This window comes from Alkalihalophilus pseudofirmus, from assembly GCF_029094545.1.
Lineage (GTDB): Bacteria > Bacillota > Bacilli > Bacillales > Bacillaceae_D > Alkalihalophilus > Alkalihalophilus pseudofirmus.
On sequence record NZ_CP117835.1, the window covers coordinates 1,555,968 to 1,671,310 of the forward strand.

At 36.3% G+C, this 115,343-nt stretch carries 117 protein-coding genes, 1 other RNA gene, 2 pseudogenes and 1 riboswitch; of the genes and pseudogenes, 51 read left to right on the plus strand and 69 right to left on the minus strand.

Going from position 1 to position 115,343, the window contains the following annotated elements:
• Positions 1-128: 128 nt before the first annotated feature.
• The 4 genes from PQ478_RS08040 (at position 129) to kapB (ending at position 1,515) form a co-directional block, all read left to right on the plus strand.
• Complete coding sequence (locus tag PQ478_RS08040) at positions 129-524, plus strand: hypothetical protein (protein ID WP_289236403.1); 396 nt, start codon at positions 129-131, stop codon at positions 522-524.
• 156 nt (positions 525-680) lie between these two features.
• On the plus strand, positions 681-932 hold the full coding sequence (locus tag PQ478_RS08045; protein WP_012958579.1) for a hypothetical protein: 252 nt from the start codon (positions 681-683) through the stop codon (positions 930-932).
• Positions 933-943: 11 nt separating this feature from the next.
• Complete coding sequence (locus PQ478_RS08050; protein ID WP_012958580.1) at positions 944-1,129, plus strand: hypothetical protein; 186 nt, start codon at positions 944-946, stop codon at positions 1,127-1,129.
• A 17-nt stretch (positions 1,130-1,146) separates the two neighbouring features.
• Entirely contained in the window at positions 1,147-1,515 is a 369-nt protein-coding gene (kapB, locus tag PQ478_RS08055) for a kinase-associated lipoprotein KapB (RefSeq protein WP_012958581.1), read from the plus strand.
• Positions 1,516-1,525: 10 nt separating this feature from the next.
• Here the strand turns inward: kapB and PQ478_RS08060 are convergent, their stop codons facing one another.
• Positions 1,526-3,196 carry a PucR family transcriptional regulator gene (locus tag PQ478_RS08060; RefSeq protein WP_289236404.1) on the minus strand — a complete coding sequence of 557 codons (1,671 nt, stop codon included), beginning with the start codon at positions 3,194-3,196 and terminating at the stop codon, positions 1,526-1,528.
• A 174-nt stretch (positions 3,197-3,370) separates the two neighbouring features.
• On the opposite strand from PQ478_RS08060, the gene PQ478_RS08065 reads away from it, so the two are divergent.
• The 5 genes from PQ478_RS08065 (at position 3,371) to PQ478_RS08085 (ending at position 9,521) form a co-directional block, all read left to right on the plus strand.
• A complete protein-coding gene (locus PQ478_RS08065) occupies positions 3,371-4,555 on the plus strand; it encodes a cystathionine gamma-synthase family protein (RefSeq protein WP_075682250.1) in 1,185 nt (394 codons plus the stop codon).
• A 34-nt stretch (positions 4,556-4,589) separates the two neighbouring features.
• On the plus strand, positions 4,590-5,618 hold the full coding sequence (locus PQ478_RS08070) for a homoserine dehydrogenase (protein ID WP_289236405.1): 1,029 nt from the start codon (positions 4,590-4,592) through the stop codon (positions 5,616-5,618).
• A gap of 93 nt (positions 5,619-5,711) precedes the next feature.
• Positions 5,712-7,169, plus strand: coding sequence for an aldehyde dehydrogenase family protein (locus PQ478_RS08075; RefSeq protein ID WP_289236406.1), 1,458 nt, complete (start codon positions 5,712-5,714; stop codon positions 7,167-7,169).
• Positions 7,170-7,241: 72 nt separating this feature from the next.
• Complete coding sequence (locus PQ478_RS08080) at positions 7,242-8,426, plus strand: M24 family metallopeptidase (protein ID WP_012958586.1); 1,185 nt, start codon at positions 7,242-7,244, stop codon at positions 8,424-8,426.
• Between the two features lie 186 nt (positions 8,427-8,612).
• A complete protein-coding gene (locus PQ478_RS08085; RefSeq protein WP_289236407.1) occupies positions 8,613-9,521 on the plus strand; it encodes a DMT family transporter in 909 nt (302 codons plus the stop codon).
• Positions 9,522-9,567: 46 nt separating this feature from the next.
• On the opposite strand, the gene dapA is transcribed toward PQ478_RS08085, so the two are convergent.
• Positions 9,568-10,455, minus strand: a complete 888-nt coding sequence (gene dapA, locus PQ478_RS08090; protein ID WP_289236408.1) for a 4-hydroxy-tetrahydrodipicolinate synthase — start codon at positions 10,453-10,455, stop codon at positions 9,568-9,570.
• Between the two features lie 128 nt (positions 10,456-10,583).
• Positions 10,584-10,763, minus strand: a riboswitch (Lysine riboswitch).
• Positions 10,764-10,854: 91 nt separating this feature from the next.
• Positions 10,855-11,019 (minus strand): aspartyl-phosphate phosphatase Spo0E family protein, encoded by a 165-nt coding sequence (locus tag PQ478_RS08095; protein ID WP_012958589.1) that lies wholly within the window; start codon positions 11,017-11,019, stop codon positions 10,855-10,857.
• A gap of 469 nt (positions 11,020-11,488) precedes the next feature.
• On the opposite strand from PQ478_RS08095, the gene PQ478_RS08100 reads away from it, so the two are divergent.
• Entirely contained in the window at positions 11,489-11,959 is a 471-nt protein-coding gene (locus PQ478_RS08100; RefSeq protein WP_289236409.1) for a YhcN/YlaJ family sporulation lipoprotein, read from the plus strand.
• Between the two features lie 50 nt (positions 11,960-12,009).
• On the opposite strand, the gene PQ478_RS08105 is transcribed toward PQ478_RS08100, so the two are convergent.
• A complete protein-coding gene (locus PQ478_RS08105) occupies positions 12,010-12,573 on the minus strand; it encodes a hypothetical protein (RefSeq protein WP_289236410.1) in 564 nt (187 codons plus the stop codon).
• A gap of 134 nt (positions 12,574-12,707) precedes the next feature.
• On the opposite strand from PQ478_RS08105, the gene PQ478_RS08110 reads away from it, so the two are divergent.
• From PQ478_RS08110 to PQ478_RS08135, 6 genes are all read left to right on the plus strand, one after another.
• Positions 12,708-12,866, plus strand: a complete 159-nt coding sequence (locus PQ478_RS08110) for a hypothetical protein (protein WP_012958592.1) — start codon at positions 12,708-12,710, stop codon at positions 12,864-12,866.
• A gap of 149 nt (positions 12,867-13,015) precedes the next feature.
• On the plus strand, positions 13,016-13,870 hold the full coding sequence (locus tag PQ478_RS08115; protein WP_289236411.1) for a Cof-type HAD-IIB family hydrolase: 855 nt from the start codon (positions 13,016-13,018) through the stop codon (positions 13,868-13,870).
• A 31-nt stretch (positions 13,871-13,901) separates the two neighbouring features.
• On the plus strand, positions 13,902-14,873 hold the full coding sequence (locus tag PQ478_RS08120; protein ID WP_289236412.1) for a YbgA family protein: 972 nt from the start codon (positions 13,902-13,904) through the stop codon (positions 14,871-14,873).
• Positions 14,874-15,633: 760 nt separating this feature from the next.
• A complete protein-coding gene (locus tag PQ478_RS08125; protein WP_012958596.1) occupies positions 15,634-15,837 on the plus strand; it encodes a cold-shock protein in 204 nt (67 codons plus the stop codon).
• A gap of 169 nt (positions 15,838-16,006) precedes the next feature.
• Positions 16,007-16,165 (plus strand): hypothetical protein, encoded by a 159-nt coding sequence (locus tag PQ478_RS08130; RefSeq protein WP_012958597.1) that lies wholly within the window; start codon positions 16,007-16,009, stop codon positions 16,163-16,165.
• A gap of 157 nt (positions 16,166-16,322) precedes the next feature.
• Entirely contained in the window at positions 16,323-16,457 is a 135-nt protein-coding gene (locus tag PQ478_RS08135; RefSeq protein WP_289236413.1) for a hypothetical protein, read from the plus strand.
• A gap of 42 nt (positions 16,458-16,499) precedes the next feature.
• Here the strand turns inward: PQ478_RS08135 and PQ478_RS08140 are convergent, their stop codons facing one another.
• Positions 16,500-18,038 carry an AbgT family transporter gene (locus tag PQ478_RS08140; protein WP_012958599.1) on the minus strand — a complete coding sequence of 513 codons (1,539 nt, stop codon included), beginning with the start codon at positions 18,036-18,038 and terminating at the stop codon, positions 16,500-16,502.
• 358 nt (positions 18,039-18,396) lie between these two features.
• Entirely contained in the window at positions 18,397-18,597 is a 201-nt protein-coding gene (locus PQ478_RS08145) for a cold-shock protein (RefSeq protein WP_012958600.1), read from the minus strand.
• 274 nt (positions 18,598-18,871) lie between these two features.
• Here PQ478_RS08145 and PQ478_RS08150 point away from each other — a divergent pair, with 274 nt between their 5' ends.
• The 3 genes from PQ478_RS08150 to PQ478_RS08160 all read left to right on the plus strand — a co-directional run bounded on the left by PQ478_RS08150 (position 18,872) and on the right by PQ478_RS08160 (position 22,966).
• On the plus strand, positions 18,872-19,261 hold the full coding sequence (locus tag PQ478_RS08150; protein WP_412675610.1) for a MerR family transcriptional regulator: 390 nt from the start codon (positions 18,872-18,874) through the stop codon (positions 19,259-19,261).
• A gap of 20 nt (positions 19,262-19,281) precedes the next feature.
• Positions 19,282-20,952, plus strand: coding sequence for an acyl-CoA dehydrogenase family protein (locus PQ478_RS08155; protein ID WP_289236414.1), 1,671 nt, complete (start codon positions 19,282-19,284; stop codon positions 20,950-20,952).
• Positions 20,953-21,127: 175 nt separating this feature from the next.
• Positions 21,128-22,966, plus strand: a complete 1,839-nt coding sequence (locus PQ478_RS08160) for an SEC-C metal-binding domain-containing protein (RefSeq protein WP_289236415.1) — start codon at positions 21,128-21,130, stop codon at positions 22,964-22,966.
• 104 nt (positions 22,967-23,070) lie between these two features.
• On the opposite strand, the gene PQ478_RS08165 is transcribed toward PQ478_RS08160, so the two are convergent.
• Positions 23,071-23,244, minus strand: a complete 174-nt coding sequence (locus PQ478_RS08165) for a hypothetical protein (RefSeq protein ID WP_175585128.1) — start codon at positions 23,242-23,244, stop codon at positions 23,071-23,073.
• 205 nt (positions 23,245-23,449) lie between these two features.
• Between PQ478_RS08165 and PQ478_RS08170 the strand changes: the two genes are divergently transcribed.
• The 3 genes from PQ478_RS08170 to PQ478_RS08180 are packed head-to-tail and all read left to right on the plus strand — an operon-like array spanning position 23,450 to position 25,585.
• Entirely contained in the window at positions 23,450-24,142 is a 693-nt protein-coding gene (locus PQ478_RS08170) for a DUF1538 domain-containing protein (RefSeq protein ID WP_289236416.1), read from the plus strand.
• Entirely contained in the window at positions 24,139-24,873 is a 735-nt protein-coding gene (locus tag PQ478_RS08175; protein WP_012958606.1) for a DUF1538 domain-containing protein, read from the plus strand. The genes PQ478_RS08170 and PQ478_RS08175 overlap by 4 nt, the downstream gene beginning before the upstream one ends.
• Positions 24,863-25,585 (plus strand): P-II family nitrogen regulator, encoded by a 723-nt coding sequence (locus PQ478_RS08180; RefSeq protein WP_289236417.1) that lies wholly within the window; start codon positions 24,863-24,865, stop codon positions 25,583-25,585. The genes PQ478_RS08175 and PQ478_RS08180 overlap by 11 nt, the downstream gene beginning before the upstream one ends.
• Positions 25,586-25,664: 79 nt before the next feature.
• On the opposite strand, the gene PQ478_RS08185 is transcribed toward PQ478_RS08180, so the two are convergent.
• Positions 25,665-26,111, minus strand: a complete 447-nt coding sequence (locus PQ478_RS08185) for a hypothetical protein (protein WP_012958608.1) — start codon at positions 26,109-26,111, stop codon at positions 25,665-25,667.
• A gap of 275 nt (positions 26,112-26,386) precedes the next feature.
• On the opposite strand from PQ478_RS08185, the gene PQ478_RS08190 reads away from it, so the two are divergent.
• The 11 genes from PQ478_RS08190 (at position 26,387) to PQ478_RS08240 (ending at position 35,616) form a co-directional block, all read left to right on the plus strand.
• Entirely contained in the window at positions 26,387-27,298 is a 912-nt protein-coding gene (locus tag PQ478_RS08190) for a ketopantoate reductase family protein (protein ID WP_289236418.1), read from the plus strand.
• 108 nt (positions 27,299-27,406) lie between these two features.
• Entirely contained in the window at positions 27,407-29,713 is a 2,307-nt protein-coding gene (locus PQ478_RS08195; protein ID WP_289236419.1) for a DEAD/DEAH box helicase, read from the plus strand.
• A complete protein-coding gene (locus PQ478_RS08200; RefSeq protein WP_289236420.1) occupies positions 29,697-31,022 on the plus strand; it encodes a ribonuclease H-like domain-containing protein in 1,326 nt (441 codons plus the stop codon). The genes PQ478_RS08195 and PQ478_RS08200 overlap by 17 nt, the downstream gene beginning before the upstream one ends.
• Positions 31,023-31,228: 206 nt before the next feature.
• Positions 31,229-31,387: a hypothetical protein gene (locus PQ478_RS08205; protein ID WP_158305558.1), complete on the plus strand. Its 159-nt coding sequence runs from the start codon at positions 31,229-31,231 to the stop codon at positions 31,385-31,387.
• A 77-nt stretch (positions 31,388-31,464) separates the two neighbouring features.
• Positions 31,465-32,001 (plus strand): spore coat protein, encoded by a 537-nt coding sequence (locus PQ478_RS08210; RefSeq protein ID WP_289236421.1) that lies wholly within the window; start codon positions 31,465-31,467, stop codon positions 31,999-32,001.
• A gap of 73 nt (positions 32,002-32,074) precedes the next feature.
• On the plus strand, positions 32,075-32,635 hold the full coding sequence (locus PQ478_RS08215) for an SLOG family protein (RefSeq protein ID WP_012958614.1): 561 nt from the start codon (positions 32,075-32,077) through the stop codon (positions 32,633-32,635).
• A 103-nt stretch (positions 32,636-32,738) separates the two neighbouring features.
• A complete protein-coding gene (gene gpsB, locus PQ478_RS08220; protein WP_012958615.1) occupies positions 32,739-33,050 on the plus strand; it encodes a cell division regulator GpsB in 312 nt (103 codons plus the stop codon).
• A gap of 31 nt (positions 33,051-33,081) precedes the next feature.
• Positions 33,082-33,474: a reverse transcriptase-like protein gene (locus tag PQ478_RS08225; RefSeq protein WP_289236422.1), complete on the plus strand. Its 393-nt coding sequence runs from the start codon at positions 33,082-33,084 to the stop codon at positions 33,472-33,474.
• A gap of 65 nt (positions 33,475-33,539) precedes the next feature.
• Positions 33,540-33,928, plus strand: an RNA gene (gene rnpB, locus PQ478_RS08230) — RNase P RNA component class B.
• Positions 33,929-34,072: 144 nt separating this feature from the next.
• A complete protein-coding gene (locus PQ478_RS08235) occupies positions 34,073-35,221 on the plus strand; it encodes a THUMP domain-containing class I SAM-dependent RNA methyltransferase (RefSeq protein ID WP_012958617.1) in 1,149 nt (382 codons plus the stop codon).
• A 140-nt stretch (positions 35,222-35,361) separates the two neighbouring features.
• Entirely contained in the window at positions 35,362-35,616 is a 255-nt protein-coding gene (locus PQ478_RS08240) for a DUF2564 family protein (RefSeq protein ID WP_012958618.1), read from the plus strand.
• Positions 35,617-35,635: 19 nt separating this feature from the next.
• Here PQ478_RS08240 and PQ478_RS08245 read toward each other — a convergent pair whose 3' ends face one another.
• Positions 35,636-35,962, minus strand: coding sequence for an iron-sulfur cluster biosynthesis family protein (locus tag PQ478_RS08245; RefSeq protein ID WP_289236423.1), 327 nt, complete (start codon positions 35,960-35,962; stop codon positions 35,636-35,638).
• Positions 35,963-36,143: 181 nt separating this feature from the next.
• On the opposite strand from PQ478_RS08245, the pseudogene PQ478_RS08250 reads away from it, so the two are divergent.
• The 3 genes and pseudogenes from PQ478_RS08250 to PQ478_RS08260 form a co-directional block, all read left to right on the plus strand.
• A pseudogene (locus tag PQ478_RS08250) lies at positions 36,144-36,878 on the plus strand (carboxypeptidase M32); the annotation flags it as partial.
• A gap of 57 nt (positions 36,879-36,935) precedes the next feature.
• A complete protein-coding gene (locus tag PQ478_RS08255) occupies positions 36,936-38,552 on the plus strand; it encodes a recombinase family protein (RefSeq protein WP_289236424.1) in 1,617 nt (538 codons plus the stop codon).
• Between the two features lie 49 nt (positions 38,553-38,601).
• Complete coding sequence (locus PQ478_RS08260; protein ID WP_289236425.1) at positions 38,602-38,910, plus strand: hypothetical protein; 309 nt, start codon at positions 38,602-38,604, stop codon at positions 38,908-38,910.
• 105 nt (positions 38,911-39,015) lie between these two features.
• Here the strand turns inward: PQ478_RS08260 and PQ478_RS08265 are convergent, their stop codons facing one another.
• The 14 genes from PQ478_RS08265 to PQ478_RS08330 form a co-directional block, all read right to left on the minus strand.
• On the minus strand, positions 39,016-40,158 hold the full coding sequence (locus PQ478_RS08265) for a putative endonuclease domain-containing protein (RefSeq protein ID WP_289236426.1): 1,143 nt from the start codon (positions 40,156-40,158) through the stop codon (positions 39,016-39,018).
• 152 nt (positions 40,159-40,310) lie between these two features.
• Complete coding sequence (locus tag PQ478_RS08270) at positions 40,311-40,961, minus strand: helix-turn-helix domain-containing protein (protein WP_289236427.1); 651 nt, start codon at positions 40,959-40,961, stop codon at positions 40,311-40,313.
• Between the two features lie 172 nt (positions 40,962-41,133).
• Positions 41,134-41,418 (minus strand): hypothetical protein, encoded by a 285-nt coding sequence (locus PQ478_RS08275; protein WP_289236428.1) that lies wholly within the window; start codon positions 41,416-41,418, stop codon positions 41,134-41,136.
• A 152-nt stretch (positions 41,419-41,570) separates the two neighbouring features.
• The gene (locus PQ478_RS08280) at positions 41,571-42,593 is read right to left on the minus strand and encodes a peptidoglycan recognition protein family protein (RefSeq protein WP_354004546.1); all 1,023 of its coding nucleotides are present in this window, start codon (positions 42,591-42,593) and stop codon (positions 41,571-41,573) included.
• A 13-nt stretch (positions 42,594-42,606) separates the two neighbouring features.
• The gene (locus tag PQ478_RS08285) at positions 42,607-42,954 is read right to left on the minus strand and encodes a phage holin, LLH family (RefSeq protein WP_289236429.1); all 348 of its coding nucleotides are present in this window, start codon (positions 42,952-42,954) and stop codon (positions 42,607-42,609) included.
• Between the two features lie 18 nt (positions 42,955-42,972).
• Complete coding sequence (locus tag PQ478_RS08290) at positions 42,973-43,392, minus strand: hypothetical protein (RefSeq protein WP_289236430.1); 420 nt, start codon at positions 43,390-43,392, stop codon at positions 42,973-42,975.
• 161 nt (positions 43,393-43,553) lie between these two features.
• Positions 43,554-47,642, minus strand: coding sequence for a DNRLRE domain-containing protein (locus PQ478_RS08295; RefSeq protein WP_289236431.1), 4,089 nt, complete (start codon positions 47,640-47,642; stop codon positions 43,554-43,556).
• 31 nt (positions 47,643-47,673) lie between these two features.
• A complete protein-coding gene (locus tag PQ478_RS08300) occupies positions 47,674-51,849 on the minus strand; it encodes a hypothetical protein (protein WP_289236432.1) in 4,176 nt (1,391 codons plus the stop codon).
• Positions 51,850-51,861: 12 nt separating this feature from the next.
• Positions 51,862-52,482: a hypothetical protein gene (locus tag PQ478_RS08305; RefSeq protein ID WP_289236433.1), complete on the minus strand. Its 621-nt coding sequence runs from the start codon at positions 52,480-52,482 to the stop codon at positions 51,862-51,864.
• 65 nt (positions 52,483-52,547) lie between these two features.
• The gene (locus PQ478_RS08310) at positions 52,548-52,877 is read right to left on the minus strand and encodes a hypothetical protein (protein WP_289236434.1); all 330 of its coding nucleotides are present in this window, start codon (positions 52,875-52,877) and stop codon (positions 52,548-52,550) included.
• A gap of 257 nt (positions 52,878-53,134) precedes the next feature.
• Positions 53,135-53,347: a hypothetical protein gene (locus tag PQ478_RS08315; RefSeq protein ID WP_289236435.1), complete on the minus strand. Its 213-nt coding sequence runs from the start codon at positions 53,345-53,347 to the stop codon at positions 53,135-53,137.
• A 17-nt stretch (positions 53,348-53,364) separates the two neighbouring features.
• A complete protein-coding gene (locus PQ478_RS08320) occupies positions 53,365-53,964 on the minus strand; it encodes a hypothetical protein (RefSeq protein ID WP_289236436.1) in 600 nt (199 codons plus the stop codon).
• 16 nt (positions 53,965-53,980) lie between these two features.
• Positions 53,981-55,681 (minus strand): hypothetical protein, encoded by a 1,701-nt coding sequence (locus tag PQ478_RS08325; protein ID WP_289236437.1) that lies wholly within the window; start codon positions 55,679-55,681, stop codon positions 53,981-53,983.
• 12 nt (positions 55,682-55,693) lie between these two features.
• Positions 55,694-56,842, minus strand: coding sequence for a hypothetical protein (locus PQ478_RS08330; protein ID WP_289236438.1), 1,149 nt, complete (start codon positions 56,840-56,842; stop codon positions 55,694-55,696).
• A 154-nt stretch (positions 56,843-56,996) separates the two neighbouring features.
• On the opposite strand from PQ478_RS08330, the gene PQ478_RS08335 reads away from it, so the two are divergent.
• Positions 56,997-57,212, plus strand: coding sequence for a helix-turn-helix domain-containing protein (locus tag PQ478_RS08335; protein WP_289236439.1), 216 nt, complete (start codon positions 56,997-56,999; stop codon positions 57,210-57,212).
• Positions 57,213-57,477: 265 nt separating this feature from the next.
• Here PQ478_RS08335 and PQ478_RS08340 read toward each other — a convergent pair whose 3' ends face one another.
• The 17 genes and pseudogenes from PQ478_RS08340 to PQ478_RS08420 form a co-directional block, all read right to left on the minus strand.
• A complete protein-coding gene (locus PQ478_RS08340; RefSeq protein WP_289236440.1) occupies positions 57,478-57,609 on the minus strand; it encodes a CD1375 family protein in 132 nt (43 codons plus the stop codon).
• Between the two features lies 1 nt (position 57,610).
• Positions 57,611-57,736, minus strand: coding sequence for a CD1375 family protein (locus PQ478_RS08345; RefSeq protein WP_289236441.1), 126 nt, complete (start codon positions 57,734-57,736; stop codon positions 57,611-57,613).
• A gap of 7 nt (positions 57,737-57,743) precedes the next feature.
• On the minus strand, positions 57,744-58,016 hold the full coding sequence (locus tag PQ478_RS08350; RefSeq protein WP_289236442.1) for a hypothetical protein: 273 nt from the start codon (positions 58,014-58,016) through the stop codon (positions 57,744-57,746).
• An 11-nt stretch (positions 58,017-58,027) separates the two neighbouring features.
• Positions 58,028-58,810, minus strand: a complete 783-nt coding sequence (locus tag PQ478_RS08355) for a hypothetical protein (protein ID WP_289236443.1) — start codon at positions 58,808-58,810, stop codon at positions 58,028-58,030.
• 15 nt (positions 58,811-58,825) lie between these two features.
• Positions 58,826-59,098, minus strand: a complete 273-nt coding sequence (locus tag PQ478_RS08360; RefSeq protein ID WP_289236444.1) for a hypothetical protein — start codon at positions 59,096-59,098, stop codon at positions 58,826-58,828.
• Positions 59,099-59,109: 11 nt separating this feature from the next.
• A complete protein-coding gene (locus tag PQ478_RS08365) occupies positions 59,110-60,288 on the minus strand; it encodes a hypothetical protein (protein WP_289236445.1) in 1,179 nt (392 codons plus the stop codon).
• Between the two features lie 11 nt (positions 60,289-60,299).
• On the minus strand, positions 60,300-61,157 hold the full coding sequence (locus PQ478_RS08370) for a hypothetical protein (protein ID WP_289236446.1): 858 nt from the start codon (positions 61,155-61,157) through the stop codon (positions 60,300-60,302).
• 106 nt (positions 61,158-61,263) lie between these two features.
• On the minus strand, positions 61,264-61,425 hold the full coding sequence (locus tag PQ478_RS08375; RefSeq protein WP_289236447.1) for a hypothetical protein: 162 nt from the start codon (positions 61,423-61,425) through the stop codon (positions 61,264-61,266).
• Positions 61,426-61,448: 23 nt separating this feature from the next.
• The gene (locus tag PQ478_RS08380; RefSeq protein WP_289236448.1) at positions 61,449-61,823 is read right to left on the minus strand and encodes a hypothetical protein; all 375 of its coding nucleotides are present in this window, start codon (positions 61,821-61,823) and stop codon (positions 61,449-61,451) included.
• 10 nt (positions 61,824-61,833) lie between these two features.
• Positions 61,834-63,579, minus strand: a complete 1,746-nt coding sequence (locus tag PQ478_RS08385; protein ID WP_289236449.1) for a hypothetical protein — start codon at positions 63,577-63,579, stop codon at positions 61,834-61,836.
• Between the two features lie 3 nt (positions 63,580-63,582).
• Positions 63,583-64,587 (minus strand): hypothetical protein, encoded by a 1,005-nt coding sequence (locus PQ478_RS08390; RefSeq protein ID WP_289236450.1) that lies wholly within the window; start codon positions 64,585-64,587, stop codon positions 63,583-63,585.
• Positions 64,588-64,622: 35 nt separating this feature from the next.
• The gene (locus tag PQ478_RS08395) at positions 64,623-70,802 is read right to left on the minus strand and encodes a transglycosylase SLT domain-containing protein (RefSeq protein WP_289236451.1); all 6,180 of its coding nucleotides are present in this window, start codon (positions 70,800-70,802) and stop codon (positions 64,623-64,625) included.
• A gap of 330 nt (positions 70,803-71,132) precedes the next feature.
• Positions 71,133-71,471 (minus strand): annotated as a pseudogene (locus PQ478_RS08400) (phage tail tape measure protein); the annotation flags it as partial.
• A gap of 999 nt (positions 71,472-72,470) precedes the next feature.
• Entirely contained in the window at positions 72,471-73,784 is a 1,314-nt protein-coding gene (locus PQ478_RS08405; RefSeq protein ID WP_289236452.1) for a phage tail tape measure protein, read from the minus strand.
• Between the two features lie 46 nt (positions 73,785-73,830).
• On the minus strand, positions 73,831-74,247 hold the full coding sequence (locus PQ478_RS08410) for a hypothetical protein (RefSeq protein WP_289236453.1): 417 nt from the start codon (positions 74,245-74,247) through the stop codon (positions 73,831-73,833).
• 85 nt (positions 74,248-74,332) lie between these two features.
• The gene (locus tag PQ478_RS08415) at positions 74,333-75,973 is read right to left on the minus strand and encodes a DUF4046 domain-containing protein (RefSeq protein ID WP_289236454.1); all 1,641 of its coding nucleotides are present in this window, start codon (positions 75,971-75,973) and stop codon (positions 74,333-74,335) included.
• 47 nt (positions 75,974-76,020) lie between these two features.
• Positions 76,021-76,221 carry a hypothetical protein gene (locus tag PQ478_RS08420; protein ID WP_289236455.1) on the minus strand — a complete coding sequence of 67 codons (201 nt, stop codon included), beginning with the start codon at positions 76,219-76,221 and terminating at the stop codon, positions 76,021-76,023.
• Positions 76,222-76,442: 221 nt separating this feature from the next.
• On the opposite strand from PQ478_RS08420, the gene PQ478_RS08425 reads away from it, so the two are divergent.
• Entirely contained in the window at positions 76,443-76,631 is a 189-nt protein-coding gene (locus tag PQ478_RS08425; protein ID WP_289236456.1) for a ribbon-helix-helix domain-containing protein, read from the plus strand.
• 162 nt (positions 76,632-76,793) lie between these two features.
• Here the strand turns inward: PQ478_RS08425 and PQ478_RS08430 are convergent, their stop codons facing one another.
• From PQ478_RS08430 to PQ478_RS08570, 29 genes are all read right to left on the minus strand, one after another.
• The gene (locus PQ478_RS08430; RefSeq protein WP_289236457.1) at positions 76,794-77,174 is read right to left on the minus strand and encodes a hypothetical protein; all 381 of its coding nucleotides are present in this window, start codon (positions 77,172-77,174) and stop codon (positions 76,794-76,796) included.
• A gap of 4 nt (positions 77,175-77,178) precedes the next feature.
• Positions 77,179-77,322 (minus strand): hypothetical protein, encoded by a 144-nt coding sequence (locus tag PQ478_RS08435; protein ID WP_289236458.1) that lies wholly within the window; start codon positions 77,320-77,322, stop codon positions 77,179-77,181.
• A 162-nt stretch (positions 77,323-77,484) separates the two neighbouring features.
• The gene (locus PQ478_RS08440) at positions 77,485-77,661 is read right to left on the minus strand and encodes a hypothetical protein (protein ID WP_289236459.1); all 177 of its coding nucleotides are present in this window, start codon (positions 77,659-77,661) and stop codon (positions 77,485-77,487) included.
• Between the two features lie 286 nt (positions 77,662-77,947).
• Positions 77,948-78,949 (minus strand): tyrosine-type recombinase/integrase, encoded by a 1,002-nt coding sequence (locus PQ478_RS08445; protein ID WP_289236460.1) that lies wholly within the window; start codon positions 78,947-78,949, stop codon positions 77,948-77,950.
• 42 nt (positions 78,950-78,991) lie between these two features.
• Positions 78,992-79,420: a YomN family phage-derived protein gene (locus PQ478_RS08450; RefSeq protein WP_289236461.1), complete on the minus strand. Its 429-nt coding sequence runs from the start codon at positions 79,418-79,420 to the stop codon at positions 78,992-78,994.
• 35 nt (positions 79,421-79,455) lie between these two features.
• Positions 79,456-80,037, minus strand: coding sequence for a YomO family phage-derived protein (locus PQ478_RS08455; protein WP_289236462.1), 582 nt, complete (start codon positions 80,035-80,037; stop codon positions 79,456-79,458).
• A gap of 80 nt (positions 80,038-80,117) precedes the next feature.
• Entirely contained in the window at positions 80,118-80,858 is a 741-nt protein-coding gene (locus tag PQ478_RS08460; protein ID WP_289236463.1) for a YomU family phage tail tube protein, read from the minus strand.
• Between the two features lie 49 nt (positions 80,859-80,907).
• Positions 80,908-81,675 carry a hypothetical protein gene (locus tag PQ478_RS08465; protein ID WP_289236464.1) on the minus strand — a complete coding sequence of 256 codons (768 nt, stop codon included), beginning with the start codon at positions 81,673-81,675 and terminating at the stop codon, positions 80,908-80,910.
• On the minus strand, positions 81,675-82,175 hold the full coding sequence (locus tag PQ478_RS08470) for a YomW family phage-derived protein (protein WP_289236465.1): 501 nt from the start codon (positions 82,173-82,175) through the stop codon (positions 81,675-81,677). Before PQ478_RS08470 ends, PQ478_RS08465 begins: the two co-directional genes overlap by 1 nt.
• Positions 82,176-82,520 (minus strand): hypothetical protein, encoded by a 345-nt coding sequence (locus PQ478_RS08475; RefSeq protein WP_289236466.1) that lies wholly within the window; start codon positions 82,518-82,520, stop codon positions 82,176-82,178.
• A 27-nt stretch (positions 82,521-82,547) separates the two neighbouring features.
• Positions 82,548-83,231: a hypothetical protein gene (locus PQ478_RS08480; protein WP_289236467.1), complete on the minus strand. Its 684-nt coding sequence runs from the start codon at positions 83,229-83,231 to the stop codon at positions 82,548-82,550.
• Positions 83,232-83,240: 9 nt separating this feature from the next.
• Positions 83,241-83,669, minus strand: a complete 429-nt coding sequence (locus tag PQ478_RS08485) for a hypothetical protein (RefSeq protein ID WP_289236468.1) — start codon at positions 83,667-83,669, stop codon at positions 83,241-83,243.
• A gap of 16 nt (positions 83,670-83,685) precedes the next feature.
• Entirely contained in the window at positions 83,686-84,255 is a 570-nt protein-coding gene (locus PQ478_RS08490; RefSeq protein WP_289236469.1) for a hypothetical protein, read from the minus strand.
• Positions 84,256-84,334: 79 nt separating this feature from the next.
• A complete protein-coding gene (locus PQ478_RS08495) occupies positions 84,335-85,309 on the minus strand; it encodes a YonB family capsid-like protein (RefSeq protein WP_289236470.1) in 975 nt (324 codons plus the stop codon).
• A gap of 57 nt (positions 85,310-85,366) precedes the next feature.
• Positions 85,367-85,864: a hypothetical protein gene (locus PQ478_RS08500; protein WP_289236471.1), complete on the minus strand. Its 498-nt coding sequence runs from the start codon at positions 85,862-85,864 to the stop codon at positions 85,367-85,369.
• A gap of 72 nt (positions 85,865-85,936) precedes the next feature.
• On the minus strand, positions 85,937-87,568 hold the full coding sequence (locus tag PQ478_RS08505) for a hypothetical protein (protein WP_289236472.1): 1,632 nt from the start codon (positions 87,566-87,568) through the stop codon (positions 85,937-85,939).
• 30 nt (positions 87,569-87,598) lie between these two features.
• Positions 87,599-89,101, minus strand: coding sequence for a hypothetical protein (locus PQ478_RS08510; protein WP_289236473.1), 1,503 nt, complete (start codon positions 89,099-89,101; stop codon positions 87,599-87,601).
• Positions 89,102-89,126: 25 nt separating this feature from the next.
• Entirely contained in the window at positions 89,127-90,932 is a 1,806-nt protein-coding gene (locus PQ478_RS08515; protein WP_289236474.1) for a terminase, read from the minus strand.
• A complete protein-coding gene (locus PQ478_RS08520) occupies positions 90,925-91,941 on the minus strand; it encodes a YonG family phage-derived protein (RefSeq protein WP_289236475.1) in 1,017 nt (338 codons plus the stop codon). Before PQ478_RS08520 ends, PQ478_RS08515 begins: the two co-directional genes overlap by 8 nt.
• Positions 91,942-92,036: 95 nt before the next feature.
• Positions 92,037-92,645 carry a ClpP family protease gene (locus PQ478_RS08525; RefSeq protein WP_289236476.1) on the minus strand — a complete coding sequence of 203 codons (609 nt, stop codon included), beginning with the start codon at positions 92,643-92,645 and terminating at the stop codon, positions 92,037-92,039.
• A 91-nt stretch (positions 92,646-92,736) separates the two neighbouring features.
• On the minus strand, positions 92,737-93,009 hold the full coding sequence (locus PQ478_RS08530) for a hypothetical protein (protein ID WP_289236477.1): 273 nt from the start codon (positions 93,007-93,009) through the stop codon (positions 92,737-92,739).
• A gap of 12 nt (positions 93,010-93,021) precedes the next feature.
• Positions 93,022-94,209: a hypothetical protein gene (locus PQ478_RS08535; protein WP_289236478.1), complete on the minus strand. Its 1,188-nt coding sequence runs from the start codon at positions 94,207-94,209 to the stop codon at positions 93,022-93,024.
• A gap of 101 nt (positions 94,210-94,310) precedes the next feature.
• On the minus strand, positions 94,311-94,517 hold the full coding sequence (locus PQ478_RS08540; protein ID WP_289236479.1) for a YonK family protein: 207 nt from the start codon (positions 94,515-94,517) through the stop codon (positions 94,311-94,313).
• Positions 94,518-94,597: 80 nt separating this feature from the next.
• Positions 94,598-95,899 carry a PhoH family protein gene (locus PQ478_RS08545; protein WP_289236480.1) on the minus strand — a complete coding sequence of 434 codons (1,302 nt, stop codon included), beginning with the start codon at positions 95,897-95,899 and terminating at the stop codon, positions 94,598-94,600.
• Between the two features lie 236 nt (positions 95,900-96,135).
• Complete coding sequence (locus PQ478_RS08550; RefSeq protein WP_289236481.1) at positions 96,136-96,447, minus strand: HU family DNA-binding protein; 312 nt, start codon at positions 96,445-96,447, stop codon at positions 96,136-96,138.
• A 120-nt stretch (positions 96,448-96,567) separates the two neighbouring features.
• Entirely contained in the window at positions 96,568-97,395 is an 828-nt protein-coding gene (locus PQ478_RS08555; RefSeq protein ID WP_289236482.1) for a hypothetical protein, read from the minus strand.
• Positions 97,396-100,158, minus strand: a complete 2,763-nt coding sequence (locus PQ478_RS08560) for a hypothetical protein (RefSeq protein ID WP_289236483.1) — start codon at positions 100,156-100,158, stop codon at positions 97,396-97,398.
• A gap of 19 nt (positions 100,159-100,177) precedes the next feature.
• Positions 100,178-100,426 carry a hypothetical protein gene (locus tag PQ478_RS08565; RefSeq protein WP_289236484.1) on the minus strand — a complete coding sequence of 83 codons (249 nt, stop codon included), beginning with the start codon at positions 100,424-100,426 and terminating at the stop codon, positions 100,178-100,180.
• Complete coding sequence (locus tag PQ478_RS08570; protein WP_289236485.1) at positions 100,423-100,626, minus strand: hypothetical protein; 204 nt, start codon at positions 100,624-100,626, stop codon at positions 100,423-100,425. Before PQ478_RS08570 ends, PQ478_RS08565 begins: the two co-directional genes overlap by 4 nt.
• Positions 100,627-101,062: 436 nt before the next feature.
• On the opposite strand from PQ478_RS08570, the gene PQ478_RS08575 reads away from it, so the two are divergent.
• The 13 genes from PQ478_RS08575 to PQ478_RS08635 all read left to right on the plus strand — a co-directional run bounded on the left by PQ478_RS08575 (position 101,063) and on the right by PQ478_RS08635 (position 115,240).
• Entirely contained in the window at positions 101,063-101,341 is a 279-nt protein-coding gene (locus tag PQ478_RS08575) for a hypothetical protein (protein WP_289236486.1), read from the plus strand.
• 1 nt (position 101,342) lies between these two features.
• Entirely contained in the window at positions 101,343-102,449 is a 1,107-nt protein-coding gene (locus PQ478_RS08580; protein WP_289236487.1) for an FtsZ/tubulin family protein, read from the plus strand.
• 63 nt (positions 102,450-102,512) lie between these two features.
• Positions 102,513-102,671, plus strand: a complete 159-nt coding sequence (locus tag PQ478_RS08585; RefSeq protein ID WP_289236488.1) for a hypothetical protein — start codon at positions 102,513-102,515, stop codon at positions 102,669-102,671.
• A gap of 244 nt (positions 102,672-102,915) precedes the next feature.
• Complete coding sequence (locus tag PQ478_RS08590) at positions 102,916-103,503, plus strand: M23 family metallopeptidase (RefSeq protein WP_289236489.1); 588 nt, start codon at positions 102,916-102,918, stop codon at positions 103,501-103,503.
• 237 nt (positions 103,504-103,740) lie between these two features.
• Complete coding sequence (locus PQ478_RS08595; protein ID WP_289236490.1) at positions 103,741-104,151, plus strand: helix-turn-helix domain-containing protein; 411 nt, start codon at positions 103,741-103,743, stop codon at positions 104,149-104,151.
• Positions 104,152-104,231: 80 nt separating this feature from the next.
• Entirely contained in the window at positions 104,232-104,459 is a 228-nt protein-coding gene (locus PQ478_RS08600) for a hypothetical protein (RefSeq protein ID WP_289236491.1), read from the plus strand.
• Positions 104,460-104,756: 297 nt separating this feature from the next.
• Positions 104,757-106,094 carry a hypothetical protein gene (locus tag PQ478_RS08605; protein WP_289236492.1) on the plus strand — a complete coding sequence of 446 codons (1,338 nt, stop codon included), beginning with the start codon at positions 104,757-104,759 and terminating at the stop codon, positions 106,092-106,094.
• Positions 106,095-106,112: 18 nt separating this feature from the next.
• Positions 106,113-108,350: an FtsK/SpoIIIE domain-containing protein gene (locus PQ478_RS08610; RefSeq protein WP_289236493.1), complete on the plus strand. Its 2,238-nt coding sequence runs from the start codon at positions 106,113-106,115 to the stop codon at positions 108,348-108,350.
• 114 nt (positions 108,351-108,464) lie between these two features.
• Positions 108,465-108,656 (plus strand): helix-turn-helix domain-containing protein, encoded by a 192-nt coding sequence (locus tag PQ478_RS08615; protein ID WP_289236494.1) that lies wholly within the window; start codon positions 108,465-108,467, stop codon positions 108,654-108,656.
• A 20-nt stretch (positions 108,657-108,676) separates the two neighbouring features.
• The gene (locus PQ478_RS08620) at positions 108,677-110,875 is read left to right on the plus strand and encodes an ATP-dependent DNA helicase (protein WP_289236495.1); all 2,199 of its coding nucleotides are present in this window, start codon (positions 108,677-108,679) and stop codon (positions 110,873-110,875) included.
• Between the two features lie 36 nt (positions 110,876-110,911).
• Positions 110,912-112,753, plus strand: coding sequence for a hypothetical protein (locus PQ478_RS08625; RefSeq protein ID WP_289236496.1), 1,842 nt, complete (start codon positions 110,912-110,914; stop codon positions 112,751-112,753).
• Between the two features lie 1,693 nt (positions 112,754-114,446).
• Positions 114,447-114,641 (plus strand): hypothetical protein, encoded by a 195-nt coding sequence (locus PQ478_RS08630; RefSeq protein ID WP_289236497.1) that lies wholly within the window; start codon positions 114,447-114,449, stop codon positions 114,639-114,641.
• A 56-nt stretch (positions 114,642-114,697) separates the two neighbouring features.
• Positions 114,698-115,240 carry a MarR family transcriptional regulator gene (locus PQ478_RS08635; protein ID WP_289236498.1) on the plus strand — a complete coding sequence of 181 codons (543 nt, stop codon included), beginning with the start codon at positions 114,698-114,700 and terminating at the stop codon, positions 115,238-115,240.
• The last annotated feature ends 103 nt before the right edge of the window (positions 115,241-115,343 follow it).

Genomic DNA, 115,343 nt, shown 5'->3' on the forward strand with positions numbered 1-115,343 from the left:
ATGTGACGACCCACTGACATCTATCCAAGTTAATGATAATATAGACCTATGAATATATAAGTGCATTCTGATGTCTTAACTAATATTGTTGATAAAGAATGAGTATAAAGATAGAAAAGAGTGGTGTTATGAGCAAGCAGATCGTAATGGTTGTCATGTCCGCTGTTATGTTTATAACAGTCTGGGCAATCGTTATTTTTCAATTTAATGCAAAAACGAGTGAACCCATTGAATTAAAAGAACCGTTAGACCTCGCGGTGATGGATAGTGAAACCACTTCTGATCGAGTGATTCCGCTGCCTGATTCTATTACAGATGAAAGTCATTCCTTGGTCGAAGAAAGTATTGATCCATCATTAGAAGTGATAGAAGAAGGGTCATCAGAAGAATTTGTTCAAGAAAATCAGGGGTTAGTAACTGAGTCTGGTGTGCTGATCGATTTAAGATTATATGATTTCAGTGATATATCTACTGCTGATGGCATACCTATTGAAGGTATTTTATCAAAATTAAACTTAGAATAACGGTCGATTAACATAGGAAATTTGTTTAAAAAGCTCTGTTTTACATGAATTCATTAGATTTTCAAGAATTCCCTCTCATCTTTTACATAGTTTTGGTACGATAGTATGGTAGCCAACGTGTGAAACTTGGGGGGATTTTTTTATGGAAGTGATTTTATGGAAATGAAGAAAGAAACAAAATCTAGTCCGCTATGGCTTAAATGGGCGCTCAGAGTGGTGCTAGGATATGCCGCTTTGCTTGCTCTTATTTTAGCGATAACGATTATCGTAATCCTTGTAACGTTTACATTAATTGTTATTGACGGGGTAACGGAATCGAGCCGATTAGGTCAATTCTCTGAACAATATTTAGTCCCAGTATCAGAGTTCATGTGGAATCTCTTTACATGGTTAGTTCCTGGGCTTTAGGTGGTGATATAATGGAAGAAGGCCTGATCTTAGTCCTTTTTGCCATGCTGTTTTTTCTTTTAACTGGTGTTTTCGGCGGGATTGGTATTTATCAAGCTCTTCATAATCAAAAGAAAAAAGCAACGTGGTTTTTAATTATTGGATTTATTTGTATTATTACGTTTATTATTTTTACCTTTTTAGGAGCCATGCATTAAGCAGGAGGTGAGTTCTGTTGTCTATTGTTCAAGCAAAGTATAAAACAGGTGTTTATATTGGAGAAGTAGTAGAGATGCGAGAATCAGAACAAAGAGGGCTTATTAAAGTGCTGGCTGTTTTGAAGCACCCTACTCAAGGCGATCTGCACAATCCTAAACAGACAGAAGGAGTCTTCTTTCATCAACGTAAGGCTTTAGCCGAGTTTGAGAAGACATGGGTGCCGCTAGCAACAATTAAACCATATGAAGGGAATGTCCCTTCATATTCAGATTCTCTTCGCAGTGCGCTAGAGGAGAAGATCGATGAACTTACGCATAAACAGTCAGAGTTTAGTAATCAATCTTTAAAACATCTTCAAGAACTAAAAGACGAGTATGGGTTATAATACTCGTCTTTTATTGTTCTTCTTGGCCTGCACTCCATAACCTGGTGCTTAAATCTAGAAGAAATAAATCATCTGCATTATCAAGCGAACAACCTGTTAGTGCTTCAATTTTTCTTAAACGGTATAAGAGAGACTGCCGATGGAGGTTAAGTGCCCTTGCAGTCTGGCTGACATTCCCTTTATGAGAATGATAAGTCATAAACGTATGCAAAAGATCGATATTCCGCTCTTTAGAATAGTGAATCAATGAATCGAGTAAATGATTCGTAAACTCCGTAAGAACCGATACCTCACTCATGGCTTCAATTAACCGGTCGATTTTAGTATCTGTAAACAGATTTCTGCTTCCTCGCCCATTTCGTTTTTTTCCTAAAGTCAGGGCTTTCTTTGCTTCTTGATAACATTCTTGAAATAAATGATAGCCGTACTGCTTACTGATTCCCCAACTGAACTGAATAGATGGATAGAGAAAAGAAAGACGCTCTTCAAATTCATTAATAAAGCGCATGGCGCACTCTGCCGCTTGATCAAAAATGACTTCTAAAAAAATAATTAATTCATCTTGCTGATAGGTAATCATCGCTTTTAAAGCTTGTTTTTTAGCGATTTTCTCAGCCTCTTCTTCAATTTGCCGGATTTGGTAATGAAGCCAGTGATCATACGACATTTGAAGTTTATCCTCTTGTTCAAAACGTTGTTTGAAATATTCAGGAGTGGCAACAAGAGAGACATATGGCAAGTTCAGTCTGTAACCTAATGATTTAGCGCGTGAAGATAAGGTGTCACTAGAATGAACCCCGCCGCTAGCAAGCTCCCAAACAAAATCATCCCGAAGCAGCCATTCGGTTTCTTTGACAGCCGTCTCATGTAAAAAGAAGAGGGCAATCGCCGTAGATACATGCTTAAGAAGCTTGCCCCATTCCTCATATTCAGTGCTGGCAAAAGGTTTTGGGCCAAAACCCCCTACAATGATATAGCCTTTCAACTGATTTGCTGATTCAACTCCGAGGACTAGGGCATAGTCTTCCTCGTATTGAAACCATTCTATCGTGCTTGAATGATTGAATATGATTCCATTCTCGGTAAGCTGTTTATGAAGATATTGATTGAAGTGGGTTATTAAAGAAGAAGTGACTTGTTTGCTTGATCCATATAGACTCCCTCGGTTATCTGTGATAAGAACAGGTGCTTTTAGCGTATTAGCAACATATTCACAAACATCCTGCAGCTTTTTTCCTTTTAAAATAAAGTCTAGTAAGGTTTCTTGTAAGGATTCTATTTGATGATAATGCTGCCTCTTTTTCGTATCAAGTAAATGGAGTGCTTCTTTAATCACATCTGAGAATCTAATATCCCACTCCATTTCAAGCAGAATAAAATTTTCTTTATTTGCTTTTTTAATGATTTTCTCTGGAATCTGTTTTACAAACTTTCCGACAGCGATAGCCAGCCCGCTCGCTTTAGAGTCAATAATGTCACAGACGAAATCAAATAGTTGCTCATCATCCAAGCAGCCTACTGCTGTAGTGAGGATTAATTCATTTGGACGTACAAACTGCTCTACAGGGGCCTCAAGTGCTTGGATCCATTCCACTTTTTTTGTCTGTAAGTCAACGGACGTATGATGAACAGCATCTTTTAAAAGTGGTAATGATAACACTTCATCCATCGTGAGCTTCATCTAATCCCCCCTTTCTTCTTATTGTAAAAGAAAGGAATTCAACGCCGCAATCATTTTCAGAACATTTGTATAATTTATCTAGGGATGCTGGTGTTTTTTCATACAGTTTTGCGAATGATTTTATTTGGCTTACTCGCGTAGGATGGATGTATAGATGAAAGGGGCTGATCGTCAATGAAACAACACACTCCAAAGGATGGAACAAAAAGCGTATGGTCAGGTGAAAAAGCAGCTCTAGTGCACGGGGCATCTCAAGTACCTGTTGTAAACAGTGTAGCCTTTACGTATGACGATATAGATGAGTGGTATGAGGTCGCAATAGGAAAAAGGGCTGGCCACATATATGGTCGAAACACAAATCCTACCGTTCAAGCGTTTGAGGAAAAACTTCGCATATTAGAAAATGCAGAAGCTTGTACTAGTTTTTCAACTGGAATGGCTGCCATCTCTAATTCCCTTTTAACCTTTCTCAAACCTGGTGACCGCATTGTCTCTTTAAAAGACACGTACGGCGGGACAAATAAAATCTTTAGTGAATTCCTTCCTCGGTTAAATATTGAGGTGACGTTAGTGAATACAGGTGATCACGATGAAATGGAAGAAGAAATTGCTAAGGGATGCACACTCGTCTATTTAGAAACCCCGACCAACCCAACAGTTAAGATTACTGATCTTGCGCGTATTATAAAGGCTGCAAAAAAAGTAGGTGCATTGACATTTGTTGATAATACATTTGCAACGCCTATTAACCAGCAGCCGCTTGCTCTTGGTGCTGATCTAGTTTTACACAGTGCTACTAAATTTTTAGGAGGGCATGCTGATGCGCTAGGAGGGGCGGCACTTGGCAGCAAGCATCTAGTTGAACAAATTTATCATTATCGTGAAATTAACGGAGCGACAATGGACCCGAATGCTGCCTATCTTTTGCTGCGAGGAATGAAAACCTTAAAGCTAAGGGTAGAACAGCAGCAGAAAAATGCCCAGCAAGTAGCCGAGTTTTTGAAGAATCATGATAAAGTGCAAGAGGTTTATTATCCAGGATTAGAGGATCATCTTCATCATGAGATTGCAAAACAACAGATGACCGGGTTTGGCGGGATGCTAAGCTTTGCTCTAAAAGGTGAACTAGATGCTGTAAGAGCGTTTCTGCCGAAGCTGAAATTTGCCAATAAAGCAGCTAATCTTGGGGCCGTTGAAACAACTGTAGGGCCTGCTAGAACAACAAGCCATGTTGAAAACACTCCGGAAGAGAGAGCGGCACTAGGAATTCCTGAAGGGCTCGTAAGATATTCTGCAGGGATTGAGGATATTTCTGATTTAATAGAGGATCTCAAACAAGCACTTGATGCCATTGAATAGCAGGAAAGTATTCCATAAAGGCAGGTGATTTTAGGTGATCCAAAAAATAGCTCTTATTGGTTTTGGAGGCGTCGGGCAGGGAGTTGTTAAGCTCCTTAAAGAGAAAGAGTCCTTCCTTTTGAAAAAGTATGATCGTCAATTTAAAGTTGTCTCGATTGCTGATTTGTATAAAGGGGCTATCCATCATGATGAGGGTCTTGACCTAGATCGTGTAATTGAGTCCATTGAAAAAGACGGCACTCTTGATCATTATCCAGATCACAGAGGTTTAGTGCGAGGCCTCTCAAGTGAAGAAACAATTAAGCAAACAAATGCCGACACGATTGTAGAGATGACCTTTACCAATATTGAAACAGGAGAGCCGGCGATTGCCCATTGCGAACTTGCCTTTACCCACAAAAAAAATGTGGTGATGACCAATAAAGGGCCAGTCGCTTTAAAGAAAAAAGAATTAGAAGTGATGGCTCGGGAACACGGAGTTAAGTTTTTCTATGAAGGTTCTGTCATGAGCGGTACACCGGCGATCAGGATGCCTAAGCTGACTCTTATGGGAAATGACTTTATCCGTGTGCGGGGAATTCTAAACGGAACAACCAACTATATGCTGACCCAAATGGAGGGCGGGATGAGTTATAAGGAGGCTTTAGAGAAAGCTAAAGCTCTTGGATATGCTGAGGCAGATCCAACTAGCGATGTGAGAGGGTATGATGTGCTTTATAAAGTAATGATCTTAGCATCGGAGTTATTTGACCAAACCGTAACAAAAGATGAGGTGCCTTGCATCGGCATTACTGAAATAACAGAAGAAGATATTGAGTTGGCCAATAAAGAGGGGAAGCGTTGGAAGTTAATTGGTACGGTTGAAAGGAGAGATGAGGAAGTTAAAGCATCTGTAAAGCCTGTCAAGCTTGATTTGACAGACCCGCTCGCATCGATTGAAGGGGCATTGAATGCCATTACTTATGAGTGTGATATTTCCGGTGATATTACGCTGGTAGGTGCAGGAGCTGGTATTAGGGAAACCGCCTTTGCTGTGTTAGTTGATTTACTCCATATTGAATGAATATATTGAATGAATATAAATGATTTCATTTAAGGTCTAATAATACAAACATCAACTAAGCTATCTTTATTCGTATAGAAGGAGGGGGATGTGATGAGAGAACAAATGGTTATTGAAAGAATGCTGCTCGGGGGCAGGTGGGTAGAACGACAAGAATATTTGCAAGTCATGGACCCTGGCTCTAATACTTGTATTGCTACCGTTCCAAAAGCAACGAAAAAAGATGTCAAACGAGCGATCGAACTTGCAAAAAAAGGGGCCGGCATTTCAAAAAACTTACCTGTTTATAAAAGACAATCTATCTTAATGGGTGCTGCAGAATATATTAATGAACATCAAGACCAGTTTGTTAGAACGATTGTTTTAGAGAGTAGTAAAACGGTGAAAGAAGCAGAGAAAGAAGTTAGAAGGTGTATAGAGACTATAAGGCTGAGTGCTGAAGAGGCCCGTCGTTTAAACGGTGAGACGATCCCCTTTTCTCAAATGAAAGGCCATGAATCACGTATCGGTTATATTACGCATCAGCCAGTAGGTATTGTAGCGGCCATCACACCGTTTAATGATCCGCTCAATTTAGTAGCACATAAAGTCGGGCCTGCGATTGCTTGTGGAAATGCAGTGATTTTAAAACCCTCAAGTGAAACGCCTTTAAGTGCTTTGCGTCTTGCTGAAGCGTTTCTAGCAGCTGGATTACCTGATGGCATCCTTTCAGTCCTGACAGGCAGCGGCAAGGAAATAGGGGATGAACTAGTATCTAATGAAGATGTAAGATTTGTATCATTTACAGGCGGCTATGAAACAGGGGTGGGGATCACTCAAAAAGCTGGCGTGAAAAAAATGGCCATGGAGCTTGGTTCAAATGCTCCAACCATCGTTCTTCAAGATGCTGATCTTAAGGAAGCTGTAGAGGCATGTGTCGATGGAGCTTTTGGTGTGGCTGGTCAGAACTGTATCGGTGTACAGAGGGTCTATGTAGAGAACATGGTGTATGAACGATTTACAAGTCAATTTGTAGAAAAAACGAAGCAGTTAAAAGTTGGTGAAAAGAAGGATCCTGCAACCGATATCGGTCCTATGATCTCTGAGAAAGAAGCAAGGCGCGTTGAAGCGTGGATTAAAGAGGCTGTAACAAATGGTGCTAATCTGCTTTGCGGGGGAGAGCGTTACGGAGCGTATGTAACACCTGCTGTTCTCGTTAATGTTGGCAAAGAGGAGAAAATCATTCAAGAAGAAGTGTTTGGTCCAGTTGTGTCCATCCTGCCGGTATCATCTCTTGAAGAAGCAGTAAATTTAGCAAATGACAGTTGTTATGGACTTCAGGCTGGTTTATTTACATCCAATATCGATGCTGCTTTTTATGCGATCGAAGAACTCGAAGTAGGTGGTGTAATAATTAACGATAGCAGTGATGTACGAATAGATGGGATGCCTTTTGGAGGTGTAAAACGCTCAGGACTGGGGCGAGAAGGAATTAAATATGCCATGGAAGCAATGACAGAGGAGAAAGTGGTAGCCTTTCGAGTGAACAATTCGATGAAAAAAACAGATTAAAATCAATGGATCACTGAAAAAGGCATCATTATTTATGTGAAATGAAGCTTGTAATAGGATAGGGGTGGGGATATGTTTTCTGTGAAAGAATATGAAGAGCGTTTGAAGAAAACAAAGATGAAAATGGTAGAGTCTGGGATCGATGTTTTATTAATCTCAAACCCCTCTAATATGTATTATTTAACCAATTACAATGCGTGGAGCTTCTATGTTCATCAAATGATGATCGTTACTCTTGAAGACTCTCAGCCCATTTGGATAGGTAGACATATGGACGCTACAAGTGTAGCAAAAACAACGTGGCTGGATGAAAATCATATTATTTCCTATCCAGATTATTATGTCCAGTCTACAGAGAGGCACCCGATGGACTTTGTAGTGAAGATCATTGATGAAATCGGCCATAGCAAACGAAAAATTGGACTTGAAATGGATGCGCATTATTTTACAGCTCTATGTTTTCAACGTTTATTAAATGGACTTCCTAATGCGGAGTTTAAGGATGCTACTGTTCTTGTAAACCGGGTGAGATTAATTAAGTCTGACCAAGAAATATCATATATGAGAAAGGCAGCAAGTATTGTAGAGAGGGCGATGCAGGCTGCTTATGACAGTCTCGGTGCAGGGGTTAGAGAGTGTGATGTGGCAGCAGCGATCTATCAAGCACAGATCAGCGGGCTTGATGAATATGGGGGAGATTATCCTTCGATTGTTCCTATGCTGCCGACTAACGATAACACATCCTGTCCGCATTTAACATTTAGTGAACGCAGGTACAAGAAAGGGGATTTTTTAACAATAGAAATTGCTGGTGTGTATAAACGATATCACGCACCCCTTGCAAGAACCCTTGCGCTAGGAGAAGCTCCTCATCATGTAAAGGAACTCTCAAAAGTGGTGCAGGAAGGAATTGAAAAAACGCTTGAGGTGATTGTACCGGGAATAACCGCTGAAGAAGTGGAGAGAACCTGGAGTGAGGCTATTGCTAAGTATGGTTATCAAAAGAGCTCACGCCTTGGCTATTCTATTGGAGCAAGTTTTCCTCCGGACTGGGGAGAGCATACTGTCAGTTTCCGAACAGGGGATAAATCGATTTTGAAACCGAATATGACATTCCACTTAATGCCTGGTATTTGGTATGAATCCTACGGAGTTGAGATTACAGAATCAATCTTAATTACTAAAAAAGGTGTGGAAGCACTGACTCAGTTTTCACGTGATTTATATGAAAAGCCAATTATTGAAACAGCATTATAAATAGTGTCAAAATAAATAAAGTGAGGCACTAGGGGTTCCTAGTGCTTCTTTCGTAATGCGAAAAAAATCAATGACGTTTTGATTGTCAGGTGGTAAGATACAATAATAAAGAAATAGAAAAAGCTAAAATAGAAAAAAGCTTTAATAGAAAATGAAGGGTAGGCGTGTGGAGTGGAGAGGCGAGCCTTGTTCCTTACATATGGATTAATGTTTTTAGTTATGGTGTCATGGGGATTAAATGTAGTCATGTTAAAGGTGTTAGTAGAAGCGTTCCCGCCGCAGACGATGACAGCATTTAGGATAATGACTGCAGGAGTGGTAACAGTATTAATTGTACTTTTTGGACGCTCATTCAGGACTCTTACAAAAAGTGAATGGATGTATATGCTGCTTGGGATGTTGTTTGGAGTTATTTTACACCATACGTTCCTTGCACAAGGATTAACGATGATTCATGCGTCTAATGCTGTCTTAATTTTAGCTTTGCTTCCTCTTACTACAGCCCTTTTTGCTGTATGGTTTCTAGGGGAGAGATTAACAAAGTGGCGCCTTTTGGGAATTGCCCTTGCGTTAATCGGGGTGTTGTTTATTCAGGGCGGAGCAGGGGTATTATCGGTTTCCCTTGGTGAAATTTATTTATTTGTTGCTATGGTCGTTCAAGCGATCAGTTTTATTTTTATTAAAAAAGCTACAGCTACACTAGATTCAAAGCAAGTAACTGGTATGATGCTGATCATTGGTTCTGCCGGCCTGTTTATCGTGAGCTTGATTGTAGAACCGCAAGGGGTTGCATCAATGGTAGGGGCACAGCCCTTTGTGTATGGGGTGTTTTTCTTTTCTGCCGTTGTAGCAACAGCCATTGGTCATTTTGTTTTTAATGCAGCCATTCAAAAAATTGGCGCTGGTCAGACAGCGATATTTAATAATTTTGTCCCGTTTTTTGGGCTTGTCTTTTCAGCCATCTTTCTCCAGGAAACGATACATATGTATCAATTAATTGGTTTTCTCTTTATTGTAGCCGGTGTGTTATTTGGTACGGGATATGCTGAGAGATATTGGGTCAGAAAAGTTCCTATTCATGAAAAAAGCATGTAGCCTTTGGGCTGCATGCTTTTTAATATTTATATCGTTGGCATTACCTTTAGCTCACAAAAAAGTTCATAGTAGGTTTAATGATACGTACAAGCTCTTGTTTTTGTTCAGCCGTTAGTGGAATAAGAGGCAATCTGACAGATCCTGTTTGAACGCCGTTTAATTCAAGGGCTGCTTTCACAGCTGTCGGATTAGGGGCCATAAACAATGTGTTCATAACAGGTAGAAGCTGGCGGTGCTGCATTGCTGCTGCTTGAACTTGTCCAGCTAAATAATTTTTAACCATTTGCTGCATTTGGCCTCCGACGATATGGGAGGCAACTGAGACGACACCTGTTCCACCAATTGCAAGAATTGGAAGTGTCAGGCTGTCATCACCGCTGTAAACAGAGAATCCTTCAGGTGCATGCTCAATGATTTCAGCAATGGCATCTAAGTCTCCGCTTGCTTCTTTAGTTGAGACAATATTTGGAACCTCCGCAAGGCGAAGAGTTGTTTCGACACTAAGCGTAACTGCACTGCGGCCAGGAATATTGTAGAGCATAACCGGCAGCTTTGTTGCTTCTGCAATCACTTTAAAATGTTGGTACAAGCCTTCTTGAGAAGGTTTATTATAATATGGTGCAACGAGCATAATTCCATCTACACCAATTTCTTCTGCTTGTTTTGTTAATTCAATTGAAGCTTTCGTATTATTCGAACCTGTTCCAGCAATCACTGGAACTTGTCCGCCAGCTTCTTCTACCACCGTTTTAAATAATACTAGTTTCTCTTCTGTTGACAGGGTAGGTGATTCTCCTGTTGTTCCCCCGACAACCAATGCATCGGAACCATTCTCAATGAGATATCTCACTAGTTTCTTTGTAGAGTCAACGCAAAATTCCCCTTGTTGATTAAATGGCGTTACCATTGCAGTAAGTATTCGTCCAAAATTCATTCTATTCACCCTCAATTCGTAATAATATCTTTCAAGTATGAGCGGGCTATGTGCCAAGGCACAAAAAAACAACAATGAGGGAGTCTCATTGTTGCATGGACATGTTGTGGCTGCACAATCATTCCAATGCGTGAGATAGCCCTCCATGCAGACAGTGCTGCATGACAGTCCTGTATTTGTTAAATACAGTCCCAGCGTAGAAAGAATGAGCATTTGTACGCTTCGGCAAATCCCCCTTTTAAAATGCATCAATGGAGCTCATTCTCCTCCGCATCTTTACTCATGACATTTGCGCCTCTACCCTCACTTCAGTATGTGAAGTAAAGATTATTGATTTTGTGAGTTAACCTTATCAAAACTTAAGGGGGATTGCAATGGATTTAATGAAAAATTTTCACTTTAGACACCTTTCATATCTGTCTCTGGATTTTGTTTAAATTGTACTTGGTTTAAAAGGTCATCAAGTTCTTGGCTGCATTTAACTGTTTGTGGAGACGTGAATCCGTATTTTTTTGCTAGCTTAAACATTTGTCTGCGCTTTAATTCAATTTTTATAGTTAGCATACCCTTCAACTCCAATTTTAAACTTTCGAAAGAAGACGGACTATTTTATTTTTTCTGAAGGGTCTTGTTGAAGTCATGTCTTTTTTCACACAAAGATTATTATACCCATTGCAGGAAAGTTGAAAAGTCATTCTTGCAAAGTAGTCATAATAAGTCGTTATTAGAAAAGGTTCGACAAACATCGCAAGAAGAAAAATGGGATTTATAGGATAACAAATGGATTGTTGTCTCATTTGGTAACAACAATTGAACTGATTTGGGTGTTTTTTTGTTTCTTCAGCGAAAAGTTTGCAAACACTAAGGCAAAGGAGGGAAAAGAATGAAAAGGATTGTCGTAACGATGCTCTTCTTAATCATCATGAGTGGATGCTCTATAGAACAAAAAGCTACATTAGGAGCGAACTCACATCGTGATCAGGGATACAGCGGGTAAGGTGTAGAGCGGGCGAGGAGTTTCGAAGGGCCTTTAATGGATATGATGGTTCCGGATGCTGCCCCGAAAGGCTTAACCGATTCAACAGCGAGGCTTACTACCCATTATGACTATGTTTCAGGCAACCGGGATTTAGGGATGAAGCATGAGGGTGTTAATCATATGGGCCGTAGAATTGAAAACAGCAGGCCTGGGATTTTAAGAGATAAGGTGAGATATTCTAATCGTACAAAACGGGATATGATTAGCGGTCAATCGATTTTAACTAAACAGCAAGGCCAAGATGATTTAAAGCAGACACTTGAAAACCTTGAAGAGGTAAATAAAGTATATATGCTATCAGATGATCAAACATTGGTCATAGGTGTTGCAGCAGATAACCAAAATCTTAAATCCCTGCAGGATATGATTGAAGGGATGGCAGAGAGCTATTACCCGAAACACGAAATTATAGTGACAAGCGATCGCCAGTTTCTAAGGAGAATGGAGCGATTGTCTCATCAATAAGGCATGCATCCGCATGCCTTATTTTTTTTCATCACAGGTTCCAAGAGAACTTAGTGAAACCCGTAGTCTTCTGATAAAGACATAAATTCACGTTCCATTGATTTATGGGAAATCATAATATTTTCATAATGGACACGGGCATTCAAGGCTTGTCTTGGGTCGACTGGTTCTCTCATGTCATCTATGACCCGCTCAAGGTCTGTTAATTCAGTGATAAACCCTATATGAATTTGGTGAAAGCCTTCAAATTCATGAGGGATACGTATGTTATGGAAGCGTTCACTGTTCTGTTTTATCGAATGGATCGTTGATAAAACAGAATGAAGTGAGTCTGCTTGAAATGAATCCTCTTGGAAAGTCGGAGCCAGGTCTTCTAATTGATTGATCGTTTGCTCTAGGTATACGCCTGCTTCTTTTGCATAAGTTAGGAGTTCCGTGTCAGCACGGCGGATAGCGTGATTCTGGTCTGTATTATTTGAAAAACGTTGAGCCCCAAACGTTCCTTCTGTCTGAGATTGCTTAATATCCTCCATCAGATCAGCGCTGTTATCTTGCATACACCCTGCAAAAAGAATGCTTATACCAGCAAGGATTAAAAACATTTGTTTTTTCATAATCATCACCCCATATCGTCTAATGCTATTAGTATTTAGAGAAACAGGAAAAATTATGCATGAGGACATCTCCTATCTACATACGGTAGACAAAAGAGCAAAACTCGAACTTTGACTACCGGGAGGGATGTGTAGTGGTTGTCTTTTTAGTTGTCTTCTTTTTTACAATTTTCTTTGGGGTCATGATGCTTGGAAATCATATGTCTCATTTAATTGAGCGAACCACTTCAGAAAACGCAGATCAGATGCTTTATGATCTTAATCAAGAACTTGATGACCAGCTAAAATCTTAAAAATCATGCAGAGGAACTCAAGTTCTTCTGTTTTTTTATTTATCTATACTTTTGTAACCGCTCACAAAAGATCCTAAATTTGCGGCTCGTTCTTCACTTGATTAAAATAAGAAGAAAAGGGTAACAGAATAGAAATTGGAGTGGTAAAAATGAAAATGATCGCAATTGATATGGATGGAACATTATTAGATGATGAACGCAAGGTAACAGTTGAGAATGTTAAGGCGATAAAAGAGGCACAAAAACGCGGAATTGAAGTAGTGATTGCCACAGGCCGAGATGATAAAGAAGCAAGAATCCCTTTAGATGAAGCAAAACTTACCTGTCCGGTTATCAGTGTAAACGGAGCAGAAGTTCAATCTGCTGATGGAAAAGTCTTAGATGTTTATTCCCTTGATAATGAAACCGTAAAAAAGGCTTCAGAAATTTTACATAGACATGAAGTGTATTTCGAATTATATACAAATAAAGGTGCTTTTACAGATGATTATGAAAAAGGAATTGAAACAGTCATCGATGTATTACTGTCTTCTGGGTCTACAGACAGCTTAGATCATATGAGAGAAATTGCGGAAGAAAGATATGAAACAGGTGCTGTGTCGCATATTGAGAATTATCAAGCACTATTCGATGATCCAACGATCTCATTTTATAAGCTACTGGCTTTTACGAAAGATGACCAAAAGCGAACTAAGGCTAAACATGAATTAGAGGAGATGGACCATTTAGCCATCAGCTCTTCAGCTTCTGATAACCTTGAAATCACTCATTGTGAGGCACAAAAAGGCAGAGCAGTTAAACGATATGCGGCTGGTCTCGATATTCCAATGGAGGAAGTTATGGTGATTGGTGACAACGGTAATGACCTTTCTATGTTTAAAGTAGCTGGCCATGCAGTAGCTATGGGTAATGCGATTGAAGAAGTAAAGAGCCTTGCTCAAGAATTGACAGACACGAATGATAATAGTGGCGTCGCTAAAGCCATTTATAACATTTTATCTTAATCGTTATAAAAGTAGAGATAGGAGTGAGCCTATGCGTTCGTTCGCTAAGCCAAGAGTGGTGGTTAGTAAATGTCTCGAGTTTGAGGCATGCCGGTATAACGGGGAAAAAATCCCGGATAAGTTAATTGAGAAATTATCTCCATATGTCGAATTTATACCTGTTTGTCCAGAAGTTGAAATTGGACTAGGTACTCCAAGAGAAGTCATCCGTCTTGTAGCAAGCGGAGATGAAGCAAGACTTAAACAACCTGAAACAGGTCGTGATCTTACCGAACAAATGGAGGAGTATTCAAATGACTTTTTGAGTGAACTTGAAGAGGTTGATGGATTTATACTCAAAACAAGAAGCCCTAGCTGCGGTTTATATGATGCGAAAGTGTACAGCGGCCTTGAAAAATCTCCTGTTGTAAGAACAGAAGCCGGCTTGTTTGCTAACAAAGTAAAAGAGCATTTTCCAAAAGCAGCTAAAGAAGATGAAGGAAGGTTAAAGAATTTTATTGTTCGTGAACACTTTTTAACAAGATTGTTTACAGTTGCTGAATTCAAAGAAGTGAAGAAGAGTCATTCGATTTCAAAACTGATGCAGTTTCAAGCAAAAAATAAATATTTATTCATGGCTTGTAATCAAGACTCTATGAGGAGACTTGGGAGGATTGTAGCGAACCATGAAAAACTTGAAGATGGAGAAGTATTTGACCTCTATGAAGAAGAGCTTGATGAGTTATTTAACCGCATGCCAAAACCAAGTGACCACATTAATGTATGTCAACATGTTTTCGGCTATTTTTCTAAGCATTTAACAAAAGCTGAAAAAGACCATTTCCTGCAAGCTCTTGATCAGTTTAAAGACCAAAAAATTCCTCTCAGCAGTCTATTAACTATGCTCCGTTCCTGGAGTTATCGATTTGAAAATGATTATTTACTGTCCCAAAACTATTTTAGCCCATATCCTGAGGCTCTTGTGGCGATTTCTGATTCAGGAAAGGGAAGAAGCTTATCATGAGTATGTAACTTATCAAAAGGCATTCGGCTATTGTTGTCGGATGCTTTTTTGCGTTAGGTCTATATTAGTGACAGCTGTCATACATTTGTAATAATACAACACGAAAAAAGTTGTTGACTATTATAGTACAGTTGCATATACTATGAGTAAGAGAAAAGATTGAACATTCGAACAAAAAATAGAAAGGGTGTTGAAAATGGAAAAAATCAAAACGAATTCGGAGCGTAAACCAGTTGAGGTAAAAGAAGAACCGACAATTCTTGAAATGATCAATGACTATTACAGCCGTAACTAGTTATTAAACAAAACATAACAAAACCACTTATTAAATTAAGTGGTTTTGTTATGTAACAGACATAGGCTAATTACATAAATATAGGTAAATACTAAGCTGCTTCTTTCACGTTCAGGAACACTAGACTTGCAAAATAGAATAAAATCAGGTATAGTTTAGTTAACAGTTTAATTCTTCATCAATATCAAGCGCATTTCAATCAGCTGGCGCGGTCATCGGAGCCGCAAGGATGAAAGAGAGGCAGGGCTTTTATTGTTTGGAAGAATAGAACGGGATCTTTTATACCTTCTATATTATTATTGGTAAATCATGAGTAACACAAGCAGAGGTTTAGTATTCACATGTTATAAGGGATATTCACTCGGTTTAGTGACTGATGTTCCTTATAATATGTGAATTTTTATTTACCAAGGATTGTAAATACGATTGGCATATTAAGAAATTATTAAGAATGGGGTTTTAAGCATGACACAAACTGGTACAGTAAAATGGTTTAATGCAGAAAAAGGATTCGGTTTTATCGAAGTTGAAGGCGGAAACGATGTATTCGTACACTTCAGCGCTATCACTGGTGAAGGATTTAAATCTCTTGACGAAGGTCAAGCTGTTGAGTTCGAAATCGTTGAAGGCGATCGCGGACCTCAAGCTGCTAACGTTGTAAAACGCTAAGCTGCACATATACAGGTACTGCCCTTATGGGTAGTGCCTTTTTTGTTTTTATGCTGAATTTTTAATTCTTCCTTCTTAGTCTACTAGCTTACAGGTTTAAATGCAGTGCTCTTGTGGAATAGTTACATAAGATTATTTCTAAAATGAACGTATAAATGGAGGAGATAAGATGAAACAAGAGGTTGAACCAAACTTATTAGAAATGAGAAAGAAAATTAATATGATGAAAGATGACAGGCACCAATATAAAAGAGAAGCTTTTATTGAGGTGTATGAAGAATACATTGAAATGCTAGAAGCTCAAATTGAAAAAATGAACCGCTTCTAATACAAATACCCCTGATCAGTCAGATGAAGATCAGGGGTATTTTATATTTTTACGTATTAAAAACTTCATAGTTAAATAGGTGCCGGTAAAAAGAACTAGGATATAACATGATCTTCCTTTATACTTATTTTAATAAGAACATAAAGGGGGAGTTTATGTGATGAAAGACTTAGTTAAACAAGTGCAAAAAGAGCTGAGCCAAGAAGGTAGAAAAGAAGCTGTGTTATCTAAGGAAGTGTGTGACAAGATGAATAAGGCCGGTATTCCGTTTATCGGATATTGCGGAAATTAATAAAAAAACATGGACCGAAGCCGGTCCATGTTTTTTTGCTTCTTATGGGTAGTGAATTGGCGAAGCTGGTCCAAGGTCGATCCCTAGAAGCATCCACACAATTAACATAAGAGCCCATACGATTGAGAAGACAATTGAGTATGGCAGCATTACTGAAATCAACGTACCAATTCCCATTTTTTTATCATACTTTTGAGCGAAGGCAATAATAATTGCAAAGTATGTCATAAGAGGAGAAATGATATTTGTTGTTGAGTCGGCAATACGATATGCCATTTGAGTTAATTCTGGTGAATATCCAAGCTGCATCATGATTGGTATGAATACCGGAGCCATAATTGCCCACTTGGCTGATGCGCTTCCGATAAACAGGTTGATAAAACCAGCTACGATCATAAAAGCAATGACGAGCGGAATACCGGTGAATTGAACACTTTGTAAGAATTCAGCACCATATACTCCAAGTACGAGGCCCATGTTTGTTTCGTTAAAGAAAGCAACAAATTGACCTGCGGTAAATGCGAGTACAATAAACATCCCCATTGAAGCCATTGTATCTGACATTTGGTTTGCAACATCTTTATCGTTTTTAATCGTTTTCGTCATAACTCCGTAAACAATACCTGGAATTAAGAACACAAATAAGATGACAGGACCTAATGAACGCATAAATGGCGAGTTTACAACTGGGTTAGGACCATCTCCGCGAAGCGGGCCCCATTCTGGCACAATTAATAAAGCCATTACAGCGATTGTTGCCAACATAGAAATACCAGACCACAGTAATGCTTTCTTCTCATTAGAGCTTAAGTAGTCAATCTTTTCAGCTTCGTCAGATTCTGTCTTTTTATATGACCCTAAGCGAGGTTCAACTAGCTTCTCTGTAACGAATGTACCAGCGATTGTTAATACAAATACTGAAACCATAATGAAGTAATAGTTCATGGCAATATTAATCGTTTCAGCGTAAGCTGGATCAAATGTTGCAGCGGCTTGTCTTGTTAATTCCCCAAGCATTGGATCTGTTGCCGATAAGAACAAGTTAGCACTGAATCCAGCAGAAACCCCAGCAAAAGCAGCTGCAAGACCCGCCAGCGGGTGTCTTCCTAAAGCGATGAATAATAATGCACCAAGCGGCGGTAAGACAACATAACCTGCATCAGATGCCACACTTGACATAATTCCAGCAAATACAAGTGCTGCTGTAATTAAACGCTTTGGCACGGATGTTACAAGTCCTCTTAGTGCTGCACTTATTAATCCGCTGCGCTCAGCGACCCCGATCCCGATCATCGTCGCAAGTACGACCCCGAGTGGAGCGAAATTGATAAAGTTACTTACCATATTAGTGACAATATAATGTATGCCCTCTGATGAAAGTAAGTTTGTAATAGTCACTTCTACACCAGGTTCAGCTGGGCTCTCTACGCTTATATTCAAGCTTGAGAGAATAGCAGAAGCGAAAACAACCAGCACCGCAAGGATCGCAAACAGCGTAATTGGGTGAGGCAGTTTGTTACCGGTGACTTCAATAAAAGTTAAAAATTTATTAAAGGCACCTTGCTTTTTACCTTTTTCCATGAGTTAGAAAAGCTCCCCTCTAATATGTAATTTTCTGACGATTAGCATCTTAGATTAGACACGTCATTCATTCTACATCACAAATAAGAGGAGATGAAACAAGAATTCTAAAATGACCGAAAAAATGAATCATAAGTCCTATAAATATTCTAAAATAGTATTTGAATAATCTGATAAAGGGGATTTTATCGGAAAACTCATAAAAATCTAACGCATAAACGCTTTAAATAGCTGAAGTAACCGACATCGGTGTTAAATTCAAGAGTCTCGCTTTATACCATCATTATTATTTTTAAAAAGTATTTACAGGAAAATAAAAAACCCCACCGAAGTGGGGTTGTATCTAGGCGATTCTAGATTATGCTTTTTGAACGTTAGCAGCTTGCTCGCCACGGTTACCTTCAACGATTTCAAATGTTACTGCTTGACCTTCTTCAAGAGTTTTGAAACCATCAATTTGGATCGCTGAGAAGTGAACGAATACATCGTCTCCACCTTCGCGCTCGATGAAACCGAAACCTTTTTCTGCGTTAAACCATTTTACTGTACCTTCTAACATTGTATTTCCTCCTAGAAGTGCCATACGCACTAATTGTATTACTATTCTCGTCATTAATAATGTTCAAGAGGAAATCAACATCAGTTTCTTTCTTCTAGCACCTTAAGAACGATCAAAAATAAGTACCTTAACTTTACCATAAGAATGGTTTTTCAAGCAAGGTCTTTTTAGCAGAAAGCTGGAAATTATCAATTGGAAAAGGAATTTTGTGATTTTTCTTGAAATTAACGTTAACGTAAATGATAAGGTCAAAGTAGAGATTCGAAGGGTTGTGCTGTGCATGTACAAGATTAGGGGGCTCGCAGAAGAGTTTCAGGTGACGACAAGAACAATCAGGTATTATGAAGAGCTGAATTTACTTACCCCTAAACGATCAAGCGGGAATCAGCGTATCTATACAAAAAAAGATCATGTACGTCTGAGGCTAATTCTTAGAGGAAAAAGATATGGATTTACATTAGAGGAAATTAAAGAAATGATTGGGTTGTTTGAAGAGGATTCAACCGGGACAAAGCAATTGTCACGAACTATTTTATATGGAGAAAAAAAGATTAAAGAAATTGAGTGCAGGATGAGTGAGCTTGAACAATTAAAAAGTGAAATGACAGACATGTTAACAGATCTAAAAGCAAGGTTGTGCCAGAAAGGTTTATCTCAAAAATGAAGCGTCCAGGGGGAGCGAACATGAACTTTTATCAGAATGATCCGGTACTAAAAAAAATTTTAAAGGCACATTTGGATTCACGAATGTTTAATTGGGCTGATAAGCAGCTTGAATCATTTGGTGAAATGTGCGGGACCGTAATTGATGAGCGAGCAAAGCATACAGACCGTGAAGGGCAGCCTAAACTGGTGAAATACAATCAGTTTGGGGAAGACATATCTCATATTTGGGTGAACGAAGGCTATAAGCAAACGGTAAGAGAGACATATCAAACTGGAATTGTTGGGTATGTTCATAAAAAAATACCTGAGCTGAATACAAAAGGAAATTACATGTATTCATATGCACAAGGCTATCTCCTCTCACAATCTGAGCCTGGTTTCTACTGTCCTGTGACCCTCTCAATGGCAACTGCTCTTCTGTTAGAGAAGTACGCAAACGAAGATGTGAAGGAACGTTTTTTACCACATGTATTATCAACGGGTGAATCAGAATTGTATGAAGGGGCAACGTTTCTAACTGAAAGACAAGGCGGCTCTGATGTAGGAGCTAATGAAGTGGCTGCAGTAAAGAACGGGGACCATTATTTGATCAGCGGGGAAAAATATTTTGCTTCAAATGCGGGGGTGTGCGGCGTTGCCATGGTGCTTGCAAGAGGTGATGGAAGCTCATCAGGTACAAAGGGGTTAAGCTTATTTGCTGTACCTTGGAGATTAGAGGGTGGGGAATTAAATGGAATAAGCATCCGCCGTTTAAAAGATAAGCTTGGAGTAAGGGCTGTTCCGTCAGCGGAAGTGGAATTTACCAATGCTAAGGCTTATTTAGTAGGAGATGAATCTAAGGGTATTTATTACATGATGGAAGCGCTTAATTTATCTCGTATTTGTAATGCGGTCGCTTCAATTGGCATTATGAGACGAGCGTATCAAGAGGCCCTTCGTTATGCTTTTAAGCGTGAAGCATTTAAGAAACAGTTAATTGATTACCCAATGGTGCAGGAAAGTCTGCTTGCCTTATGTGTTAAACATGAAGTAGAAACTGTCGCTATCTTTGATTTAATAAAGGAATATGACCTGCTTATGAATGATGATCAAAAGGATCAAAAGGATCATGAACAGGCAGCATATGTCCGGCTGTTGATTGCCATCTTGAAGAAAGAAACAGCTGAACAAGCAATTCATTTTTCACATGAGGCGATAGAACTGCTTGGTGGAAATGGGTATATAGAAGATTTTGTGACACCGAGGCTGTTAAGGGACGCACAGGTCCTGACGGTATGGGAGGGAACGGCTAATATATTGGGACTTGAGTTGTTACGTCTCATGAAGAAAACGCATGTCCATAAGCAATTCAGTAAGCGTATAAAAGCGTTTGTGGAAAGTGATTTGAAGCAGTTTGAGCAGGAGAAAGAGATCTTGTCTAAAGAGCTGCATGCACTAAATCGCATGACCACATATATTGAGCGAGCGGATGAAGAGACACAAACGTATTACGCTAAAAAAATCGCTGTGAAGATGGTTGGGATTTTTGAAGCGAAAACGGCCATCCAGTGGGCAAATAATGGTTCAGAGCGTGAAAGGGCTCTATTAAAACGCTATATGCAGCAGACATTTCAACATGATTGTTCATTTGAAGATGCAGCAAGCTTAAAAGAGGATTTCGATAAAGTGGTCCTGCAGCACGCGTATTAGCCAAGACCGCTCCAATGGATGCAGCTATCGATTGGAGCGGTCTTATTTCTATTTCCATATATTCAACTAGAACCATTGATTTATTAGGCATTTTTCGTCTATTATTAAAGGTGCGTTGTTTTTACGTTAAGAAATAAAAACAGAAATTGTTCGGATGAAGTAGGAGAGACGGCTAATGACAATTAAACGAAATGACCCATGTGTATGCGGCAGCGGCAAGAAGTACAAGAAATGCTGCATGAATAAAGAAACGGTAAAGGTAGTCGCTGAACAACGGCGTGAGCACTATATTGCGAAACGTAAACAAGTGATTGAAAAATTACGTATGTATGTGAAAGAAACATTTACGGTAAAAGAACGTTTTATGCTTGAAAAAGAATTTGATGAACGTTCAAACCATGTTGTTCCAAAGGAATTAAAAGCTTCATTTACAGAGCTGTGGCTGTTGTTTTTCAACAAAAGTTCAAAAGGCCGGTTAATCACGGCATTTTTAGAAGAACGCAAGGATCTTCTTACTGCTGAAGAATATGAGATGATCCAAAAATGGAGCACGTTAACACCGCGTCTTGTTCAAGCAGTTGATCGTAAAGAAAGCAAAGTCACGTTTAAAGATCGTTTAAATGACGATGTATATACAATGACGCTGACAGATGAGGGTGAGCGATCTTTTGCCCCTTGGTATGGAACATTTAGTCTAATCGAAGATCTTAATCAAGAATCTATTTTTTACGGTGTGAGAATGTTTGAAGGACCGTTAAATCTTGAAGAAGCAGCTACTTATGTAAAAGAGAGAGCAAAACAGACAAAAGAAACAGTTGACACGTTGTTAGTGAATGAATTTCCAGAAATATTGTCTGCCTTCATTAAAGGTCAGCAAAATGAAGACTCTAATAAAATGAAAATTGTCAAACAATTCAAGGCACAATGGAAAGTCGAAAATGAGAATGAACTTATAACATACCTAGAAAAACAGCCTTCTATTTATTTAGAGAACTGGTCAGAGAAGGAAAAAATGGCTAGTTTCATTCTTGACTGGTATCGTTATACAGACTCAGAAATGTCTGGTGATGTTCTGACGACTGAAGTAAAAAGCACGCTTAAAGTCCAGGATAACATCGTAGAAGTGGAAGCATTCGATTCTGATTCAATGAACGAGGTCAAAAATAGCTTAAATGGACTTACTTCTGTCTCGTTTATGAATGAGGGCACGAAAGAATGGGAGATTCCATATCATGCCGAAATGAAAAATATGCTTGTGCAAATGAATCCAGAACTTCCAAAGCATTTTTCGCTTTTTGCTCAAAATAATATTGAAGCTCAGCTTGATAAGCCATATTCAACTGAAGAAAAACGTACGATAAAAGAACTTGTTCGTGCTGATGAAATTGAAAAAGTAGAAGGATGGCTGCGTCAATCTGAATACAATGTATACATCGCTCAAAAAAATAAACTTGGACAAGTAGAAGTAACAGCAGACTATAACACGCTTAGAGAAGAGCTGAATCTGCCTATGTCCCCATTTGTAACGGGTGGTCGTAAGAGGGTTACAAAGCATGAACATATCCCAACAGATTTAGATCAGTCTGAAGCTGCGGACGGGGCAAAAGCCAAACAAGAAGGTCAAGCTTTGGATGATGCTTATGATGAGAAAACAGCGTTAGATCTCTATCTTGAGCTAGAAACGTTCAAAGAAGAAAAGACGAACGGAAAGTCTGATGCGACAGTACGAAAGTATTCAAATAGTGTAGAGATCTTTGCTGGCTTATTGAATGCAATGGATATAAAAACGTGGAGTGAGCTTACTAAAGAAAAATGGGAAGCTCTATTATGTTCTAAATTAAAAGAAACCTATTCTACTTTGAGCAAAACGCAGAGTAAGGACTTTGTCAGCGTCCTAAGAGCTTTTGTTAAATGGCAGGATAAAAAAGAGGGCACGTCTGTTATTGAATGGGTAACACCATTATTAAAAGAAGTCGAATCCATGTATGTGAAACAGCCGGCAGCAGCTTACTAATCGTCAGCCGTACATCAAAAGGTGTACGGCTATTCAATATATTTATCATAATATTATTATGTAAACTAAAAAGAAAGCTTTTGAAATATCGCTTTCTAAATCAATTAAATTCCCATACGTTTTCTTTGGTTATTAGGCTTTTTCGTCAGCTGACTTGTAAGCGGCTTTGTTTGGTGTGAATTCAGCTGGCGGCCGGCTCCTTGAGATGATTGCTGCTTTTTACGTGCTAGCTGCTGTTTCATCGCTTCTTGTAAATTAATCTTCTTCTTCTCGCTCATTCTTTACTTCCCTCCTGTCGTACTCTAAATGGAATAACTTTATCATTATATAGCAAGCCGCATAGCTTGTCATATGTTTTTTGCTGGATTGAAAGAGGGAATTTACAGGTTTTGTCTCTTCTTTTAAAGGTAATAGGTACTCATGCAGATCAAATGTGATAAGCAGGCTACATATATCATGAGTCTATCCGAGGAGGAGTGTTAGATGGAGCAGTTTATGGAAACGGTCAAAGAAGTCGTCTTTGCTGTGCTTCCTATTACCTTAGTTATTGTCATTTTGCAGTTTACTCTTATATGGCTGCCGCCTGAGGTTTTTATACAGTTTCTTATCGGCGTAGTGATGGTCAGTGTCGGTTTGATTCTTTTTTTAGTTGGAGTGCATGTAGGACTTCTTCCGGTAGGAGAAATGATCGGGTCCATTTTGCCTAAATCAAAAAAGATATGGCCGATTATTACAGTCGGCTTTATTTTGGGGTTTGTCGTCACGGTGGCAGAACCTGATGTTCGTGTCCTTGCGCAGCAAATAGATAATGTCTCAGGAGGGGAGATCTCTCAGATGGTGCTGATTTCTTCGGTAGCCTTAGGGGTAGGCATATTTGTTGCTCTTGCTATGGCAAGAATTATTTTTAAGATTCGGTTGAAGTGGCTGTTATTAGGCGGATACAGTGTCGTTTTTCTCCTAGCAGCGATAACCCCTAATACATTTATCCCCATCTCTTTTGATGCTGGCGGGGTGACTACAGGGCCAATGACGGTTCCATTCATCTTAGCCCTTGGAGTAGGTGTGGCCTCTGTTCTTAGAAGCAAGTCTTCATCAAGCGACAGTTTTGGTCTTGTTGCTCTGGCATCAATTGGTCCAATCATTTCGGTGCAGATTTTAGGGGTGATTTACGGGTGAATATTACAATCTTTGAAGGCTTTACAGAGGTGTTGGTAGAAGTATTTTTCGCCCTATTGCCGCTGCTCGTATTCTTTTTAGTTTTTCAGTTTTTCTTTTTAAAACTTGAAAAAGAAAAGATCATAAATATTGGAAAGGGAATGGTTTTATCCTTTTTTGGTTTAGCCTTATTCTTGCAAGGGGTTCATGTTGGCTTTTTTCCTGCAGGAGAGTTGATGGGAGAAGTGCTTGGCGGCCTTTCTTACAACTGGATTTTAATTCCAATCGGGTTTGTTTTAGGATTTGTAGCAACCTTTGCTGAACCTGCTGTACGAATTTTAAATGAGCAAGTAGAAAAGGTTTCAGGTGGCTATATTTCAGAACGTGTGATGCTCTACACCCTATCTATTGGTGTCGGTGTGTCAATTGCTTTATCGATGCTTAGAATTCTTGTAGGTTTCTCGTTATGGTACTACATCATTCCAGGCTATATCTTGGCCGTTATTTTATTGTTTTTATCAAGTAATACGTTCTCTGCCATTGCATTTGATTCAGGCGGAGTGGCAACTGGACCGATGACGGTTACGTTTATTTTAGCGATTGCGGTTGGGGTTGCGTCAGTTACAGAAGGCCGAGACCCGCTCATGGACGGCTTTGGGATGATCGCTTTAGTTGCCCTAGCCCCTATTCTGTCCGTTCTTATATTAGGAGTATTATTTGAGAGGCAGGGGAGGGAGTCGAATGAAACTTAGACGTGAGCACCAGCTATTTGTAAGCATTGTAAAGAAACATCAGGCAAAAAAACTGGTGTTGGCAGCGAAAAAAGCAGGTGCAGAAGGGGCAACGATCCTATATGCCAAAGGCAGCGGAATACGTGAGAAAAAAACGTTTTTAGGTATACCGGTTCACTATGAAAAAGAGGTCATTCTAACAATAGCGAAAAAAAATGTCATGGAGCAAATTATTTACCATGTAACGTTGGCAGGCAACCTGAATCAAAGCGGAAAGGGTATAGGCTTTGTTTTGGATTTAAAACAATTAACCGGGATTGCCCATTTATTAGAAGATCCAGCAGATGCAGAAGATACTTTAATAGAGGAGGATGAGGGTGTAATGCCAAAAGAAGACATTCCTTTTGATTTGATTGTAACAATTGTGAAAAAAGGAGATGCAGGTAAAGTTATTGACTCCTCATTAGAAGCTGGAGCAGAAGGGGGCACAGTACTCGGAGGCCGTGGTTCAGGTATACATGAAAAAGCATCATTTTTAAATATACCGATCGAACCAGAAAAGGAAGTGGTTCTGACGTTAATACACAGAAAGAAAACAAAAGAAGTACTTCATGCCATTGAATTAGGAGTTGGGCTTAATCAATCGGGTAAGGGGATCGCTTTTGTACTAGATGTTGACCGTGTTGTAGGAATTAACCATGTCATAGACGAATTGAAACAAATAGATGAATAAAAAGAGGAAACGATTTGATAGAAACGAGAGCAAAAAACCTGCTCTCGTTTCTTTTGTGGTGTGGTATATGATTGCTTTATTAATTTAGTTGAACCCCATTAATTAACAAATTCTTCAAAATTGCTTTCGTTTCATTAACTTTCGATTTATCCCCTTGCACTAGATATTCATGAAGCTCGGATAAGTAATAGTCAATTTCATGATATTGAACGACTTTCTTTGTCCTTACTTCTCGTTCTTTCAGCTCTTTGACCTGTTTCGTATAATCAATGACCCTGTCTAAAATATCAAGTACTTCAACTGAGAGAATGTCTACACTGATTAATTCCATATACCGTTTATGACGTACGAATGTTAATTTGTTTTTTAAGTCGGTATTATGAATGGTTAAAATCATCTTCCCGCGGTCAAATCCCCAAAAAACCCCATAACTACGTTCATTCACTTCTTGAACAATGTCATTTAATTGACTTTTCTTCACTTGGATAGATAAATTGTTAAACTGCTCTCTTGGAAATTGTGACATCTCTCTCACCTCGTTTAGCTAAAAGGTAATGTATAAGCTCAGGTCATATTACAACCATGATCCGCTCTTACCTGGCGGGTTGTTTTTCGAAATTAATTCATCTTATGCACGCGGAGGATAAATTATTAAAGGAATCTAAAAGCGATCTCAAGAACTATAGATAGATACGCAGGTGACTGGTTGAAGAAAGGTTTATAGAAGAGATATAACTACTAAAATATTCTGACAAGTTGTATACTATTAGACAAGACTAGCTGAAGGAGTGAAGAGAGTTTATGAAATTTCTAGTTGTCGGTGCGGGTGCTGTCGGTGGTTATTTTGGAGGGCGACTGTTAGAAAAAGGGGAAGATGTGACCTTTTTAGTCCGCTACAAAAGGCAAGAGCAGCTCTTAGATCATGGATTAATGTTAGAAAGCGTGAACGGGAATTTTAAAACTCAGCCAAAAATGGTTGTGGAAGGTGAGGAAGGCGAGTTTGACGTCGTATTGATTGGAACTAAGGCCTATCATCTTGAGCAGGCAGTAGAGGCAGTTAAACCATTTGTACATAAGAACACAGTAATCATTCCGATGCTTAATGGAATTTCCCACGTAGATATGCTTAAAAAGGCGTTCAGCGAGGAGCAGGTAATCGGCGGCTTATGTTTTATTGAGTCTACGGTGACTGAAGACGGAATCATTAAGCAGACGAGCAGTGCTCATCATTTCACGTTTGGTGAATTAAACGGTGAATATACCGATCGGGTTAAACGCATTGAAGACGCCTTTGAAGGGGTAAATGCCAAGGTGAAAGTGAGTGATAACATCCTCCAAGAAATGTGGCATAAATACTTATTTATTACGACAATGTCAGGAGTCACAACACTTTACGGGCAGCCGGTAGGTCCGATTCGTGAGCTTAAAGAAGGCAGTGAGATCGTTAAGGGCTTATTTAATGAGATTGCAGCTATCATGCGAGCGGAAGGTGCACCTATTGCTGATGATATTGAGAGGGTTCAATATGAAAGATTTATGGAGATAGAAGGAGCGATGAAATCTTCCATGCAGCGTGATATGGAAAAGCATGCAGCGGTAGAAGCAGATCACCTTCAAGGTTACCTTCTAACAAAAGCTTGCCGCCATCAATTAGAAACACCTATCTTAAAGAACATTTATGTAAATTTAAAACTATATGAAAACGACCGTTAAATACAAGGCTGATCTTCTCTTTTGGGGATCAGCTTTTTTCGTTGATAAATGTAGAAAAACAAACAAACATTCGCTACAATGTAACTAACAGAAATCGAGGTGGACCGGATGTTTAAACAATCTTTGCAAGACCTATTACATGATTTAAAACATAGTGAGGAATTTAGGGAGCGAATTCGTCATTGGGAAGAAATTGAAGCTGTTGAGGCGGTAACAAAGCCTTTTCCTTCGTTTATAGATGAGAGGATTCAAATGTCTCTTCGTAAACGGGGAATCGGCGAGTTATATTCTCATCAGTATGAGGCGATCAACCTCGCACATCAAGGTGAGAATATTACAGCAGTCACACCAACTGCTTCAGGTAAAACACTTTGTTACAACATTCCTGTTTTGCAAGAAATCATCAACGATAATGAGAGTCGTGCACTTTATATCTTTCCAACGAAAGCATTAGCACAGGATCAGAAAAGTGAAATGAATGAACTGATTGAAGAGATGGGCGTGGATGTAAAATGCTTTACGTATGACGGGGATACAGCCCCAACCATTCGTCAGGCTGTGCGCAAGGCCGGTCATGTTGTCATTACAAACCCAGATATGCTTCATTCGGCTATTTTGCCTCACCATACAAAATGGGTCGCATTTTTTGAAAACTTAAAGTATGTCATTATTGATGAGCTGCATACATATCGTGGCGTCTTTGGAAGTCATGTAGCAAACGTCATTAGAAGACTTAAACGAATTGCTGCTTATTATGGATGCTACCCTACCTTTATTTGTACCTCAGCAACGATTGCCAATCCAAAAGAGCTTGCTGAAGAACTTACAGGTGTACCGATGCGGTTAGTGGATAAGAACGGAGCACCTAGGGGTAAGAAGCATTTTATTTTTTATAACCCTCCGATTGTAAACGAAGCGTTAAATATTAGAAAAAGTGCTACAGCAGAAGTGAATGATTTAGCTGCGAAGTTTTTGAAAAATAAGATCCAAACCATCGTATTCGCTAAGAGCCGTGTCCGAGTTGAGATTATTTTAAGCCATTTACAAGAGCTCATAAAAAAGAACCTAGGGCCAGATACCATTAGAGGCTACCGCGGCGGCTATCTTCCTAAGCAGCGTCGTGAAATAGAGCGTGGACTTCGCCAAGGAAATATCATTGGAGTTGTCAGTACGAATGCCTTAGAGCTTGGCGTGGATATAGGCCAGCTTCAGGTGTGTATTATGACCGGATATCCCGGCTCAATTGCGAGTGCTTGGCAGCAAGCAGGCAGAGCAGGCCGGAGACAAAATGAATCGGTGATTATCATGGTGGCAGGTTCAACCCCTATAGATCAATATGTGATTCAACACCCGGATTACTTTTTTGAGCGTTCACCCGAATCGGCCAGAATTAACCCTGATAATTTAGTGATTTTAGTTGATCACTTAAAGTGTGCCTCATACGAACTTCCATTTAAAAAAGGAGAGACGTTTGACGGAGTGGAGGTTGAGGAAGTATTAGAATTTCTTACTGAAGAGCAGGTTCTTCACCACCGTGCAGATAAATGGTATTGGATGAACGATGCCTTTCCTGCCCATGGGATAAGCCTGCGTTCTGCCTCACAAGAAAATGTCATCATTATAGACCAGTCAGATGTTGCACATCCGACAGTCATCGGAGAAATGGACCGCTTTAGTGCCATGACTCTATTACATGATGAGGCCATTTACCTTCATCAAGGAATCCAGTATCAAGTGGAGTATTTAGATTGGGATGAAAAGAAAGCATTCGTCCGAGAAGTAGCGGTTGAATACTTTACAGATGCCAATCTTGCGGTGCAGTTAAAAGTTCTCGAAGAAGATGAAAAGAAGAGAAAAGAGTATGCAGAGGTATCTTTTGGAGATGTAATGGTGAATGCAAAAGCGACTATCTTCAAAAAGATTAAACTTTCAACCTTTGAAAATATTGGCTCTGGTCCGATTCATCTTCCTGAAGAAGAGCTCCATACAAATGCGATGTGGTTAAGTTTTTCTAACGAGTTAGTCGAAGAATACAGTGAAGGTGCTTTTGATCAGGCTTTAATTGGTCTTGCGCACCTGTTTCAACATGTCGCGCCGGTATTTGTCATGTGTGATCGCAGCGATTTACATGTTATTCCACAGATGAAGGCTGATCATTCAGAGGCTCCGACTATATTTATATATGACCGTTACCCGGGGGGGATTGGACTTTCAAAGGAAGTCTATAAAAATATTGATGTTATTTTAGAACAAGTGGTCGACCTTGTAAGGTCATGTTCATGTGAAAATGGCTGTCCTGCATGTGTCGGAGCCGAGGGCGAAGCTGGAACAAATGTAAAATCAACGGTACTAAGACTTGTTTCCATCCTGCGGCAGCTAAAGGTGAGGGGGAATTTTGATGGCATTAAAAAGTAAATTGGGTCGTCTTAAAAAACATATGAAAATCGAGCCTGAGCGTCCTTCCTCTTTTGAACAAGCTGATCAGGATTGTAATGAGCATCCTAGCAAAACAGAAGACATGCATAAAGAGATTCCTTTTTTGAACAAGTGGACTGATCAGCAAACTGAGCCTAAATGGTTTGAAGAGCATTATACGATGGTTAGAGAAGTCCGTTATCCTATCGATACAAAACACGGACATTATCTCTTTGCCGAGCTTTCGTCCATCATTGATCAATGGCAATCCTATGACGCCGCACACCCTTTATCTTCTCATCCGCTCTCTGCAAAAGGAAAACGGATGGATGAACTGTTATTTTTTGATACAGAGACAACGGGACTTTCAAGCGGGGCAGGCAATCGGATCTTTCTGCTTGGTTTTGGACAAGTGACCGATAAAGAAGTCATTATTAAGCAATATTTTCTCCCAGGACCAGAAGCAGAAGTGAGTTTTTATCATCATTTCTTAACAGATGTAAGCAACATGAAAAATCTAGTTACGTATAATGGAAAAGCTTTTGATTGGCCGCAAGTGAAAACACGCCATACGTTTGTCAGAGATCAGGTTCCTAAATTGCCGAAATTCGGGCATTATGATCTGCTACATGCGTCAAGACGTCTTTGGAAAGAGATTCTGCCCTCTTGTAAACTTTCAGTCGTAGAAAATGAGATCCTTGGGTTTACTAGAGTAGAAGATACTCCTGGATACCTGGCTCCAATGCTTTATTTTGACTTTTTACAAGAACAGGATCCAGATTTTGTAACAGGCATTATTAAGCATCACGAATGGGATATGCTTTCGCTGATTACACTCTACATTCATCTCTCCAAAAGTCTATTTAAAGCTGAGAAAAAGGAAGAATCGCTGCACACAATTGAAAAACATGAGATCGCCCGTTGGTTTGACTATATCGGTGAAAAAGAAAAGGCGCTAGAATTATATGAAGACATCATATCAAGCGATAGACCTGCTGAGAAAGACATATTATTCAAAACGATGCATCAAGCAGCAAAACTTTTGAAACAGAATAAAGACTTTGAAAGTGCAAAATCGTATTTCTATCGGCTCCTAGAACATCAAGCATATGCCATTGATAGTGCAATTGAGCTCTCAAAGATCCTAGAGCATAAGGACAAAAATATTAACAAAGCATTCGAACTTGCTGAAAATGGTTATGAGCATTTCCACGCTACGCTACATCAACGAACGACTAAGGAAAATAAGCGGTTAGAGGCAGAGCTGTTAAAGCGCATTGAACGTCTGCAAAAGAAATTAGTAATCTAAACTGCACATTTCCTGGGCAAGCGCATAAACTCTTATCAATCAACAAAATGTGACAAAAATGTGAACCTAGTCATTTTTTCTTATTTCTTCAGAAAAATCAATTGTCAGACTATCTAAAAGGAAGTAAAATATGTACTGGAATTGAAATGTACTGCATTTGAATATGGTAGTTCTGGATTTGATTTGAAGAAAAGAGTGATAAAAGAATGAGTAAGGCGTTGTTAATTTTATTTTTTCTAATGATTGGTGTAACAGTGTTTGTAATGAGTGAGATTCGTGATGAGACATCAAGTTCTCTCTATAGTGCGGAGTTAATCAGCACCAGCCCAATCACGCCCAATGTCGAGATAAGTGCGTATAATTAGGTGAAACAACTAGTACACCTGCATACGTTTTTACATAGGTTAATATTGACTCACCATTAAAAGGAGGAAGTTAACCTATGAAAAAACATTATAATCATTGTCAGCCGACTTGCACGAAAGTGATGCCTGCGGTTGTACACCCGACAAAGTGTAATATGACTCAAAAGACTTGTGAATATATCGTACCGGAAATTCACCCAAGTCATACAACGCATGTGACGAACCATGTATATAAGCATGTTCACAGCTTCCCGCACACAGATTCTTTCCAAGAGACGATCTCTAACCAGCAGTTCGTTGCAAATGGTCCCGGACCGCAAGTAGCAGGTGCAATGATGCCGCCTCGTCCGCCAATGGGAACACAAGGTTTTGGACCAATGGCCGGAGCAAACATGGGCCCGATGGCCGGAGCAAATATGGCACCGATGGCAGGGGCAAACATGGGGCCAATGGCAGGAGCGAACATGGGGCCAATGGCCGGAGCAAACATGGCACCAATGGCCGGAGCAAACATGGGTCCGCAAGCAGGAGCAAATATGGCTCCAATGGGTTTTGGGCCAATGAGCGGCGGGAAAGGTAAAGGAAACGGAAATTGCGGTTGTAGCTACCGTTAATCTTCACATGTTATAGTAGGGTCTAAGCCATCTTTTGGCTTGGCCCTTATTTCTTTGGTAAGAGGTGAAAACGGTGAAAGTATTGGCTGTATCCGGTTATAAAGGACATGAACTCGGCATTTTTGATCAAAAGCATCAAGGTATTACATATATAAAAAAAGCATTAGAACAAAAACTTCGTTCGTATATAGATGAAGGGCTAGAATGGGTGGTGATTAGCGGCCAGCTTGGTGTTGAGCTTTGGGCTGCTGAAGTAGTTTTAGCATTGAAGAGCGAGTTTTCGGACTTGAAGTTATCGGTGTTGACCCCATTTTATAATCAAGAAGAACGATGGAGTGAAGAAACTCAAAACTACTATAAAAACATTGTAAATCAAGCGGATTTTGTTGACAGTATTACGAAACGGCCTTATGATAATCCCGCGCAGCTTCGCTTGAAAAATGAGTTTATTATAGAAAAATCGGATGCCCTCTTATTATTAGTAGATGAAGAAAAGCCAGGTTCACCTATGTATTATTTAGAGCCAGCTAAACAAAAAGCATTAACTACTCATTATCCAATCCACTATATTACTCCCATGGATCTTGATTTTCTTATTCAAGATGAACAAATGAATAACGCAGATTATTGGTAGGGAGATGGATGAGTGCAATAATTCAAATTGACAAGATAGAGAACTTTTGAAAAAATAGAAAGAAATAACCTAAGTTGGTTTATAAGTGTAGGGGTGATTTGTGATGAATAATCCAGAGGTTCGACTGTCAGCTAAAGAGATTTTAGATAAAGAATTTAAAACGAGTATGCGCGGCTACAATCCTGATGAGGTAGACAAGTTTCTTGATTCAGTTATTCAAGATTATGAAGCGTTTCAAAAGAAAGTAGCAGCACTTGAACAAGAGAATCAAAAATTGCGCCGTGAGATGAAACAGCTTCAGGAAAGACCGCAGCGTCAAACGGCAGCTCCGACTGCAGGAAGTACGAACTATGATATTCTGCAGCGCCTTTCAAACCTAGAGAAAAAAGTATTCGGCAGCAAGCTGTACGAATAGAAAGTAGTAACTAGAATAAGGGGAGAGGTCGTTGATTGACGTCTATATTGATGGTGCAAGTGCAGGGGATCCTGGTCCATCGGGGGCAGGAATTTTTATAAATTACAAAGACGGCAGTGTCGGACACTATTCAATTCCTCTTGGCCATATGTCAAATCATGAAGCGGAATATGAGGCATTGCTGCACGCCCTTAAAATTTGCAAAGAGAAAGGGTTTAAGCAAGTATCTTTTCGTACTGATTCACAGTTGATTGATCAAGCCGTTGAGAAGCGTTATGTTAAAAATAAGCGCTATAATCAGTATTTAGAAGAAGCGCTTGTCTATATTGATGAATTTGATTTATTTTTTTTGAAATGGATACCAAGTAAACAGAATAAAGATGCAGATCAATTAGCAAGAAGAGCAATTCAACAAGCAAAGTAAAATTTACCATTGATTTCATTCAACATAAAACGTATAATTAGATTTGTCGCTTATGACGGAATTAACTGTTCAGGTGATCGCTGCACGTTTACGTGTAGAGGAAAGTCCATGCTCGCACTGGCTGAGATGCCAGTAGTGTTCGTGCCTAGCCAATTCATAAGCTAGGGTAGTCTGGCAGCATGCTGGGCTAACGGCAGGTGACGCACCTAAGTCTTTGGATATGGTGTGATAGCCTTGAAAGTGCCACAGTGACGGAGTCCATGTGGAAACATATGGAGTGGAACGAGGTAAACCCCGCGAGCGAGAAACCCAAAATATGGTAGGGGCATTTTCTGAACCGGAAATGAACGGGTCAGATGAACAAGATCTTAGGTCTTGTAGATAGATGGTTACCACCGGAGTACGAGGTTCATCACCGCTTGTAGTACTAAGGTACAGAACATGGCTTATCGAACAGTTAATAGATGACTTGAATAAGCGCGTTGAGAAATCCCCTCTACAGGGGTTTTTTTCATTTACATAAGTTTTTCAGGTATTTGTCAGCTTGATCATAAATTGTTTATAATAAGGTAACTGTATACATAAGGAGATACGTACAATGAGTAAAGTAACATTAATTGCGACAGCAACGATGGGTCTTGAAGCACTTGTTGCTAGAGAAGTGAAAGACCTCGGTTATACTGATGTGAAAGTAGAAAATGGGAGAGTAGAATTTACCGCCGATATCTCTGCGATTCCACGTGCTAATTTATGGCTGCGTACAGCAGATCGTGTGAAATTAAAAGTCGGTGAATTTAAAGCGTTCACTTTTGATGAGCTGTTTGAAAAAACAAAGGCATTGCCATGGGCAGATCTTATTCCTGTTCATGCAGAATTCCCTGTTATCGGGAAATCTGTGAAATCAAAATTATTTAGTGTATCTGATTGTCAGGCTATTGTTAAAAAAGCAGTCGTTGAAAGCATGAAAAAAAGATACAAGCGCGGCTGGTTTGATGAGGACGGTCCATTTTACCGAATCGAAGTTGCCTTATTAAAAGATGTCGTGACTTTAACGATCGATACGAGCGGTACTGGTCTTCACAAAAGAGGCTATCGTTACTTGCACAACCAAGCACCTCTTAAAGAGACATTAGCAGCAGCTATGGTTATGTTAACGACATGGAGACCTGATCGTCCTTTTGCTGATCCTTTTTGCGGGTCCGGAACGCTTCCGATTGAGGCCGCTATGATTGGTCAAAATATTGCACCAGGCTTTAACCGTGATTTTGTTTCAGAAGATTGGCATTGGATCGGTAAAGAAATATGGAATACGGCTAGACAAGAGGTAGAAGATTCAGCTAATTATGATCAGCCGTTAGATATTATGGGATCAGATATCGACCATCGCAGTGTGGAGTTAGCCCAAAATAATGCGATGGAAGCAGGTTTTGGTGAGTTGATTTCATTTAAGCAGATGCAAGTGAGCGATTTCCGTCATAGGGGAGAATACGGGATTTTAGTAGGTAACCCTCCATACGGTGAGCGTTTAGGAGAGCGAGCAGAAGTGGAAGAGATGTACCGTGGAATGGGGAAAGCTTTCGAGCTTTTAGATACATGGTCTGTTTACATGCTTACGTCCCATGAAGAGTTTGAAACGTTTTATGGTAAAAAGGCAAATAAAAAACGTAAGCTTTATAACGGGAATATTAAAACGGATTATTATCAGTTTTTTGGGCCTCGTCCACCTCGTAAGGAAGAAACAAACTAATCAACGAAGTAAAGCTGTTCATAATGAGCAGCTTTTTAAAAAATATTTACTATAATATTATTATGTAAACAATTAATAACTCAATGAATATTAAATCCCAAAAAGGTGCATAGTATGTAAGGAGAACATCGAAACGAGGGATGAGAATGAGTGAGCCGTATAATGAGTTAAAGCAAGTAGAAATGGCGATTAAGTCTGCACAGCGTATGGTCGGTCAAGCGACAATGAGTATGGACCCTGATCAGCTTCAAGCAGCAACCGATGCTGTAAATCAAGCGAAAGAACAATACAAAAAAGCGGCTTCCCATCAAACAGGCGTAGACGCTGCTTTCTTTGAATTTTCAGAAGAGCTGCTTGAGAAGGCAGATACACAATTAAATGAAGCAAAAAAATAACCGAGCTCCATTGAGCCGGTTATTTTTTTATTTGTTCGTCTTCTAAATCTGGATGATCGGTCTGCTCGAATTTAGGACTGTAAAAATCGAGGTATCCAAAATCTTCATTGTAATCGATTGTCATGCCGTCTAAATACCAAAAATCGTCTTCATTGACAAAAAAGGTAACTCCGTTTTTGTTTAAGGTGTAAGATGTTTTTTGTGGTGAATCTTTAATGACCCCAACTGAGAAGCCGCCTGAACCAACTCCACCGACTCGAACAAACAAACGAAGAGTATCTCCTTTTTGTAAAGGAATCTCATTTATATAAAAAGTGCTTGCGCTGTCTGTTAAATTCAAATCCATTTAATGTACCCCCTTCAATCCTTTCCACAATATCATAAAATTCGACAAGTTCCTAGAAAAAACGTTGCTAAGAAGCAGGAAATTTGATTCGGATGACGAATTAATGAAAGGAACAAATTTTGAAATTTAAACTTATATAATTAAATGTAAAAGACTTACATAATTGAAAGGTGGATAAAAGATGAGTGAACGTATCAAAAAAGTAGAACGAGATTTTTTAGCATATACCAAAAAGATGGAGGATTACGGACAGGCTTTATCTCTCCTAGCTTGGGATGCTAGAACAGGTGCTCCGAAAAAAGGAATTCAGCAGCGTTCAGAAGTGATCGGCACGCTGTCATCAGAGTTGTTTCAATTATCAACATCAGAGGAGATGGCAAGCTTCTTAGGTGAATTACGGGAAGAGGGTGCAAAAGAGCATCTATCAGAAATTACTCTTAAAAGTGTAGAGCAGTGTCATAAAGAATTTGAGCGGAACTTAAAAATCCCAAAAGATGAGTATAAGGAATATGTAATGCTTCAATCGCAGTCAGAATCAATCTGGGAGGAAGCTAAGGACAAAGCTGATTTTGAGATGTTCAAACCGAACTTAGAGAAGCTTGTAGAGTTTAAGAAGCGTTTTGTCGGCTACTTAGGACATAACGGCAACCCATACAATACATTATTAGATGATTATGAACCAGGTGTATTTGTTGATACGATCGATAAAGTGTTTGGCGAGCTTCGCGATCAGCTGATTCCTCTTGTCAAAGGAGTCACTGAATCAAGCCATCAGCCAAAGACAGACTTTTTATTTAAAAGCTTTCCTCGTGAAGCTCAACAAGCGTTAAGTAAAGATATTTTAAAGGAAATCGGATATGACTTTGGGGCAGGACGTTTAGATGAAACCGAGCGAACTATAGACACTAAAATTAATTCGTGATATTATCATACTTACTAAGTTGATTACTCATTTGAGAGGTATGATAATCTTATGAATATTGAAGATGTTAAACACATAGCAATATATCTTCGTATTAGTGATGACAAGAAAACATCAACAGGTAAGCGTGTTGAAAATGAAGAAACACTTGCGAACCATAGAGAGAAGCTTGTAGAAATAGCAAAGCAAAAAGGATATACTTATGAAATATTCCAAGAGGTAGTAACAGGCGGTCACTCTGAAATTGAAAACAGACCGCAACTTCAATCACTCTTAAGCAGAATAGAAGAGTTTGATGCAATATCTGCAATGGAACTTTCTCGTCTATCTAGGAATGGTAAAATATCTGAGCTTGTGATGGAATACTGTATTGACTATAGAGTCTTTATATTAATTTCAGATACAGCGATATATAACCTAAGCAATGAAATGGATGCGCTTATGTTTAGGTTAGGCTCAGCTTTTTCTGCACATGAAAGACAGGTTATTGGGAAGCGTATCAAAAACAACAAAATTCAGATGACTAAAATGGGACTAAATGCTTCTGGAAGTGTTCCACTTGGGTATAAAAGGAATCCTGAAACAAAGAAACTTGAAATAGACGAGGATGCAGCAATGATTGTAAAATACGCATTCCAGCTTTGCCAAGATGGATACGGTGCATCTAAAATAAGCCAAGCACTCAACAATTTAAATTACAAAACAGCTAAAGGAAATAGGTTTAGCACTAGAGCAGTCAAAGAGATGTTGAAAATACAAACATATAAAGGAAACACTGTCTATCATGATTATATAAAAGTTAAGAGAAAAGGTGTAGTAAAAAGAGAGATAGTTGACACATATGTTATTGAAAATACTCATCCAGCTATCATAGAACCACATATATTCGACTCTGTGCAAGAAGAGAGGGACAAGAGAAGAGAAAGGTATAGTGGTGGACGAGAAAGAGATTCTAAGAAATCACCTCCGTCTATACTAAAAGACTTGATTTACTGCAAGCACTGTGGCGGTAAAATGCGTGTATCTTATGAGCACAGTAAAAAAGAACACTTAATAAGAAAATGTGTTAAAGACTTGGCACAAAAAGATTCTGAGTGTGTGAATACAGGATACAAGTCAATCTATGTTGAAAGTTCTCTTATGAAGAATTTGGTAGGAAAAATCAATAAGTTAAAAAGTGAAATAGATAACTTGAGCAGAGGAAATGTCGATCAGTTGAGTGAAGATAACTCTAGATTAAAGAAATTTATTGAGAAGCAAATTCAGATATTGAATGATGAAATGAAAGGATTATTAAAATTAGAATTGAAATATGAGATGCAGGGAATGACAGAAATACAAGAGGAGTTTCTGAAAGAGGAAAGACAGAAGAACTTAGATGCAAAAAAGGATCTTGAGTTAAAGTTGGCTGAAATTGAATCTAAAATTGAGCAGCCGTCTGTAAAAGAAGAGATAAATCATAGAGAAGATACTCTGAAAGTCATTGAGGCTATACTAAGTAGTGATTTATCCAATCAGCAAGAAGCCGAAGCAGTCAATCGCTACTTGAAAATGATAATTAAACGAATAAACTACTCAAGAGTGCTTCCAGAGGATATTGCAAAACTAGGTGTTAAAAATCCTAAAAGAAAGAACTATCCTGCTGAAGTTGAAATTGAATATTTCTAAAAATACTATGACAAGCCTCGCTACAATACAGCGAAGGGAGGCATCTAATTTGGAAAAAGCATTATTTAGTAAACGCATAACCTGTCTTGATTGCAAAGGTGGACACATCGCCAAAAAACAGAGGAATAAACGTATTTACATTTGTGGGAGAAACCATAATTACAAAACCTGTAGAAGAAATAAGGTTTTTCAAGATTATCTAATTGAGCTTTTATCTATGCGCTACAATGATATAGTCAGTCCAGAAGATTTATCATCCAAGGTTGAATATATAGAAGCGAATGAGGAAAAGATTGTGATATATGTCATTGATAATGGCAAGCCTATAATCAGCATGAATGATTTTGCACAATTTTAACTTTAGGGTCGCATTATCAAATATCATATATTAGAAAGGAGAGAGGGTGCATGCTTAGTATTAAAGCTTTCTCTCCTTTTAGTTTGTATTTATTTAGGGTCGCACTTAAGTGGGGATATTACTATTAATATTTAATGATTCATCTAGTATTTCCTCAATATTATTATAATCTAAATAAGGAATCCTTATTAATTTTAAATTATTTTCAAGGCAGTAATTCGTTTTTATTTCATCATTTCTTTTAGTCTTAATAAATGAGGCTTGTCCTCCCCATATGTCTCGTGGTTCAAAGTGCTGTATTCCATCATATTCAATTAAGAAGGCTAGATTGCCTTGTTTATCAAATATAGCAAAATCAAAAGGTAGTGGTAATACGTTTCTACATTCATTTAATTTGAATTGAGATAAATAACTAATATCATTTGCTTCTAGATATTTAGATATTCTATTCTCTCCTTTTGATATGGTTTTACACTTGGGACATCTTTGACCGCTTAGAAACTTTGCGGGAGATACAAAATATTCATGATTTTTACATTCTGGTGAATTGTGCTTCATAAGTATTTTAACATCTCTGCTTATATATTCTCCTAAAACTGTATATTCATTTTGAACTTGGTCTTGCACCTCAGATAGGTAGTCTTCCAAGCTTCTTTTATACATATTACTGCATTTGGGGCAGCTACCCAATCCCCTAGAAAAAGTATTTGGTACAACCTCCCATTCGTATCCACAAGTTGTATGCTTCATTGATACGTGCTCATGTGAGACAGTGTACTCACTTAAAACTTGATACTCACTACCATATTTACTTTCAAGCTCATGAACAAAATTTTCATGGCTTTTTCTTTTTTTGAGGCTTATTTCTTTACCCTTGCACTTTGGACATCGAGAACCAGACAGGAAAGCGTTCGGTTTAACAGCGTACTCATGATCACAAACACTATGTTTAATTCTTACTTTTGTCTTTGAGTTAATATAAATATCCATTACCTTATATTCATTACCAACTAAGTCAACAATTTCTTTTATGAACATATTATGAGATTTTTTTCTGCCAGAGCAATATGCGCAACAGTCTCGCTCAAATAAAGATTTTGGAGTAATCATATCCACTTCTCCACAAACCTTGTGTTTAATTTTTAATTTTGTTTTAATATTTTTATATGTACTTAATATTTCGTATTCACCTTTAAAACATAGATATACTTCATCAACAAATTCCTCATGCGTCTTCTTTTTTCTCATACTAAAAAACACCTCCATCAACTGAAGGTGTTAAAAGGTTATTTATGTAATTTACGATACTCATTCTTATCTCTCCTCATATTATCATTATATGAATTTTAATTTTCTTTATTTAATCAAAAATAAAAAAGACTGCCATAAGCACTCTCTGTTTACAGATATTCTTCAATCTTTCTATCATCACAATCAATCAAATCAAACATCTGAAGAACCTCAATATCTAACTCTTTTCCTGATGCGTAGTAGGAAGGGTTTACATATATTGCTTTCTTATGACCATGCTGTTTAAGTTTAAATAAACCTTTATCCTCAAGTGATTTAATAACTTTTCTAATAGTTCTTTCTTTTAATCCTACGATATTTTCATAATCAGGGAATTTTGGAACTTCGTTATTTATAAGAATGCAGTTTGTAGGATATGTAATGAAATCACGAAGAGTAAAAAATACTAACTTCTCATTATTACTTAATTTCATCGCTATCACCTCATTAATTTTGTTTCTATAGACCATGTTGAATTCACCACCATCATATCTGTCCTTAGTCTTTAAGCGTGGCATATTTATCATTGATCTATGGTTAATTAAACGCTGTTCAGGCACTACTTCAAATGTTTCATTAGATTGTTGTTTTATGTCTTGCATGAATTTAGACGTGTACTCTTCAAGCTTTTTCTTAACATATTTTTTAACTTCTGTTTGAGTGAATAATTCTCCACTGCTCAACTTTACATATGAACCGCCCACAATTTCTGTGAATTCATTATTTAAACTTTCAATATATTTTCTGGTTTCATTTTGCATAATCAAATGCCTCCTCAATGGATTGTTCGGCATGGGTGTACCGAATTGTAAAATAAAAGTGTAACGAAATACCGAATTAATGCTTCCAAATGCCGAATTAACTGTGATAAATCCCTTTGTTATTGAGGTTTTTACCACTTTCCCTTCTTCATTCTTAAAGAGTTTATTTAGCCTAGACAGATAATTGATTAGCTTGATATTTAAGTTGCTCAGCAGCTATTAACTTTTTAATTTTCTTTATATTGGTTGCATAGCTCTTTGGATTAACCGAAGCATTACCATTCTGAAAATCATTAAACAAGTCAATTAGATCATCTTTAATTCCCTCAATATGAACAAATGTTTTAATATTTCCATTTCGATCTTTGTTGACCTCAATATGATTGTGCTCGTAGCCAATTGTCATTAAGAATCCAATAAAATACGAATCACTGTATCTAAAGTTAACTTTCTCCATCTTCATATCATCCTTTTCTCTATGTATTATCCAAACAAAACTAAAATAATGAGAGAAGCCCTAAGACCTCTCTCATACTCTCTCATACTCACGTATACTGTCCTATGTGAGCATATATTTTTCAATAAAATCCCACTTTTACTCTAAACAAATTACTTTACTTGCTTCTCCAACTCAGCAATTCTTTCCTCAAGTGGATCTGTAATATATTTTCGAGTATTAGCAATCACTCTATTTACAACTAATGCAGTCTCTTGACGAGAAATCATTGCTTGCGGTCTCGCTTTGTCAAAGTAAACAGAGTTATCCCACACATCTTTTGCCCAAGGACTAGGTGTAGCTGCATTACCTTCAGTAATCATTTTCTTCAATTCAGCCAATTCTTTCTCTAGTTTTTCAATTTTCTCTTTCATTAAATTCTCCTCCTTAGTAATTGCATCTAATGTATTTTGACCTACGATACCATCTACGATTAATCCCTTATCACGTTGAAAATGCTTTACTGCTGTATCAGTTGCGTTACCAAATATTCCGTCAGCAATACCACAATCATAACCAATGCTATTAAGTCGTTCTTGTAGAGACTTGACAGCATCTCCTCTGTCGCCATTCTTAATTACTGTTGATTGAGCAGGTTGCGAATTAGAAGGCTTAGCAGGGGAAGAAGATGATACACCGTTTTTAAGTTTATTCAACTCTTCTTCAACCCTCCTAACAACGTAATTCCAGTTGCCTTCTGACAAAGTTCGATGTGGACAGTATTTTCCATTCCAATCTTGATGTTTTTTCAATCTGTTTACATTCCAATTTCTCTCATGTAAAAGTTGAGCAATGAACTTAATGCCTAATTCTCTGGCTTTATTAAACCTCTCTCCACCTGAGCGTGAATAGCACACCTCAACTCCAATAGATTTCCTGTTTCCTGTTCCGTTAGCACCATCTCCACAATGCCAAGCATTACGATTGATGGGAATCCCTTGAACAACTTCTTTATCATCTGCAGCATAGTGGTATCCTGTAGAGTTATTGTTGTTAATCATAAAGCTAATCTCATTATTTGCAGACGCATCATTGGCTGTTTCATGATATGTTATGTATTCCGCAGTCATTACATTTGGACACTTAAGCGAATGCTTACTAGGAGAAACAAGCATTTGTCTAGCTCTAATAGTCATGAAATCACCTCATTTATTTTAATTTATAATTCAACTCTCTTACTACACGCTCAATTTCCGCACGAACCTCATCTGTTGAAATATTAATACCTCTAGCCTCCGCACGTTTCGAGACGTAGTAGATAGCTTCATTTAACTTTTCTGTTGAAGAGCTTTCTTTCATTTTGGCTTCAATTAAGTGAAAACTCTGTTCTGCTAATGTGTGCAAAATTTCTTGTGTTCTAATACTATTACGATTATCAATCCAAGTTAAAACTCTCTTTCGTAACTCAACTGCAACTGCAATAATCAATGTAGTAATTAATCCAACTAAAGCCAATACAATGTCCTGTAAGAATGGTGATAAAGTTTCTAAAAACATATAATCATCTCCTATAATTTAAAATGGTGAAGCAACACCTAAAAGACTGGCTATAATAGCAACCAGAAATAAAATAATCTTATAGTGCTCTTTTACAAAATTGTCATCTTTACTGTTACTGCTTTCTTTCTTTTGTTCAGTTTTCTTCTCTAATACATCTACACGTTCACTCATATTGGTCACTGTGCTGTTAAGGTTGTTCAAATTCTCTCCCATGACCTGCTGTGAAGTGTTAATGTGGTTAAGAGTAGTGTTTAGGTTAGACATTGTTCCTTGCATATCTTTCATTGTTGTCATTTGAATCTCTAAAAGAGTGTCCATTCGCACATTCTGAGTTTTTAATGCAGATAAGTCATCTACACGATCATTTAAAACTTTAATTTGGTGAGACACCATTTCACTTCTAATTCTACAATCTTGCTGACATTGAATATCCAATTTCTCCACATCCTCTGTTAATTTTCCTCCTTTTAATCAGAATCAAAAAATCCATGCTTTAAACCAAATTGACAGGTCTGAGCATGGATTTCTTAATAAATATACTTCTTATTTAATTGTATTATTTACCACCTTCACCTCCAATATAGGATATTAAAAGGTTAGAAAATAAACGCATAACCTATAGCCTGTCTTACTTCAAATGTTAGATGTAAATCATCTTCTGTAGAAATAATAATAGAACTTTCTATTTCTTGTATTCCTCTACTCAATACTGTTATAGAAGTGTTAATACTATCTTCGTCATCTAATACAACGCCAATACTTGCAGCTAGTTCACTCTCTACTTCAGGTAGTCTAACAAGTACACTAGAAGGCAAATCTTCTTTGCTTATGAGATTTATGGTAGTAGTTGATTCTAAGTCAGAATGTGGAACGTATAGCTGACTATTAAGAGTTTGGTATGAGCCAACATCAATTTCTGAATCCAAGTCTCGTATACTTGGCTCTATGACCTCTATAATAGAATTGAAGTCATTCTCTGCTTCATCATTAACAATCAATTCTGCACCTAGACTAAAAACTTGAGTAACTTCAATTTCTGATTCTATTTCTGTATCATCTTCTCTACTTACTCTAAACTCAGCATTTAGATTAGATTCAGGCGAGACAAATAAGGAAGATTGAATATCAGAAGCAGGGGAGACTGTGATTACTACCTCTAACTCATCATCATCTTCTTGTAGAACTGTCACTGAAGAGTCAATAACACCATTATTCACAACTTCAAAGATAGAATCCAAATCATCAATATAAACAGACTCAAATGTAGTGTGAATATCGTCTTCTGACTTGTTCAATACATCAATCGTTGTTCCTAAATCCTCGGTTGGGCTGACTGTAATTTCAGTATCAAATGCAGCTCTATTAATCGATAAACCTGATAGTATATCGTACTCATCTTGAGTAGAAATAATAAAACTAACATCAAAATCAGAATCAGCAGGTAGTAAGGTCTGTATTCTTCCATCCAAATCAGAATCAGCATTCCTATGAACAATGAGGCTTGTATCAAAGAATGGTTTGCTGACTGTTTGCATACTTTCAATTTCATCAATTCTTCTGTCTATAATTGAGAAAGTAGTATGTAATTCAGCATCATCTTGATTTGGTATGTAAATAGCAGCATTCAGATTTTGTCTCTCAACAACTATCTCAGAGTCTAGGTAACTTCCGTTCTGCACATTGATTTCAGAATAGAAATCATGATCTCTTTGATAGGTTTCTACATGCAACTCGGCATTTAATTCTTCTTCTTGATGATTGATAACAGTAAATCCTGAATCAACATCTCCGACCAAATGATTCTTTGTAGTTAAATCATAGTAAGACAAACTGATGAATGGCGAGTAGTGACTTTCTCTAGTAAAAAATCGAGTATTCTGTGTATTAGACTCATCGATCAGTTTAATTACGAAGCCATTGCGATATGTTTCATTTTTATACCAATCTTCAATAATTTCCATTAAGTCAAATTCAATACGATTATTTGCTAAAGGCACTCCAGAGAATGTTTTAATTAATTCAGTAGCGTTTGGCTGATTAATATAAGTAATACCATATTCATTCCATCCTGCGCTAACACCGTACAGTCCAATTGTATAATTAATAGGTAGTGCATTTGGCAAGGTTAATACTAGCTTAGCCTCATCAAACTGAATATTCGTAGGCAGCTTGCTTATATCAAATTGAATAAACGACCTAAAGATTTCTCCACTAAAGTTAACTCCTGAAAGCATATCCATAGTGTCACCATAATTCATATAAGGATTACCACTTCTAACAAATGCATCTCTTATAGGTGTTATAGATTTCTGAATAGGTTCAGGGTGAATGATCTCAGTCTTACCCTGCATTCGATTGTGAGGGAAAATTCCTAGTTCAGCATTTAACTCTTTATCAATATCTTTCACAACTGTAAATGCAGCATCCAATTCATCGAATTGTTCAAATCTCACTTTGCCATGCATGGAGTTATTATACGGTACGCTTACTGTAGCGCCTGCATCATATGGATAGTGAGAGTAGAAAGAAGAATGAATATCCTCTGAACCAATTCCAATTACATCAATAGTTGCATCCAAATTTGTTTTAATGACTGCTAATCGAGTATCTAATGTTTCGTTTGCTACAGTGACACTTGAGTCTAACCAATCATTAAGAACACTGAATGTTATCTCTAAATCTCTTTGTATAATCAAGCTTGAATCAAGTTCAGTTTTACTAACAGTAATTGTAGAGTCTAGGCTTTCTCTAGTGACATGAATTTCAGTATCAAGAGCACCTTGCTCCATAACCTCTAATTGAGTATTAATATCTTCAGCATGAGGAATGAGCACTTCTAAGTTGCTGTTTAAATCGTTGTAGTGATGAATGTCAACATTTGATATTAATTCAGAAGTAGGTGAAACCTCAATATTTGCACTTAGATTATCCCTATTAACTGCTACGCTACTCTCCACGCCACCTTGCTCAATAACTTCAAGATTCGTGTTTAAATCATTGTAAAATGGAATAGTTGCACTGAATGAAGAGTCCAAATCTGAATATTGAGTAACTTCAACAGAGCTTTCAATTTCATGATTAGGCGAGATGTGAAGTTGAGTTTCTAACTCTTCATAGTTTCTTCTTTCAATAGTAACTGATGAATCAAAATCGTTTTGTAAAACAAATACAGTACCCTCTAATTCTTTCCACTCTGTAACATCAATTGTGGAAACAAAACTTTCCTCATCATGCTTCTGAATAGAGATATTCGTGTCTAGGTCGGCATTGTCTGATTCATATACATTAATCTTTAAAGTAAGATCGTCATACCAAGTAACATCAATAGCCGTTCTTAAATCAATATCTTGTTCTCTTTTAACTATCAACTCACCAGATAAATCTTCTACGTCATTGAGCCTAACATTTACATTTGATTCAATGTCGTATGCATGCAGTATTTCAATCTCAACCTCTAGTGTATCTTTGTTGATTGCTATTGTTCCGACTAAATCAACTTCGCTATCTTTATTAACTATTAATTCACTTTCCAATTCCTTATAATTAGTGACTTCGATTTTACTGTCAAAATAAGGTTGAAGTACATAGAATGAGTTTTCTAAATCAACATTGTCATTTCTACTTATATAGAATGATGAGGTAACATCTTGTTCTGACTCTCTATGTACTACTAATCCTGCATCCATATAGTGTTTAGATATATTGAATGTATTAGGGAAGTCGTTGGCTTGATTAATTAATGTAGAGAAAGTGGCGGCTAGTTCAGTTTCTGCTCCAACAAAGACAGAGCAGTCAAGATTTTGTTTATTTACATCAAATCCTGCACTCATTTCACCACGTATACGAACGTGAGTAGATGATTCTAAATCAACATCTCCCTCGTAGCGGAACACATCTAGAGAGGATTGCATATCTGAGCTATCAGGATGGGTAACTCTAACACCTGCATTTACTTCTATACCGCCATAACTAGGAGGGCTTAGAACAAAATACTCATAATCTATAATAGGAGAATAAATAGACTCTCTTGAAAAGAATCGTTTTGTTTGCGTTATTGATTCATCATCTGAGACTAATATAAACCCATAGCTATAGCCTTCTTCATTCTTCCATTGATTAGCTATGTGAGTTATATCAAACTCTAAAATTCTTTTACTTCGAACAGAATCACTAATCTCAGCTATTAGCTCTCCTTGTTCGGGTTGATTTGCCCACGTAACACCTTGCTCAGACCAGTGACTCTTTGCTGCATATAATTTTATGTTTGGAATGAATTCCGCTAAATCAGACGTATGCAGCTTTAGTATTGCCTTTGTTATTTCAATATCTGGTACAAGGTCATCGTTATTAAACTCAATAAATGTACGATAGGTGTCATTTGATAATGGTTGCTTACCAATCAATAAATCTTGAGCTTTTCCGTAATTAAAGAAAGGAAGAGAGGAGCGAATAAAAGCATCTTTAATAGGTGTAATAGCATCTTGCTCAATAATATTCTCAACAATATCAATGCGACCTTGCATTCTAGTATGCTTGTTTACAATGAATTGCGAGTCTAAATCTTTTGGTTTGGTTATAACGAAGCCAGAATCTAACTCCTCAACACTATCAATTCTGACACGTCCATACATTTTATTTTCAGGATGGAAATATAACTCTCCATCCTCATTCTGATGCCAACCCATCTCCTCTCACATCCTTTCCATTGTATTGGAATTATAGAGGTTTGGCTTTTGCATGTATCTCAAATGTACCACCAGAACTTGACGAAGATGTTGAGGAGGAAACAGACACATAGAATGTTAGCGAATCATTTTCTGGTATCACACTGTCACCATAGGCTAATTTTGACGATGGTAAAAATGGTAGATTGAGTTTACTTAGGTTGACCGAATATCCCGTTGGAGGAGGGTTTAGAGCTATTTCTAAGTCATCTACCGCAAAACCTGTATGGTTCTCTAGTGTGATACGTCTAGGTTCGGTTATCTGACCAGCTACAATAATCCCAAAATCTAAGAATTTAAGGATATCTCCTTTATCAGTTGAGTAATACTCACCATTCTCATTTTTGAACATTAGCCCTCGATACTTACCTATAATCCCTTCGATATCTTTTTTTAGTATAGCTCCCATTTCATCTTTGATTTCTATAGTAATTTTATTCTCTTCTCCAAGAATTAAATCATCACTTGACCATACATATCTAATTTCTTTAGGGGTGTCAAAGTAGCTAGAGTAGGTAGGATCAGAAGATGCTGTTTTAGGAAATACTTGAACATTATTGATTAGTATGCGGTATTGAATTTTATCTCCATCGCTATCAATGACTGTTCCAGTTAAACTCCAATCATCATGTGTGAATAGGCTAAAGAATGGTTTTTCATTTACTAGTTCAAAGATGATCGGAGGACTTGTTGATTGTAACCCTCTATCATCCTCAGCTAAGATAGTTAAAGCATTACTACCTGTAGCAAAGTCTGAGAATTGGAATATTTGATAAATATCTACTTTCTCATCAATCTTCGTCCATTCTGACCATCCATCGCCTGTTTTCATAATAGACTGACCATTAAGTAGCATTTGATACCTAAAACTATCTCCTTCTAAGTCCTCAATTGTTGCTTGAAACACAGCATTACTTCTACCAATTTCTTCAGGTGTCATTCTCATGTTCTTAATAGCAGGGGGTTCATTGCTCGGAAATGCTACAGTGAAACTTTCAAGTGTAGGGGAAGATGTTATACTCTGAGACTCAAAGTAAACCATTAGGTCTATTGCCCCTCTTCTAAACCATCTGTTCCAATCTTCCTTAGTGATACTGTTAATCTCATCTAAGCTCATACCTTGTTGACGAATGTTGTTAGGAAGTATTTGTCTCCAATTCCCACTAATAAAAGAATTCCATGTACGTTTACCATCTCTTGACACAAGGAAGCGCATTCTCATTTCACTTACAACACTGAGAGACAAAACGAGATCTAAGCCACTGTTAGTCCAAACGTAAACAGTCGGGCTAGGGAGTTGCTGTAGCATTTGAGGATTAACTAAATCAAATCCATGTTCAATAAATGCGTCCTTATTTAATAAGGCTAAAAACGGAAGGGCAGCCCAATCTCCATTACGATAAGTGTAAAAAGTAGAGTTAGATTGAACAATCATTTTTAAGTAGGTATCAATTCTGTTTAGGGTAGGATATTCACCCTCTATCATATTCCACACAGGGCTTCCATCCGATCTTGTTTTTGTATCATAGCCCACATAAGAAGAAGGAGTTTTCATTTGTTCTGTTGTTAATCCGAAAGAATTGCTTATATTAGGGGAAGAATCTAGACCTGTTACTTCTGCATCCCAATAAGAATTGATCATTTGAGGAGTAGAGTTATATGTTCTCCCAACCAGTGCTCCTCTATAAGTACCGCCTGTTTGGATGAATCTCGTTGCGACATAGCAGCCATTTATAGAAGAAGCGTATCGCATATATGTACAAATACCAGCTACATAAGATGATCCACCAGAGTTGATTGTCCCCAAAGCATAGCAGTCATAGAAGTTACAGTAATAACCATATGCACCTAGTCCTGCTATATGGTTAGAAGATGTAGTACTAATTAACTCACCATCAAAGAAGCATCTATACCAGTTGGAGTTGTTTGTATACCCTGAGATACCTGCTGTATAAGTTGAGTTTGTAACAATTTTTATTCTTGATCCACAATCATAATATGTGACACTATCATCTCTTCCGCATATTCCACCTGTGTATGAGCCTGTACCTCTATCTTCAAACAACCCTTCAGCAATAACATTGTCTAACACAGTATTATTTGTAGCAGAGCCTGCTAAGGAGCCTAGATAGTTACTCTTATTATTGGAGTATGTGTTAACTAGTCGCAAATTTTTTATGGTGGCATTACTTATATAGCCAAATAATCCATTATATGTTCCCGTATCTGGTATATACAGCCCGCTTATTGCGAATCCTCTTCCATCTAAAGTTCCTTGAAAGCTTAATGTGGTCGATGTGCCAATTCTATCCCAGCCCAAACTATTAAATGGAAGTACATCTAAATCTATATTTGCACCTAATGCAAAATGAACATTTCTATTCTGCAGAAAGAGTCTTATATTTGACAAGTCTGTAGGGGATTTAATGATATATGGATTTTCTGCCGTGCCGCTACCACCTGAAAAAGTTGTAGTAGGAGAAGCGTAGTTTACAGATGTATAGCTATCTAAATCTAAATTAATACTATACATAACTCCATCAGCCATAGGTGTCTGTGAAGTAAATTGATAGTCTATATCAGAAGATTCAATACTATCTCCACTTGCTCGGATTTGAAAGTCGCTAATTTTTCTTTTGCCTATTGTATTAATTTTATTTAAATCAGAGGTTTCTACTGTGCCATTCTTAAATCCCTCGGACAGTCTCAGTAAGCCATCTTCTCTAGTAATCGAATCATTTCTTATCCATTCATAGCTATAAGATTGATTTCTATTGAATAGAGTCGTGTCTTTATCTTCTAAATAAATATAGAAATCGTATACAGATTTAAAGTTGTTTGAGTAGACTATATCAAAAGTTAATCTATTTTCACCCCAGCTTAAATCTTCCTTGTTTATTATATCTAAGTTAATATTGATAGGTGTGGCTTGCATATCAGAATATCCGACATCTGGATATATCTGTTGATCATTAAGAAATAGTTTGTATTGGGCTGTGCTACCGTAGGATTGATTAATTACACCATTAACTGTAGGATTGATTTCGTATTGATACCATATATTCATTGGTGAAATATCTGCATTCAGTAATACATCTCTTCGATAATAAGTAAAATGATTAAAGATTGTATCATAAGATGAATTTTGTATAAGAATTTGTGAATTTCTAGTTAAAGTAGAATTATTTCCAAGTTGATAACTGCTTCCTAATCCTGCTGTATATAGCTTATTACTTCCTCTTTCTAGTAAGGTAGAGTGATAATCACCGGTTGCTACTGCGGAAATTTTATTATCGGCAACTAAAGTGAGAGTGTTTTTTAAACTAGTGTCACCTGCGCCTAATTCTCCACTGCTATTTCTTCCTGCACCAAATAAAGAGTGATCATTTCTTAAGTAAAGCATTGAAAATCTTGTTGCTTGTATATCAATGAACGGCATTTCGCTAATTGGTGTAAATGTATTTCTCTGAACAACATCACCTAAAGCTAATTCACCATAGTTATTTCTTCCACAACCATAGGCAATCCCCAATTTATTAATGGCAACTGTTGAGAATTGTGTACCTGTCACCTTGGTGAAAAATTCATCACTATCAACTCTAGTAGGAGAGGTAATTGAAACTATAGTATTATCTAACCCTAAGTTCGAATATTGATTGTAACCCCATGTCCATAAACTACCATCAGATTTGATTGCCATCGTGTGATTGTAGCCAACTCCAACCTCAACCCAATCTGTATCTGTCCCTACTTGTGTAGGTATTTCGAGTGTATTAGTATCTCCATGTCCCAGTTGTCCATTAGAGCCTAAGCCCCAAGTATAGATCGTTCCATTAGCACGTAAACCAATACTATGTCTGTATCCAGATGCAACCATAACCCAATCGGTAAATGGAGAGATTCTTACTGGCTCTAGTTCGTTTCCAGATGTTCCACTACCCAATGCACTGTTAGCATTAGAACCCCAAGCCCATAATGAACCGTCCTTTTTAATACCAATAGTAAATGCAGCACCAAGGCTCACATAGTTCCAATCTTTTGTATCATCCATGCGTGTAGGAACTCTTACAGCAGTTGTATGACCCATGCCGCACTGTCCTGTAGAATTCATACCCCACATGAATAGCTCATTATTAATTACCGCAGCACTATGATTACTAAATCCCATTTATATCACCTCCTATTTATAGACCCAACTAGTCTCACCTGAGACATTGGCTTTTAATGTAGCTTTTGTTGTTTGAACGACTTTTCCATTTTTAATAACATAAATTTCACCTGATATGTCCTTATCAGAAACAAGCCTGATGTTAAAAGTCATAGGTTTCTTTTCCATTGATATGGCGACAATAGGCTTAAAGTTAAAGCTTACTTCAGCCGTGTCTACTTTCGTTTTATATCCAAAGTTAAATTGATAAACACTTGTTGAAATGGTCTTCATGCGTCTAGGATTAACAATCGATTCTACATCCTTATAAGAAATACAATCATTGTATTTTGTTGAATTATTAGAGCTTAACTTGTACACTTTTTCACTTGTATCAGATTTAAAAGCAAACTCTATCTCATTGCCGAGAATATTAAATGCACCATTAAATACGGTGTAGTATAAATGATGACCGTATCCCATCATTCCAAATTTAATCAGTTCATTTTTCTTGATTTCTCTAAACCAATTCTCCTTGTGGTTATCAAAGTTAAATTCAGGTATAAATGAGCCATCTGCATATTCGCCTAGCCAAATAAAAGGATAGTAACGAACAGGTGACTTATATTGATTGAATGTTTGTTTATGTGACATATTGACCTCCATTGTATTGAAGAAATAAAAAAGAGCCTGAATTCAATCAGACTCTTAAGTTAAACTTATTCAGAACCAAATGAATATCTAGCTCTAATTTTATAGTTGTATTTTCCTGCATGAGAAGATGAAGGTACGTTAACTCGTAAATCTAACTCAACAAAGTTATCTGTGTTAATGTCAGTGCCATCATTGATTGCACCGCTAATCTTATATTCATTAGGAGTGAGAGTAGATCCATTAGCTCCTACAAAGTGAGAAATCTCTTGATAGTCAGAGAGGATAGGATCGTAAGTTGCACCGATAGGAGTAAAATCATCCTCTTCTGCTGAAACGTTCTGAATCTCAGTCCATTGACCTTCAACAACCTCACTAGAAAAAGGAACGCCCGACATACCCCCGTCTGTATCTTTTGCATTATGTTCACATAGGATCGCTAACCCTATGCCGCTAATAGTAGCAGCTTATGCTTTCACATAAGAGCAGACCATATCAAAATCCTATAAAGGATTCTACCTGTTTCCACTCGCTTGAGTGTACTCCCTAAAGGGATGGTCGTTGCACGTTCCTGTGTAAAACAGGCTTCGCTCAGGATTGTCATATGCAATTTGCACTTAGAGTTTCCCTGAATTAAGGTAGTTTCGATATATCATTACTGATATAAAGCCCCATTAAATAAGGTGATTCGACACTGAAGCATATCATATGTATCTTCGCTACCCTCTCTATTATTCCATAGGTAATAAGTATATGTATTACTGATTGAGCCTGCATCAACTACTGAAAAGTCTGCCAGTGCTGCATCTTCAAATTCACCGAGGTCATTCTTAGTACACCAACTTACAATAGGTGCGTTTGTTGACATAAATATCTCTCCTTTTACTAAATCTCAATTTTTATCTGTACGTTTAAGCCCGTAATTTGGGACTTTTTAAGGGGTGTAATTCTGAATAAAAGCCCTGTTTTAACTAAATCCATTTTTAAGCTCCAGCTCTCATCATTTACATGACTATTAGATGGAATAACAATATGGTTTTCTGTTATTTCTTCCCATTCACTTACGCCTAAACTGTCCCGTTCAATAGCCTCAACTTTAAACACTGTCTCTTCGTCATCAGTTCCAATACATGTGGCTGTTATATCCCTTATTAAACCATCAAAAGGGAAGGGGATAACTAATTCAGACATATTGTCACTCATCACACCAAAATACTGAAAGGAGATTGTCTTTGTTTGTATGACTGACTCATCTCCTGAAGAAAGTAGTTTCCAATCAGACTCCACTCCTTTATCATCGAGACGAATATATAAAGGATGAGGAGAGATGTTTGATTGTAGATACATAGTGCCAAGTGGTGCAAATTTAATCTTGTCCAATTTAGACTCATGCGGTTTTCCAGTAGCCTCTTCATCTTTTAATAAGACCTGTCTCTGGGGAAGCTCCTTGTAAATATAATCAGATATTGATTGCAGTACTGACATTTGCACCTCTCCTTTCCTAAATAGTTTCTTCCACATAGATAAAGTAATCTCCACCCGAGTTAGCACTGATCACACCATTATCTGTTAATCTAATATAAGCACCGTTAGGATCAATATTTCCATTTTCATCAACAATAGTGAATGTGTGTGTTTGATGGCTTAAATGGTCTTTATAGTTAAACACATATCCTGCTAAATCAATAACCACTAATTTGCTTACATCGGTCACACTCGTACCAAGAGGCATTGTGTGTTGGAATGGCGGGAAGTAGATTTGACGATTCTTAAATCCACCAATCTCATATGTGTCAGTACCTTCAAATAAATTAACCACTTGATTAGATAAGCTCCTAGCTGACATAGATATAATTGAATGTTTACCTTTTGTATCTGTGTCACTAATCTGAATGGTTCTTTGCCATTGTGTTTTATTAGATGAGGTGAATTCATTAATCCAAGTACCATGAGGAATGCTCAAAACAGGTGGTTCAATAAGTTGCTGTGTAGAATTTACTCTGATCCAGTAATTGCTTCCTGTATCACTACTTTGAAATCTGTCATGTTGAGGCTGTAAAGTAATAATAGGGGGTACATGAGCAATGTTTACAACTCTATTCAAAGTGGTGGTGCTACCATTTGCAACTCTATGTGCTACTATTCTAAAGTTTGTTGCAGTGACATTATAATCTCCGCTCATCCTTGTAACAGCTTTTAGTTGCTCATAGTCTTGACTGTTTATAATATCAAGCTGTGAATTAGGAGAGGAGTAGGAAACTAAATCAGAATTACTTATAGAGCTATTAATAACTGCTGACTCGTTATTCTTTAAGGCTTCTTGATAAGAAGGGTAGATGATGTTATAAAATGTGATAGTAGGATGTAAATTGTTTAGACTAAGAACATTTACTTTTTCCTTGTTGCCGAAGTCACTAGTGCTAACCCAATCACTCCAACTACCTGTCTCTGATTGCACTCTGAATCTTACAGGCAGTAATTGGGGAGAGTCTCCTCTATTTGCAATAGTAATCTCAAGAGCATTCTCATTACTATCAGCAGAAACAGTTTTGCTTTTAGCAGCTCCGAAATCTTGAATCTGAATACTTTGCAACTTCACATCTGATTTAATAAAAAGGCTATGTGTATCATTTTCCTTAAGCTCAGTCTGATTGTTAATATATTCGCCAGTGAAATAGGCTTCTTGAACCATAGGCTTATCTTCTTTAACAACCTTTAAAGTGTGATAAGCACCGTCTTCATGAAATACTTTCAACTCTGATTTTCCCTCAATGTTTACAGGTATAGTCGCTTCAAATAGAGGCTGACTACCAACCTGTGTGAACTCTATTAATTCACTTTCAAATGTAATTTCAGGAGCAAATCGTGTATTACCTGTCACAGCTAGTAACTTTACATTAATTAAATCAGTATCCGTAATGACGCTTTCCAGAGTTGTGTTAGTACGGTCAGAATAAACCTTTGCACCAACATTTCCTTCGCCTTGAGGGAATGCATCAACAAAGAACACCCCGCCATTTACACTGTTAGAGCTAGAATGTGGTATCCATTCATTCCTAAAACCATCGAAAATCATCAGCTCTAGCTCAATACCTAAATCTCCTGTGAAAACAAATAGCTGCCCATGTCTACTTTGAGAAGGGTGGGGGAGTTGACTTCCTATTCCGTATCCACCGTTACTTACCATTCGTGAATTATTCATAAGAACACCTCACTAAATCATCTGTCTTCCTAAGTCTCTAAGGAGCGAGATGTAATTACGTAGACCATCAATATTCATAAGCAAGTCAATTGACACATTAAACACTTCATCATTATGTCTGATTCGAATAAACTCATTATTATTCTCATCTTTTTGAATGAAGTCTATAAAGACATTCTGACCACTCTTAATATTCAGCTTAGCTTTCTTGATTTCTTTTGTGTAGCCCTCATACTCAACTGTAAAGTTAGCGCTAGAAAGTGGAGGAAGTAATACCTCAAGAGACTTAGAATCTGCTAATTTAAATAGTCCGAATGGATTTTCTTCAAGCACAGCATTAGCAGAAGTGAAACTAGAATTTTCACCAGTATACACTTGAACATTTACTTCATGATCATACACAAATGTTAATTCCCATTCTTCACTTTGCAGAGATGAAGTGAATGGTCTTTCTTCATTCAGCAGTTCTCTAAAAAACCAAATGTGATTCGTATTCTTGTTCAGTTTAATTGTGTCTTGTGGTTCGCCATTCCTTGAAATACTAATCTCTGTGCCCAATGGAATAGTTGAATTAAAAGAAAGCAGATAATCAGTTAAATATTGAGTAGGGTATTTAGAGCCAAAAAGCGGGTATTCAATTGAAAACTTTACTTTATTCTTTAATGATTCAACTACAACTTCTGTATTATCAATTGCTTCTCTGATTGCTGACACACTACTTTCGTCTCCAATGGAGATGTCTGACTGTGAAAGTAGATCGTAGCCATCTGGTACGCCATAGTCATAGACAGCTTGAGGAGAAATACTAAAAAGTTCCTCTTCACCACCGATGATTTTAAATCTTAACAGCTTATCTTTAAGGAAGTCTAAGGTAATTAATTCGCTGCTATCAGACTTAGATGATAGAGGAGAACGTGTGACTGAATCTAAATTAGATAACCAAAAAGCGTTTGTATCTTCGTTGATTATAAAAGTTCCGCTTGAGATGGATGCTATTTTAATTTCCACCAGTTCTCCAGCCTTAAAGCCAATGTCACTCATTATTAGAATATCTGACACGTATGTGTCAGGTAGCTCATCGCTAATTACAGGATAGTCAATTAAACAGTTTACAGAAGTTGTGTTGTTACCAAATACATTAATGGTTATGTTAGGGAGCACTATCTCACCTCACTTTCAAAATTCAAAAAATCCATACTCGTAAAACCCAGTATTTATAAGGGTCTTTGAGTATGGATTTTTCAATAAAATTCATCTTTTATATAATCTTTGTTATACTTTAAACTAAATAATTAATTGAATAGGTGATACTTCCATGACAATAAAATCTAATTTGAAGTCAATATTAGATGAGCGAAACCTATCTGTATTGCAGGTTTCAAAAGACATAGACTATCGCTATGAGTCTTTAAGGATGATGTATAATAATCAAAATAAACATTTTCCCAAGAAACTTTTAGATAAACTATGTGAATATTTGAATGTGCAACCTAGTGATTTAATTAGCTATGAAGAAGAGAAGAAGACATAAAAAATAGCCTCTTGGATTTTTAGTTTGCTGCACATATATCAATTTTTACATAACCAATAAATAGTAGGACTAACAGCCAATAATACCAACCCACCAAAAATAAGAGGTAATATTGGTGGGTTTTGAATTGCCCAAGACATAAATTCACTCATAGTTACCCTCCTAAATAAGCAATAAAAAAAGACCTGTTACAAGTCTAGGTTTATTATCAATATTTTAACTACATGCTGTTGCACATAATGATCCTATTATTCAGTAGGTTCAGCTACAATTGGTCACCATAGCCATCCACACCAATAGCGGTTAAATCAGCTTTCACTAAATCTCTCCACTGTGCAGGTACTTGGTCAATCGTTCTACGCTTGTTAATAACCAAAACCACATACATATCTACCATATTAATTTCCTCCTTTAAGAGCAGTTTTAACATCTTCACGGAATCTTTCAGGTACACGATCAATTGTCCAATCTTCATTACCTTTTTCTTCGCTGTTGCGAATAAGACGCACATACATTTCCACCATCCTTACGTCACCCTTTCATTAATAATTCTTCGTAGATTGTGGCTAATACTTCAAAGTTAGTAATGTTGTCTTGTTGAATCTGACGTTCGAGACGTTCGATTTTTTCTTCTAGTGTTTCTTGGTACTTAACAGTTTTAGGTTCTGGATTTATGAAAGTGCCATCTCCTAACCTAATTTGACCAATTTCACCTGTTTCTGATTCGATCTCCCCTCCGACAATTGAACTTCCGTAACGCAAGGATATAACTTCATTTTTTGAGTTCATTTTTATAAGTCTCACTTCAATCACCTTCATTCTTTAAATTCAACGACAAAATAACTTAATGTTTTTTCGCCCATTGATTTGACAATATAAATCTCATCACTATTTAAATAATATGACACTCCGAAGTTAGCCACTGAGTTATCATTATTGTTGTCAGTAAAATATTTATGCGTTATCCAAACAATTGAGTTATTTGGGTTAATATTATTTATCGGTATTCCTGCACCGATAAGGTGTCCACCAGTTGCATAAATACCTTTTTGGAAACTTTTTATTGCACTTTCCTCGAACTCGACAACCGTGTATGAAATGTGTATTAACCTGTTATTTACTGTCATTTCTTTTGAAAAAGTTAGAGTGTTTGAGTTTTTTATCTCTGCCATTACAGCAGATGTAGCGCTACCGATATTACTGTCAGGTAAAGAAATATTATTAAGGAATACTACACTCGCACTTGGGTTTACTGTGTCCATACTCACATCTTTTGTTAACTCCGTGGACATTGTCGTATACCCGTTCTGGATACTCTTAATCCCTCCGCCCAATAATCCGATATTATTAGCCATCGTTTGAAAAGCTGCGTCACTACTTGTTGGCACACCTTGGTCAGTAATAGCAGTAGCGACTAAACTTTTCCCATTACTGACAGATGACTTTAAATTATCAATTTCCGTTTCGGTATCACCTTTAAACTGCGTATATTCTGCCGAATGTGCAGTAACGGTTTCTTTTAAAAGGTCAATTTTATTTAAATCTTCATTTACCTTCTGATTTAATTCTTTACGTGATATCTTACCAAAATTGCTCATCAGATACCTCCTTTATTAAACACTTCTTTTTCCTGTGACAAATTTATTTTTACTATCTTTATTAACGAAATGTACCCATACATGATCTCCACTAGTAAACTCCACATCTGGATTACTTGGAATGCGCTGTGACACATCTGAGCCATCAACAAACACCTTAAGCATATTCTCTGACAAAACTTCTTCAACCGATCCTAAATGCCATTCTCCAATTAAGACATTTTCATCATCTAAGATATCATATACGATAGTTCTTATAAGGTTAATTACTTCTCTATTCTTAATCAAATTAATACCTCCTAAATGAAATCCCAGTCATCAATAACTTTTCTATATTTTTTACAATTGAGTGTCATTAGAGAGGGAGTGAGAGGAATTGAAAAAGAATCAAGTAAGTATTTACCTGAAACATCATTCACAGGATCTTCAATTTCAATTATATCGTTCGCATCATGAAGGAAGTTAGGGGAGATGTTCATTTCTAATCTCTCAGTAAAACCAAGTCTCTTCATCAGTTCAAACTTAGCTCTCCATTTACACTCATCCTCAGTTTCCAATACCGAATCAGGACTCCCATTATTGTGCTCGTACAAAACCGTACCAATCTTTTGAATGGAATAGGGGGAATCCTCCCATAGTGGATCAGTTTCATCTACTACCAAGTCAAATCTAGCTTCTGCTGTTTGTCCAGAGCCTGCTAATACTCTTATATAGTTAGCTAGTTCAGATTCATCCATTTTTCTTACATTTCCTGAATAGTAACGCTCATTTCTATCTCCGAACTTATAAGACCAAACAATAGGTTCATTCTCAAATTGATTAAGGTCAATTTTCTTGAGTCTTAAATATCCGTATACATCATAATACACATCGCATTCTGCTAGGAGAGCTAATTCCTCAATCGCATTCCATCTATTATCACTAGATTGGTAAGTGATCTCATACGGTATGGTTTTATCAATGGTGTCAAAGTTAAACATTGTTTCTCCTACACCTTGAGCAATAATTCTGATAGCTGTCCCAATATTTGCTCCGACTTCCAGTGTTGTCTCATTGATAAACTTGCCACGCTTATCAGTCATAAGAAAAGCTTTATCGAATCCAGTAATATTAGCAATACGACCACTCATGTTATTTGAGTCTTCAGGTTCAGATACTACGAATACACCTTGCTGAACATAATGAATCTCACCTTTGAAGTCTTCAAGTCCAATATATAGAATCACACGCTTATCAATCCAAATAAGATTCTCTTCTCCCCAGTTGTATAGCTGCTTATCATTTAGTAGAGAAAAAGTGAATGATCTCCTTACAGGTCTGTCCGCATCTATAGAAATTTCCCCTAAACTTTCCCTTGTTGTTTGCAGAGTTACTTCTTTAAGATAGTTCATTTTATTATCGTAAAGCTCTAATTTAATATGCATTCTTTTAGTAGGTGAATTCATTGCTTGCAAGAATTCAGAAGAAGCAGGTAACATTTAAACACCTCCTAACCATTTCTCATATAATCATCGTAATCATTTACTTCTACTGCTTCGATAGTGAGAGTGTAGTAATCTCTTCCTTTCCAAGTGTTTTTAGGAGAGGACTTTTGAGGGGAGTGCAAGTCTGCTACAAATATCTCACCACTTGAGCCTTTAATAATAAATGGCTTGGGGTTCATAGCAAAGTTATGAATAAATGATTCATATTGTCTTCCTGTGCGATTCCATTCTTCAGGCAAAAATACAGCTTGTAGTTGCATTGAATGATAATTTTGATTGGTATAGAAGATTGAAGGATATTGAGACATGGTTTCAATCTGTTCTCTTCCTTGATTAAGGGTCATAGAGATATCATCAGAGGAATCAATAGTTTTATCAAATCCTACCGTTTCCTTTGTATCTTTATCTACTACCCACCAACCAACAAAGTCCGATTCAATCTCAACTGAATTTGGCTGACCTTCAAGCTCATTCTCACCAACAGGTACGATAGAATAGATGAATCTATCATTAGCTTGAGTGTAGTCGATATATTCAAATTGCTTGTCATTATCAAACGGCTCAGTTGATAGGGTAGTATCTAAGAGGTCATCAATTTTTCTTCGTTTAATAGCAAATTTTTCGATGACAATACCTTCATTCTGAACATTTCCTGCTTCTAAATTACCTAAGAATCTTGCTAGTAAACGGGTCTCTAACCCCCATTGGTCTTTAGTTTGATCATTCTCTGTGCTCATATCTTCAGTAATATGTATTTCATCAAAAATTGCATTGTCTGCTTTAAGAGAGTAAGTGTTTCTAATTTGTCCCGTCTGACTCTCAAAAAATGAAGTTCCATGAAAATCTAAATCAATAAGTGGCATTCATTCACCTCCCATATAAAAATAGGGGAGTGATAAATCCACATCCCCTTAAAGTTTTGTTTTATTATTTTAATTTATAGTTGCTTCACATAATGATCCTGTAGCGCTACACTTGGCTACTTAAAAGATCAGTTAGCTCATTGTAATTCTCCAATGTTAATCTTTCACCCAATAAAAAAACATCCAACATCTGTTGCATGTCCTCTTTCGACTTATAAGACTTTCTTTCGATTGATGATTTAGCTGCTCTGTAAGTTAATGTGTTCATTTAAATCACTCCTAATTATATTTTTATATCCCCATTTCAACCATAAGTAGTCTGAAATCTACGTCTAACAAATAATCCATTTGCTCTTCTACTGCTTCACTTAACGATTTAATATACGGTTGCTCCACGTCAGGCTCATTCGGGTCACGATACTGAAACTCTAGCTCTTTTGTTTCGGGATTTACTCGATAGCTTGACGCTTCTGAAAAGTCTTGAGAATATTGAGTAAAAGGGATTTCTAATAATCTGTATGAATTCGCATTCCTTTCAGATAAAACTTTGAAGTCCGCAATATCTTTTTCGATACTGGTAGGTGTAACAAAGCCGTTAAAACCCCTTTCAACCAATACATCCCCTGTTTCTTTGTCGTAGTATATTCTCCTAATATTAGTATCCATACTTACCTCCTTATTCAAAAGCGCTCCAAAAAACAGAACTGCTAAAAGCTCCTATGTCTATGATCCCTCCACCAGTCCTCCTTAATATTGTTATTTTAGTGTATTCACTTGTAGGAGTGTTTGATTCAAGCAGTACACGAATCGGTAGACCGCCAGTCGATGATACACCATTCCAAGAGTTGTACCATGTCTGATTTAAGCGGAACTTCGCTAACAACCACGTATTATTAAAGTTAAAACCTATATTTATTATCGAAGGCACAAACCCAAGATTTGAAATCTCTACGTATGCGGAAGTTGAGTCTGATTCTAATTTTATCGGCAAACCAGACCCACTTGCTTTTTTAACCCCCATGTCAATTTGCCCTACTTTGGTTGCTAGTTGAGAAAGTGTGTCTGAGGATGAAGCGGATACGCCCTTACTATTCACTGCTGTAGCAATAGAGTTTCTACGAGCGTTCAACGTGTTAGCCATTGTATTTAATGCGGCTGTATTTGTCGTACTTCCTAAGATAGGTGCGATGACATTCTTTATATCTTGCGTCTTGTTTTTTAGTTGGGCGGAGGTATCAGTTTCTAATAATGGACTGCCAACAACTCCTGCCCAATCCGCTTTTAAGTTATTGGCATTTGTAAAAAGCTCATTTAGTGAGCCTTTTAATGTTTTATCTGTTGTTAGTAATTCTGCTGTTCCTAGTTGTTGCTCATATTCTGCCTTATGTTCATCAACGTCTTCTTTTAAAATACCGATTTTATCATGAGCTGAATCTATATCTTCTACAACTTCAGGTTTAAGTTTTTCTCTTCCAACAGTGCCATCTTGAATCATATTTCCATCGCCATAAGTAGGGTCAATTAAATAGTTTTTAATGACACGAAACTCAAAGAATATAGCTTCTTCAGTGCCGTCCCACATTCCGCTAATCCTATCAATTGAGCTGCCATTTGGATTAATAGTATAATGCTCATTTTCAGAAAGGGGAGTTTGGTTTTGAATTACATGTAATATATCGGTTGAGCGATTGAATTGAGAGATTCCAATAGGTATATTGTTTCTAGTGTCAACTACATGAACGATATTTTTAAATTCTCTAGTTCCTGTGGACTGTCCTCTCGTTACTGCTAAACTCCAATAAATTGTATCTTGATTTGGGTTTGGTTCATTTCCAATATTGTCTTGTAAGCAAGCATACATTTGCCCACCAAATTGAACAGCATCATCTTGAATATACTGTATTGAGGGATTATATGAGCCTTTATATCTAAGACCTGTTCCTGCTTCACCTCTGTCTCCTTTTGCACCACGCTGAGCAATTTTAGCCCAGTATTGAGTATTTGCTAGTGGATTAGGTGAGTTTCCTTGGGTACTTTGTCTTGCTATATATGATTCACCTTGGAATGATACAATATTTTTCTTATTGTAAAGAGTGGAAGGATTGTAAACATCCTCAAAGCGAAATTTATCTATTTCATTTTGAAATTCAACTTGCTTTTGCTGAATGAATCCAACTGTCTCTTCAAGAAAGAATTGTTGCGTATTAATTAATGCATCCTGAAATTTATTCCACTCTTCAGGGTCAATAAATGCATAGGACAATTCTTGCGCTAATTGATTAAGTCTATTATTTTCAGTATCAGTTCTGCCTGTTTTAAGTTTCAATTGCTGATATTCAACAACTTTATTTCTATCAGATGCTTGAATAGGGTATTTTCTAATAAAGGAGTCTACTTGCTCTGGAAAACTTGAATAATTCATTTATTAAACCACCTCGCTTGCTTTTAAGTTATAATCATCATTGACTTGCTGAATAAACACAAATAGAGTATCTGAATCAACTTTCTCACTCACATACCTTGCGTACATTCCATTAATATGTTTAAGCAGATGAAATTGATTATCTATGTAGGAGAGTGTAGTATAGCCATTGCTTCCTCTGATATTAAGAATCTCTTTGTTTTTAATAGGATTCTCAATCCAAAGTTTTAATGTATAGTCATTGTCAACAGTAAAACCCTCATCAAACTCCACATGGCAAGAATCTCTTAGATCAATTTTCTGATTGTCGATGTAATTCAGTTCCTCACAATTACTCTGACCAATTATTTGAATAACTTTCCAAGAAAGTTTTATACCTGCATTATCTACATTTTCAGCCTTGAGTTGAACATTGGTTTGTGGTCTGGTGTATAAAACATAGAAAGGTATTTTTCCTGTAGTGTTGGTTAGACCTCTTGAGCTAGTTACCTGAACTTCAATGAAGTAATTTGCCTGTGAAGACAGATTATTAACTAAAAATTGTAGAACTTCACTAGTGGTTAAGCCCGATTCATGTATTTTAGACTGATTTGAATTATAAACATAGAATATGTGATTCCTAATAGGTAGTCCCTCTGCTTGAGTATATTCTGCTTCAAATAAATAAGTAGGGGAATTGATTTGATTTGGAACTGCTATTGAAACATTCGGTCTTGATGACGTTTGAAATATAATCGGATCAGAGGTTGCTTGACTGTTAGCTTGATTATAAACAGTGACTAGTAGTTTATATTCCTTCCCATTTTCAATTAGGGTAGGGGAGAGGGAGTGATTAGTAGAGTAGCTATTTATTCTACTTGTAGTATAGATTAATGAGTTATCAAGATTGCTTAAAATGTCTATTTTATAAGCTACAGATACATCACCTGAAATTCTCCATGAAATCCTATTCTGCTCATTTGCATCTATGGTTGTACCTCTTATATTAATATCAAATGGTTTTTGCATAATTCACCTCCAAGTAAGAAGAAAAAGCCATAGCATTATCGCTTATGGCTTTTCGTAAGATGTTTAATTTGTGATAAGAAGTTCTCAGCATTGTCTGTTTTAATTGTGAAGTCCTTTAAATGGTAATGATTTTCTGTGATAGGCTGAAGCATTTGTGCGCTCACAGGTTTAATTGAACCCATTAATTTTTGTAGGTTAGGGGCAGCAAACTTCGCTAAATTGTCTTGTGGCGAATATAGTTCATTGTTTAGAGCTTTGATGACCGTCTCATTGGCATTTGTATTTAGTAGTTTATTCATTAACTCTGTAAACTTATTAGGTTTACTGTCACCAACGATACCACCTGTATGATAAGCCTTTAAGCCATCAGAAGTGTGCCATGTTCCTGTTCCACTATTGTATGATAGCCCTAAATTTTTTCCTATTTGTTGATTTTCCGCAGCTAACCTATCTTTTTCGGCTTGATTTGTTGTATTAGCCCAAGCTTGACTGTTTTGTTTCATTTGGTCTATACCAGTAGGAGAAGAATTACCCCCATTTGATGGGCTACTACCTGCTGACCCTCCTGAGACATTAGGCGCAGAAAGTTGCATATTACCTAAAGACCTAAAGGCTTGCACGATTTCATTGATTTGCTTCTGAACATCGTTTCCAAACTCGCCTAAACTTAATAGCGTATCAGCGTAGAAAGTTTCCATTAGCGCATCGAAATCTTTAGTTCCTTTTTGAACTTCTTTAATTAATTCATCCCATTGCTTACCTGTTTCTTCAAGATGTTTGTTTTGAAGTTGCTGTAATTGATTAAGTTTATCACTTGTGTCTGCAACTAGCCCATTATATAGAGTATTAAGAGCATTCTTTTGGAGATTTAGCTCTGCAATTTCTTGTTGATGAATATTCTTTGTCTTGTCGAGTTTGTTTTGCATCTCGTTAATTTCATCTTGCATTGCTTCACGAATATCGTCACGTTCATACTGTTCAAGAAGCTCATCTCGTTGTTTCTCTAACTCTTTCAGTCTACCCTTGTCATAGGTAAGAATTTCTTCTCCATCTTCTGTGATATAGGAGAATCGTTTGTCATTTCTTACTTTTTCAATTTCATCTAGAAGTTCTTGCAATCTTTTATTTCGATCAAGTTGTTTTTCTTCTTTGTCTAGTTGTTGTAGCTGTTCTTGTTTTAATTTAATTTGATTTTGTAGTGAGTCTTCTATCTTTTTGTGGTTTAACTGAGTATCACGTATTTGCTTATCGAGAGCATCTATTTGATTTTTAATTACATTTGCATAAGCAGATTGCTCTCTGATTAGTTGCTCAAGCTCTTGTTTGTTTTCGCTTGTTTTCTTTGTCATTAAATCGACTGCATTTGCAATACTAATAATTTCATCTCTTGTCTGAGATAGACTATTTCTTAAATCATATGTAGAGTCTCTAAAGAGAGCATTATTAATAAACCTCTCATCAATACGATCTAACTCATAGATTAAGTCATCAATATTATCAAGGAATTCGGTTGTATTGAAGATCTCATCCTTTTTAATGAGTTCTTCTAACTCTTTATTGAGTTTTTCATAAGCTTTCTGAAGACCTTCTATGTATTGACCTTTTTGCTCCTCAAGTTTTGAACCAATAAAGTCCCTCTGTGCTTGTCTGACAGACTCAATTTCATGTCTAACATCCCACCAAGCTAACCCTAAATCACTAATCATCTCTTCATATTCTGCAACTTGTGCAGGTGTAAGCATCCCACTAGCAATTTGGTCTCTTAAAAAGTTTGCCTGATTGTGAAGAGTTTGTTGTTTATAAGCTAGTTGTGCTAATTGCTTATCAACTCTGTCTGTGTAGTTTTCTGTTCCTTGGTCTATGTATTGTAATTCGTTTGATAAGCGCTTGACATAGCGATCAATTCCTTGGGTTCTTTTATCAAACTGAGTCATTTTAGCTTCAATAAATGCTTCTCTTAATTGAGCTAATCTGTCCACGCCAATTTCTAGCTCATTGTTCACATCGGAGAGAGCAGTTCTAAATTCCTGCATATCCTTAGCGGTTAATTTCCCACTGTTAATGGCTTTCTCGTACTCTTCTTGCTTTCTGCCAAGCAATCTGTTGTGTTCAGCTATATGTTTACTTTCTTGATCAAGGCTTGCTACATATGCATTCGAACCTACTACCAGCTTTTCTCTCTCTCTTTGTAGGCGAGCGATTGAACCTTCTTGCTGATCCATTAAACGCTCTAACTGAGTCATTTTCTCACGAACACGATCAGCATTTCTTTCAGCCTGTTCTAAAGAGACACCTTCTCTACGTAATCTTGCCTCATCACGCATGACTGAGAATTCATGTCTGCCCGCCTCAGAAATCTTGGTGCTATTTGAAAATTGACCAGCTTTGTATTGAATCTCATTTAATTGTTTGTCAATTAGAGAGTTTAGATAGTTAATTTGATTTAGTGCTGCATCACGGTCTTTGTGACCTTCTGGAAGTCTATCAATAATATTTTGCTGTTCTTCGATACTGCGCTCAAGGTGAGCAATTGTTCGTTCATGGTTATCGATTAATCCATGAAAATATTCTTCTTGTAATTTTTGTTGTTGCAGGTAGAGGGAGTGTTGTTCAGCTTGCATATCTTCAATAGACTGACCTTGATTGAATAGTGCTTGTTGATGTTGAGCATAATTACCGATATTGCCCATTTGATTATGTCTTCTTGCGCCTGTATACCTTGAACTCCAATAGCTAGAGTTTAAATCTGCTTCTGTCTGTAATCCACTACTTCCCATATGAGTGAATTTCCCATCACCTTTGTAAATACCCACATGAGAAAATTGTTTACCAGTTGTATTGAAGAATACTAAATCTCCAGCTTGCAAGTTAGACTTTGATACATTTTGCATGTTTGAGTCATTTGCTTGAAGGTGTGCTGTACGTGGAAGCTTAATACCTAAAAACTCATCAAACATTTCTTGAACAAATTGAGAGCAGTCTGCTACGGCACGATTGATGAACTGATCAAAAGTACCATTGAAGTTACCACCAATTTGACCATATCTGAAAGTACCACTATTTTGAAATTGTCTGGCTTGGCTAAAAAGAGCATCTAAAGAATTGCTTGAAGCTGGGGCTGAAGCAGCATTAACACTTCCGCCAAAATCACGTTGATAACCTAAAACCTTTGGCACATAGTTACGAGTCTCTTTAAAAGGAATGTTACCCCATTGTCCATTTCTTTCCCACTTTTTAACATTTCCCGCACCTGCATTATAAGCAGCTAATGCTTTTTCGATATCTCCTCCGAATGCCTTAAGCTGCATCGAAAGATAACGAGCACCTGCCATAATATTCTGCTCAGGATCGTAAGAATTTTTAACACCTAAGCTAGCGGCAGTGGCAGGCATTAATTGCATTAAACCTCTAGCCCCTGCGTGAGAGCGAGCATTAGGGTTGAAATTTGATTCTGCTTTTATAACTGCTGCGATTAAATTAGGATCGAGACCATACTGACTAGCTGCACGGTTGATGATATCAGAGTATTGACCTGAGTAAGTACCACCACTAGCTCTTACGGAAGAGGCAGAAACTACACCACTTTGATAAACTTGCCCCATCTGTTCAAGTCGCTCTAGCTCTTTAATTTGCCTTCCAATTTCTTCTCGTTTTTCTTTAGTTAAGCGAATTTCTTCCTTCATTGCACGTTGCCAACGAGTAGAACCACGCAGTAAATTATTACGTGCGTTTTGCTGCTTAGACATTTCACGATTAAGATCGTCTAAAACTTTTTTGTGCTTATCAGCGAGGAAGATTTCTTTTTCTTTTTCTTTGTTAGCGTCTTTAGTGGCTTTCTCATTGTCTTTTGTGGCACGAGTATTACGCTCTTTGTAATCTGTATTCTTAGCTAAGGCGTCTGTTGCTTGAGATAAACTAGGGATTTCAAGATCAATTGCCGATTGGAGGTTTTCAATTGTAGATTGATAGTAGTTGCCAACTGCATTCTGAAACATTGAAACATTACTAGTAACAGGGAGAGAGCCATGTTCAAGTAAGTGATTTAATCTATACGCACCTTCACCAGTTCGTTGAATCTCATCTTGAATGTTTTTAGCGATTTCCCTATGAACAGTAGCTAAGCGATTTAATGCATTAATCTCTTCTTGCATGTGACTAATACGAGCCTTTGTAGAAATAGCAGAAGCTAAGTTACGTGCATCTTGAGAAGATAATTCACCTTTAGCGAGTAGGTCAATAGCATGCTCAAGAATATCTGCTTGTCTAGCTTCCTCTGCCATTGCATCAATATGTAATTCTGTACCGTTTACTAGGTGAGGGAAGATAGAAGAGAGGTATTCTTTAGTGTCTGCAAGTTGATTTTCGATGTGGGTTAAATCTTCACCATTGTTAGCTGCTTCTTGAAGAGCCATTGTCAAAACATCATAAGCTGCAATTGCATTGTAAACTTCTTCTGTGTTAAGTCGAGTAGAGCCGAGTAGCTGATCGTGAAGAGAGGTGAGTTCTTGTACTTTATCGGCTTGATCGTCTAGGGAGTCGTTGTATGGTATAATTTGCCCGTTTAGTTCTCGGTAAATTTCAATTCCTTCTTCATTGAGCATATTCAATCGCTCAACGGAAGTTATTGGTATTTTGCCTTCGATATCCTCAAATAACCCTAATGCTAACTGGTCTTGAAGCTCCTTGAATTCATTTTTTAGAGCTTGAACTAATGAAGATGCATCTGCAAAGCCGACACCTTCCAGTTTAGAAGCATATGCTTCCCAATCTGTTCCACCTTCTAAAACTTCATTATGTACCGTTTTTAACTCTTCTAACATCTCTTTGGACTCTGCTAATTCAGAAAGGTTTATATCAAGCTCAATCAAGGATTCTAAGTTGAAATTATTACCAAGCTCACTACGCAACACAGCTAGATTTTCAGCATAATCAAGAACCTCATCGGAAATGTTGTTTAAGCTTTCTAAATTACCTTTTGCAACTTCAGTCATATCAATCATTTCACTTTTGGTTGATTGGTATTGATCTACTAATAAAAGGTCGCTATCGGTAAGTTTTTGTGTAACTTCTTCAAGTTCCATTCTAGCTCTTGCATTATCTCGTGTGGATTCTTCTACACTTAGATTGACTAGCTTTATCTTATGCTCAGCGCTTTCTAAGTCTCTTTCGAGCTTAATTATTTCCCTTTCTATCTCTTCATCTGAATATCCTCTAAGAGTCTTTAAAGATCGAACAAAACCATCATCATCATACTTTGCAAGAGTTTTTTGTGCTTTTTCGTACTCTTTCTGATAATCTTTTAAGTCCTCAATATGACTATCGATATCATCACCAAAACCCGCTACGGTTTCTTGATTCTCTAACTGTCTTAGTCTTTCAAGGTGTTTCACTTCAAGCTCAATCGCTTCCGCAGATCTTAGATGAGACTGACCCTTTTCATCAATACGAGAGGTGAATTGGGGCATCAGCTCATTTAAATCGTTGGAAACTTCGAGTAACCTGTCACTTTCTTCTTGAGTTAATTTGGTTTTAGATGAAAGCTCAACATATTCACCAGATAAGCTTTTAATTCTTGAACTATTCTCACTAAATGATTTTTGCTGTTCCTTTAAGTTTTCTTCAAACTTATTAGTCTCTTCTCTTGCTTCGGCAAAATTTGTTATTAATTTCTCTAGCCCATATCCTATCGCTACAAGTCCTGCCCCAACAACAGTTGAAGCAAGTAAGCCTCTAAGTGCTACCTTTACTCCAGTGATAGCTTTAGCTAACAAGCCTTTTGCAACAGTCAAAGCTCTTGTTGAAGTGAGTAAAGTAGTATTATGTAGGACAGCTTGTTTTTTCACTATATTTGAAGATGACAGAGAGGCTGTGTTTTTATTGATGGAAGCAGTTAGAGCCGCTTTACTTACAGTAAGGTGCTGATTGGTTCTAGATGCCTCAACAGTTGCTCTGCTGTACTTTCTAGAAGATTGAGACAATAGCTCTGTAGTAGTTTGAGCTTTAAATCCTTCGGCAACAAAGTTTGATAGGTGTCTGTTTAGCAATAAGATTAAAGGAGATGTAGCACTTAAAATTACTGGTAGCGCACCCATTGTGTCAATTAATTGTGTGACTGCTTGAATAGCATTCGTCACTACAGTTACAAACGCAACTATAGCGTCATCAGCAAAAGATTCTCCAATTGAGACATAAGCTGCTGTTATACTATTGCGCATTTTATTAATTTTTGCTTCCCTTTTTACCCCATCTTTCGATGTACTTTAACACTTATTTAAAAGTGGGAGTAGACTATACAATCACCTTAATTAAGGTGCGGATATGGTAGTCGTTGAGGGTCTATCATAGCACAGCCTTAGATAGTTCCCTGCTTATTGTCCATTATTATAGCGGTTAGTTTTTGACGTACGCCATCCCTATGCTTTTTTCTGCCTTTCGGCTACATTCACGAATATCTTTTCAGATTGCGTTTTAGTGTATAGGGCTTTAGGATTTTCAAGCATTTAAATCCGTTATTCAACCTACATTTCTGCAAGAGGGCACTAAAGTTAATGCGAGTCTAAATATCTCTCATTTTCATTTAAAGCTGAATTGTGAGAGTTGAGTGCTGCACCAGTAGCGTTTTGAGCTTCTGAGTATTGTTGCATCAAGGTTAGGAATCGGCTGAGTTGGAAGCGCCCAGCTAATTGAAGAGACAGGTTCTGTTGTTGTTCTGAGTTTAGATTTCCCCAATTATTTCCAAGGTCATCAAGAATATCGCCTACATTGCGTAGCTGACCCATAGAATCGTAAACTGCCACACCTGCAGCCTCTAAACCTTCAATGCTGCCATTCATAGTTGTTATTCTAGAATAGATAGTTTTCAAGCTATTCCCTAAAATATTTCCGGATTCTCGTGTTACTTGACCTCATTTATACCGTCTCTTTCGAGATACTTTAACACTTAGAAGAGTCGGATTAGACCATATCTTTACCCTTACAGTAGTTGTAATAGGGCAGTCAGCACTTCCAAACTACGAGTTTCACGTAGAATGTACTCCATAAAGGATGGTCGTTACACCTTCAAAGATTTGCATCTAAGCTTGGCACGGTATTACCATATTATCTAAATATAACTTAGGCTTCCACCGTTAGCACATTTAAAATGCACACCCTGCATTTGCAGGTTCACTGACTTTTTTCATTTTGTATTACTACAAAAGGCGACAATTTTATCGCTGTGGCATGTCCTACGAGTTGCTCCATTTCTACACCAAAAGTATTCGCCGCTCCCGTTTTAGTCGCTTATTTCTAAACGCACAGACTATATCATTACCGTAAATTTATTTGACGGTATTCGGCACTTCGATTAGTAACTCATCATCTAACCTACTCCCAAAGGGATAGTCGTTGCACCTTCCTCGTTTTGAGGCTTGGCACAGGATTGTCATATGGTTTTAAACCACTTAGATTTCCCTGTTAGCATGTCTATCCACTGTCATTTCCTACAGCTACTTTATAAGTTAGACACACACCCTTGAGTAATAAGGTTCACCGAATTTTCTATATAATGTTTCCATTATTAGGGGCTAAATTTAACCCGCCTTCTGAATACTTTGAGCAAGGTGTTCAGTTGTAATCGCAAAATTGTTCCTTTTTACCCTGTATTTCTACATATTTATGTAGGGAGTAGACTATACCATTAACTCATTCTAAGAGTTACCGATTGGTAGTCGTTGAGAGCTTTCCATATCAATTTATTGACTTAGGACTATCTCTGCTGATTGCCCAATCTAATCAATTTTCAGATGCAGGATATATTTCTATAAGCCTGCTACTATGATTAGCTCTAAGGGGTTTCCAGCATATTCTCGGTTTTCTTATAATGTCACCACTATAAGGGACTTTTACAAATCCACTTCGTTCAATGCGTCTACAACTCGCATGCTTTCTGTTGCTTCAATATTAAATACTTTAGTAGCGGCAGTTAATTTACTCATTGATTCTTCTAAGCTCATTGTTGAAACGTTGCTCATGAGAGTAGCCATTTCTGCCATAGAAGTTAACTCATCATCACGGAAGCCTTGACGTGCGAAGCCAATGATTGCTTCATTCACCTCTTCTAGTCGATTTCCGAGTCGATCAGCAATTTCAAATGAATTTTGTAAAGTTTTCTCAATGTCCGCTTCTCCACCTGTAACACGAGAGAGAGTAGTCATTTGTGTATTAATGTCAATGAGCGTTTCTACCAATTCTCTTCCAATTCTTATAGGTTGGTAGAAAATAGTAGCCGAAGCCATCCAGATGGGGAATTTTACCAATGCGGTACGCATCATTTCTGTAACACCCATACCAGACTGTTCTAATGCTCCTGCTGCTGTTTTAGCATTTGCGCTTAATTCAGTGAATTGCATATTCAAGCTACGCATTGCATTTTGTAGGTTAGGTGTAGATGTGCTTAAAGCTCTAACTTGACTTTGATATGCCCTTAATCCTGCATCATCTACAGTAGTACCATGTGTTCGCCTTATATTTTGAACATTAACTTGTGCTTGACGTTGGTATAAGGCAAGTTGTCGCTGAAGCTCTGCAGTTTTCTCTCGCTCTTTTCGTGCAGCCTCTTCAACTAATCTTCTAGTTTGTTGCTCATATCTTAGATTTCTTTCACGGGCATTGGCTTCCTGCTGGCTTCTTTGTTGAATGGCTTGTCTAGTAGCTTGCTCATATCTTAGATTTCTTTCACGTTCAGCTTGTTGTTGCTTGTTTAGGTTATATCGAATTTTTTGCTCTTCTTGAAGTGCTCTCTCACGTTGTTTATCTAGTTGAATAGACTGGTCGGCAAATTGCTTTGCATCCCTACTTGCCTCACGAACTGACTGAGAGGTTTGAGACATTGCACCTACTGTTCCTCTAGCCTTCTTTTCAATCTCCTCGAATGCTCCACCTATACCCTCATAATGAGTCCTAGCTACTTTTACACCACTAGGAAGAAGAGCTTCTTCAACTACTTTTCTGGTATTAAGAGCTTGATCTCCAACTGCTTTCATTCTGGTGTTAAACATTTCAATTTGCTTTAATGCGTTTTGATCTATGTTTATTTTTAAGTTAAGCTGTTTTCTATTTACAACTTTTTGTAATTGTTTGATTGAAGTATTGATTTCCGAAACAGAAGCACCTTGATTTATGCCTGCCGTTATGAGAAAGCGAATATCACTACTCATAGTTTCACTCCTTTCTAAAAATAAATAAAAAAAGACAGCTCAATAATTAACTGTCTTTAAAGGAACTTATTAGATTTTCTAGGCTTTCAATTTCAACAAGTGTATCAATTAAGTAATCATTTCCATTAGATTCTAATTCATATATATTAGCTCGGAATGTAACTATCATAGAAAAAGTATTCATAATCAGTGTTTGCTCACCAATGTTAAATTCTTCAAGATTTTCATAGTATTTTTCAACAAAACTGATAATAACTTGGTCTTCATCTTTTGTAGTATTTTCTTTTTTAGCTACTGATTCTTTCAGTATGTTGATAATCAGGTGAGATGAATTCCAAAGTTCATGGTCAATCATTTCAGGTGACTCTCCATATAAGTTATCGCTTGCTTGAGATGAAGAATTGCATGCTGATAGCAATAATATTGAAAATATAACTCCAAATAAAACCACTCTTTTAAGCATATAAAACACCCTTTCACATATAGAATATACCTACTATTTTATTGGTATGTATTTCCTATAGTATATATGAAAGGGGAGGGGTGTATCAACTTACAATCTTATCAATTTTAGAACTTAGCTTTATTTTTAAATTATTTATGTCCTCGGGATATAAAGCAATGAAATGGTATTTATCTAGCGATTCATAGAACTCGACTTTTCTTTTTGTTTTATGCTGATACTCTTGCCAAATATCGCCTCTGTCCCCCATTAAACCAAAGTACTCTACTATTATATTGTCATTTATAATCCAATCGGGGATATAACTTTCGTTGTGTTTCACATTATGAAATAAATTTCTACTTTTGTAAGTTGGTCTTTTAACTTTATTATATTTTGTTATTAAGTAATCATGAATAAGTTTCTCAGGTTTAGATAGCAATTTAGTGCCATCAATTGATATATTTTGTTTGTTGAACTTATACTGCGGATATATTAATCCTAGTATAAACTCTGAGTCATACATTGAATATAGAGTAGTCAAAGAGTAAGCTTCAAAGAAATCCTTAAGTCTGATATTATGAAGTTCGCTAACCGAATTAACCTCTCCAGATTCTATTATTTTATTCACAAGCCATTCATATGCCTCTCTAACATTTTTGGGATCACTCCAGTACTTCTGAGGGACTCTAGTAATCTCCCAATGTTTCCATTTGTTAGGGAATTTATAATTTACGGCAGAATATATCGATAAATTAAAACAGTGAGTTAAGAAGGAGAGGAGTCCATATCTTTCGAACAATTCTCTGCTAATAACTTTTGGTACGTCATCCTCGGTTTTAATAACTCCGTCTTTGTGTAGCTCATCAAAAAACCAAGTTAACACCTTTTCTTTACTTAGTTCATTTTTATAAAAGTTTTTATGAACAGGAAGATTCCACTCTTTAAATGTTTCGGGATATGCTGTAATCAACACTTTAGAAAAAGACCCGCTATAATAAGTAATCAAAGAGCCTAATCCATAATCTGAAAGAATCTTTTTCATTCCCTTAAACCGAGCAATATCCTCGAATTTCTCTATTCTTTCATCTTTAATCATTTCTTCTATGAGCCAATCCACCGCCCATTTTACATTATCTATGTTTCTCCAAAAGTTTTTAGGAACTCTGTTGAATTTCCAAGGCTCGAACTCTCCATTGAAAGCACTGGTTAAAATATCTGAAAGACCAAAACTATCTGAAATAGGTGTTAGTCTGTATTTTAAAAATGCTTTTTTATCCACCATCTTAGGAACATCTTGTAACGATTTTAATTCATTTGCATCAATCATCATTTCCACCATATGTGAGACTAAGCTTTTTGCCTCTTCGAGAGTTATGTTGCTAAAGTAGCAATTTGGAAAGGTTTTGCGTTTTCCACTTAGAATTTCTTTATAGATGGACAGTTTATCCAACTCTTTACCACGTTTAATCATATTTAACCCGTTTAACTTATCCTTGCAATTTTTACAGTTAATTTTAATATTATTGTTAATTCGATATTTATATGTGTCATTTCTAGTACTGAATTTAACTCTACAATTATCGCAATATACATCGATAACGTGTTTGGTCTGATCGGTTAGATGTAAAGCGTCTACTTCAAATTCTTCGAACATCTTTGTAAATTTATACCCTAAAGATAAAAAATGTTGCTTGTTCTTTGAGCCCCACTTCACCTTAATCTTCTGATTTTCTACAATCGCCATCCCTCACCACTCCCCATAATCACTAATCTAATCATTCAACTATCCAATCAATCCTCCAGCACATCCACTAACTCAACATCCTCATCGTGAACATACATATCACCTATGTATTTACCATTTCCATCATATAGCTTAATAGTCTTACCGACCATGTTTACATTATGATATCCATGTTTACGCCTCTCAATTTCATCTTCATTACACTTTACAGATACAGTGAGTTTTAACTCTCCGAATATTTCATACACAATAGTTGATCTCCTCTACAATTGGAATGTTTTTCTTGTTAGCTTTATAATACTACAACTAACTACATGTGTAAAGTAGTTTCTTTATAAAAGTGTAAAATTATTTATTGTGCATAAAGAGTTGATAAACTGTGTAGCAACTACTATAATGTTATATAACGTAGTAGCTCATTGTAGTTTAATGAAGTTTATTTAAATTTAAGTAAGGTGAGGGGAATAGGGTGGCTAGAAAAGTCGTTAGAAAGAGATCGCAAATCAACGCAACAATAAACAAAGAACTGCACGAGGAAATTAGAAATCTCTCTTTAGAAACCGATATCCCAATCTCCAAGCTATTAGACAAAGCAATTGAAATGTTGTTGAATGAAATGGTTGAGAAGCAAGGATATGTAAGGATATCTAAAAACTAAAACAAAGAAACCATTTCTTTATCTGTAAGTAGGGTAGGGGAGTGGTTTTTGGTTTTTATATGTGGATTTGTTGTTGGATGCTGCGATCCCTAAATATTCTAACTAAATAATGTCAACCAACACAAAAACCTCCACACACTCACAATAGAGTAGGGGGGAGGTTTAATCTTTTCGTGCTTTTTCAATTTTTAGCTTATTCTTTCTAATAAGCCGTATTAACATTTTCTTAGGAATGTCTTCCTGTTTGTTTTTAGAGTAAATATTGAGTAGATATACCGTGTTTTCACTTGTTACTAAATATTCTATTACTCTAAACCCACCTGACAATCCTTTGTTTGCACTTGAGTTCTTCATCCGCTTTTTAAATACTTTATTGCCGTCATTGGCAACGCCCTGAATATCTTCTCCAAGATTACCATTGTCTTCAATATCAGCTAGCAGTTCTTCATAATCATCAACCATTTTGGGATATTTCTTAAGCAGTTTTCTAAACTCTGCTTCAAATGTTGGGGTAGTTTCAACTGTGTATTTTAGTTCGGTCATAATGTTATTTTCTGCGAAGCTCCTTGAGGAATTCTCTACCTGATTTTTTACGTAGTTGACCATTTTGAATCATTTCAACCTCACGTAAAGCTTTTTGAGTTTTTCGATGAGATTTCTTTGGAGTGGCTTCAAGTGTTTGTGGACTCATATCTTTCTCCTCCTCTTTACACATATACTCACCGCCCGTTAATTAAAGTGGTATTAGTATATGGTTGTCTATAAGGAAATTATACCAATTTTTGTTGACAAAGACAACACTAAAGGTTAACGGGGAGTGGCGTTATTTAATGAAGTACTGTGATGACTAACGTTATTTTCTAGTAAATGAAGAAAGGATATTCGCTTCGGTAGGATGCTTAGGTCTAACACGCCCAGATATTAAATTCCTTTTCTTGGTCTCTGACTGGAATCTTGAAATGGCATCAGCATATTTAATATTATTCTTTCTGACCCGATCCTCAATTTGATTCAATGGTATTCTTTTCATTTTACCGCCACCTTAGTATTTCTCTATTTGAAGGTAATTGTAACGCTTGAGGAGAGTTCTATTCAATAATTATTGAATGATATTCGAATTTATTCTCAGCGTAAGCCGCAGACACTAAAAGTTGTATTTTAAGAAGTGTCTAAAACCTTGATTTTACTAGGTTTTTTGCATGTGTATTTTCCAATAAAAGTGTCATTTTATTGTGTGATGTGCTGCGTACAATTTGTCATTTAGTCACATGTAGACTACCCAAGGGAAGGGTAGTGTAAATCTAAATAAATGGTAATTAGAATATTTGATTTCGCTCTTCTTCAAAGTCTCTAAGGTCGTAATGCTTGATCGTTGTGGAAACATCGTTATGCTGGGCAACGAACTTTGAAACAATCTCCAATGGAACTTTTTTAATTTCTAATAAGTATGTAATAGCAGAAGCTTTAAAGATATGAGGATTAATTCGTCTACCTAGAATATCACTTAAGATATCTGAACAGAAGTAATCTGCCCAAGACTCAGACATCATCTTAGGTTCACCTTTATATTTCGTTGAGAAGATATATTCACACTCATAATCTCTTTTGTCAATCCACTTCTTCATATATTCTAATGCTTCTTTATTGATCATGTAATTCAGAGGCTTTCCTTCTCCAGTACCTTTTCCCATGACTAGATGAGATAGCACATAGTTCTGACCTTCAGGAATTTCATAATCTAATATCTCAGTTTTAAATTGAATAATCTCGGCTCTACGTGCTCCAACATTAAATGCAGTTGATAGCCAAGCCATACCCAAATAATTCTCATCTGATTCAAGAACTTTCATCATATCCTGATATTCTTCATATGTAATCTTTACTTTGTCATATGTTTGAGTTTTAGGAATAGGAGGGAGACCACGAGTAAAGTTTCTAAACTTTTCATACCTGTCATCATCTTCTGCAACGATGTTCTCAATGTAGTTGTTCAGACTGGATACAGCAGCTTTCTTGAGTGCTTGCCCACTAGATGACATTCCTCTGTTTTTTAGGAAGCTAAGATATCTAAGAAAGTCACGCTTAGAAATTTTATATAAAGGTTTACCATTTAGTGAAGTCTCAACCCAATAGAAAAACTGTTTAAGGGCAGAAGTATATTGTAGAAATGTTTTCTTTCTAAAAGTATTAACTTCTAGAAATTCTTTGACTAACTCTCTATGATCCTCTGAAACAGTGCTCCACATCTCAGGAGTTACATCTGGCAATTTCTTTGCTCGTTCCCTAAGCATATTTTTCTCAATTTTAATCTCCGACATTAAATCACCTACCTTTTAATTTCAATTACCATACTTTATTTATTACATTACATTAAACCCACGCTTACGAAGATCGCTCAAGAAAGCAGCTCTTAAACCTGCGTCATTCTTCAATTCTTCCACAGCAGTGTCTCTAAATCTACGAGGGACATTTTCAAAAGGGAAGGACATTGTATATCCATCTGCTTCGTGGACAATGTAGGCAATGTCTTTTCCATCTTCGTTACGTGTATTGACAATCATTAAACCATCAATGGTTAACTGAACTTCCCAAGACTCTTTTAGTTGTCCTGTACGTGTGTAAAACTGAGGATTATAAGATTGATATACCTCTACTTCAACATGTCTCTTAGCAGTTTCTACAGCATGCCTAGCTACACTACCTTGCTTATCACGTAGAGTAGAGTTGACTGCAGCTTCAATTCCTGCAAACAAACTACCTAAATCAGTAAAATTTTTACTCCTTACCATGTCATCACACCTTTAAATAAAAGAACGCTTTTAACTTATTGAACGATTTCTGCACCTAGCTCATCATCAAGTTTTTCTAACTTCTTCTCAGCAGTTGTTTCAGCTTTCACTTTTACTTGTTCAAAAGCTTTCTCAATAACTTCACGATTTTTCAAATCTAATTTCTCCATCTTTTGATTGATCTGCTCTTGAACACGTTGCATCTGTTCTGCAGCTTGAACTTTACGTTGGAACATATCTTGAATCTTCATTAGTTCATCTTGGTCAAACATATCTTCCATCATTTGATAGAAGTAATCCGATCCAATTAATGCATTGCATTGTTGAATCTTTTCTTTAATGTCCTCAGAGATATCATTACCTAGTTCTGTAAAGTATTTAATAGCTAAAAACATTAGGTATGATTGCTCATATGTATAATCTATTTCAATTCCTAAATCTTGAATTTGAGGAATGTCATTTACGTATTCATTAATCAACTCTTCAACCGTTGAAAGCTTAAAGACAGGGTTGTATTTTAATGTTTCTCCATCCTCAAAAGTATGAGGGACACGTTTATCTAAATCTTTATTATGTTGCTCAATCTTTTTAAGTGTTAATTTCTTAGCTTTTGCCACTCATATCAACTCCTTTTAATCGTAAAATGGGCAGAACTACATAAAGTAATCCTACCCATAATTTTAACTTATTTTATTTATTAACCTTCGATTGGAATTCGCTTAATTGTTCCAATTGTATCGCTACGTTCTGGCTTAAGAACTCGGAACGACATTTCTTGTACAGAGGCTTCACGAGCAGAAGAAGTGTTAAATGAGAAATCAGAACTTGGTTTTACACGAGCATATTCAAACTGAATGTAGTTAGTAGGTTGCTCATCGTGACCAATTTCTAGAGTTTGAAGTACAATGCGAACATCAGCAGGGAACTTAGATGCATTGATATCTAATTGTTGAGTCTTTTCGTTAGTAGCATATGTATAAGTTAATACTTGTACTTCTTCACCATCAGTAAGACCGTCTTCGATAGAAACTGATTTTCCAGTGACAGCAGCATTTAGCACTTCTGTTCCATCAGTCTTTTTAATTACCACTTTATCGATATCTAAAGGTTCTTTATCTAGTTCGAATGTGTATCCATCTGTACTATCTCCTGCAACCTTATACCATTTCGGGAAAGCCCAAGCAACTCCCTCACCAGTAATAATATCAGTACCAACATGCTTAGCTAATGTCTCAAGTTTAAATGTTGGTGTATTACCTGTAATTTCGATTTCACGCTTACCGTGTAAAATAGCAATTAGTGCATCTCCACGACCAGCATTAACATCACTTGTTTCAGTTGTAACGTTGATGTTTGATTCTTGTAGTGTATCGTGAGCTAATACATCACCATCACGATCAATTACTAACATTTCAAAAATATCTGCGATTAAAGCCATTCAATACCATCTCCTAAAATTATTTTAATTTATTATAAGTAGGGTTGTATTAAGATACGCTATCTTTCAACTTGCCTAACTTACTATCTTGTACAAATACATCATCATAAGGATTCTTATGAAGATCTGTCTTTTCAGCAAAATGATCTTTCCCAATTTCTGTTGAGTGACCAATTAATGCCAAGTTTGTTTCGTATGCTTTGAACTTTCCTAGTCGAGCAAACAGTGCTTTTAATTGGTAAACTGTGTAATCTGCTATTTCGCTTGGGTGTTTACCCATAGCTACAGCAAGAGTTGTTACATAATCTTCAATCCCCATATCGATACCACTTTTGGCTCTAGTTTCTAAGACTTTATCAGCAAATTGCTGAACCAACTTATTCTTGTAAACTTTAGGCTCAAATAATAAATTTTGTTTCATGATTACACCTCTAACAACATCATAGTTGTTTCGGTTGATCTCTCCATTATCTAGCTGAAACTTTAACCCATTGTGGTCAACGTGATATCTGACATCGCTTTGTCTCAGAGACTCTTTGAAAATTTCAACTAAGTTTTGAAGAATTTGTTCACCCTCATTGCCTTGCACAGCCGTAAGAAATATTAGATCTAGCAGCTTAACATCCTTGCCTTCGTTATCTTTTAGAATTTCTTCCATGTTAAAATGCTGATAACCTATTGTAATAAGGTTTGCCTTAGACATAAATCTTTCATAGACATGCATTTTAACTGAATGTAGATTTCCTACTCCTTCAATACATATAGGGATATCGAGAATATGATTTACTGTTTCATGGCTAAATAAATCCTTCGTCATTACTTTAAACTCCCAAACGTAAAGGCTAATCGATAACCTGTATAGCTGGTAGGTAATGCATTGAAATTAATCTGACCGCCTTCAGTAAAATCAACTTTCTGTATCCCTGTAATACGCTTATCGAACAATAGGTGAGACAATCTATCACAAATAGTCTCCATTCTAAAGTCATTAGAAAATGAATTATGAGTTAAAACATCAATAAATATTTCTTGATTAGCCGCAAGATAATTACCTGTTGATCTTCTTCTATTAGGATAGATAAGCACACGACACTTCTCAGCACCGTCAAGACCGTCAAATTTAGGTGCAAATACAATCTTGTCTTGAACGTGTTTATATAGTTCAGAAGGATTCATTTCTAAGATGTTCGGTCTTTCTGATGTAACTATTAAGATATCGTCATCTATGTTCTCAGCTCTATAAGTAAGCAGTCTCAACAGTTCTTCGTCTTGTCTTAATACATTGAAAATTTCTATCATGTTTTGACGTAATCTCATTTAATCACACTCCATTAACTGCGGAAGTGAAGTACGTAAGTATTTAATAATGTTCATACACTTAAAGACTTCACGCTTAACGACTTCATGATTATTGTCCATGAGTATAAACTCATCATATAAAAACTCTAAAGTAAGGAGGAGAGAGGTGAATTGGGAATTTCTTTTAAGGAAGGGGAGATATTCTCCTAAGCTTTCAAACTCAAGAAGAATAGTATGGATATTCTTAAAAGCCGACAGATTACTTTCTTCATAGCTGAATAGAGCGTTATGTAGTTTTTTAGCTCTGAAATCTAAATACTCATCAATGTCTACGTCACTAAAATAGTATCGCTCCTTTTTCATTTTAAAGCTCCATTATATTTTATTTTATTATTCGCTTTGGATCTTGTCAGTAAACAATCGAGTAATCCCTTTACCGTTGCTCACTCTTGTAATGTCTACATTGATAATGCGATACCTGTCACCAAACATATTAAACTCCATACCATCTTTTAAGTCTTGGTCTTCGGAGTAGGGGAAGAATATTAACATTCGTCCAGATGGTGCATTTATTTTACTATCAAACTCAGTGTAAACATTAAATCGTGCGTTAACTGTAGCATAGCAAGGTCTTTCAAAGAATATTGGCTTAACGCTTCCGTATATAGGCTGACCTATGGAAGTATAACCTGTGATTTCACGCTCTTCACCAATTTTAACTCTGATGTGATTATTCGATTTTAAAGCATAATAAACAGGTAGTAATTCACTTTCGTTGCTATCATAGACAACATAAATATCGTCATCCATTTCAATAATCCCGCCAATTTCTGCATGGAAATTAGGTTTAAATGTAAATGAACGCTGATCTGATTGGGATTGTGTATATTCATTCGATCTTTTCTCATATGAAATCATTGCTTCTGTTTCAATACCTTCATAACTAACAGCTTTAACAGAAGGGGAACGTCCGAAAGTTTGATTAACTACTTGCTTCGTATTGTTAGCCCTTGCTTCTAACTGATTTCCACCCATCCGATTCATTCTTTTACGAAAAGTTGAATAGTCACTCATCAAAACCACCTACTTAAAGTCATTTAAATCACGACCATGATAGGAATATTTACTTACTAGAGATTCTACTTCGTTTTTATAGTTATCTCGTAACTCACGAATTTCTCTAATATGGTTTGCTTGTGAATATAACTTATAATCTTTTGAACTCATTGACTGCTGCACTAATTCATCTGTATTCAATTTTGGACTTAAATACTCAATCAGCATAAGTATAGATAGGATTTCAATCTCTAATCCATCTAACTTCTCATTAAATTGTTTTAGCACAGTGTCATTGGAATATAAGTCTTTTCGACAGAATAGAAAGTGGGGGATAGCTGACATAAGCCAACCTTCTAATTCATCTTCCATTTGCTCGTCACTTACATCCACAAAAGACCACGTTTGTATCTTTTGTAGGAAGCGGCTATACACTTCTTGAAAGCGAGTAGGCATGTTTACCACCTACCTTTTAGAGTTCTTTTAAAGTTACTTTAAAATGTTTCTCAAGAACATCGATCTTAGCTAGTGAATCAAGAGTACCATTTGTAATCTTTACTTTTGCTTGCTCAAGAACTAATTCTGCCATTCCACGAGGAAGCTTAGCTAATAATCCTTTAATGTCTTCTGCATCCATTTCAAATACTTCTTCTACATCTTCTGGATCTAATACATTTTCATACAAGCGTTTAAGACCTAGACGCTGAACAGCCTCATCATCTAAAACTAATAACCAAGGCTCAGTTAAGAAGCGACCTTGAGAGTTTTTCATAGTCATTAACTCGCCAAACTCAATTTCATCCATTTGACCGTATTCGGTAAAGCGCCACTCATTACCAGTACGCTTTGATTTGTAAATGCAAAGACCGCTTGTGTTATTCATAATTGTTACATAGTCAGTATTAGTTAACTTCTTAGGTTTGGGAGTTGGTTTAGAAACAGGTTCTTCTGCAGTTTCTACTACCTCATTTTCTAACTCAGGAGTTTCCTTAACCTTAGTAACTGTTTTCTTTTCTGTTGCTTTAGTTGTTCTACGTGCCATCTGTAAATATCTCCTTTCAATCATATAAAATAGAGTAGGGATATTTCACCCTACTCAAAATTAATTTTATTTAACTTTATTATGCGAAACGTACAATCCCATATTTCTGTGCTGAGACGACAGTAATACCAGATTTCATGAAGAATTTGTACTCTTGACTCATATCTTCATTTTCTAAACCGTCAACTTCTTTAATACGTGCTTCGCCTTCGTTTACAATCTTAACCATCTTATCTTCTAAAACAGGTACGATAAGAAGGAAGTTAGGATCTACAGCGAACTCATCTGTTCCGATTTTGTGAGCTTGCTTGATTTCATGTAGCTCATACCCTTCAAATACACCAAGGTATCCAACATCATTCTTACGATCTTTCATACGATCAGAAAGTTGAGAAGGCTTAACTTTAGCTAGAGCTTGTTTTGTACCAAGAATCATAACTTGAGAATCGGTAGCAGCTTCTACATGTTGAGCAATTTCAATTACTGTTTCAGGATCAAATGAAGCAGTAGCTTTGTAAGGAGCGTTTACTTTATCGTAAGAGTTGTAAACTGCAGAATAAACTTCGTTAGCAATTTGTTTTTGGTAAGAACGAGACACACGATTAATCATCTCAACCCAATCAATACGCCCAGCCATTACACGAGAAAGTTCTTCATAGATACCAACTCCACGCCAAACTGTCTTGATAGGAACTTCTCCATTATCAATGCGTTGTAGACGGATGTTTTGGTTTCCATCAGAAATTGTAGCAACACGGAATAACTTAGTATCAGGAATACGGAAAATTTGCTGATCTCCCATAGCAACGTCACGCACTTCTGCAAACTCAGAGAATTGATCAGTAAGACCTTCTACTACTAGTACACGTAGAGTTTCTTCTAAAAATTCAAATAGAGCAGGATTTCTACGGAAAGATTTATCAGTAATCTTTTCCTCTCCACCGTTTAATTCAATTAAAGCTTTGCGAATTGCTTCATTAGACTGAGCTTGAGAGAACTCGCCCGTCGAACCCTTGTATGTATCAATTGCCATTTGCACTAATTCTTTTGACATTATGTATTACCTCCGATATATTATAATATTAAAATTTTAATTTATTTTATTAATAGATTATGCTTTTACAACTTTGATAGCGTAAGCTTCTGCACCGTCAAAACCAAGAACCGTTTTCTCGATAACTTTAGCAGCAAAGCGAGTGTTACCAAGCTCAGCAGCAGGGGCAAGTTTCATAGAAGCAGCTTGAGGAACAACATACTCATTTACAACTGGTGTACCTTCAAATAGGTCAGCAGTAAGAGTTACAATATCACCTGCTGTTAAGTGGTATCCACGACCAACTTCACCAGCTTCTAATTTGAAGTGTTTAAGACCTGCTTTGCGAGGATCGTACTCTAACTCAGGTGAAGCGTGTAGAATTACCTCATCTGTTACAATAGACTCTTCTGTAGGAACAACAGCTTTAACTGCTTCTCCATCACCAGAAACTAAACCTTGCACTAGCTCACCAGCATGAGCGAATACACCATTTGTTACGTCTTGTGTGAATACTAGGTGTTCTAAGTTACCCACTTTTTTAGCTTGAATTTTGTCTAAATTTACAATAGCCATTAATATTTCCTCCTAAATTTTCAATTATAATTAAAATAAACACCGCACATTTATGCCGTGTGAATTTAAAACTTATTTGCTTGTATACTGTTCAACTAAATGACCCCAAGATTTTGTATACTGAGGCTTTTCATTAAAGTCCACAGGAATCTTGATAGAATCATCTTGCTTTTGTTTCTTAGAGAATTTAGCTTTCTTCTTGCCAACTGCAACATATAACTTTTCTTCTAAAGATTCGATAGAGAAGTCAGATGCCATAGCTTTAAATTCTTTAATCTCATCTTCATCAAGTTCAGATGAGAATTGCTCAAATAGAGCGTCTTCCTTAATCTTACGATCTTCAGCAAGTTTATTTGTTTTGAATGTACGTAGCTCTGCAACTTCATTTTCAAGTGCTGCAAAGTTCTCGTTAACTTTATCTAGATCTGATTTAACTGCGTTCACTTCTAATTCTTTTTCCTCGGCAAATGCAGATTTCACCTTAGCTAATTCAACATTGCTTTTGTATTCAGCGAAGTCAGAAGAAATAAAATCTGCTTCTACAGGCTCTTCTGTAAACTCATACTTTTTAACGCAATACTGACGTGTTGCAAGGTCTAAGTTTACTTTGTCACCATCTGTAGTGTAGCTAAATGCAACAAGACGACCATTATCCTCTTCATCAGTAGCAATTACCTTTTCTGAATCATGGTCAACATACCAATAGCGATGCCACTTATAACCCCACTCATCTTCTGTTTCCTTAGCATATAGTTGAGCACGAAGTTCTTGAGTAATTTGACTATTAGCCATTGCAAACTCAGTTTCAGGTTTAGTTTCATTCTCATCTTTTGTAGTGTCATCTGCTGGATTTTCTTCTTTATTTTGTGTAGCACCATTTTCTTCAGGCTTGTTTTCTTCATCGGTAGAAGCAAACGCTTGAAGCTTTTCCTCTAACTCTTCGTAAGTAAGAGCATCCATATCAATGTTTTTCTCGACTAAATCTTCTTTTGTAAGAGAATACTTAGTCAGCAATTCATTCTTATCCAATTCAATACCTCCTTGACTCAAACTAAAAGAAGCAACTGATTTATATTCAGCCACCATCTTTGAAATATGATTATCTAGATTTGATTGTGAGAACTGTGGGGTAGCGATAGCATTTTGCATGGCAGGGGTTACATTTTCTCCTAGTAGGCAAGCCCCAAAGAATTTGAAATTGGTAAAGTGGAATAATCCATCTTTAAACTCTCCTTCAAAATTCTCATCAAGCTCCATACTTTGAGGTGCTGTACCTTGTCGCTCAAAAATCTCCATTGGATCATCAAACTTTGTCCAAATCAATCCATCGCACACCACAAACTCTCTTTCAATTCCATCGTCACACATTTTCTTCTCAAAGCGAGCGTTATTATCTTCAGGAATAACTCCTATAGCTTGACCCATATATTTAAGTTTTACATCATTATCCTCAATTACAAGTTCCATGCGATGATCAGAGAAATCTAATTCTCCATCCTCATTTTCTTCCATGTAAGCAAGGATTGGTGTGTTTGCTAAAGAGGGAAGAGCTTCTTCCACGTACTCCTTAGCAAAGTAAGACCCGTTAAAATTCTCACCAAGATGCATTAACCATATTTCAACTTTCATAAAGCGCTTATCTTCAGCTTCATATGTAACTTTCTTTTTAAACTCAATAGGAATAGAACGCAATTCTTTATTCATAATTCACCTCCTTCTCAGAGTGGAATAGTATTACTCTCTGTTCTCGTTAGCTCCTGTATCTCGTGTGGTTAAACCACTATCAGATAAGTTATCTTCATCCTTTTCTTTAGCACCAGCTTTATTGCTTGTGCCGTTGTCGCCTGTGTGAGAAGAAGATAGGGGAGTTAGTTTATCGTGAAGACCAAGCACCTCATTCTCTAAGAAAGCCATATCATCCACTGCTGAAGGAGAATTCCCTAAGCTTGCATATAGTTCAATCTTTACTGGCTTACTAAATTGAGCAGCCTTCAGCAAACGATCAAACATTTCATCCTTATTGAAGCGAGTGATGTCTAAAAACTTTACTTTAAACTTATATGTTTTACTAGATTTGTGTTTTAGCTTGCGATTAACCCAACGCTCAAACTGTCTTAGTATAGAAAAGCAAAGCTCTTCATCAGTAATAATTGATTTATTTAGACCTACGCTTGAGTTATTCTCACTGTTAAATAGTACCTGACTAACTCCACTTTCGTTATAGTATCCACGCTCAGCCTGTGCTACATGGTCTTTATCTGCTTTATCTCTCTCAAGTTTAATAGCGTTAAAGTCCATTGGAGATGTAACTAGACCCACTTCATCAGGAAGTGCTTGTGATGCTCTATTGTGGAATTGAATGGCTGTTTCCAAGTCAATTAAAAACTTATTCGTTTGACCATTCTTTTCGTCAACTGGAATCTTTTGAGTTAAAATAGCATAATTATCAATCTTTGTTTTTGTTTTTCTTAATTGTTTATATTCTTCGATATCAAATACAGAAGGGAATATATTCATAAAGTAGGGTGCAACAAAGTCAAGATTCTCATCTTCAATTTTTATGCAAATGGTATTTTTAGAATCGAGTTCTTGCCATCTTTTAGATGTGTCTTTTTGATACACTTTGTATTTAACTTGAAATTCTTTCGGATATCCATTAATTTTATTTTTATTTAATGGCTTATCGAAATAAGTAAAATCAAAAGAAAAGTTAATACAACCGTCTTCAATGGTAGAGATTTTACAGAAATCTGGATTTAATTTTTGAATAAAGTAAGATTCGCTGTTTTCATGCTCGTAACCATAGAAAATTTCTTCTTTAAAGAGAGTCTTCATAATTTTACTGAATTCATGTTTAAAGTTGTACTTCTCTAGCATGTGAAGATTTTTATAGTAGCTTTTTTTATATGCTTCAATATTGATATTTTCTCTTTTAAGTTGATATGGCTGCACAATATAATCAAACGTTAGCATATTAGCAAAGTAATTAATCAATCTCTTATAGTGAGGACTAAACTGATAAAGGTATAGACTAATCTCACGTAACTGAGTCTCAAACAATTCAGGACTTTTCATGAAATCAAGAACTTTATCTTTAGAATACTTTCGTAGAGTCGTATTCTTTTTATTCATGTCGTTAAGGTCACGAACAACTAACTTTCTCAGAGAGGCATAATCTAACGCTATTCCTTCTTGATTAGAGAGTGGGGGAGAAGAGAGGGTATTTTCTTTAGTCATAAGACACCTCCTTTGTTTTTATTTATTATTTTGGTTTCTTTACTAAAAACAACTTCGAAATGTCAAAGTCTGATTGTTTGGTTTCTGTGATATCTTTCCTTCTAAGCTCACGTAAAAACCAAGCTAACATTGCAACTGTGTAAGCACGGTCATCCCCAACTTTACTTTGCTTGTCAGGGGGAAGGTCAAATCGAACATTTCCATTAGTTCCTTTAAATTCATAAATTGAAACTAACTCTTCTTTTGTGAGGTCGATATTAATAAGTGCTTTTATTTCATCGTCTGTTAGTTTATATTGTCTTGTTTGACCTTCTTCAATAAAATTCAGTACTCCTTTGTGATCGTAAGATTCAGGATACTTAATAAGGTCTAGATTAGACATTTCAATTAAAGACTGAAACATTTCTGTTTTATATTTTTTAGGTGAAAGTAACCGTAAGATATCTTGATTTGCATTAGGATACTTTGAAAGGTAGTTTTTATATTCATCGTTCTCTTTATCAATCAAACCTTTGTGAACCCTGTTGTTATCATCTTTCCAATCCTCTAGTAGTCCGTCACCCCATGCACTAATACCACCACCGCCAGCACCAGAGTCGATTAAAACTGCTAGTATGTTTTGATAGTCTGGAGTTCGAATTCCATTATAATCTAACAGTATCTGCTTGAACCGTTTGATTTGCTCTGGAGTTTTGAGAGGAGTTTTTCTTTGCTTATTCTCATCTGTAAATGTAACAGAGTTGACAATATGTAATTTATATCCAACATTTTCGTCTTCAATAATTTCGCCAATCGTACATACGGAATTATCATGAGAACGAGCAGGGTCGACTGCCAATATGAATTTCCTATTACTTTCGTTAGCCAGTGTAGGTGGTTTTACTTCAGAGTTTCGCACAATGGTCGCTCTCTTTATGATTTGCTGATCTGAGCCTTCGGTAGTGAATATGTTTTTATACTCACGCATAGCCTTCTCTTTGTTTTCTCGCATCGCTGCATCTACTGTCTCTTGAGAGAGAAGGGATACAGGGTATAGCTTTCCGTTAAAGGTAGCACTGATTACAACGTCAGAACTAATATCAGCTACGAAGTAACGCTTATCTCCAAGAAACATTTTCTTGCTAAAATCTCTGTACTTCCGATAGTAGTATGTGTCAGTAGATGATGCAGAAGAGGCATAGATCAACTGATTGGGGAACTGCTTTGGTAAGAGGGTTACGTCAACATCTCCACCAAGTCTAAAATCACTATTTTGAGTAGTGAAAGGTTCTGATGTTGTGAACAGCTCATCAGGAGCAAAACCAGATTCATCATAGAAATTCAGATTAGATCGTTTAGAACGGTTATTGTCAAATGAGCCGTTTAAGGAATTAACGATACTTCCATTGTACAATTTATATTGGAAGGAAGAGGGGTTGTGTGTAAACCCATCGGTGTTTGAAGCACTTTTAACTGTTTCATTATAAAAAATATCTGTTAATCCAGTAAACGAAGCTATCTCACGCTTAGCTATCTTTTCGATCTTCATGAACATTTCCTGACTCTGAGAGCCTACACCAGCCATAATATAAGCTTGGAAATTAGGAATGAGCAAAGACTTTGCCATTATAAATGGAGAGCCTAACGTGGACTTACCTGCTGATCTACTCATAGTCCATAAGACAAAAGGTGTGTTCCAACTGCTCATAAATACATATTTTTGGTAATCAAGAAGAGGCATTCCAAAGAACCTCTCAACGAATTTTACGGGATTCTTACGACCCCATTGAATAATCTGTGCTAATTTCAAGTAGCCTTCAATCTTTCTTGATGAGAGGTTTTCTTTATTCACTTAGCTCAACCTCCGAACTATTAGAGATGAGCTGCTTTTTCATTTTTCTATTTTCCTCTTCTAATTGAGCGTTTTTGCTTGTCATCTTATCTATTATGTCTCTTTGCTCTATTAACATTTCACTATAATCATTTTCATCAAATTGTAATTGCTTAATGATACTTTCATTGCTCAGGTTAGCTACTTGCAGCATTCCTTGAGATGTTTCCACATCAAACAGGTTTACTTCAGCTTCCTCAAATCCTTTTTCTTGTAATTGCTTAATGATTCCTGATAATGTTCCTGATCCCTTGCTTTTGTTATTATTATGATTTGCGGAAATTCCGTTATCTTTAGCAAGTGCTAGAATGGAGGCAAGCATTCCTTTCTTAGCATCCATTAAACTCTTAATCCCACCTGTAGATTTCGTAATTCCAGTTGGATCAGAAGTAATGTTGGCTATAGCTAGATTAATTTTATCAATCTGATTATAAGTTTTAACAATTTCAATTACTGCAGGAAGTTTGAAACTGTCTTCAAGAGTGCTATCATCCAAATAATCAATTAGATTATTATAAAGTTGTCTCTTGTCAGAGGGGTTCTCACCGATAAAGGGGTCGTAACCAAGTATTCTAATAACATCGTCTCTATTTCTATCCTCTGATTCTTGAGGGGCTGATATAATTTCAGTTTCATCTTTTTTGGATGTGCTACCTCTAGTTTCAAAATCGCTATCTTTAAATGTAAAATCTCTATTTTGCTTCATTCCCACAATACTCATATACTTTCCGAATGTATTGCTCTCAGAATTTACAGCAGTTTCCCAAAAATCTTTCTTAAAAGGTTTATCCATAATTTGTAAAAGGTGAATGATATCCTCTTCATTTTCACAATCTCCAACGATTTCAAGGAGACACTTTTTACAAATAGGAACTTTCCCATTACTGTAAACAAAAGTAGAGCTTGCCATATAGAACTCTTTATGTGCTCGCTCAGTCTCACATTTAAGACATTTAATTTTGTCGCTCATTTAATTCACCACCTTGTAATCTCGAAAAGAATAATTTAGAAAAAGCCCATTCAGATAAATGGACTCTATAAAATAATTCTTTTATTTATTTTTTGTTATTTAATAATTTCATCAACGATTCCTAATTCTAGCGCTTCGCTTCCAAACAAATACCATTCTTCATCATTTTTCTTATCGTATAATTCTGAAGTGATGACTGTTTTATCTACTGTGATATCTTTTAGACGATCTTCAAGCCCATCATAATAGTCCATTACTTGTCTTGCTTTTTTGCCGCTATGTGAAAGAGATAAGTTTCCGTCATGAAGTAAGATAGTTGTGTTTTCATAGCACTTGCGATATCCTTTTGTGCCTGATAGTAGAAGTAATGCGCCCATTGAAGCACATACACCAACCCCAATAGTTTCTACAGGGATTCTGCTAGTCTGAATAGCATCAATCAATGCAAGCCCAGAAACTACACAGCCACCATTTGATGAAACATAAAGCTTAATTGGTTGCAGCTCTTCGACAGGCTTATCTTTATCTTCTTCATTCCATCGAATAATCCAATACACTACTCGGTTAATAATTCCCATATCTACTTCTTGATTAAAATAAATTGTGCGCTCTTTAAGTCCGAGCCAATATTGATATTCTTCAAGATTGACAGTTGATTCTTGCATAATTTCCAAGTATTCTTTATCGAAATTTAATTTACTCATATTCTTTAATCCTCCTTATAATTTGTTAAAAGGAGGCATCGGATGGATTTAAAATCCATCGTACCTAATAATTTTATTTAACTTTAATTAATTAAAATTCACACTCATCTTCGCAATCGCAATCTGGTGGACATTGACTGTTTAATTCATCAAGTAATTTCATTTGAGCAACAGCACCGTGTACTAGGCATTGTTTGTAGCCTTCTTCTTTTGCAACAAAGAATAAAGACTCAATTAACTCACGCAATTCATCTTCTGTATCAGAATCTAGAATCATTTCATAGTAGTCTTTAAGCATTCCGCAATCACGACATTCTAACTCGTGGTGTTGCTCTTCTTCTTGAAATTTGAATAAGTTTGGCATATAAAAACTCCTTTAGGATTGAATGTTTAGTTTAATAATATATGTAGCTTCTAAACCATCTTCTTTATTAAATAATAAGAATTTCTGTGATGGAGTAGAAAATAATCTCTTCTGAACAGCATAATCATCAACACCAATTAAAGAAGGGTTGACTATGTGAGAAGTTTTTCCAAATTCTTTCTCTACGTTATGATGGATGTGTCCACTAATTATAAAATTAGGCACATATCCAAGCATTTGAGGGAGAGCCTTAACGCTATTTCCAACGCTATCAAAGTTACCGTGTGCAAAGATAATAGATTCTCCACAAATGTCAGCTTCAATTAATCCGTCTGTATCTGAAATAATTTCAATGTTTGAAATAGGGGAGAGGCGTGACTGCAAGTACCAAGGAATAAGATATTCATAATTCTCTTTAATGGAAACATCGTTCTTGTGCCCCGAACGAGCATGATTCCCAATCACATTATAGAATTTCACCTCAGGGAAATTACTTGCTAACTCAACAAGAACTTCAGCTAATACTTCTGAAACGTATGTGATTTGCTCAATCAATTGCTCATTAGCTTGAACTTTAGAAGATACATGAATCTGTCCTGAAATAATGTCTCCTAGTTGAGCAACATGAAGAGTAGAGATTTCATTTTTCTTACCATTCTCAATAGTTTTATCTACTAACTTACGCACACGCTTATTAAATATATCTTTATTAAAAGTATTAAATTTATTGTCAACTTCAATCCCGTAGTGCCAATCTGAGAAAAGAATAAGCCCTTCTCTTTGGGATAGAGAAGGGGCAGAGGGAATACTATGTACTAATGATTTATGTTGAGAGAGGGAAGAGATAGATTCTTTAATATCCTCTTGGATTTTTTCAAAACGTGCTTGATTGTAATACATTTTTCTATATTCACGCTTCTGATCTTGCTTGCGAATCTTCTCTTTCTCTGACTCTATTCTTAATTCTTCATACTTTGCTAATACTTCCTCATCGTAGTTCTTGCCAACGATATAATCTTTCCACTTACAATATTGCTGATAGTCTTTTCTCCATTTAGATTCATCATAGCTACTGCCAAATTCTTTATTTAATAGCTCAGCAGCTTTAAATTTATCAATTTCATATTCCTCAAGGTGAGAGAAGAGGCGAATGTGATAATCAGCAAACGATTCATCTTGACGCTTCTCTAGCACACTCATTTAGATTCACCTTTTGCACTTTTAAACTCATATGTATAAGCGTTCTTAACGTTTACCGTACCATCTGGATTAACTGTATATGTAAGTCCTTTGTGCATAGATTACACCTCTTCAATAGGTTCGATAGGTTCGATATCATTATCAACCTTAAATGTAATTGAAGTTTCAAGACCATCGAAGCGCCTTAGGACATCGAGGATGCTATATACAGTTTCATTGCCATCTTTATCAGTTTCGGTTGCCGTCATTTCTACAATGTTTACTTTCCCAGTAATATTTGTAGACATAGTTTCTTTATTTTTAGCCATAGTAAATCATCTCCTTGTAAATCACATAAATTTTTAGTATAGTGTATAGTTAGATAGGTATAGACTTTTTTGATATAAAATCAAAGCATGTCAGCACATAATTGTGCTAAATTAGAACGTTCACCTTTGCTTAGTAACACATGACCAGTTTCTTGTAAGTGCTTCATCTTCTCAATTACATATGTAAGCCCGTTAGAATATTGATCAAGATAAGGGTGGTCAATTTGATGAGGATCTCCAACTAAAACAATTTTACTTCTTTCTCCTACACGAGTAAGAATAGTCTTAGCTTCGTGTTTTGTTAAATTTTGCGCTTCATCAATAATGATAAATTGATCAGGGATACTTCTTCCGCGAATATAAGTAAGTGCCTCTACTGAAACAATCTCTTCGTATCCAACTAATAATTTATTAAGCTCATCTTGATCCTTGCAGTCAAATAGAAACTCTAAATTATCGTAAATAGGTTGCATCCAAGGTCTTAGCTTTTCTTCCATTTCGCCTGGGAGATATCCAATATCCTTACCCATTGGAACTACAGGTCTTGCCACACTAACCTTTTTATATTTCTGCTCATCTTGAACTTTATGTAATGCTGTTGCTAATGCTAGTAAAGTCTTACCTGTGCCAGCTTTCCCTGATAGTGTTACCAAGGGAATTGAATCATCTAATAGCAATTCCAGTGCCATTGCTTGTTCGGTATTCCTAGCCTTCAAACCAAAGACATGTTGACTATTATTAGGGTAGTTGTAAAGTTTATGAATTTTATTTTTCTTATTAATAGCAATCTCTTCTTGACTTCCATTCTTAAGAACGTAGAATTCATTTTCTAACATACCTTCACTTGATAGTTCTGAAAAACTATTCTTCTTTGAGATACTAATAGCATGTGCATCTGAATCAACGGTCTTGAATCCTGCATATTGATCATCAGAGGATGAAATAACCTTATCATTCTCATAATCTTCTGCTCCAATGTTTTCTACATCGGCTTTGATTCTTACATTCACATCCTTGGAAACAACTATAACTTTATTTTTCATTTGCTCCATTAATATTTTTGCTGTAGCAATAATCTTATTGTCAGCTTCACTGCTAAGGAAATTATCATATACTCTTGACTCAACTGGTGGAGGAGCAACTTTCAACAAACCACCATTTTCAAGTTTCACACCCTCATGCAATTTTCCTTGCTTGCGTAAATCATCTAGCAGTCTTGCAAAGTGTCTTGCATTTCGACCTACTTCATCCATGAGAACCTTCTTCTTATCAAGTTCTTGGAGTACGACAGTAGGGATTACAACAACATTATTATCAAATGAAAAAATTGCATTAGGGTCAGAAAGTAGTACATTCGTATCGAGAACGAATAACTTTTTCATATGTATTTACTCCTTGTATAATCCGTCATATTTTAAATGATATTTATAAATAGAAATAAGACACCCGAACGTCTCCGAGTGCCTTACAAGAATATTTCACGTTTATGGTGGTGAAGCACCAATTTTTTCGTTCACCCTTATGGTGGCGAGACACCAATAAAAGTTTAATTTTATAGAATGTATTATAGTGTATTTGCGTTTACTTGTATGTATTATTTTAATTAATTTTAAAAAAATTAAGCTTTAACTAGTTCTTTTAGAGCCTTAGCTGATTTAAATGCAGGAACTTTAGTAGCTGGAATCTCCATTTCCTCGCCTGATTGAGGATTACGACCTTTACGAGCTGCACGTTCACGAACCTCAAAGTTTCCGAATCCTGTTAGTTTAACTGTTTCACCTTTAGCTAAGAAACCTTGTACAGCTTCAACCACTGCATCTACTGCTAGTGTACCACTTAAACCTTTTTCACCATCTACGCTTACTTTCTCTTCAAGAACCTCTGCTAAAATACCTGCTACTTCTTTTGCCAACTCTTTACGATTTGCCATAATATATCATTCTCCTTTTTATCATGTAATTTGTATTGTGATAAGAATATTATTTTTATTTACTCTTATCATAACAAGCAAAAAACAAAAAATCGCTGTATCCCATGTAAGATAAGGGTTTTAAGAGTTTTCGTTTTCGTTCAAGTTCATTCTTAACAGTCTGACTCTCTGTCTTTCCTTTTCTTTTGCACATGTTTCACAGTATTTTTTTGAGTTGTAAGATTTTGCGTTTTTCGCTTTAAAGAACCTCCCGCACTTCTCGCATTTCTTTACTCTATTCTCACCTCTATAGTAATCGTAATAGAATCCGATATCATCATATGTGCTAACTTCCATTACACTATTCTCACTATCTTCTATATTATAGAGGAAATTTAACTTGATAAAGCCTTTATTCTTAATCTCCACAAGTCCTAGATCACTCATATCTGAAATGATACTATGTATATCTTTTCTTTTCTTATTTCTCACTAGTGGGATTTTAGATGTATTTGTTAACTCACGATACTTCTTTGTGCTTCCTCCATAATAATGCTCATTTGAAACAGACGACTCATCTCTGATTCTTTGAGTCTCTTTGCTAAGTTTATCAATAACTAGTAAAGAAAATGCTACTTTTTTATGAACGTGGTCGAGTGGTATGCTATCAATTAAATCTAATTCTTTGTCACTAATTTCAACAGATTCAATCTCAACGAGCACATTTTCTTTTTTTCTAGCGTAGTTGAGAGCAGAATTGACAATTTTGAAATGGGTAGCTCTGTCAAAGTCCTTTATATTTTTGCTGGAGAAGTCGTATAGTGATTTCTCACGCTCTTTAGGTGTTTCGCCTAAATATTTGTAAAACTTAGCTAAGATTTGCATTTCATGTTTGATGTAATTACTAGTAAATCCTCTATCGAGTATATTTTTCGCATATGTATACTCATTGTATCTATAGTCTAACAATTAAACATTCACCTCTTTTAATTTATATTTTTCTCCGAGATAGTCAATGTCTCCATCTGGATCAGGATAGGGGAGTAGGACTGTTTTCTTACTGTTGTTTTTTACATTTTGATAGATTTCTTCACCATATGCTCTCCAAAGTAAGTCTTTATTAGATTTAGGTTGCTTTATGTAAAAATAGTGAACCAAAATGTTGATCGCATCTTCTGTAGAAACTTTAAGTTTGTAGATGTCTGCCTTGAAAGACTCAACTTTTTCATCAACAGACAGTTTCTCGTGTTCATCAAAGCCATTGACTTGATTGACTTCGCTTGATGATAAGGCAACGGCTTCATTCACTGATTTCTTATGGTCGCTATATGCCTTGACAACTTGCCTGTATTGCCTGCTTCCGCTGTCCACATCTACACTACTCATTAATAATTCATGCAGTCTTTCATCATCTATAGTGGCATTATTGCTTCTGATGTTAAAATCAATAGATTCAATGTATCTGCACAAATTATTCATCACACAATCACTATCAATGACTGGAGATAGTTTGTAATATAACTTTAGAAACTCTTTTTGTTCTAAGCTCTTTCTTTTTAGAGACTTTAATTCATCGATAGTCATACCAAACTTCTGCTTGCAGGTAATATTATATGAATCTACATGCTTTTTATATTTGTTTCTTGTTCCTTTATAGAGATAGGTGAAGAAGTAAGGGTGCTTGTCTAATAAAATAGTATTATTAAACTCCTTTATTTTTCTCTCTTCTTCAGTGTCTTCATCTTTAACTTTATGATAATTAACCCATGTCTTAGGGATTCCTTTTACAGCTCTGCCTATTTTAGCCTTGTCAATCTGAGCGGATTGGAGCTTTGTGCACATTTTAATTCTGTTCATTGTGACTTCAAATTCTGCACTATCTTCATTTAGTGTGGGAAGTAGTGCATATCCACTAGTGCTTTTATTTGTAATAGCACCTATAGCTGAACCGAAAGAGAATATATCTGCTTTGTACAAATCTTCATCAGTGAGGACTTTTTTCTCTGATTTTGGAGCTTCGTAAACAACAGGTAGTTCATCTTTATACACACCTTTTATCACTGTGGGATCGGAAGTGGTTGCAATAATATCATAATCAAAATCGCTTCCTGCCCAATTCATTGTTTCAGAGCCATGTGCATTCACAATAATACCTGTGTAATTATATCTGTACCAATGATTAGTCATCTCATCGTCTCTTAGACCTAAAAGCAGATGCTCACTACGGTAAGTTAAGGGCGCCCTCATTGAATCAACTACCTTCACACCCTTTCTACTCCAGTAATTAGAATAGTATTCTCTCTTCTTTAATAATCCAGTGACCTCAATTCCACACACATGCTGCATCATGGCATAGGGGTCACTTACAAGTGTTTGAAAGTTTCCATCAATTAAAATTTGACCTAAGCAACCAAGTTTTATTTTTCTTTTAAGAAGATCGTAAACTTTCTTTTTGAAGTATCTATCCCTAATTAAGTCATTATTAATTGCTAGGGCTTTGATCCAATGATTGTCACTTCCCTGTAAAAAATGATTTAGTTTTTCTTCGGTGATATCAGTTCCTAGAAGAAAAAGGAGGGTTTGGTAAACATCTTTCGTTGACACGCCTAAAATCCAATCTACAAACTTTTTACATATTTGTTCAATATCCTCTTTATTAAGATTTAGAGTTTGTAAGAATTGATAATTCATTTTTAAGATATCTTTATCTTTCTTGGGACTATGTAAGGTGACTCCCCATTTCAAGTTATTTTTCTCACAGTTACCCTTGTATTCTTCAATACTAGCAAAGCTATCCCACAGCTTAAATTGTGAGTCTGTAATAATGACATCAATTTCTGACAGGTCAGCGAGGATAGGATTGCCGTCACCATCTTTGTATGATGTTTCAATTAATGTTTTACCATCATTCTCTGTTTTACAGAACTCATGAATGGGGAAGGTATTTAACATCCCCTTTATATAATTTTGCCTTACGCACCATTGAGCAGGAACATAGTCTAATTTAAGCTCGTCCGCCCATTTTTTAGCCATCTCATAGCTAATCAAACCCTGCCCATCAAATCTGTTAAAGGATTCTGTAATAGTCTTTTCTACAATGATATCATCATCGTTAAGACCTGTTTCTGTTACAAAGTTCACTTTTACCTCAGAGTCACTATAGTAGTCTGGAACTAAACAGAAGCGAGGTGTTGATACAGGCATTGTAGCAGAGCCTGCTAATCCCTTATAGGCATTAAGCTTTGACGGTACTAGCTGTTTATTTAAGTCTCTGCCGTTGTCTAATACTTTATCTAGTTTATCTGCAATACTCTCTTCTACAAACACTACGGTTGATACACGAGCCTGACCTGCAGAGCAAGAAAACCTTCGGTAGAAGTTCTCATTGATTTTAATTTTATTTTCATACATATACTTATAGTGAGAAGGGTGATCCATGACGATTGTGACATATTCAGGTATGTATAGCATTTTATTAAGTTTCTCAATTGTATGTTTAAGCTTAGTTGGATCATTTTTATTAAGCTTCTTTTCTTTTTCTAGTTTATCAATATCAGCATAGGATACGCTAGAACGTTTGATATCACGTATAGAGCGCAGCATCTGATTATCGAAGAGAGCTATGACTTCTTTGAATTTTTTAGCTTGCTCAAAAGTAATGCTAATATCGTAGTTAAATTCTTTTAGTCTTGATGACTTAAACTTCAATGTGTAGAATTGTTTATTTTGCAATATTGACTTCCTCCTTTATTTACTGGTCTGATAAGTCTGGGTTGGATTCTTTCATAATCTCCCAATCATAATCATCAATACCTGATAGGTACGGTTCAAGACTGTGCTCAACTTCATTCAGCTCATTATGTAATGATTTCCATTCGCTATAAGTTACTTTATTTTTTAGATTACTCAGTAAGACAAGCACATCTTCAAGATCATCTAAGTCTTCAATTTCTAAAATTAGCTCTCTTACTTTCAGTAATTCTGATTTGTAGTTGCTCATCTGCCAACTCCTCCAATCCAATACTCACTCTGCATTTCATCTAACAGTGTTTTCAGCACCCTGTCATAAGAAACTTCTTCTGTATTCTTATAATCTATGTACCAGTCAATTTCTTTATATGTAGCTTCATCGTTTAAAATCTTTTCCTCTAAATACGCTACAATCTCCTTGATACTCCATTTAACTTTATTCAACTTCATTTTGCTTCACCCATGTTTATCACCTTTCAATTATAATTTATTTTAATTTATTTTATTAGGTCATTTAAGACCTCTCACATCCATTGTGAGCAACATTATGTATTTTCGAGTCTATTTATACTATCTGTTATAAAAATGCTCGTACAAGCCTTCTAGGGTACGATATGGCGATTCAAAAATAATTCATCTTCATGCACCTCCTAATTAATTTTTATTTATTTTATTGATAAGCTTATATTAACTTATCATTCTATTATTTGTCAACAGGTAAAATGCAAGTACCACAAAAAATAAATTTTATTTAATTAGGACAGGAAACTATACAAGCATTCGACAATATAACTAAAGCAAGAAGCTTGATATTTAAAAATCTCTAAAAATTTTCAAATATCTTTAAAAATATTTAAATATCAGGCTTAGGACAGGAGGGGTGTATATGGATTACTTTGAAGCGATAGTAGGAGGATTAACAATTGAAGAATTAAGTTGTTTGGGTTTACTCCAAGAGGAGGACGCTAATGCACCATTTAAGGCAATACCTCAAAAGACACTAAGAGAGGAATTGAATTTAACCACCGCAAATTTCAGAAGGGTTATTTTGTCATTAGAAGCTAAGCAGCTTATAAAAGTCATGAGGGATAGAATGAAGCACAACATCTATATCACACATTACGGGGTTGACGCATTAACCCTTTCATTAGAAGGAGTTGAATAATATGTATGGATTTATTGGCTTAGGTCAGGCAGGTAGTTCAATTTGTAACATTGCTTCGAAAATGAATTTTCCTTCTGTAGCAATCAACTACTCAGAAAAAGATTTACTGTCGTGTGTAAATATTGAAGAAGAAAACAAACTCTGCCTCATAGGTAGCGAAGGAGTAGGTAAAGATCGTCAGCAAGCTATTAAGCTTATGAATACAAACTGGGAGAGAGTAACGTCATTTATTGAAGAGAAATTCTCGCATCCTTCTATTGAGATTATCTTTATTGTCTATTCTACAGGAGGCGGGAGTGGGAGTGGAATCAGTTCATTAGTCATTGACCTGTTACAAAATAAAATGAATAAAGTGTTCGTTGCATGCCCTATCCTTCCTAGCTTAAATGAAGTTGCTACAAGTCAGCTCAACACAATAGAAGCTATGAGTGATTTATCTGGATTAGATATTGCAGTATTGTCAATTGATAATGAAAAAGGTAATGCAACAGACAAAGGGGAGACATATCAGAAGATAAACTACAGATTCATCAACCAATTGAATCAGCTTCTTCATTACACTGAGCAGGAATCGACTATCTCCAATTTAGATAAAAGAGACCTTTTAACGCTATTTAGTACACAGGGATTGATTAATATTAGCGAATTGAATCTTGTGGACTTAAATCATTCAGTTGTCGAGAATGAAAAATGGGTTAATCAAGCCTTAATTAAATCGTGGGATGATCAAATCTATATTACTCCTGAGAAGAAGCGGCTAATTAGAATGGGGCTGATTGTGGATTGTCATAGCTCAGTTCTGAAAAGTTTAGAATTACAGCAGCTATACAATCAATTTGAATCAGGTGAGCCATTGGCATTGTATGAGGGCTATTACGAAACAGGTCAGAATAAAATACTCACAATTTTGACTGGTCTTTCGTGGTGTGAGGCACGAATCCGCAAGATCGAAGAAAGGATTCAAACTCAAGAAGTTAAGCTAGGGAGCTTATTTGAGGAAGAGATACGCTACACACCTACAATTTCTACTCAAAGATTCAAGCAGCCTGCACAACAAGAGAAGAAAAAACGCTCTGCATTAGATATTCTTAGCAAGTACAAACGTTGATTTTTAAAAATCTTTAAAAATATTTAAATATCAAACTACTACCAAGACTGAGGAGTGATTTAAATGGGTAAAATCGAAATGGCTAAGAAAGTGATTGAGAATTTATGCGAAAACAAAGTAGGTATCCTTTTAACTGATGAAGGGATGAAACTGATTCAAGAAGCGGTAAAACAGCAAGCTCTCGAAATAGCTAAAGAGAATCAAAAGTATGCTAAAGCCTAGTTTATAAGTTTACTAAGATAGTAAATTTCATCTTTCCTGTGGGTAATATGGACATTACCCGTATCTTTCCCACTACTTTCCCGTAATTACCCACCCATCTTTCCCTGCTAATTTCCCAAGGTGGGTAATTACAAAGTGGCTTATTTACAAGGTTTTTAAGGTGTTTCAAAAGGTATAGATTATTAAGCTGCTTGCTCTACCAAAAATATTTTGCTGATATAAAACATTAGAAAAGGTGATTGAAATGACGTGGAGAATTACATCAAAGTTTGGCGATATGGAAAGCTTTAGAAATTCACCCCACAAAGGTATCGATCTGGCTATGAAAGAAGGGGAAGAATTATATTCGATTAGGGAAGGTGTAATCAAGTTCGCTGACTATGGCGATAAAAATGCGGGCAGAACTGTGTTCATTGAAACAGAAAGTGGTCAGACATTCATCTATGGTCACTTGAGTAAATTTACTAATCATTTAAAAGAAGGAGACTTTGTAGAGAAAGGAGAGTTGATAGGCTACGCAGGAAATACGGGTCATTCTTACGGGAGCCATCTTCATTTTGGTGTGAGGGAGGGAGGGAAGTTTATCGATCCCTCCCCTTATATAGAAGACATTCAAAATATGGGAAGCTTAATAGCTGATGGATCTTCTTCTATTGATAAAGGATACTCATTACTTGAGTTGTTCAGTGGCAGTCAAGATAGTGTAGCAAGTTTCTTAAAGCACTTCACAACAAATTTTATTTCATTATCTGCAGATTTAATTAATCACTTTTGCATTAATTATTCTGTGTTGGCTCAGTATCTTGAGTGTTTCTTCAACTTTTTCTCTTGATAAACCAGTCTCTCTAATAATATCATCGCTGCAATTGTTTAACTGTTGTTCCCAGTCATACTCTTCAACTTTCCATCCCATAAAGAAAATACTCATTATATATACCTCCTAAGCATTTTTGCCAGCATCTTTAATATCTCTAATAGTAGTGCTTAATATTTCTTGTTTTGTTTGTGGTTTCTTAGCCATTACATTCACCTCAGTAAATATGATGAGCAAATTGGGAGGTTTTTATTCATGAAAAAAATAACTATTGAGTTAAATGAAAGTACGGTGAAAAGGTTGGAGGAGCTTGCTAATTACATTGATCTTGAAAATAAGCTCTTCTATAAGATTGAAGAAACAACAACTATTGAAGAATTAATAAAGGGTTCTATCATTAGACAGCTTTGGGAAATGGAGGTTCTTCTAGGCGATAAAAAATTAAACAAGGATATCGAGAAGGTAGGTGTATTAAAGAACCGCTTCAAGGAATTAATGAAGCAACACGAAGTAAAGCAAATTGAACTTGCCAAACTTACTGACATAGATACTTCCACACTCAATCTCATTCTAAATAACAAACAAACTCTTTCTCTGGAGAATTTCTTGAAGTTGTGGACTGCTTTCAATCATCCTCCTATACGAACAGTTCTTTATAGAGAGTAAATTTTTCTTCAGTTATTTGTAATAGTACAAATTTCAATTCTCATACACTTGAATAGATTAATAAAAAGAGGTGATTATTTATGACTCCCACAATTATCGGAGTAGGTTGGATGGCAGCAAAGACCGCACTATTCCTTGGAGGATGCTTAGGAATAGTAAAGGGTGTTCAGCTTCATCATAATTTTCAATCAATTAAAAAAGACAACAGCGTAGAATCTACACCAAGAAGGAGGAAAACAAATGTCTATACAGGTGAGAGTGCAAACGAGGAAATTAGAAGAATGCGTGAACTACAAGAATCCAAGTAAAATAATTCAGCTTAAAACAGAAGAAACAGATAAGGATTTTTTAATCAGTCAGTTCAGAGAGGAGGTGAAAAGTTTGCCAAAAGGGAAATTAGTAAAACTGAAAAATCAGTTGCTAAAAACTCAAGTAGCATTAGCGTCAATATTGGCAGCCGTGAGTCCGAGTATAGTAAGAGCAGAGGAAGTCAGCACAAACATTCAAGCAGGCTCACTAGGGCTTCCAACACCTCCAGAAATAATGGAGTTTGCAACGATGTTAATAGACTACTCAATCATACTAGGGTTAGCAATAGGGTCGGTATGGCTAGTAATAAGCCGACTGTATTACTTTCACCCCAAAAAGAATCAGCATCAAAAAGCAATGGACGCTTTCAGCAACACAGTAAAAGGAATGGCACAAATAATCATCACACCGACCATCATAAGGATCATCTTGACATTAGCAACCATTTTACTAGGCGGTTCACCAGCATTTCATCTTCCTTTCTAAACATAGTTAAAAAGTTAACTATACCCGCAGCAGTCTTCTCAACTGCTTTTCTTGCGACAGGGTTTAACCATGCACATGCAGAGACAAAGAAGACATTATGGGGTTCACTATGGGAAAGAGGAAATATTGAAAATAACCCCTATACTAACTCAGGAACATTTGAGGGAGCTTCGTTTGGAAATAACTATACAAAAGCAATTGAACTATGGAATGAAATAGGGGAGAAAGTTAAGGTTGTTTTAGATTGGATTAACAATATCAATGAAAATGTTTCTGCTTTATCAGTCAACTTATTAGCTTGGTGTTATGAAACGATTTCAAGTATTGTGCTACAAGTACCTGCCTTTCTTTTTACAAGCGACATATTTAAAGAGAACATGATGAATCTTTCTTTTGTGTCGATGGGATTAGTGACCGTAGCTTTTACTTATAACTCAGTGAAGCAAATGTTTGATCTTAAATCTGAGGGTGGTAGATCAAGTAAAATAAAATATGATAAGTTTTCTGATTTAGTAAAGCGACTAGGTGTAGTGGTTGCAGCTATGGGATTTGCACCATTTGTTTTAGAAAAGGTATTCACATCCGTCAATATGCTATCAAAGCTCATTGCTAAGTTGGGTGCTACGGGTATGTCAATAGGAGAAATAGTTCCCGCTTCTACTTCATCGGGCTTTGATGTTCTAGCTTTAATACTTTTTGATATCTTGCTCATAGGTACCCTTATACCTGTAGCGCTGCAGAATGGCAGAAGATGGTTTGATTTGTTTGTGCTGTCTGCACTTACTCCAGTTGCTTTAAGTGCTTGGATATTCTCAGACACTCGCAAATACTTTACATTATGGTTAAGATCTATTCAAACCTTATGCACTGTGCAGCTTGTGTACGCTTCGTTTATCACATTCATAGGCTTACTCATATTCTTAACAAGATCAGCAACAGGTGGAATGGAAATGGTATTTAGATTGCTTATTGTAGCTGGAGGCTTATACCGAATGGCAAACCCTCCTGCATTTGTTCAAAGAATGTTAGATAGTAATCAAGGGAATATCTTTGATGTACTTAAAGGATTTAAAACAATGTTTAGCTTGAAATCACTTAACCTTGCTAAGCCTTGGTCACTTGCTAAGCGAATAGGTAAAATTAAATAAAATTATGGATGTGATTATATGATAAAAAGAATACTAGAAAGCTTTCATGATTCAGATGAAGAGCGCTATCAGTATCAGGATTTCTTACTAAAAGATTTTGAAAGGGTTCTTGAAAACAATTATCTAGAACTCTCATATGTCACAGCACTATGGAAATTTACTCAGGATGAAAATAAATGCTATCTACACGCCCCTAACTTTTGGAAGAAACGAGGATATAAGCCTGTTACAAATGGGGTGTCAGTAAAGGCGAGTAGATGGTATCGTCTAGGGTTAATAAAAGATTCCTTTTATCCTATTGGAGTAGGTGAAGGATTCTCATTCATCTCATCTTTATTAGGTAATAAACATCTTCTTAGTGGCGATGATGAGATTATTTTGAAGATTAATCTTAAAAAACGTGTGGGTGGTTGGCGAAGTGAGGAATTAGAGAAGTATCAACACTTTCTAAATGGCAATGCTCTTGCTGTTGAAAATAAGACAGTGCGTAAGTTTGCACAGCTATTGAAGAGAGGAGAAGATGCCAATGATAATATCTACACTAACTTAGAAGACATTGAACAGAAAATAATATCCGATCAGTTTCAGTTTGAATGTTTAATAGGCGTAACTAGTGAATCTAATGATCAATTAAAGACATTGCTTAGCCTAATCAATAAATGTGTAAATGATTTAGCTGGACTGAATCGCTTTGATCTAGTTAGAGCAACCAATCATTCTGAGCCTTTCTATAATAAAGAATATCTATGTAAGCAGGAGATACTTTCTTTAACTAGTGTAAATGATTCATACGAAATTACAAATGACCTGATTCCTCAAGCTCCTGTTGTGAGTGGATCATATGTTTCTGAATCAACAAGTGACTCTATATTTGAATTACTCCCCCGAATAGAAGTCACAAATGATTCTAATGAGCACTCTGACATTTCTAAAAGGATTATAGCTGCTTTAAAAAGAGTGGGTGTAATAAAAGGGAAAGGAATGAAGCTAGATAGTGAATTAAGCGGATTAAGCTTTATTCGATGTCAGTATACAATACCAGAAAACTTGGTGTTCACTAAAATATTTGAGAAGAATAAGGATTTGCGGGTGGCGTTAGGTGTACCATCTTTGACAATTGAACAGGGAGATAAGCCTGATACAATTGCATTCTTAATACCAAAGGAGGATAGAAAACCGTTATACTTAGGCAATATTCTAAGCAGTCCAAGTAACTTATCTTCACTTTCTAAATTGGATATACCTTTTTTCATTGGTTTAGATCCATTAGGCGAACCAATCTTTATGTGCCTATCAGATATTAAACATTTGTTAGTTGCAGGTCAGACAGGAGGAGGAAAGTCTGTTTGGTTGAATCAAGCGATTCTTACTATGCTGTTAATGATGACACCAGAAGAGCTTGAGCTGTATCTAATTGATCCAAAGAAAGTAGAGTTTAGCCAATTCAAGCAGTTTGAGCAAGTGAAGATAGTTGAAACAGATGCTGAGAAATCAGTCTCTATCTTGGCTAATTTAATCAATATTATGGAAGAGAGATATGAGTTATTATCTAATGCTAATGCTAAGTCATTGAAAGATTACAATGCCAAATCAAACAATAAATTACCTTATATTGTAGTTGTAGTAGATGAGTTTGCAGATTTAAGGATGTCTAACAAGGTAGTAGTTGAACACATAGCCTCTTTAAGTCAGAAGGCTCGTGGAGCAGGTATCCATTTAATTATTGCTACTCAAAGACCTGACGTTAAGATAATTGATGGCTTCATCAAAGATAATCTTCCTTCTAAGATATGCTTTAGATTAGGTTCTAATAAAGCTTATTCTACCGTATTTGGAACGGGTATACCTTTTGAGTTGCTAGGTAAGGGACATGGAGCAATGAAAATAGAGGGTCAATTAAAGGAGTTTGAGCAATTTCAGAGTGCGGCTATATCACTTGATAGCAAGGAAGAAGAAAAAGCTTATGAAAGAATAGCAAACTACTTGAAGCGAAATGGGCATAAGAAAGAATCAATAGTAGACACTGATGAATCAATAGAACAAGAGAGCGATCTCGACAGGCTAAAGAAGATTATTGCCTCTACAGGTGAAACCAGAGTAACTACTTTACGCAAAGAGTTAGGTATACGTGGTGATAAGGTGCAAGAGTTAATGCAAGAGCTAGTAGTAGAAGGATGGCTGCATAAACACGAGTCACGCAACAAAGGATATGAGCTAATAGCAATAGATGAAGAACTAGATAAATGGAGGGAGTGACACATACATAGTCGCTTCCTTCTCCAATTAATAAAATAAATTAAAATAAATAGTTGACGTATTAACTAGTTTATATTATTCTATTATTAACTTATTAATAAAGGAGGAGAGAAGTTGAGAGGGAAACAACTTAAAATTTTACGCATTCAGCATGACATAAAGGCAAAAGACATTGCATTGGCACTAGGGGTGAGCAAAGCGTACATAAGCATCCTAGAGAACGAAGTGCAGCAAATACCTAAACATATCTACGAGAAGTGGACTACATACATAGAAACTGTCAGCAATAACATTACAATAAATTAAAATGATAAGGGGTTGTTAGTTTGAACGAGACTATTAGTTTAAGAGTAGAGGTAGCGAAAGAGATTAGATACTTCGATAACGGATTTGGTATTTATAGCTTTTATCCATTAAGCAATCATAGCTCTGTAAAGATCAATAAGTCATACGGGAACTTCTCGGTAAAAGGAAATACATTTCAATTGGCTGAAGGAATGGAGTATGAGATTGAAATCACACCAACTGAATTTCACCCTCAGTATGGTCAGGGATATGAATTTGTATCAGTAAAGCAAGACAGACCAACATCTGCACAAGAGCAGCAAGTGTATATAAAGACACTTCTAACGGATACTCAGGCAAGAGCTATCATTGATAAGTACCCTAATGATAAGATTCTCGATTTAATGAGAGAAGATAAGTTTGATTACAGTGACATTAAAGGAATTGGAAAGAAAACGTATGTGAAAATCAAAAAGCACCTTCTAGACAATCTTGATATTCAAGAAGCTATTATTGAGCTTAAAGATTTAAAGATTAGCTTCCCTGCTATGAAGAAACTAATTGATCACTACGGTTCAGCAGAAATGGCTGTACAGAAGATTAAAGAGAATATCTACAACCTATGTAGCGTATCTAACTTTGGCTTTAAGACAGTGGATAAGTTTGCTATGAATAGAGGCGACAGTAAAGAAAGTAGAAATAGAATTCTTGCTGGCTTAACTTTTCTACTCGCACAAGAGGAATCAAACGGTCATTGTTGGATGAGTAAGTTTACATTAATGGAGAAAGCAAGAGAACTGTTAGAGATTTCAAGAACGATTATCGAGGACAATATTGATAGCTTACCTGAAAAAGCTTTTTATGTAGAAGGTGATACTGTAGCAAGAAGGGTTGCTTACAATACTGAGAAAAATATCATGAAGAAGTTAATTGAATTGCGAGATGCTGAAAGTAAGATTGATGTGAAGTATGATGAGGAAAAAGTAAAAGAATTAGAAAAAGAACAGGGATTTGAATACTCAGATGAGCAACGAGAAGCAATTAAGTTGGCTATGGAGAATAATGTTTTAGTTATTAATGGTAAGGCAGGTGCAGGTAAGACAACAGTGCTTAAAGGTATTGTAAAGTTACTTGATCAGTATAATCATGCTGCTTGTGCATTATCTGGAAAAGCAAGTAAAGTTCTTTCAGAAAATGGATTACAGGGTAGTACGATACATAGATTATTGGGAATTGAATCAGATGGCTTTAAATACAATGAGGATAATCCTCTTCCTAAGCATATCTTGTTTATTGATGAAACGAGTATGATTAATATCTATCTCTTCTTTGACATTCTCAGAGCAGTAGAGAATGGATATAAGCTTATTATCGTAGGAGATGATGGTCAGCTCAGTTCAATTGGCTCAGGTGCTGTATTAAGGGATTTACTTGCTTCTGACTTACTTCCTACGATTGAGTTAACTAAAGTACAACGTCAAGCAGAGAAGTCAGGCATCCTTTCTATTGCTAATAAGATTCGTGAGGGCGAACAGATTATCAAAAGTGGTGACTATGGTAAAAAGGTGTTTGGTGAACTGAAGGATCTGCTGGTCATTCCAATGGAACATAAGGAGCAAATTATTGATTTGACGATTGATATTGCAAAGAGGAAATTTATCAATAAAGACTTGCATGAGTTTCAATTCATTACTGGAAGGAAGCAAGGTGGAGATATAAGCGTATACGAGCTTAATAACGCCTTACAGAAGGTCTTTAATGAGAAGAAGGGTAAACCTATTGAGAAGAATAAATACTCGTTCTATGAGGGCGACAAGGTTATCCAATGTGGAAATAACTATGATGTAGATGGAACAGGTGTAAATGTCTTTAATGGAACAATTGGAATCATTGAGAAGATTGAACATGGAGTAACTGATATTGATAAAAAGAAGAAGAACTTTATCCATATTCAGTTTGAAGGAATTGAAGAACCAGTTGTTTACACTGAGGATGATATGATTATGATTGAGTTGGCTTATGCGATATCAACACATCGTAGTCAAGGTAGTACCATTCCATACGTCATCTTTGTGTTTGACTATGCTTCATATATGCTACTGAGCAAACAGTTCTGTTATACGGGGATTACAAGAGCTAAGAAGGGTGCTGTAATGATTTGTGAGTTAAGTGCCTTACGCCATGCAATTAAAACTGATGTAAGTGATATGAGAAGAACGTTCTTGAGTGAGTTGTTATAATTAATTAAAATTATTTTATAATTAAGGGTGATTGTTTTGAAACTTATGCTAGACACTAAGGAATACAAAAGCAAGCCAGTATCAGCAGGTGAGGTTACGAGTAGGGTTGTAAGATACCCTACTGACCTTTCTCCTGAATCTTTGGCTAATGAAATAGTTAAAGGTAAAAGTTTCGTAGCTGGATATTTAAATAATAAAGTGAACGGTAAGATTAAGAGACGTGTTGACTGTTGGACTTCGCAGCAAATTATTTGTATGGATTTTGATGATAACTACAGAATTGAAGAAGCCATTAATGACTTTAAGGATATTGGAATGTTTATCTATAAGACTTTTAATCACACTGATGAACACCATAAGATTAGAGTTGTATTGGCTTTAGATAAACCTGTAACTAATTACAATCAATTTTATAGACTGATGAATGAATTACATAAACTCTATCCTCAATGTGATCAAAGTTGTAAAGATGGTAGTAGACTATTCTACGGAGGTAAAGAGTGTATTATTTTAAATTATAATAATAGAATTAAACTTGAAGATTACATTGATACCTCTATTGATTATTCTTCTATTAAAACAACCGCTAATACTACTAAAAGTAACAATACTAATACTAAACAAGTCAATATTACAAGCAGTCAAGTACAGGTGGTTACTAGTGTTTTAAATAATATACTCCCTTGTAACCACCACAACTTGAATATGATAAAACTCATTAAAAATAAGGATATTGAAGCATTACAGAGAATTTTAAGTCCAAGTCCAGTTGTATTTTACACTTACACAGAAGTATATGATTATATTAAGCAGCAAGATTTGAGATTACTGTTGGGATTAGGGGAGGGTAGCTGCTCTTGTTTATTTCATGAAGATAGCAACCCTAGTGCTAACATCTTCTATGGTGATGAAGTGCAAGGGTACATATATAAATGCTTTAGTGAGAAATGTACATTTAAAACAGGCACAATAAGAAAAGTCATTGAAAGGATTCTTGGCTGCAATAAAGTAGAAGGTTTGAATTTCTTGATGAAACTCTATAGAATTGAATTGAAGGAAACTGATTGGCAGAAAGAACAAAGAAGAATCATTGATGAAAACATTCGATACTTAATGAGCATTGATTTACAAGAAGAATATCCAGAGTTATACATAAGAATTAAAAGATATTTAGGTGATCTGACCATATTGCATAATATTGCAAAAGAGAATCTTCCTGCTGAACACTATAGCGATGAGAAAATTGAGTACTTGTTTTATGCTAGTGTGAGACATATAGCAAACATTAAAGGCATTAAAAATATAAAAAGAGTTAATGATATTGTATCTTTGTTTGCTTATTTAGGATTGATATTTAAGAAAACGAAAGATGATATGCCACAGAGAATGATTGAAGATGTATCGAAAGTAATGAGTGATAAAAAATCTGATAAGTTAACGTTCTTTGCTTTACCGTCATACTCACATGAGATTATGACATTTGGTGAGGAAAAAGCTGTAGAGTTCAAAGAAAAACATTTCTCGATGAAAGGATGGTCTAGAGAGATGCTTCTAAGATCACTAGGTGATGAAGAGGCAAATAGAGTATATCCATTGCAAAAAGGTAAGCAGCTATCTAAACAGAGTGAGTGCAATGTGAGTAAATTGGAGACGTATTGTTTAGACTTACTTAATGAAAATGGATGGATTATTGAAAGTGAAATCGTTAATAATGTTGTTCTGAGCTTTGGTGGTAAAGAGTATAAGAAAATACAAATTAAGAAAATGCTTGGGGAGTTTATTGATAAGTACGATTTAAAAAGAAGTAGATTAAATAAGAAGATAAAAAATCTTCTCAATGTAGAGTATGAGGGTTCACCATTTATTATATATAAGTAAATTAAAATTATTAATTCAATACATACCTTAGAGACGTGTAACTAGCGTCTCTTTTTTGTGTTCTATTTTATATAGGGTAGTAGTGTATGTGAGTAGGGATACGTTTAAATTGTAAAATAAGCCCCCTCTATATGGATAGCTGCTTATATATATGGATGATGTGTTAGACGTAGAGGTATGAGTAAAGTGATTGATCTGTGAGTAGTGTGCCAGTCGAAAGTGTGTGATCAGATGAGTGAGTTGAGTGATTAATAGTAGATACGATAAGGGTTATGTGAGGATTAAAGTGTGAGTAGAGTGAGATATATGAAGAGAGGAAAACAGGTGTCGTATTTGAGGGTGTAAAGTGAGTAAAGAGTAGATAAGATGGGAGATATGTGAGGATTAGGAGGGTAAGATGATCGAAAAGAGTAGATGGGATAAGGGGTTGAGTAGGATGAGAGTGGAAAAAGGGGTGATTTAGGGTAAAGTGGGGAGAGAGAATAGTGAGGGGAATGGGGATATTTTCGAGAGAAAGTCGAGAGGGGAATTATCGAGTGGAAAATTAAAGTGAGTGGACGGATAAATGTGTTTGGCACATAGAAAACCTAGTGTCAAGTCCATTTAACGTTAATTATGCCCCTCCTATATAAATTTATCACTATATAATTAGAGTTATGTAGTGATATAACCTTCTTTATTATTTTATTTTATTAAGACTATATAATTTTGTATTATGTAGTGATGAATCCGACCAATTGAATCAAAATGAAAAATTTAAATGAACGAAAAAAGATAGAATTATAATTGCAGCCGAGACCACTATACCACTGTACTAATGAACTAGTACACTGATATCGGCAAGGGTAACAGGCGGTTAAAGTTATAAGACTTACCTTTCTTCTCCTCACTCCTTCCTTACACTCACCAACTCACACTCCTTCTTTCCTTATCTCCTCTTATCTCATCCTCACTTGTCACCAAACCAAACCACACAGCCCAAACCAACTCATTCCCTCACACTATCCTATCTCCTCACACTATCCTATCTCCTCACACTCACACTATCCACCCTTACCTCACACTATCCACTGTCCATCTATCCATCCATCCATTCCTTATCCATTGTCCCAACAAACTCAACTCAACTCACATCATCCTCACACTATTATACATCTATCATATATCCACTCACTTCCCACAACTCTGATCAATCCATCATCCAAACCATTCACAAACTCACCAACCAAACGAACCCGAACAAACCAAACCGAACTACACACTCTATCACATACTAATATACATACTCATATATATTACTCTTACACTATCCATCACTTGCTTATCACTTGTCACACTTTAACCTCTAACATATCACACTCTTATACCTTCTTATCTCCTTATCTTATCCTTATATCCATCTATCCTTATACTTCCCTTATACATCTATTACCTTTATATATCCTCTTATACTATACTTACTATCTATTACTATACATACTCTTCACACTTACCATACTATCCACTAAGCAACCTTACAAGGCTATACAGAGCCATACACATTCTATACAACTCTAACACCAAACAATAAATAAACCTTTACAATAATTAAAAATTAATATACAATAGATAATGATACACATATACTATCATATCTCTTCACTATGTATTACGTATCACACTACATATCTACATATCAAAAGGAGGAAATACAATGCAAAAGAATAAATTTTATTTCTGTTATTCACCAGTACAACACAAGTATTTACACAATAAGAAAGGACTAGCATACATATGCTCTGCTTTACATGAAACAACTCATAATAAGTTTTGGTTATATGAAAACAATGATACATTATCAAAAGCATTAGAGGATTATAGAGAGCATATGTCATTTCTTAATAATTAGTTATCTAGCTTAACTTATACTTGTATCTGTTTACTAATGAACGTTATTTAAAGGAGTTGTATACCATTAATAATATTGATAAATCTATTCTTACTGCAATACAGATGCACACACAAGAAGAGGCTGCAAAGTCTGTTATTGATACGCTTGATAGTATGGGAGTAAATACCGAGAATTTAGGCGTAAGCTTATACATACAAGATAAATCAAAGGTTAAATGGAAAACTAAAACTCACTTTGTAAAAATCTTTTCAGGGGAGTTGAAACGCTTGAGACGTAATAATATTATTGACTATGAATCATTGGGCTTACTGACAGAATTAAGCGCATATATGGACTTTCAAGGCTGTTATTTAAGAAATGATGATGGCTCTTATATGTCCCAAAAAGATATAATTAATCTCACTGGTTGGGCTAGATCAAAGGTAAGTAACGTCCTTACGGACTTAATTAAAAAAGAATTGTTGCTTTTTACGACCCAAAAAGAAGATAAGAGAAAGAAAAGATATTTCTTGAATCCGAATCTTTTTTATATTGGTAATGAGATACATAAAGATATTAAAAATTATTACACTCATAAAGATAAAGAAGAGTTATAATATTATCGTATTGTTTAAACTGTATAGATACTATAGATAACTTTTTTGCTGAAATGAGCTAAAAACCTAGTTATAATAAGCCTGAATGTGAAAATAATATGTC

Coding starts and splice junctions, on each gene's coding strand:
- PQ478_RS08285 (WP_289236429.1), bottom strand. CDS start 42,954: ATGTTTTTAGAAACTTTATCACCATTCTTACAGGACATTGTATTGGCT.
- PQ478_RS08440 (WP_289236459.1), bottom strand. CDS start 77,661: ATGAAAAGAATACCATTGAATCAAATTGAGGATCGGGTCAGAAAGAAT.
- PQ478_RS08540 (WP_289236479.1), bottom strand. CDS start 94,517: ATGGCTAAAAATAAAGAAACTATGTCTACAAATATTACTGGGAAAGTA.
- PQ478_RS08395 (WP_289236451.1), bottom strand. CDS start 70,802: ATGCGCAATAGTATAACAGCAGCTTATGTCTCAATTGGAGAATCTTTT.
- PQ478_RS08145 (WP_012958600.1), bottom strand. CDS start 18,597: ATGTTAGAAGGTACAGTAAAATGGTTTAACGCAGAAAAAGGTTTCGGT.
- PQ478_RS08460 (WP_289236463.1), bottom strand. CDS start 80,858: ATGGCTTTAATCGCAGATATTTTTGAAATGTTAGTAATTGATCGTGAT.
- PQ478_RS08180 (WP_289236417.1), top strand. CDS start 24,863: ATGAAACTTAGACGTGAGCACCAGCTATTTGTAAGCATTGTAAAGAAA.
- PQ478_RS08190 (WP_289236418.1), top strand. CDS start 26,387: ATGAAATTTCTAGTTGTCGGTGCGGGTGCTGTCGGTGGTTATTTTGGA.
- PQ478_RS08550 (WP_289236481.1), bottom strand. CDS start 96,447: ATGGCAAATCGTAAAGAGTTGGCAAAAGAAGTAGCAGGTATTTTAGCA.
- PQ478_RS08410 (WP_289236453.1), bottom strand. CDS start 74,247: ATGCTTAAAAGAGTGGTTTTATTTGGAGTTATATTTTCAATATTATTG.
- PQ478_RS08525 (WP_289236476.1), bottom strand. CDS start 92,645: ATGAGTAAATTAAATTTCGATAAAGAATACTTGGAAATTATGCAAGAA.
- PQ478_RS08445 (WP_289236460.1), bottom strand. CDS start 78,949: ATGTCGGAGATTAAAATTGAGAAAAATATGCTTAGGGAACGAGCAAAG.
- PQ478_RS08060 (WP_289236404.1), bottom strand. CDS start 3,196: ATGAAGCTCACGATGGATGAAGTGTTATCATTACCACTTTTAAAAGAT.
- PQ478_RS08340 (WP_289236440.1), bottom strand. CDS start 57,609: ATGGTAGATATGTATGTGGTTTTGGTTATTAACAAGCGTAGAACGATT.
- PQ478_RS08195 (WP_289236419.1), top strand. CDS start 27,407: ATGTTTAAACAATCTTTGCAAGACCTATTACATGATTTAAAACATAGT.
- PQ478_RS08505 (WP_289236472.1), bottom strand. CDS start 87,568: ATGAATAAAGAATTGCGTTCTATTCCTATTGAGTTTAAAAAGAAAGTT.
- PQ478_RS08235 (WP_012958617.1), top strand. CDS start 34,073: ATGAGTAAAGTAACATTAATTGCGACAGCAACGATGGGTCTTGAAGCA.
- PQ478_RS08300 (WP_289236432.1), bottom strand. CDS start 51,849: ATGGGATTTAGTAATCATAGTGCTGCGGTAATTAATAATGAGCTATTC.
- PQ478_RS08530 (WP_289236477.1), bottom strand. CDS start 93,009: ATGCCAAACTTATTCAAATTTCAAGAAGAAGAGCAACACCACGAGTTA.
- PQ478_RS08170 (WP_289236416.1), top strand. CDS start 23,450: ATGGAGCAGTTTATGGAAACGGTCAAAGAAGTCGTCTTTGCTGTGCTT.
- PQ478_RS08160 (WP_289236415.1), top strand. CDS start 21,128: ATGACAATTAAACGAAATGACCCATGTGTATGCGGCAGCGGCAAGAAG.
- PQ478_RS08210 (WP_289236421.1), top strand. CDS start 31,465: ATGAAAAAACATTATAATCATTGTCAGCCGACTTGCACGAAAGTGATG.
- PQ478_RS08470 (WP_289236465.1), bottom strand. CDS start 82,175: ATGAGATTACGTCAAAACATGATAGAAATTTTCAATGTATTAAGACAA.
- PQ478_RS08475 (WP_289236466.1), bottom strand. CDS start 82,520: ATGAAAAAGGAGCGATACTATTTTAGTGACGTAGACATTGATGAGTAT.
- PQ478_RS08580 (WP_289236487.1), top strand. CDS start 101,343: ATGTATGGATTTATTGGCTTAGGTCAGGCAGGTAGTTCAATTTGTAAC.
- PQ478_RS08275 (WP_289236428.1), bottom strand. CDS start 41,418: ATGGAGAAAGTTAACTTTAGATACAGTGATTCGTATTTTATTGGATTC.
- PQ478_RS08575 (WP_289236486.1), top strand. CDS start 101,063: ATGGATTACTTTGAAGCGATAGTAGGAGGATTAACAATTGAAGAATTA.
- PQ478_RS08075 (WP_289236406.1), top strand. CDS start 5,712: ATGAGAGAACAAATGGTTATTGAAAGAATGCTGCTCGGGGGCAGGTGG.
- PQ478_RS08610 (WP_289236493.1), top strand. CDS start 106,113: ATGATAAAAAGAATACTAGAAAGCTTTCATGATTCAGATGAAGAGCGC.
- PQ478_RS08435 (WP_289236458.1), bottom strand. CDS start 77,322: ATGAGTCCACAAACACTTGAAGCCACTCCAAAGAAATCTCATCGAAAA.
- PQ478_RS08500 (WP_289236471.1), bottom strand. CDS start 85,864: ATGGCTATTGTAAATTTAGACAAAATTCAAGCTAAAAAAGTGGGTAAC.
- PQ478_RS08065 (WP_075682250.1), top strand. CDS start 3,371: ATGAAACAACACACTCCAAAGGATGGAACAAAAAGCGTATGGTCAGGT.
- PQ478_RS08305 (WP_289236433.1), bottom strand. CDS start 52,482: ATGTCACATAAACAAACATTCAATCAATATAAGTCACCTGTTCGTTAC.
- PQ478_RS08585 (WP_289236488.1), top strand. CDS start 102,513: ATGGGTAAAATCGAAATGGCTAAGAAAGTGATTGAGAATTTATGCGAA.
- PQ478_RS08405 (WP_289236452.1), bottom strand. CDS start 73,784: ATGAGTAGTGATATTCGCTTTCTCATAACGGCAGGCATAAATCAAGGT.
- PQ478_RS08570 (WP_289236485.1), bottom strand. CDS start 100,626: ATGAAGTTGAATAAAGTTAAATGGAGTATCAAGGAGATTGTAGCGTAT.
- PQ478_RS08270 (WP_289236427.1), bottom strand. CDS start 40,961: ATGCAAAATGAAACCAGAAAATATATTGAAAGTTTAAATAATGAATTC.
- PQ478_RS08565 (WP_289236484.1), bottom strand. CDS start 100,426: ATGAGCAACTACAAATCAGAATTACTGAAAGTAAGAGAGCTAATTTTA.
- PQ478_RS08480 (WP_289236467.1), bottom strand. CDS start 83,231: ATGAGTGACTATTCAACTTTTCGTAAAAGAATGAATCGGATGGGTGGA.
- PQ478_RS08245 (WP_289236423.1), bottom strand. CDS start 35,962: ATGGATTTGAATTTAACAGACAGCGCAAGCACTTTTTATATAAATGAG.
- PQ478_RS08325 (WP_289236437.1), bottom strand. CDS start 55,681: ATGAATAATTCACGAATGGTAAGTAACGGTGGATACGGAATAGGAAGT.
- PQ478_RS08080 (WP_012958586.1), top strand. CDS start 7,242: ATGTTTTCTGTGAAAGAATATGAAGAGCGTTTGAAGAAAACAAAGATG.
- gpsB (WP_012958615.1), top strand. CDS start 32,739: ATGAATAATCCAGAGGTTCGACTGTCAGCTAAAGAGATTTTAGATAAA.
- PQ478_RS08595 (WP_289236490.1), top strand. CDS start 103,741: ATGAAAAAAATAACTATTGAGTTAAATGAAAGTACGGTGAAAAGGTTG.
- PQ478_RS08510 (WP_289236473.1), bottom strand. CDS start 89,101: ATGACTAAAGAAAATACCCTCTCTTCTCCCCCACTCTCTAATCAAGAA.
- PQ478_RS08370 (WP_289236446.1), bottom strand. CDS start 61,157: ATGCCACTTATTGATTTAGATTTTCATGGAACTTCATTTTTTGAGAGT.
- PQ478_RS08320 (WP_289236436.1), bottom strand. CDS start 53,964: ATGTCAGTACTGCAATCAATATCTGATTATATTTACAAGGAGCTTCCC.
- PQ478_RS08155 (WP_289236414.1), top strand. CDS start 19,282: ATGAACTTTTATCAGAATGATCCGGTACTAAAAAAAATTTTAAAGGCA.
- PQ478_RS08315 (WP_289236435.1), bottom strand. CDS start 53,347: ATGTCAACAAACGCACCTATTGTAAGTTGGTGTACTAAGAATGACCTC.
- PQ478_RS08100 (WP_289236409.1), top strand. CDS start 11,489: ATGGATATGATGGTTCCGGATGCTGCCCCGAAAGGCTTAACCGATTCA.
- PQ478_RS08040 (WP_289236403.1), top strand. CDS start 129: ATGAGCAAGCAGATCGTAATGGTTGTCATGTCCGCTGTTATGTTTATA.
- PQ478_RS08375 (WP_289236447.1), bottom strand. CDS start 61,425: ATGAACACATTAACTTACAGAGCAGCTAAATCATCAATCGAAAGAAAG.
- PQ478_RS08385 (WP_289236449.1), bottom strand. CDS start 63,579: ATGAATTATTCAAGTTTTCCAGAGCAAGTAGACTCCTTTATTAGAAAA.
- PQ478_RS08280 (WP_354004546.1), bottom strand. CDS start 42,593: ATGACTATTAGAGCTAGACAAATGCTTGTTTCTCCTAGTAAGCATTCG.
- PQ478_RS08380 (WP_289236448.1), bottom strand. CDS start 61,823: ATGGATACTAATATTAGGAGAATATACTACGACAAAGAAACAGGGGAT.
- PQ478_RS08535 (WP_289236478.1), bottom strand. CDS start 94,209: ATGAGTGTGCTAGAGAAGCGTCAAGATGAATCGTTTGCTGATTATCAC.
- PQ478_RS08045 (WP_012958579.1), top strand. CDS start 681: ATGGAAATGAAGAAAGAAACAAAATCTAGTCCGCTATGGCTTAAATGG.
- PQ478_RS08185 (WP_012958608.1), bottom strand. CDS start 26,111: ATGTCACAATTTCCAAGAGAGCAGTTTAACAATTTATCTATCCAAGTG.
- PQ478_RS08125 (WP_012958596.1), top strand. CDS start 15,634: ATGACACAAACTGGTACAGTAAAATGGTTTAATGCAGAAAAAGGATTC.
- PQ478_RS08115 (WP_289236411.1), top strand. CDS start 13,016: ATGAAAATGATCGCAATTGATATGGATGGAACATTATTAGATGATGAA.
- PQ478_RS08120 (WP_289236412.1), top strand. CDS start 13,902: ATGCGTTCGTTCGCTAAGCCAAGAGTGGTGGTTAGTAAATGTCTCGAG.
- PQ478_RS08205 (WP_158305558.1), top strand. CDS start 31,229: ATGAGTAAGGCGTTGTTAATTTTATTTTTTCTAATGATTGGTGTAACA.
- PQ478_RS08095 (WP_012958589.1), bottom strand. CDS start 11,019: ATGCTAACTATAAAAATTGAATTAAAGCGCAGACAAATGTTTAAGCTA.
- dapA (WP_289236408.1), bottom strand. CDS start 10,455: ATGAATTTTGGACGAATACTTACTGCAATGGTAACGCCATTTAATCAA.
- PQ478_RS08130 (WP_012958597.1), top strand. CDS start 16,007: ATGAAACAAGAGGTTGAACCAAACTTATTAGAAATGAGAAAGAAAATT.
- PQ478_RS08605 (WP_289236492.1), top strand. CDS start 104,757: ATGGCTAGTAATAAGCCGACTGTATTACTTTCACCCCAAAAAGAATCA.
- PQ478_RS08545 (WP_289236480.1), bottom strand. CDS start 95,899: ATGAAAAAGTTATTCGTTCTCGATACGAATGTACTACTTTCTGACCCT.
- PQ478_RS08430 (WP_289236457.1), bottom strand. CDS start 77,174: ATGACCGAACTAAAATACACAGTTGAAACTACCCCAACATTTGAAGCA.
- PQ478_RS08600 (WP_289236491.1), top strand. CDS start 104,232: ATGACTCCCACAATTATCGGAGTAGGTTGGATGGCAGCAAAGACCGCA.
- PQ478_RS08495 (WP_289236470.1), bottom strand. CDS start 85,309: ATGTCAAAAGAATTAGTGCAAATGGCAATTGATACATACAAGGGTTCG.
- PQ478_RS08485 (WP_289236468.1), bottom strand. CDS start 83,669: ATGCCTACTCGCTTTCAAGAAGTGTATAGCCGCTTCCTACAAAAGATA.
- PQ478_RS08295 (WP_289236431.1), bottom strand. CDS start 47,642: ATGGGTTGGCATCAGAATGAGGATGGAGAGTTATATTTCCATCCTGAA.
- PQ478_RS08335 (WP_289236439.1), top strand. CDS start 56,997: ATGACAATAAAATCTAATTTGAAGTCAATATTAGATGAGCGAAACCTA.
- PQ478_RS08590 (WP_289236489.1), top strand. CDS start 102,916: ATGACGTGGAGAATTACATCAAAGTTTGGCGATATGGAAAGCTTTAGA.
- PQ478_RS08105 (WP_289236410.1), bottom strand. CDS start 12,573: ATGAAAAAACAAATGTTTTTAATCCTTGCTGGTATAAGCATTCTTTTT.
- PQ478_RS08390 (WP_289236450.1), bottom strand. CDS start 64,587: ATGCAAAAACCATTTGATATTAATATAAGAGGTACAACCATAGATGCA.
- PQ478_RS08630 (WP_289236497.1), top strand. CDS start 114,447: ATGCAAAAGAATAAATTTTATTTCTGTTATTCACCAGTACAACACAAG.
- PQ478_RS08345 (WP_289236441.1), bottom strand. CDS start 57,736: ATGGTGGAAATGTATGTGCGTCTTATTCGCAACAGCGAAGAAAAAGGT.
- PQ478_RS08365 (WP_289236445.1), bottom strand. CDS start 60,288: ATGTTACCTGCTTCTTCTGAATTCTTGCAAGCAATGAATTCACCTACT.
- PQ478_RS08490 (WP_289236469.1), bottom strand. CDS start 84,255: ATGGCACGTAGAACAACTAAAGCAACAGAAAAGAAAACAGTTACTAAG.
- PQ478_RS08140 (WP_012958599.1), bottom strand. CDS start 18,038: ATGGAAAAAGGTAAAAAGCAAGGTGCCTTTAATAAATTTTTAACTTTT.
- PQ478_RS08450 (WP_289236461.1), bottom strand. CDS start 79,420: ATGGTAAGGAGTAAAAATTTTACTGATTTAGGTAGTTTGTTTGCAGGA.
- PQ478_RS08520 (WP_289236475.1), bottom strand. CDS start 91,941: ATGAGCGACAAAATTAAATGTCTTAAATGTGAGACTGAGCGAGCACAT.
- PQ478_RS08165 (WP_175585128.1), bottom strand. CDS start 23,244: ATGAGCGAGAAGAAGAAGATTAATTTACAAGAAGCGATGAAACAGCAG.
- PQ478_RS08200 (WP_289236420.1), top strand. CDS start 29,697: ATGGCATTAAAAAGTAAATTGGGTCGTCTTAAAAAACATATGAAAATC.
- PQ478_RS08255 (WP_289236424.1), top strand. CDS start 36,936: ATGAATATTGAAGATGTTAAACACATAGCAATATATCTTCGTATTAGT.
- PQ478_RS08415 (WP_289236454.1), bottom strand. CDS start 75,973: ATGGCGATTGTAGAAAATCAGAAGATTAAGGTGAAGTGGGGCTCAAAG.
- PQ478_RS08465 (WP_289236464.1), bottom strand. CDS start 81,675: ATGACGAAGGATTTATTTAGCCATGAAACAGTAAATCATATTCTCGAT.
- PQ478_RS08050 (WP_012958580.1), top strand. CDS start 944: ATGGAAGAAGGCCTGATCTTAGTCCTTTTTGCCATGCTGTTTTTTCTT.
- PQ478_RS08310 (WP_289236434.1), bottom strand. CDS start 52,877: ATGTCGGGCGTTCCTTTTTCTAGTGAGGTTGTTGAAGGTCAATGGACT.
- PQ478_RS08265 (WP_289236426.1), bottom strand. CDS start 40,158: ATGAGAAAAAAGAAGACGCATGAGGAATTTGTTGATGAAGTATATCTA.
- PQ478_RS08240 (WP_012958618.1), top strand. CDS start 35,362: ATGAGAATGAGTGAGCCGTATAATGAGTTAAAGCAAGTAGAAATGGCG.
- PQ478_RS08355 (WP_289236443.1), bottom strand. CDS start 58,810: ATGAGCAATTTTGGTAAGATATCACGTAAAGAATTAAATCAGAAGGTA.